The organism is Bradyrhizobium sp. B025 (assembly GCF_042257955.1).
GTDB classification, from domain to species: domain Bacteria; phylum Pseudomonadota; class Alphaproteobacteria; order Rhizobiales; family Xanthobacteraceae; genus Bradyrhizobium; species Bradyrhizobium diazoefficiens.
In genome coordinates, this window is record NZ_CP170150.1 from 6392952 (window position 1) to 6505429 (window position 112478).

A 112478-nucleotide genomic window follows, 5' to 3' on the forward strand; every position below is an offset into this window, starting at 1 on the left:
CCTGATCGAACCGCGCGAGGGACGGATCAGGCCGGAGATGACGCGCATCAGGGTGGTCTTGCCGGCGCCGTTCGGGCCGATGACGCCGACCGCCTCGCCGGCCCTCACGTCGAGATCGACGTCGAACAGCGCCTGGAACGTACCGTAGCCGGCGTTGACGGACCGCAGCTCCAGCATCGGCTAGCCTCCCGCGCGGCGGCGCGCTTCGGCAGCCGCGGCCTGCGTGGTCTCGGCATCGGTGCCGAGATAGACCTCGATGACCCGGGGATCGCCCGCGACCTGGCTCGGCAACCCTTCCGAGATCTTCTCGCCGTGATCGAGCACCATGACGCGATCGACCACCCGCATCAGCACGCCCATGATGTGCTCGACCCAGATGATGGTGATGCCGAGCTCGTCGCGGATGTTGCGCAGCATGTCGGCGGCCTGGTCCATCTCGGTCTCGTCAAGGCCGCCGAGGCTTTCGTCGGCGAGCAGCAGTTTTGGCGCGGTGGCGAGCGCTTTCGCCAGCTCGAGCTTCTTCAGCCCGGCAGCGCCGAGGCCGTCGACGCTGGCATGGCGGTCGGTCGGCAGGCCGACCATGGCCAGCGACCGCTCGGCCGCTTCCTCGGCCTTGATGCGGCTATGGCGGCCCTGGCCGTAGAAGCCGGCGAGCGCGACGTTCTCGAAGATGGTCAGGCGGCGGAAGGGGCGCGGAATCTGGAAGGTACGGCCGATGCCGCGGTTGATGATCCGGTGCGGCGCGAGGCCCGCGATCTCGTGCCCGGCGAACAGGATCGACCCGGAGGTCGGCGCCAGCGTGCCGGAGAGCATGTTGAAGATCGTGCTCTTGCCCGAACCGTTGGGACCGATCAGGCCGAGGATCTCGCCCTGGTCGACCCGAAACGACACGTTGTTCACGGCGGTGAAGCCGCCAAACCGCTTCACCAGCCCGCTGACTTCCAACACCAAAGCTCTCCGTTTCTTCGCGTGTTGCGCTACTGGTTGCTGTAGGTGGTGCCCTTCGGCAGTGGCAGCACGGCCTCGCGCTGCGCCTGGCTCTTGGGCCACACCATATGGGACTTGTCCTCGAGATACTGGATCACGACGGGGAACGAGCGCTCGTTCTGCCCTGCCATCGGCGTGCCTTCGCCATAGAACTTGACGCCGAAGCCGAGCATGGTGCCGCCCTCGGGAATGTCGGTGTCGAGCGCCGCCTTGCGCAGCGCGTCGGGATCGACCCCGCCGTATTTTTTGATCGCGCGCGGCAGCACATCGCTCATGAACACATAGGTATTGGACGCACCGATGCCGACATGGGCGGAGCGGATGGCGACGCCGGGCCTGATCTTGTCGAACTCCTCGCCGACCATCTTGATCACGGGGGGAAGCTTCGGATCCATGGTCTTCTGGTTGGCGAGCCAGATCGAGATCGGGTCGGTGTTGAAGATGTAGGTGGCATCCGCGCCCATGCCCTCCTTCAGCTTCTCATAGACGCCATAGCCGGCGCCATGCCCCATCAGCGCGCCGAACTTCAGCCCCTGCTCGCGGGCCTGCCGCAGCAGCAGCGTGATGTCGGGGTTGTAGCCGGTGTGGAAGATCACGTCGGGCTTGGCGCGCTTCAGCTTGGTCACCAGCGCCGAGAGATCCGGCGCGGTCGCCGAATAACCTTCCTTCATCACGACGTTGAAGCCGGCCTTCTTGGCGCCCGCCTCATTACCCCTGGAGACGTCGACGCCATAGGCGCCGTCCTCATGGATGATGGCGACGCGCAGATCCTTCGGCTCCTTGTCGAACTTCGCCTTGGCGTTCTGGGCGATGAAATCCATCGTCATCATGCCGAACTGATCGCCGCTCGCCTGCGGACGGAAGACGTATTTGTAGCCCTTCTCGTTGAACACGGCGGACGAGATGCAGGTCGTCATCCACATGAACTTCTTGAGCTGCTCGACACGCGCGGCCACGGGCACGCATTGTGCCGAGGAGAAGAAGCCGAGCACCATGTCGACCTTCTCCTGCTCGAGCAGGCGGACGGACTCGTTGATGGCGACGTCGGGCTTGCTCTGCGCATCGGCATAGACCGCCTCGATCTTGTAGCCCTCGACGCCGGTCCTGGCGAAATGGTCGAGGATGATCTTTGCGCCGATATAGCCGAGCTCAGAGCCGCCGCCCGCGAGCGGGCCGGTCAGGTCGAACACCACGCCGATCTTGATCTTCTTCTCCTGGGCCTGGACGGAGACCGCCAAGCCCGTCGCTGATATCGCGACCATCAGCCCCCGTACCAAGCGGGCAGCCATGCGCAGGCGCATCTAAACCTCCCTGGACGATTGTGCATTGCATTCTTCTTGCTTTTGCTTTTTCGCCCATCACATGGGCTGCGCGCAGCGATGTCAAGCCTCGCGCGTCAGCGCGAGGCGAACTGCTGCGCGACGAAGGCCGTGACAAATCGCGGCATGGTCGGGGTGAGATCATCCATCCCGCGCACGAGATGAATGGCCGACAACTCAGGTTCGGTCTCGCGCGCGAGATTGGCTTCGATCCGGGCACGGATCGCCTCGCCCGGCATGTCCAGGTTGATAACCTTGATCATTGCAATCGCGTGGCCGCTGACGACGCAGTGCCAGTCGGTTTCCGCCGCGTAGTCGGCCGCGGTCAGGCCGGTCTCCTCGGCGAGCTCGCGGACGACGCTGCCGGGAATGTCGAGCACACCGTCCCTGACGTCGTCGAGATCGGGCGTGCCGGAGGGGAAATAGATGCGACCGGCATTGGCGGTGTGCTGCGCCATCTCGCCCATCACGAAGGCGCCGTCGGAGGCGCGCAGCGCGCCCATGCCGAAACCGTTGAACACGGCGGTGTCAGGGAAGCCCCAGTCGCGCCAGGCGAGGAAGCTCGCGAAATCGGTCTCGAAATAGGTCGCGGCGAGATGGCCGTCCGTGAACACGGCATCGCGCCCGAGCAGGACGCGGCCGTTCCAGATTTTCGGCCGCTCGCGCTGCTTCTCGGCAAAGTGCGCCGCGATCTCGGCGCGCCGTTCCTCGGCGAACGGCCAGATGATCGGCCGCACGGCGAGATCAAGCGTCGTGACGCGATGAATGACCGGGGACGTCATGAAGCCTGGTTACCACGCCTTCGCGTCAGTTATTTGGCGCTCCCCGTGGTCTTCTTGGCCTGCTCGACATACCTGTTGGTAAAGGTCTTGCTGACGTCGATCTTGGCGTTGGCGACCTCGGGCGAGCCGACGCTGAACACGGCGAGCACGGCGTCCGCGCCCTTCGGGTCCATCTTGCCGGTCTCGGAGAACATCGGGATCGTGTTCTTCAGCGCGGCGAGATAGAGGTCCTTGTTCTTGCCGACGGTCTCTTCCGGCATCTTCGCCATAATCTCCTCAGGCGAGTGCGAGTGAATCCAGGCCAGCGTGGCGAGGATCGCATTGGTGAGCGCCTGCGTCTCCTTCTCGTGGCCATTGACCCAGGCCGCGGTCGAATACAGCGCGCCGCCCGGATATTCGCCGCCGAACGTCTCAAGCGTGTCCTTCTGGGTGCGGGTGTCGCTGAGAATGCGCAGATCCTTGTGGCTGCCCTGGAGCACCGTGACGGAAGGATCCAGCATCACGGCTGCGTCGATCTGCCCCTGCTCCATCGCGGCCACCGCGGTGGCGCCGAGGCCGACGCCGATCACGGCGGTGCCGGCGGGATCGAGGCCATTCCTCTTGAGCATGTATTTGAGGAAGAAGTCGGTGGAGGATCCGGGGGCGCTGACGCCGACCTTCTTGCCGGCGAGATCCTTGATCGACTTGATTTCGTTCGTGTGCGCGGGCGAAACCACCAGCACGAGGCCGGGATAGCGGTCATAGACGACGAAGGCCTGGAGCTCCTGCTTCTTGGCCGCCAGGTTGACGCAATGGTCGAAATAGCCGGAGACCACGTCGGCGCTGCCGCCGAGCACGGCCTTGAGCGCATCCGAACCGCCCTTGAGGTCCACGAGTTCGACATTGAGGCCGGCCTTGTCGTATTCGCCGAGCTGCTTGGCCAGCACCGTGGGCAGATAGCACAGGCAGGAACCGCCGCCGACCGCGATAGTCACCTTGCTTTGCGCCGCGGCAAGACCGGTGGTGAGCGTCAGCGCGAGCAGCGCGCCGGCGAGCCTGGCAATCGTGTTCTTCATTGGTTTCCTCCGTTCGGCCGGCGGCACCATAGAGCAGCGGGACCGGCTTGAGAAGCACTGCCTAAGTGCGACTCGCCATCAGCCTTTGGGCGCAATAGCATGGCCAAACAAGAACAATTCCTGATGGGGAGAATCATCCATGAATCGCCTTGCCGCCGGACTGTCGATCGCCGCCGCCTTTGCCGCCGGATGCGGCGCAAACCAGTTGCTCCGGCCGGCGCTGGCCGCCGAGAACGTCACCGCACAGATCATCCACACCGGCGAGATGGAAGGCGACGCGCTCGGGCCCGCCAACAATGTCGGCTATCGCTCCAAGATGTTCGCAAGCGCCGACGGCGCCACCATCTCGATCCAGGTCGGCAATGTGCCCAAGCACCTGCATCCCAACACCAACGAAATCCAGTACATCCTGGACGGGACCGGGACGATCTGGCTCGGCGACAAGGAGGTCACGGTGAAGCCGGGCGACCTCGTCATCATCCCCAAGGGCACGCCGCATGGCGGCACCAAGCCGATCAGCGGCCAGGTTAAGGCAATCGCGATCAAGACGCCGCCGCAGGCGCCCGACGATACCAAGCTGCTGGATTGAGCATTCGCGCTGCCGGGGCTCGCGCGACGCGCGGGCCCGTCCACTGAATGTCCCGGCTAGATCGGGCGCGCCTGCTTCCTGATCTCGTTCGCGATCGGCTTGAGCGTGTCCGTCGGAAGCTCGCCGACGAGCGTATAGCCCATGCCGCCGTCCGCCCAGGCGAAACCCGCGACATCACCGGTCGATTGCGGCAGCATCGGCGTATCCTGTCCACCGCGGCTCATCGGGCGCGTCAGCACGACAAGGCGATCGCCGCGATCGTCGTCGTACATGAACATCGCGGCCGGACCGTGCGAGGTCGCAACGAGACGCCCTCCCATCAGCCGATAGCCGGACACGGAAAGATCCGGCACCTTGACCGGCTGCTTCAGCCGGTTGGAGACCCATTGCGTGAGCTCGGCACTGTCGGACGCTCTTATCTCGACCGGCCGCACGCGGTCGGGCGCATAGACGCCATAGGAGTAGGCGGCCTCCTGGGCCAGCGCAGACAGACCGTTCGAACCTTCTTGCAGCAGGCTGCGCATGGTCCAGCCGCCGAGACCGCCGACGCCGAGGAGCAGCAACGCAGCGATTGCTCCCCATGCCGGCAGAGGACGCCGCTTCCGGTTCTCCATGATATGCGACAAATTCAGCTCGGCCGGCAATGGCTCGTCGGCGATTGACGCAAGCGCGCCGCGCAACTGCTCGCGCTGGGTGGCGAAGGCCGCAACGCGTCTGGCGACATCCGGATGATCGTCCAGATAGGATGCGACCTCCGCGCGACGCTCGGGCTCGAGCACCTGGTCCACATAGGCGTGGAGATCATCCTCCGTGATCGGTCGCTGGTTCATTTCGAGCTCCGCAATGCCACGACATTTCCTGGCGCAATGCCATCCATCTCCTGTTGTAACCTTTCCCGTGCACGCGACAGTCGCGACATCACGGTGCCAACCGGAACCTTGAGAACTTCGGCGGCGTCCGCGTAGGAGAGATCCTCGACCGCAACCAGCAACAACACGGCCCGCTGCTCTTCCGGCAGTCTCGCCAGCTTGCTCAAGACGTCCTGATAGATCAGCCTGTGCTCCTGCGCTGCCGCACTGACGAGCTCCTGCTCGCCTGCATCATCGATCGGCATATGCCTGCCTCGGGCTGTGGCCTGACGGAATCGCGTGACCGCCAGATTGTGAAGGATGGTGAACAGCCAGGCACGCACGCTGCCGTCACGCCGTTGGTGCCAGCGGCTGACGGCGCGCTCCAGGCAATCCTGAACGAGGTCGTCGGCCGCCGCACGATCGCGCATGAGCGCGCGCGCATAGCGGCGGAGCGCGGGGATCAGCGGCTCGACCTGAACCAGCATATCCTTCATGGGGCGCTCCGCCTGCTCTCCATTGCCGCTCGGCCGGACGTCATTGCGCCTCGATCTGGACCGCCTCGCCGGGCATGGCCACGTCGCCGGACGCAATCACCAGATACCGTCTTGCAGCTGCCGCAGACTGATCGACAATCTGCCGGATCGGACCGGCCGCGTTGACGATAGCTGATCCGGCCGGATTGGTCATGAACGCCGCCAACGGCTGCAACGTACCACTTCCATCGCCATGCTCCGCCAGCGCCAGCACATATTTCTGCCTGGGCTCAAGTCCCGTCACCGAAGCCTGCAAGATCTGGATCAGGCCCTGATCGAACAGCGAGACGCTGGTTGGCGCCTTTCCGTCCTTCGAACCGTCCCTGGATGCAAGCGCGAGATGAGCGACCTGGCCGGCAACGCCGAGGGCCTGCAGGTTCTGGCGGTCATCAGGATTGGGAGCCGCACCTGGAACGTAGGCAATGGCCTGCGGCGCCTGGCCGATCGGGACATTCGCCACCACGCTGTTGGTTGCGGTGTCGATCGCCGCGAGCGCGTCGGCGTTCTCAAGCCCGACATAGATGCGCGTGCCGTCACCGGACGGCCAGACGCCGTGCGGCAGATTGCCGACCGGGATCGTCGCGACTTGCGAGAAGTCGTCGGTGCGGAACACCTTCACCTGGTTCAGGCCACCAATAGTGACGTAGGCAAATGTCCCCCTGGCAGTGTGCGCGAAATTGACGTGGTTGGTGATCGGACCGGTATCGATCGTCCTGATCGGGTTGAACGGCGGCCTGGCGTTGAACACCTGCGTCCTGCCCGTATCCTTCAGCGTGAACCACACCTGGTTTCCATCCGGCGTCACCGCGATGTTCGGGCAGAACGGGCTCTCCTGCTTCACCCTGGCGATGATCTTGTGCTCGGCGACCGCGACGACGTCGGTCTCGGGATTGAAGGACGAGCAGATGTAGGCGTATTTGCCGTCCGGTGAAAACATCTGCATGCCCGGCCCGCTGGGGGTGGTGATGCGGCGTTTTTCCTCAAAGCTCTGCGGGTCGATCACGGAGATGTAGTTTTCGCCGCGAACGGTGACCCACACCTCCTTGCCGTCCGGCGTGAAGAACGCCTCGTGCGGCGACCGCCCGATATAGGTCGTGTGCTTGACCGCATTGGTCGCGGTGTCGATGAAGGTGACCGAGTTTGAGCCGATCGACACCACGGCAAGCGTCTTGTGATCGGGCGAAAAGCCCATGCCATGCACGAGAACCTGGCCCTTGTAGAGCGGGCTGAAATTGCCGGGCTGCGGGTCGCCGAGCCGGATCACCCCAAGCAGCTTGTTGTCGACCGGGTCGGTCACCGAGACCGTGTTCGAGAACTGCTCCGCGGCATAGACGCGGTCGTGATGGCTGATCGGAATATCGGGTGAGGACAGCGCACCAGGCGCCTGCCCTGCCCATGCGGCTGAACCGGTTGCAAGCATGGTGGCCGCCAGGAAGATGCTCTTCCCGATGCTGCTTCTCGACGTCTTCATGTGGCGCTCCTACTTCTTCATTCCGGCGGACATGTCCATCTGCATGCCCGGGTGATGATGGACGCTTGCAACGGGGCCAGACGGCGGCTGGGTCGGGGCGGGCGTCGTATCGGTTGCCGGTTCGCCGATCGCGAGCTTCATGGCCGCGATCTCCTGCATCTGGTCGACGATGATTTCCTGGGCAATGCGCCGCAACTGCTCGTTCTTGCCGTAGCGCAATTCGATGACCGCCATGTCGATCGCACCCTGATGATGCGGATTCATCATCGCGACGAAGTCGCGATCGACGTCGCCCGTCGGCTTGGCAGCCATGTCGTTCATCATCTTGGCCATGGCGGATTCGTTTTCTTCCAGGAACGCACGCTCCTCCGCGCTCAGCGCAGCCGGCGGGTTGGCCGGATGGGCTTCATGCGCGAATACGAGCGGAGGAATTGCGAAGGCGACGAGAATGCGTGCGCCGATGAGTGCCATGCCAAGGCCGGGCCTTGGCCATCGGCATCTGCCTGCGAGCGCCGCAACGAGGCGATGAAACTGTGACCGGTGCATCCTGAACTCCCATGCAGGTGGTTGCATGGGGGTATGACGCGTGGGCGCGCGTTCTATTCCGGCCGGTCAATCACATAAATGTCAGCAGGACAACGCGGCGGCTAGCCACGTCCATCCAACGCTGTTGGCCGCCACACCAGCAAGCGCCGCTCCACCAGCGTGACCCCGAAGTCGATCAGGATGACGAAGGCCGACAGCACGAACATGCCGGCGAACACGCCGGCGACGTCGAACACGCCTTCGGCCTGCTGGATTAGATAGCCGAGGCCGGCCGCCGATCCCAAATACTCGCCGACGACGGCGCCGACCACGGCGAAGCCGACCGAGGTGTGCAGCGAGGAGAACATCCAGGACAGCGCCGACGGCCAATAGACGTGCTGCATCAGCTGCCGCTCGCTCATGCCGAGCATGCGGCCATTGTCGAGCACGGTGCGACTGACCTCCTTGACGCCCTGATAGACGTTGAAGAACACGATGAAGAACACCAGCGTCACGCCGAGCGCGACCTTGGACCAAATGCCGAGGCCGAGCCACAGCGCGAAGATCGGCGCCAGCACCACGCGCGGCAGGGCGTTGACCATTTTCACGTAAGGGTCGAACACCGCGGCGACCAGCGGCTGGCGCGCGAACCAGAAGCCGATCAGCACACCGCCGAGCGATCCGATCACGAAGGCAAGGATCGATTCCGCGAGCGTGATGCCGAGGTGCTTCCAGATCACGCCGGAGGCAAACCACTTCACGATCTGACTGAACACGTCGAACGGGTTGGAGAAGAAGAACGGCGGCAGCACGATCTTGCCGAACACGGGGACGGTCGACAGCACCTGCCACAGCACAATGCAGACGACTGCGACCAGGACTTGCAGCGCAAGCAGCGTCGGGCGCGACATCAGACCGCCTCCGCCGCTTGGGTGGATTGCGCGTAGCCCTTCATCACCTCGTCCTTGAGCACGCTCCAGATCTCGCGGTGGAGCGCATGGAATTCCTTGTCCAGGCGCACCTCGAAGATGTCGCGCGGGCGCGGCAAGCCGACGCGCCAGTCGCCGATGATGCGCGAGGACGGCCCCGCCGACATGATCACGACGCGGTCGGCGAGCGCGATCGCCTCTTCGAGATCATGGGTCACGAACAGCACCGCCTTGCGGTCGGCGTTCCAGAGATCGAGCAGCAGATTGCCCATCACCTGGCGGGTCTGTGCATCGAGCGGCCCGAACGGCTCGTCCATCAGCAGGATCTTGGGATCGCGGATCAGAACCTGCGCCAGCGCCACGCGCTTGCGCTGGCCGCCCGAGAGCATGTGGGGATAGCGGCCCGCGAAGGCGCCGAGGCCTACGGACGTCAGCCATTTCTGCGCCCGCGGCAGCGCCTCGGCGCGCGGCGTGCCCTTGATCTCGAGCCCGATAGCGACGTTGTCGAGCGCGGTCTTCCAGGGGAACAGCGCATCGGCCTGGAACAGATAGCCGGCATCCCGGTTCAGCCCCGCGAGCGGCCGGTCGAAGATCTTGACGCTTCCGGCCGCCGGCTTCAGCAGCCCGGCCGCGACGTTGAGCAGCGTCGATTTCCCGCAGCCGGTCGGGCCGACGATGGCGACGAACTCGCCCTGCGCGACCGAAAGATGCGCCTTCTCCACCGCCGTATAGACCCGTCCGTCCCCCAGCCGGAACGCAACCTTGGCATCTCCCAGCGCCACCGCCGTAGGCGTTGTCATGTGCTCCCTCCGAATTTGGTCCGATGCCTTAACCGCTCGCGCGGCCAAGTTCAATCAATCCGCCAAGCGTGCTACGCATGGGCTTCGTCGCCTCCTTCACCCTCCCCTGGAGGGGGAGGGTAAGGAAGAGTGAGCCCCGTCCTGATGCTTTCCAAGCCCGCCATCAGCTATTCCCATGTCACCAAGAGCTTCGGCTCCCTCAAGGCCGTGGACAACGTGTCGCTGGACATCGCCGAGGGCGAGTTCGTGGCCATCGTCGGCGGCTCGGGCTCGGGCAAGACCACGCTGCTGCGGCTTGCCAACCGGCTGATCGAGGCGGATCTCGGCACCATCACGGTCGAGGCCGAGGACGTGCAAAACATCGATCCGGTCGCGCTGCGGCGCCGGATCGGCTACGTCTTCCAGAGCGGCGGGCTGTTCCCGCACTTGAGCGTCGCCGACAATATCGGGATCACGCCGAAACTGCTGGGCGCACCGGCAGCGGATATCGCAGCGCGGGTCGACGAATTGCTGGAGCTCGTGCAGCTCGACCGTGCCGCGCATCGTGACCGGCTGCCCGAGGCGCTCTCGGGCGGCCAGCGCCAGCGCGTCGGCGTGGCGCGGGCGCTCGCGGCAAAGCCCCGCATCGTGCTGATGGACGAGCCGTTCGGCGCGCTCGATCCCCTCACCCGCGACGCGCTCGGCGACGACTATCGCTCGCTGCATCGCAGGCTCGGCCTGACCACGGTCATGATCACGCATGACATGACTGAGGCGATCCTGCTCGCCGACCGCATCGCGGTGATGCGCGGCGGCAAGCTGCTCGCGCAGGGCACACCCGCGGAGCTCTCCACGAGCACCGACGCCTATGTGCTGGAGCTGCTGCGCACGCCGCGGCGCCAGGTCGAGCGGCTGAACGCGCTGCTGCCGCAGAGCGGTGCGGCATGAGCCTCTTCACCGATCCACGCTGGGGCGAGGCGCTGTCGCACCTGCCCGACTATCTCGGCAACCATGTGCGGGTGAGCCTGGCCGCGCTGGCGCTCGGCCTCGCCATCAGCCTGCCGCTGGCGATCCTGACACGCAACCGCCCGGCGCCGCGCGGCATCCTGCTCGCGCTCGCCAGCATCGTGCAGACCGTGCCGGGACTGGCGCTGCTCGCGCTGTTCTATCCGTTGTTGCTGGCGGCGGCGTCCCTGACGCTCGCCTGGTTCGGAATCTCCTTCTCGGCGTTCGGCTTCCTGCCGGCGATGCTGGCGCTGGCGCTGTATTCGATGCTGCCGGTGCTGCGCAACGGCATCACCGGGCTGAACGGCATCGACCCGGCGCTGATCGAAGCCGCTGAGGGCGTCGGCATGACCGCGCGGCAGTCGCTCGTCCTGGTCGAGCTGCCGCTGGCGCTGCCGGTGATGATGGCGGGCATCCGCACCGCCGCGGTCTGGGTGATCGGCACCGCGACGCTCTCGACCCCGATCGGGCAGACCAGCCTCGGCAACTACATCTTTGCCGGGCTCCAGACCCAGAACTGGGTATTCGTGCTGTTCGGCTGCCTTGCCTCCGCCCTGCTGGCGCTCGCCGTCGATCAGTTGCTCGGCCTGATCGAGAGCGGCCTGCGCCGCCGCAGCCGCCTGCGCACCGGGTTCGGCGCGGTCGGGATCGCGGCACTGGTCGCCGCAACGCTGGTGCCGACGATGGGCCGCTCGTCGCAGGGCTATGTCGTCGGGGCCAAGACGTTTGCCGAGCAATATGTGCTGTCCGCGTTGATGAGGGACCGCCTCCAGGCGGCGGACCTGCCGGCCACCGCGCGGTCCGGCCTTGGCTCCAGCGTGATCTTCGAGGCGCTGAAGGCCGGCGACATCGACCTCTATGTCGATTATTCCGGCACGCTCTGGGCCAACCAGCTGCATCGCACCGACATCAAGCCGCGCGCCGAACTGCTCGCGGAGCTGAAGACAGCCCTCACGAAAGAGAACATCACCCTGCTCGGCGAGCTCGGCTTCGAGAATGCCTATGCGCTGGTGATCCCGAAAAAGCGCGCCGGGGCGCTTGGCATCCGCACCATCGCCGATCTCGCCGCGCACGCATCGGCGCTGTCGATCGCCGGCGACTACGAGTTCTTCTCGCGCCCCGAATGGGCGGCGCTGCAAAAGGCCTACGGCCTTCAATTCCGCGCCCAGCGCCAGATGCAGCCGGATTTCATGTATGCGGCGGTCGCCAGCGGCGAGGTCGACGTCATCGCCGGCTACACCAGCGACGGGCTGATCGCGAAGTACGACCTCGTTGTGCTCGACGATCCCAGGCACGCGATCCCGCCCTACGATGCGATCCTGCTGCTCGCACCCAAGCGCGCCGGCGACGAGCGATTGCAGGCCGCGCTCAGACCGCTGCTCGGCAAGATCGACATCGCCACCATGCGCGAGGCCAATTTGCGCGCCAGCGGCAACGACGCGAATTCGTCGCCGGATGCGGTGGCGAAATGGCTGTGGGGGAAGGTGGGCGGGCGGTAGGCCTGCGCTATTTATTCGGTGTCGTCCTGGCGAAGGCCAGGACCCATTCCCCAAGGCTTGGTTATGTGGACGGTACTAGCAGCTCGCTCGATTTGATAGATCACGCGGTATGGGTCCTGGCCTTCGCCAGGACGACATTGGAGAGACATGGACGCTCCAAGAAACGCCCCCTCGCAAAACGCGTCAGAGCGCTACAGCCCCCGGATCATCCCCGCATTGATCAGCAGCCGGTTGAGCCGCCGCGCCTCGGCGCCGTCCTTGCAGCCGTAGAAGATGCCCTTGCAGCGGAGCATGATGTCCTTTTGCACGGCGAAGGACGGGTCGAGCGGGATGCCGGCCGCTTCCTGGATCACCAGCGGCAGATAGGGCCCGTCGATCGTGTCCATCACGGCTTCGCTCTTCACTGGCTCGAAATTGACGGCGTCGATTGCGTAGTAGGTCGCGTAGAGACGCGGATCGTAGGCGTCGAGCTTCTTGCCGATGGCGCCTTCGTCGAGCCCGGGCTCGAGGATGTTCGGCGCAAACTCGGGCTGATGGTCGCCATAGCGCACGATCAGGAAGGGCTCGCCGGGAAACGTCTTCTTCAGCCCGGCGACGAAAGCCTTGTACTGCTCGGCGCTCATCGCCTGCCGGCGCAGATATTCGTCGATGGACGCCACATTGCCCGGCGCGCGCCAGTTCGGCAGCAAATCGGGACGGAAGCGCGTCTCCCAGGGGAAATGATTGGCGCCGAGATAGATGAAGGTGAACAGCGGCTTGTTCGGCGTCCGCTCACCCATCAACCGGAGCGCCTTGTCGTAGAAGAACGAGTCCGGCTCGACGTCCTTGGCGCCGAGGTCCTTGGAATCGAGGAAGCGTTCGACGCCGGTCGTCATCTGGAAGCTGCGTGCGCCCATGAAACCGCCATAGGCGGGATAGAGCGACAGGGTGTCGTAGCCGCAGCGGCGCAGCGCCAGCGGCAGGCCGCGCTCGACGCGGCCGGTTGCGATACGCGTCACGAAATACGCGAAGCGGCCGAACGAGCGCGAGGAGAGGCCGGCGAGCACGTTGTATTCGGTGAACCAGCTCGGCCCGCCATTGCTCTCGGCCAGAAAAGTGCGCTGTTTGCCGTCCCATGACTTGAAGTGGCTGCCATAGCCCTGCGGCACCTTGATGCCCTGGGCGGCGCGGATGTCGAAGCTCGATTCATCATGGATCATGATGATGTTCGGCCGGCGGCCCGTGGGATGGCAGGCGTCCACCAGCGGCATGTTGAGCCGCTCGTTGGTCGAGGCGGCCGATTCCATGAAGCCGTACTGCGCGAAGTCGGACACCGCGCTGACGCCGGAGCGGAAGAACTTCGAGAGATAGCCGTCGTCGTAATAGCCCCGCCAGGCCTCGTCCGGATGATAGAGCGAATAGCCGACCAGCGCGGCAAGACAGGCGAGCTTGCAGGCGAGCGCCGGCAGGCGGCGGATGCGGAACGGATCGAGCCACCACAGCGCATACATAAGCGGCAACGTGACGAGACCGGCCAGGATCACCGACCAGCGCAAATTCGGGAAGATAGTGAACAGGAACGCGACGGTGTCGCGGTCGATCATCATCAGGTCGATGAAGTTGACCGTCATCTGCACGACGTCGTGCTTGAGCCGCGACAGCAGCACCAGCACGACGACCAAGGTCAGCGACAGCGCGCCCGACAGCGCCGGCCGGCGCAGCAGCGTGATCCAGAAGAAATTGAGGATGCCCCAGGCGAGCACGAAGGAGAGGCGCGAGCCGAAATCGGTCTCGGTCTCGTACATCAGCGCGAGCGCCGCCAGATGCGGCGCGGCGACCGCGAGCAGCCGCCAGATGCCGAGCGCGGCAACGCTCGCGAGCACGGCAGTCGTGGCAGAAGGACCTGGATTGGGCGCGGACGCCATCGACGACACGCAACAGCTGGTCCGGCACGATGATCCTAGCCGTCTGGCCGGCCCGAAGGCGACTAGGGCGTCCGGCGCAGCCGGAAGCCTGCACCGTGTCATAAAACTGTAACGGAACAGTCAAGGACAGGCAACGCGCGCCGCGATCCGACCTTCGCTTATTCCTGGCGGCGGGCGACGCTAGCGCCTGGCAATCCCGGCGATGAACAGGTCGATGACCCCTTCCGCCATCCGCTCGACCTCCCCCTCCTCCACGCCCCAGCGCGGAAAGTGGCCATCGAGATTCATCCGGGCAAAACCGTAGACCAGGGCGCGACCGGCGATCTGGATGCGCTTGAGGTCGGCCGACGGCAGCAGGCCCTGCTCCGCCGCCTCGGCCAGCATCTGCTCCGTCAGGGCGATTAGCTCGGCATTGTCGCGCGTCAGCTCCGCGGAGCTGCCATGGGCGAAATAGCGCCCCGTGGAGATGATCTCGAAATGTGCGGGATTGCGCATCGCCCAGCGCAGATAGGCAAGGCCGAAGGCGCGGAAGCGGCCGAGCGGATCGGCGGCCGGAGCCTCGCCCAGCGCCTTCTCGATCTCCGCACGAAAGTGCCGCTGCGCCTCCCCGGCCACCGCCGCCATCAGCGCGTCGCGGTTGGGGAAGTGCCGGAACGGCGCGCCCGGCGATACCGCGGCCCGGCGCGCGGCCTCGCGCACGGAGACCTCGGCGCCTTCGGCCGCCAGTTGCAGCGCAGCATCGATCAGCACGCGGCGAAGGTCGCCGTGGTGGTACGGCCGGGCCTGGGATGTTTGGCGGCGCGCGCGCGGCCTGGAGGTCTGATGGGCGGGCATCCGGCCTTCTAGCATCACCCGAACGTGAATGTAAGCAGCGATTACACCATTGACGGATATGCCGGGCATAAATGTAATCGATGATTACATAAGGGAGGAGACCACCATGTCACAACGTCAAAGCTGGCTCGAAGGCTGGAGGCTGCTGGCCGCCCTCACCCTCAGCCTGATCGTCCTCAGCCTGTGGATCGCCTCGATGCGGCAATTCGAGGTCGAGGGCGTGCGGATGGTGATCCGCTTCACGGCGCGCAGCTCGCTCATGCTATTCTGTCTCGCCTTCGGCGCCGCGGCTCTCGCCCGGCTCTGGCCCAATACCTGGACGCGCTGGCAGCGCCGCAACCGCCGCTATCTGGGCTTGAGCTTCGCCGCCTCCCACGCGATCCACGCGGTTGCGATCGTCGCGTTCGCCAATATGGATCCGGCCGACTTTGCGGAGGCGACCTCGGCCGCCTCCTACATCTTCGGCGGCATCGGCTATGCCTTCATCATCGCGATGAGCGCGACCTCGTTCGACCGCACCGCCGCGCTGCTCGGGCCGCGCGCCTGGCGCGCGCTGCACCTCACAGGGGGCTATTACCTCTGGCTCCAGTTCATGGTGTCGTTCGGCAAGCGCGTGCCGGCGATGCCGCTCTATGCCGCTTTCCTCCTTCCGCTGCTCGCCGTGATTGCGCTGCGGCTGATCGCGATGGCCGCCCATCCGCGCGGACGGACCGTCGCGGCGCGCTGAAGCGGGGCGTCACCCCTGCGGCAACAGCCCAAGCTGCTTGGCGATGATCCGATCGAGCGTCCGTTTCGGCAGCACGGCCCCGATCAGATGCCGCATCGGGTTGGGCGTGATCTGGTAGCGCACCTTGGGGCTTGCCGCGGTCAGCGCCTCGAACACGATCTCGGCGATGCGCTCGGCGGGCAGGCCCTTCGCGCCGAGCGCCATCATGAACGCCATGACCTTGTTGAGCGCCGGCAGATAGGGCGAGTTCTGGTAGACGGAGAGATCGATCTCTTCAGCCTTGCTCCAGATCGGCGTCTTCACCGCGCCGGGGGCGACGATGATGACGTCGATGCCGAACAGCATCAGCTCGCGGCGCAGGCTTTCCGACAGTCCCTCGATCGCGTGCTTGGAGGTGCAGTAGGGCGCCGACAGCGGATTGCCGTTCTTGCCTGCGACCGAGCTGATCATCACGATCCGCCCCTTCGGCCCCTTCAGCGACGGGTCCGCGCCGAGCAGCGGCCCGAAAGCCTGCGTCGCGATCACAGGGCCGATGACGTTGATGTCCATCTGGCGGCGGAAATCATCGACCGACAATTCGAGCACGGGACCGGCCACCGCGACACCGGCATTGTTGACGAGGCCGGCCAGCGTCTCGCCGCCCAGCGCCTCGCGGACGTTTCGCGCAGCAGCGAGGACTGCCGCCTCGTCGGTGACGTCGAACAGGAGCGGTGTGAAGTTGGCGCCGAACTCACCCGTGAGCCGGTCGGCGTCGGCCTGCTTGCGGACGCTGCCGAACACGCGATAGCCGCGCCCGACCATGAATTTCGCAATGGCCCAGCCGATGCCGGTGGACGCGCCGGTGACGACGACAGATCGCATGGTCATTCCCCAAAAGTTCCCGCGATCATGCAGGAGGAAGGCACCGGTGCGCAATGCCGCCCAGCTCTCAAGCAGGCGCGGCAGATGTCGGTTCTTAGGATGAAGCGGCGCGCGAACGTCGGGAAATGAGATTGTTTGCGCCTTGAAAAGGCGGATGAAGAGCCGAATCCTTGTCTCTGAAGGCGCCGAGCTTTTGGCGATCGCGAAATTCTGAAAAAATCTGAAAAACGGCGCGAGACCAGGAATGTGGTTTGGGTTCGCGTCCGCTAGTGGACAGGACCCTGGCCGGCCCGCTCGCGGAGCCGGTAGAATTGGAGCGCGGCCTTCGCAGTATTTGGCTTCAACCGGAGGAAGCTTGCAAAGCACTGCTCCAATCGTTCTTTCGCCTCGTGGGGTGAACCGGGCTGAAACGTCAAGATCGCCTTCGTCGTGTCCCAGGACAGACCGATCGCCTTCGCAAGAATGAGAATCTGCTCGGGCTCGGAGCGGACCAGCGCACGCTCGATCGCTCCGATCGGCAGATCGCTCATGAGCGACAGCGCGACGGCGGTCTTGTCGAAGCTCCGCTCGCCGATGAAGTCGAGCACGTGTGCCTCGTCGAGTTGCCCACCCGAATGTAGCGACCTCACCTCGGCCAACGCCCGGGCATGTTCGCTCGAGCCTGCCCGGGCCATCGTATGAAGCTCATCGGAGCTCTCCGCAATTGCACTCCGGATCAGCGCCGCCTGGCGCGGATCGGCCGCCTCCAGCTTGCGCCTCACCATCTCGGACGCATGGACGAACAATTTCAGCAAGCTCGCGCGCGGGATATCGGGGCGAGCCCAGATGCAGATGGCGAGCGCGCCATGGTCCCGGGCCCGGCCGGTGAGCCGGGACATTCCCTGGACCGAGAACCTGGCCCCACCGTTACCGGCTGTCCGCACCGCGACGTCGCTGTTGCCGCGTTCGACCAGGACGTCGGTGACGGGTTCCGTCAACTGGCTGCGGCCGGCGATGGCCAGCAGGTGATCCTGGCTCTTGGTCCGCGCGTTCTCCGCCAACGTCACCTCGTCGAGCCGTGGTGAGTGCTCCAGCACCGGCGCGGCCACCTCGGGCGCATCGTCAAACGCCAGCAAGCGGATCGTCCGCAGTGGCGCGTCAGGCAATCTGGAAAGCCGGCTCCCGAAGGTCGCCCGGGCGGTGCATTCGATATTCTTGAGAAGCGTGCTCATCACCCCGTCGAACAGATCGATCTGCACGTCGCTGAACTTGCCCGAGCCCAACACGAAGAGATCGGCGACTTGACGCAGAAGCTCGGCGCGCTTCGACAGTTCCGGGCTCGCCAGCGCGATCTCGAGTTGATCGATCAGGCCGTTCGCCAAATTCATCTCTTGTGACCCTGGGGTCGAGTTGCCTGTGTTCCGACGGAGGTCATGAGATCACGCGACGTTTTGTGCCGGCAACGGCAAATCGAAACTGATTTCAGAGTTCGGCACAGGTCGCCCGAACAGGTATCCCTCGACGAAGTCCACGCCCGCTGCTTGAAGAGCCTCGAATTGCGCACGGGTCTCGACGCCCTTGGCGACCGTGGCGACATCGAGACCGCGCGCCAATGCGACCGCGGAGGCGACGACCGCGGCGCAATCCCTTCGCGTCGTGCAGTCCTTCACGATCGCGCGGTCGATCTTGAACTTGTCGAATGGGAAGCTCTGGAGGTAGCTCGCCGCGGAATAGCCTACACCGCAATTATCGAGGACGACGCCGACACCGAGGTTTTTCAGTTGCCGGACCGTCAGCAGGTGGGCCGCAAGATTCCCGTCCAGGAGCGCAGCGTCCGGTATTTCGAGTTCGAGCCGCTCGGGCGACAATCCCGACTCGACCAGCGCGCACAGGACGACGTCGAGCACGTTGCTCCTGTGGAACTGGGCGGCGCTCATGTTGACGGCGACCCTGATGTGCGCTGGCCAGGCAGCCGCGTCCAGGCAGGCCTGTCGCAATATCCATTCACCGAGCGGCACCATCAGTCCGGCCTGCTCGGCGACACCGAGGAACAGGAAAGGCGCCAGCACGCCCTTCGAAGGGTGATGCCAGCGCACGAAACATTCCAGGCCCGTCATCGCGCGCGTTCTGGCGTCGATCACCGGCAGGTAGTGCAGCTCGAACTCGTTGCGGGCCATCGCTTCCCGCAGTTCGCCTTCCATCGACTTCTGTGTGTCCGCAGCTTCCGTCATTTCGGGCTGGAAGATGCGGAAATCGTTTCGGCCGGCAGACTTCGTCGCGTAGAGCGCGACATCCGCCTTCTGCAGCAACGTCTCGGCGTCGGCGCCGTGCTCCGGCGCGAAGGCGATGCCGACGCTGGCGCCGACGCTGACGCGATGGCCGTCAAGATCGAAGGGTTGCTCGATCAGGCCGATGATCCTCAGAGCGAGAGCAATCGCGCCCTCGCTCTGATTTTTTTCGTTCTCCTGGATGATCGCGAATTCGTCACCGCCGAGCCGCGCCAGCACATCGGTATCCCGCAACGACGAACTCAGCCGCCGCGCAACCTCGACCAGCAACTGGTCGCCCGCGGCGTGACCGAGCGTATCGTTGACGGCCTTGAACCTGTCGAGATCCAGCATCAGCACGCTGAACGTCGTGCCATGACGCTGCGACCGCTTTGCAGCATCGTCGAGCTTTTCGGAGAACACGGCGCGGTTCGCAAGACCCGTGAGCAGATCGTGCTGCGCCAGATAGGCGATACGCTTCTCGTTTCTCGCCCGATCGGTAATATCCTCGTGGGTCGTGAGCCAGCCGCCATCCTGCATCATGTGGCGCGCGATCGCGACCACCCTGCCGTCGGCAAGTTCCCGGATCTCGCTCAGCTGCTTCACGTTCTGGCTGAGATAGACGTCCGGCGCGACGTCGGCAAAATACGTCCCTTTTTCGCGCCGATATTCGAGAATCTGCGCCAGCGAAGTGCCTGGCCCGATCTGATCGCCGCTCAGATGATAAATTTCGGCATAGCGCGCGTTCGAGACCACGATCCTCTGGTCAGCATCGAACATGCAGAGCCCCTGGGACAGGTTGTTGAGGGCAGCATCGAAGCGCATATTGATCGCCTCCAGCTCCGCTGCCTTCTGGGCCAGCATCTGCTCGCCGCGCTTCTGCTCGGTGACGTCTTCGTGCGTCGCAACCCAGCCGCCATCCGGCAGCGGCTTGCGCTGGATCAGGATCTGGCGGTGGTCTTTCAACGCGTAGTCCTGCTGTCGCTGGGTCGGCATGATCTGGACATGCTGGTCGACCGAAAGCGAGCTGGTTTCACCGCGATCCGCATAGTGCTGCAATATCCGCTGCAGCGGCGTGCCTGGCTGTACCAGTTCGTCCGGCAGATCGTACATCTGCTGGTAACGGTTATTGGAGACGACCAGGTTCTTATCGGCGTCAAACAGGCACAGGCCCTGATTCATGTTGTTGATCGCGACATCGAACCGCGTGTTGATGAGCTTCAGCTCGGCGGCATTTTCGGCCAGCAGGATCTCGTCTCGCCGCCTCTCGGTGATGTCCTGATGAGTCGCGACCCAGCCGCCATCGGCCATGGGCGTTCGCAGGATCGAGATGATCCGGCCATCGGCAAGCGTGAGGATCCGCGGCGCCCGGTGCTTTGCGCCCTCGAGGAATTCCTCCGCGTCCAGTTCGGCTCCCGTCGCCTTGTAGTGGCCGACGATGCTGCTGAGCGGCGTTCCAGGTTCGACCTGCGACTCCGTGAGATCATACATCTCGCGGTAACGGCTGTTGGCGACCAATAGCCTCTCGTCGGCGTCAAACATGCTGAGCCCATGCGGCATGTTGCTCAACGCAGCATCGAACCGGGCACTCGCAGCCGCAAGCGCATTCGTTTGCCGCCGCAGCAGGAATGTGCCGATCAGAATAATGGTGACGATCGCGGCAGCCAGCGGGCCGAAGGTGTAGAGATGCCGGTACAGCGGCTGCAACACGTAACTACGCGAGTAAGTCACCACCAGAACCAGCGGCAGGCCGGACACGGCCTTGTACCCTGCGATGCGCGTGACGCCGTCGACGGGGCTGGTGAGCTCGTATGAGCCCGACTCGGAGACCGGCAGATACTGGGTGAAGAGCGGGCCGCCCGCAACCGACATGCCCAAAACGTTGCTCTGTTCCGGAACGCGCGCCAGGATCCGCCCGACGCGATGGAGCAGGACGACCGAGCCGTCCTGCCCCAGATCTATCTTGCGGTAGATCTTGAGGAGAAAAGATTGATCGAGCGGTGCAGTGACGATGCCCGCAAAGCTCCCGTCCGGGTTGTTCAACCGGCGCGACGCCGCGCTGAACCACTTGTCGCCGCCGGCCGAACGATAGGGTGGCGCAACGAACAATCCGGTGCCGGCGCCATCGCGCTGCGCGATGAAGTGCGACATGTCGGAGATGTTGCTGCGCGGCGGCGCGTGCTCGTAGGAATGCGCAACGACCGCGCCGGACGCATCGGTCCAGCCGACCGCGACGAGAATCGACGAGCTCTTGACCAGTTGACGCAACGCGGCATTGGCCGCACCGGGATCGGCGTATTTTCCGGACAAGGCGCCCTTGCGGATCGCCTGCGCCTCGAGCAGCACTCGATCGATGTCTTCGAACGTCACCGCGGCATGCTCGGCAAGAATGGCCGAGAGATTGAGCGCGTCGGTTTTCGCTGATGCGACCGCTTCTCGATAACGGATGCCCAGATCAACGAGAAACAGAGCGACGACAACGAGCGAAAACAGCAAGCCCAGGATCGTGACGGACGATCCCGGCGATCCGGCCAGCCTTCGCCAAGCGTTCAGCATTGTCCATCTGCAGTACGAGCAATGGCTCACCCTCGCTCGGCCGCGCTAAGATTTGGTTGATCTGCCTATCGCAATTCGATCCCGTAGTCGTACGGAAATCAGGTCAGCAACGGTGCCCTAATACTTGGGGAGCGCTGAAAAACATCCATGCTGCTGCAAAACCGAGGTCGGTTTCGGCCGGAGCTTCGCGCCGCGCGGGGGGAGCGGCGCGCACGATCAGCGAGATCACACCGGCGCGAGGCGGACATCACCTGGCCGCTTCAGACCGGGACTGCTCCATGCAGACCCAGGAAGCTGGTGAATATGGATCGAGTTCCGGGGGCGCGACTTCGTCACGCCCCCGGAATGACGGTGCTTAGTTCTTGCTCTTGTCGACCAGCGCGCCCTTCTTGATCCAGGGCATCATGTCGCGGAGTTTCGCACCGACTTCCTCGATCGGATGCGCGGCGAGCTTGGCGCGGGTCGCCTTGAACGAGGTCTGGTTGACCTTGTTCTCGAGCATCCAGTCGCGGGCGAACTTGCCGCCCTGGATGTCGGCGAGAACGCGCTTCATCTCGGCCTTGGTCTCGGCGGTGACGATGCGCGGACCCGTGACGTACTCGCCATACTCGGCGGTGTTGGAGATCGAGTAGTTCATGTTGGCGATGCCGCCTTCATAGATCAGGTCGACGATCAGCTTCACTTCGTGCAGGCACTCGAAATAGGCCATCTCCGGGGCGTAGCCGGCTTCGACCAGGGTCTCGTAGCCGCCCTTGATCAGCTCGACCAAGCCGCCGCAGAGCACGACCTGCTCGCCGAACAGGTCGGTCTCGCACTCTTCCTTGAAGGTGGTCTCGATGATGCCGGCGCGGCCACCGCCGACCGCAGAGGCGTAGGACAGGCCGAGGTCGTGGGCGTTGCCCGAGACATCCTTGGCGATCGCAATCAGGCAGGGCACGCCGCCGCCGCGCTGATACTCCGAGCGCACGGTGTGGCCGGGGCCCTTCGGCGCGATCATCAGCACGTCGAGGTCGGCGCGCGGGTCGAGCAGGTTGAAGTGGACGTTGAGGCCGTGGGCGAACACGAGGGCGGCGCCCTTCTTCATGTTGTCGTGCAGGTGCTCGCGATAGATATCGCCCTGGAGTTCGTCCGGGGTCAGCATCATAACGAGGTCGGCCCATTTGGCGGCTTCGGCGACATCCATCACCTTGAAGCCGGCAGCTTCCGCCTTCTTAACCGAGCTCGAGTCCTTGCGCAGCGCAATGGCGACTTCCTTGACGCCGGAATCCTTCAGGTTGAGCGCATGGGCGTGGCCCTGGCTGCCGTAGCCGACGATGGCGACCTTCTTGCCCTTGATCAGGTTCAGGTCGGCGTCGCGATCGTAATAAACACGCATAGGTCGTTTCCTCGTTCAGGGCCGAAATCGGCCGATGGTCAGTGTCCGAAGGGTGAAATTTGCGGATTTCGGGGGCTGTCTAGAGCATTTTCAGCCCTGAGGGAAACCCGTTTCTGCATGGAAATCCGCGACATCATGCATCCATGAAAACGGGGTAGAGGGAGGCCAGCAGCAGGATCGCCATCAGGATATTGAAGGCGCGGACCAGCCGCTCGGAGGTCAGGATCGGCCGCAATGCAGTGCCGAACAGCGCCCAGACCACGGTCGAGACCGTGCCGACGAGCAGGCTGATCAGGGTCTGGATCACGATGTTGATGGGAAACCGGGCAATCGCCGCATAGGCGGTGATGGTGCCGATCACGATCACCCAGCCCTTGGCGTTGATCCATTGGAACATGGCCGCGCCCCAGAAGGTCATCGGGCCGCGGCCATCTTCCTCGCCCGGCTTGGTCGGGCCGGACATGGCGATCACGGCGGCAAGATAGATCAGGTAGACCGCCCCGGCATATTTCAGAATGGTCTGGAGGATCGGATAGGCCAGGAACACGGTGCCGAGCCCGACGCCGACGGTGGCGACCATGAAGGCAAAGCCGATGACGATGCCGACGATGTGCGGGATGGTGCGGCGGAAGCCATAGGTCAGGCCCGACGCCAGCAGCATGATGTTATTCGGCCCGGGGGTGAAGTACATCACCACCATGAAGGCGAGGAAGGCATAGAAGAGCGAGTAGGCCATATTCACCTCACGCCGTCTTCGGCAGGATTTGCGGACGCCTCGCCAGCACCATCACGGCGATACCGCCGATCACGGTCAGCATGCCGGCGAGGCGCAGCGGGCCGAACCGTTCGCCGAACACGATGCTGGAGGCGGCGGAGCCGACGAACGGCACCAGCAGCGCGAATGGCACCACCTGGGCCGCGGGATAGTCGCGCAAGAGGCGGCCCCACAGCCAATAGGCGATGCTGGTGGAAATGCCGCCGAGCATCAGCATGCAGAGCGCCGATGTCAGGGACATGTGCATCAGCGACGTCCAGGTCGACGCCGGCCCGTTGGCGATCAGCGCTAGCACGAACAGCGGCACGGCCGAGGCGACGCACAGCCAGGCGAAGAGATCGAACATCGGCACGCCACGAGCACCGCGCAGCAGCAGATTGCCGATGGCAAAGCTGATCGGCGAGATCATCAGCACCGCAAAGGCGGCAACGCTGAAATCGTAGCCGACGGTGCCGCAGATCATCAGCAGGCCCGCTGCGGCGATGACGATGCCGAGCGTCTGCACTTGTGTCGGCCGCTCGCCGAAGGCGATCGCGGCGAAGCCGATCGTGAACAGCGCCTGGCTCTGCACGACGACACTGGTCAGCCCCACCGGCACGCCATGGGCGATGCCATAGGCCTGGCTCAGGAACTGGCCGAGAAACAGCGTGAAGCTGATCGCGATCAGCAGCGACCATGCGACCTTCGGCTTGGGAATGAACAGGCACGGCACCGCAGCAATAGTGAAGCGCATCGCCGTCATCAGTTCCGGCGAAAACTCGTCGAGCGCGATCCGGCTCGCCACGAAGGCAAGCCCCCAGATGATCGCCACCAGGAGGGCGATGAGGATGTCGGCCGGCTTCATTGTTGTTTCCGGTTCTGCCCTGTCGTGCAGCCCTGTTTCTTGTTCTGGTCTAGCCTTGCTCGCCGGCCTTTACGTGGAAGGATTGGGTTTCCGCAGCAGATAAGTGCCGTGCATCGGCGCGTGATAGTCGGCCGAGACCAGCGTGAAGCCGACATCGGTCAGCATCCGCTCCATCACCCAGCCGAAGGTGGAATATTCGTCGCGCATATGCGTGACCACGCCCTCGCGCGAGAAATCGTGGTTCTTGATCTGGAATTCTGCCCACTGCTCGACGTCGCGCTCGACCGCGTCGGGCATCGAGGCATAGACGATGTCGCGCAGATAGAAGCTCGCCCCCGGCTTCAGCGCGCGGAAGATCCGCGACATCGCCACCACCTTCCAGAAATCCGGCAGATGATGCAGCGTGAACTCGCTGACGATCAGATCGTAGGATTCCGGCCGGTAGGCGAAGCTGAGCAGGCCGGCCGACTGCGTGCGCACGGGCGCCTTGCGGTCCCGGGCATAGATCTCGGCGAGCGCCAGCATCGCCGGCGAGATGTCGATGGCATCGACCTCGGCGCCCATCAGCGCAGCTTCGGTGGCGAGCACGCCGTTGCCGCAGCCGATGTCGGCGATGCGCCAGCCGCGCTGGACACCGAGCATTTTCAGGGCGGCGCGCGCCCGCAGATCGGCATCGTCGTGGCTGTCGTAGATCGACGCCACCGCGGGCTCGATGCCCATCCGGTTCCGCTCGTTGTAGTACCAGTCGCGCGCCAGCATGGTTCACATCCCTTCAGGCCCGCGGCCGATCGCGGCAACGCCCGTGCGCGACACCTCGACAAGGCCGAGCGGGCGCATCAGGTCGATATATTGATTGATCTTGTCCGTATTGCCTGTGATCTCGAACACAAAGCTCTCGGTGGTGGCGTCGATCACGCGGGCGCGGAACGCATCCGCCAGGCGCAGCGCCTCGACCCTGTGCTCGCCCTGCCCGCGCACCTTCACCATCGCCAGTTCGCGCTCGATCGAGCGCTTGGTCTGGGTCATGTCGACAACGCGGTAGACCGGGATCATGCGGTCGAGCTGGTGCTTGATCTGCTCGATCACCATCGGCGTGCCCGTGGTGACGATGGTGATGCGCGACAGATGCTTCTGCGCCTCGGTCTCCGAGACCGTGAGGCTCTCGATATTGTAGCCGCGCCCGGAGAACAGGCCGATGACGCGCGCGAGCACGCCGGGCTCGTTCTGCACGAGCACCGAAAGCGTATGCGTCTCGTTGGGATCGTGGCGATCCTCGATGAAATAGGCGGATGCGGGCTGGTTCATTGTCGTCCCCTCTTGTCTCTCCGTCACGCCATCGCTGGCGCCTCTGCCCCGATCCAACTGCGGAACAGGTCGAAATCGATATTGCCGCCGGACAGCACGAGACCGACGCGCTTGCCTGACAGTTTTGTCTTTTCCTGAAGCGCCGCGGCGAGCGCGGCGGCACCGGCGCCTTCGGCGAGATTGTGCGTATCAGTCCAGTAGGCGCGGATCGCGGCGGCGACCTCGTCGTCGGTGACCTGCACGATGCGCGAGGCGCCCTTCCGGATCAGCGCGAACGCGTCTGCGTCGGGAATGCGCGTTGCCATGCCGTCGGCCAGCGTGTTGCTGGTCTTCGTCGTCACGATCTTGCCGGCCGCGAACGACAGCGCATAGGACGGCGCTTCGGTCGACTGCACGCCGACGATCTCGGTCTTCAGGCCCAGGAGGTCGCGTGCCATGATGCAGCCGGAGATGCCGGAGCCCTGCCCGATCGGCACATAGAGAACATCGAGATCTGGCGCCGTCCGGAACAGTTCGAGCGCATAGGTGGCGACGCCGAGCACGAGATCCGGATGGAACGACGGCACCATGTGCAGGCCGGTAAATTGGGCGCGCCGTTGCGCCTCCTCGGCGGCCGCTTGAAAATCCTCGCCATGCTCGACGAGTTCGGCGCCAAAGGCCTTCATCGCCCGGTTCTTCTCGACCGAGTTGCCGCGCGGCACATAGATCACCGCAGGCACGCCGTGGCGGCTCGCCGCGAACGCCAGGCTCTGGCCGTGATTGCCGCGCGTCGCCGAGATGATGCCCGGAATGTTCGGCCGCTCGCGCTTCAGCCGTTCGAGATACACCAGCCCGCCGCGCACCTTGAAGGCCCCGATCGGCGTGTGGTTCTCGTGCTTGACGACGACGCGCGTGCCCAGCCGCTCGGCGAGCAGCGGCCAGGCATGCGCCGGCGTCGCCGGCACCGCCTGCCCCACGATCGCATGTGCGCGCTCGAGCTCCTTCAGGTCGAACATGGTAGCCCCGCAAATGATCTGCTCCCTCGCCTCGCTTGCGGGGAGAGGGTTGGGGTGAGGGGGAGTCTCTGCGCGGACGGTGAGAATTTGACTCGCGGAGACTCCCCCTCACCCGGATTGCGCTCACGCGCAATCCGGCCTCTCCCCGCAAGCGGGGAGAGGCGAAGGGAGACCGCTCGTCGCTGCTGCGTCATCGCCCTACCAGCTCACACCAGCGCCTTGCCGCCCGCGAACGCCTTGGCCGTGGCCTCGTCGTTCGCCTGCTCCGGCAACAGCATCTCGTTGTGCGCCTTGCCGGAGGGGATCATCGGGAAGCAGTTTTCGAGCGCAGCGACGCGGCAGTCGAACAGCACCGGGCGCTTGACCGAGATCATCTCCTGGATGGCGCCGTCGAGATCTGAAGGCTTGTGGACCTGGATGCCGACGCCGCCATAGGCTTCCGCGAGCTTGACGAAATCCGGCAGCGCCTCCGAGTAGGAATGCGACAGGCGGTTGCCGTGCAGCAGCTGCTGCCACTGCCGCACCATGCCCATGTACTGGTTGTTCAGGATGAAGATCTTGATCGGCAGCTCGTACTGGACCGCCGTCGACATCTCCTGGATCGTCATCTGCACCGAGGCATCGCCTGCGATGTCGATGACGAGGCTGTCCGGGTGCGCCACCTGCACGCCGACCGCGGCGGGCAGGCCGTAGCCCATGGTGCCGAGCCCACCCGACGTCATCCAGCGATGCGGCTCCTCGAAGCCGTAGAACTGCGCCGCCCACATCTGGTGCTGGCCGACCTCGGTCGTGATGTAGGTATCCCGGCCGCGCGTCGCCTCGAACAGGCTCTGGATCGCGTGCTGCGGCAGGATGATGTCGTTGCTCTTCTTGTAATAGAGCGAGTTGCGGGCGCGCCACTGCGCGATCTGCTGCCACCACGCCTTGACGTCCGGCTTCTTCGCCTCCGCCTTGAACACCTGGAGGATGTCGCCGAGGATGTTGCCGCAATCGCCGATGATCGGCACGTCGACACGGATGTTCTTGTTGATCGAGGACGGGTCGATGTCGATGTGGATCTTCTTCGAGCCCGGCGAGAACGCGTCGACACGGCCGGTGATGCGGTCGTCGAAGCGCGCGCCGACGCACAGCATGACGTCGCAATCATGCATCGTCATGTTGGCCTCATAGGTGCCGTGCATGCCGAGCATGCCAAGCCAGTTCTTGCCCGACGCCGGATACGCGCCCAAGCCCATCAGCGTCGAGGTGATCGGAAAACCGGTGACCTCGACCAGCTCGCGCAGCAGCTTGGTCGCCTCCGGGCCGGAATTGATCACGCCGCCGCCGCTGTAGATCACGGGACGCTTGGCGTTCGCGAGCAGCGAGACGGCCTTGCGGATCTGCGTCGCATCGCCCTTCACGCGCGGCGCGTAGGAGCGGTGAACGTCGGACTTGCGCGGCGGATGATAGGTGCCGGTCGCGAACTGCACGTCCTTGGGCACGTCGACCAGCACCGGGCCCGGACGGCCCGTGGTCGCAACGTAGAACGCCTCGTGCAGGACCTTTGCAAGGTCGTTGACGTCGCGCACCAGCCAGTTGTGCTTGGTGCAGGGACGCGTGATGCCGACCGTGTCGCATTCCTGGAACGCATCGTTGCCGATCAGATGCGTCGGCACCTGGCCGGAGATGCAGACCAGCGGAATCGAGTCCATCAGCGCGTCGGTCAGCGGCGTCACCATGTTGGTGGCGCCGGGACCGGAGGTCACCAGCGCAACGCCTGGCTTGCCGGTCGAGCGCGCATAGCCCTCGGCGGCGTGGCCCGCGCCCTGCTCGTGGCGGACCAGGATGTGCTGGACCTCGCTCTGCTGGAAGATCTCGTCATAGATCGGAAGCACCGCGCCGCCGGGATAGCCGAAGATGTCGGTCACGCCGTGATCGATGAGCGCGCGAACGATCATCGCGGCGCCGGTCATCTGGTTCGGATCGTGGCTCTTGTCGCTCATTGGCTTGCTCCGGATGCGCTGTTGCCAGCGGCTTCATTCGTGTCGGGTTCGGGAAATAAAAAAGGCCCCGAAGAGGGCCCATGCACACCGCCTGTCATGTGGATGGCAGCTAGCCATCCCCGGCGGTGTGCCTGGGTACGACGGCGATAAGGAGTTTGGTAATAATGTTACGCATGGCAGGCGCCCGGCTTCCCAAAGGTTGCGCGAAACATAGCGGCCAAAGCTCGGATGTCAAGGCGATGCGGCCGTCCCCGCGCGATTTTGGCAGTGTAGCGGTGTTCCCGGGGTTCGGCGAGAGGTAAATTCGGGGAACCCGGCGCAAAAGCACGTCGCCTACGCCGTCATTCCGGGATGGTCCGCAGGACCAGACCCGGAATCCCGAGATTCCGGGTTCTCGCTTTGCGAGCCCCGGAATGACAGCGCATAGGAGGCCTCAACCCTCGTCCTGCGCCGCATTCGCGATCGCCGCGAGCCAGCCCCTCGCCTCCTCCGGCTTCACCCATTCGAACTCCGGCAATTGGTGCCGGAACCAGGTGAATTGCCGTTTGGCGTAATGGCGGGTGTCGGCGCGGCCGATCGTGGCCGCCTCGTCCAGGCTGAGCTCACCGCGCAAATGCCGGATCAGGGCCGGCACGCCATGGGCCTTCATCGCCGGCAGCAGCGGATCGAGCTGCCGGGCGGCGAGGCGCTCGACCTCCCTCAAGGCGCCGGCGCCGAGCATGGCGTCAAAGCGGGCATCGATGCGGGCATAGAGCTCGTCGCGTCCGGGGGCGAGAAATACCGCGTGAAAACTGTCCCTGGGCAACAGCGGCGGCTGGCCCTCCTGGTGCCAGTCCAGCAGCGAGCGCCCGGTCGCCTCGATCACTTCGAGCGCGCGCGCGATCCGCGTGCGGTCACGCAGGTTCAATCGCCCGGCCGCACGCGGATCGCGGGCCGCGAGTTCCGCATGCAGCGCCTCGACGCCGTTCCGCTCCAGCCGCGCGCGCACGTCTTCGCGCACCTCGGCAGGGATCGGCGGCACCACAGAGAGGCCCGCGGTCAGCGCCTTGAAATAAAGTCCGGTGCCGCCGATGAAGATCGGCAGGCGGCCTTCGGCTCGCGCCCCTTCGAGCGCCTTGGCTGCATCGCTCACCCAGGCACCGGCCGAGAAATTCACGGCGGCATCGACATGGCCGTAGAGGTGATGCGGCACGAGCGCCTCGTCTGCCCGTGTGGGGCGCGCCGTGATGATGCGCAGGTCGCGGTAGACCTGCATGGAATCGGCATTAATGACGACGCCGCCGGCGGCGAGCGCCAGCTCGAGCGCCAGCGCCGACTTGCCGCTGGCGGTCGGGCCTGCGATAAGCACGGCCTTGCCAATAGGCCTTCTGCCGACTTGCCCCTCGCTCACGAAAACCTCAAATGTCCCTGGTCGCCACGCTGATCTGCAATCCCGATAGTCCCGCGCTCGACTCTACCATCGTCGACGGCGCCCGCGCCGTGCTGCCTCAGGCGGCGCCCGCGCACTGGCTGTTCGACGGGGTTGCGGTCGATATTCCCTTCGGCGCCGACAGTAACCTCGAAGGCGACCGTCACGCCATCGAACAGCGGTTGCGCGAGCTTCGCGGCGACCTGCCGATCGACATCGTCGTGCAGCCAGCCGGCGTCCGGCGCAAGAAGCTTTTTCTCGCCGACATGGATTCCACCATGATCGGCCAGGAATGCATCGACGAGCTCGCAGATCTCGTCGGGATGAAGGCCCATGTCGCCGCCATCACCGAACGCGCAATGCGCGGCGAGATCGAGTTCGAGCCGGCGCTGCGCGAGCGCGTTGCGCTTCTGAAGGACCTTCCCGCCAGTGTCGTCGACGAGGTGCTGGAAAAGCGCATCACGCTGACGCCGGGCGGCCGCACACTGGTCGCGACCATGCGGGCGCACGGCGCCTATACCTGCCTCGTCTCCGGCGGCTTCACGCTGTTCACGAGCGCGGTCGCCGCCAGGATCGGTTTCCAGGAGAACCGCGCCAACGAGCTGATCGTGCGCGACGGCAAGTTCACCGGCGAGGTCAAGGAGCCGATCCTGGGCCGCGCCGCCAAGCTCGCGACGCTGGTGGATCTGATGGAGTCGTTCGATCTCGACGACGTCGACTCGGTCGTGGTCGGCGACGGCGCGAATGATCTGGCGATGATCCAGGCGGCGGGACTGGGCGTGGCCTATCATGCCAAGCCGGCGGTGGCCGCTGCGGCTGCTGCAAAGATCGACCACGGCGATCTCACCGCGCTGCTCTATGCGCAGGGGTATCGGCGCGAGGAGTTTGTGGAGGGGTAGCCTCCTCCCCGCTGTCATCGCCCGCGAAGGCGGGCGATCCAGTATTCCAGAGACAGTGCGGCTAGAACCGAGAGGCCGCGGCGTACTGGATGCCCCGCCTTCGCGGGGGCATGACAGTTGAGTGCGGGGCGTATCGCCCCTTACTGCACGCTCAGCGCCACGAACCGCAGCTCGCCGTCGGCGTTGGAGACCAGCAGCAGCACCGACTTCTTGCCGTCCTTCTTGAGCTGGTCGACCCGCTTCTGGATGTCGGCGCCGCTGGAGACGACCTCCTGTGCCACCTCGACGATGACGTCGCCGGCGGACAGGCGCTTCTCGGCGGCGTCGGAATTGGCGTCGACATTGGTGACGACCACGCCCTTGACGCTGTCCTTGATCTTGTAGCGCGTACGCAGGTCCTTGTTCAGCACGGCGAGATCGAGGCCGAGCGCCTTCTGGGTCACCGGCTTCTCCGGCGCGGGCTCGTCGGTCTTCACCGCGGCCTGCACCTTGTCGGGATCCTGGAGGCGGCCGAGCGTGACCTTCTTGGTCTCCTCCTGGCCCTTGCGGATGATGATGACGTCGACCTCCTTGCCGACCGCTGTGTCGGCGACGACGCGGGAGAGATCCTTCGGGTCCTTGACGTCCTTGCCGTCGAACTTGACGACGACGTCGCCGGGCTCGATGCCGGCCGGCTTGGCCGGGCCCTTGTCGTCGACGCCGGCAACCAGCGCGCCGCGCGGCGGCTTGATGTTGAGGCTCTCGGCAATCTCATCGGTGACGCTCTGGATGCGCACCCCCAGCCAGCCGCGGCGCAATTCGCCGAACTGGCGGAGCTGGTCGACGACGCCCATGACCGTCTTCGACGGCACGGCGAAGCCGATGCCGATCGAGCCGCCGGATGGCGAGATGATCAGCGTGTTGACGCCGATGACGTCGCCATCGAGATTGAACAGCGGACCGCCGGAATTGCCGCGGTTGATGGCGGCGTCGGTCTGGATGTAGCTGTCATAGGGACCCGAGGAGATGTCGCGGTTCTTGGCCGAGACGATGCCGGCCGTCACCGTGCCGCCCAGGCTGAACGGGTTGCCGATCGCGACCACCCAGTCGCCGAGACGCAGCTTGTCGGAATCGCCGAACTTCACCGCGACCAGCGGCTTCGTCGGCTTGAACTTCAACACGGCCAGGTCGGTCTTCTTGTCGACGCCGACCAGCTCGGCCTTGATCTTGGTGCCATCGTTGAGGATGACGTTGATCTCGTCGGCGTCCGCAATGACGTGGTTGTTGGTGACGACGACGCCTGATGTGTCGATGATGAAGCCGGAGCCGAGCGAGTTGGTCTTGCGGGGCGGGCCGTTGTCGCCGCCCTTGCCGCCACCGGGGCCGCCGGGACCCCTGCGGTTCTTGAAGAAGTCGTCGAAGAACTCCTCGAAGGGCGAGCCGGGCGGCAGTTGCGGCATGGTGTTGCTGCCGCCGCCCTTGGCTTCGACGGTCTGCGAGGTCGAAATGTTGACGACCGCGTCGATCACCTTCTCGGCGACGTCGGCGATGCCCTCCGGTCCGCGCGCCTGAGCTGGCGTGCCGAACGCGCCGAAAGCACTGACGGCGAGCGCGGCCAGCCCAATTCTCACGCCAAGTCGCGCACGATGGCGCAAGCGGGACGGGGCAATGATGGCAGCGGTCATTGTGATCTCCAGAAAAAGGGATTCGGCGTCAAGACTGCGCTCGAACGGGGGGACGGCGCAAGCGCGGAGCTTCACGGGCCTCAAGACCCGGATAATACGGCGAAAACCGGTCCCTTGCCTTCACTTTGGCGTTGGCGCGAGGCCTAAATCGGGCGCCGCATCACCCAGATCAGGATCAGGCCGACCACAGCCGAACCGATCCCGACCGCCCGCAGGACGTTGTCCGGCGTGGCGATGGCGCTCTTCATGGCCTTGCGCATCCAGTTCGGACTCGCCGCGAACATCAAGCCTTCCAGCACGAACAGGATGCCTAAGCCGATGAGGAAGTCGGCGAACGCAATGGACCTCATCGGATTGGAACCTCCCGTGGTGCTGTTCTTGTCTGGACGAAGGGCGGCCAGACCTGCCGCCGCCCTTGTCTAGCTTACGGCTTTGCCGGCGTCGCGGTCGCCGCCTTGCCGGACGGGTTACCAAAGAACCGGAAGAAATCCGAGTCCGGCCGCAGCAGGAAGCGGGTGTCGTTCGACTTCAGCCCGTTCTCATAGGCCGTCATCGACCGGTAGAAGGCGAAGAAGTCGGCATCCTTGCCGTAGGCTTCCGCAAACAGGCGGTTGCGCTCGGCGTCGCCGACGCCGCGGGTCTGCTCAGCCAGCGATCTGGCTTCCGCCTCGATCACGGTCGCCTCGCGGTCGGCCTTGGAGCGGATCTCCTGCGCCTTCTGGCCGCCCTGCGCCCGGAACTCGGCGGCTTCCCGCTCGCGTTCCGTCTTCATGCGCTGGTAGACCGCCTGGCTGTTCTGCTCCGGCAGGTCGGCGCGGCGAATCCGGACGTCGACGACCTGGATGCCGTAACCGTCGGCCTCGCGATCGAGCTGGTCGCGGATACGCAGCATCAGCTTCTCGCGGTCGTCGCGCACCACGTTGATGAAGGTGACCTCGCCGAGCACGCGGCGCAGCGCCGCGTTCAGGAGCGTGGTGAGCTGGATGTTGGCAGCCTGGATCGAGCCGACACTCTGATAGAAGCGCAGCGCGTCCTTGATGCGGTAGCGCGCGAAGGCGTCGACCACGAGCCGCTTCTGGTCGGATGCGATCGCTTCCTGCGACGGGTTCTCCAGATCGAGGATCCGCTTGTCGATGTTGATCACCGAATTCCACGGCGCCTTGAAGTGCAGACCGGGATCGGTGACGACGTCGACGGGCTTGCCGAACTGAAGCACGATGGTCTGCTCGGTCTGCTGCACCGTGAATAGCGACATGTAGCCGACGATCACGACGAGCAGGAGCCCGAGGAGGGTGACGATACCTGTGACCGGAGACCTCATCGGCTGCCTCCGCTCGATTGCTGACCGGCGGCGGGCGGTCGCTTCGTCGTCAATTCGCCCAGCGGCAGATAGGGCACAACGCCCTGGCCCGAGGGGCCGCCGTCATAGACGAGCTTGTCCGCGCCGCCGAGCACGCGCTCCATCGTCTCCAGATAGATCCGTTCACGCGTCACTTCGGGCGCCTTCTTGTATTCCTCGTAAACCTTCAGGAAGCGCGAGCTCTGGCCCTTGGCCTCGGCAACCGCCTGCTCCTTGTAGCCTTCGGCGGCCTGCATGATCTGCGCCGCACGTCCGCGCGCCTGCGGCACCACTTGGTTGGCGTAGGTCTGTGCTTCGTTCTGCAGCTGCTCGAGATTGGCGCGCGCCGCCTGCACGTCGCGGAAGGCGTCGATCACCTGCGCCGGCGGATCGACCTTCTGCATCTGCACCTGGCTGATCTGAATGCCGGCGCCGTAGCTGTCCAGAGTCTTCTGGATCAGTTCCTGCACGCCCTGTTCAGTGACGTTGCGCGCGCCGGTGAGGATCGGCTGGATCTGCGAGCGGCCAATCACCTCGCGCATCGCGCTCTCGGCGACCGCCTTCACGGTGCCTTCGGGGTTCTGGATGTTGAAGAGGAAGTCGCCGACGCCGCCGGTGTCGGGCTTGATGCGCCACAGCACGGTGAAGTCGACGTCGACGATGTTCTCGTCACCGGTGAGCATCAGGCTCTCTTCGGGCACGTCGCGAATGGAGCGGCCGCGCCGTGCCGGATCGTCGATCAGCGTCATGCCGATGGAGATGGTGTTGACGCGCAGCGCCTTGGGCAGCAGCACTGTCTCGATCGGATAGGGCAGATGATAGTTCAGGCCCGGATCCACGGTGCGGACATGCTTGCCGAAGCGCAGCACGACGCCGCGCTCTTCGGACTGCACGCGGAAGAAGCCCGACAGCAGCCAGAACGCGATGATGATCAGGATGATCAGCGTGATGCCGACGCCGGAGAAATAGCCACCCGGCATGATCTGCTGAAGGCGGTCCTGGCCGCGCCGCAGAAGGTCTTCCAGATCCGGAGGCCTCGGCCCGACCGGTTGCGGGCCTGAGCCCCATGGTCCCTTTGGACCCGAGCCCCATGGGCCACCGCCCTGATTCTTCCACGGCATTCGACGCTCTCCTCGGCAGGGTGGAATTGCCCCTGCCCGCTTTGTCCGGTCCGGCTTTATAGGGGACAGGCAGGTCCCTTACAACGCAGCCCGGGCTGTCTTTGCAGCTAAGCCCGGGGGCAGAAAAGTCAATGTTAACATTGGCGAATGCGGTTAATGGCGCGGCCGCCGACGATATGTCACATAGGAGTAATCGGCGCTGTCGTTCGGTCCGGCAGGATGACGGATGCGCGCCGTCTCCTCCCATTCTGCCTTGTCGATGCCGAAATGCGTGTCGCCGTCGGGGCGCGCATGCACTTCGGTGATTTCGAGCCGATCGGCACGACCGAACCATTGCCGATAGATATCGGCGCCGCCGATCACCGCGATCTCGGTGACCGAACGCCGCAGGGCATCGCCGCGCGCAATCGCCTCCGCATCCACGGCTGATGTCGTGACGACGGCACCGGCGGCGCGATAAGCCGGATCGCGCGTGATCACGATGTTGGTGCGGCCCGGAAGCGGCCTGGGCAGGGATTCGAAGGTCTTGCGGCCCATGATCACGGGCTTGCCGATCGTGAGTGCCTTGAAGCGCGCCATGTCGGATTTCTGCCGCCATGGAATCGCGTTACCTGCGCCGATGACGCCATTCTCCGCGACCGCCACGACGAAGACGATCTCCATCAGACAGAGCTCCCCGCAAGCCGCGTCAGCGCAGGACCGGTGACGCGGCACAGCGTCCAGTCGTCCATCATGACGGCACCGAGCGACTTGTAGAACGCGATCGACGGCGCGTTCCAGTCAAGCACCGCCCATTGCAGGCGCGACCAGCCGTTCTCGACGCATTCCTTTGCGAGATAGACCAGCAGCGCCTTGCCGAGGCTTTTGCCCCGATGCGACGGCCGCACATACAGATCCTCGAGATAGATGCCGTGACGGCCGCTGAAGGTGGAGAAATTGGCGAACCAGACCGCAAAGCCGACCGCCTCGCCGTTCCACTCGGCGATCGCGCAGTAGAGCTGTTGTCGCTCGCCGAACAGCGCGTCCGCGATGTCAGCCTCGGTCGCCTCGACCTCGTGCGAGAGCTTTTCGTATTCGGCGAGCTCACGGATGAAGGCAAGAACCAGCCCGGCTTCGCCGGGACGCACGCGGCGGATGTTGAGCGACATCTGCGTCAGACCGCGACTTCCGCCTTGATGTGCGGGTGCGGATCGTAGCCGACGAGCTCGAAATCCTCGAAGCGGAAGGAGAAGATGTCCTTCACGTCGGGATTGATCCGCATCACCGGCAACGCACGCGGTGCGCGCGTGAGCTGGAGCTTCGCCTGCTCCAGATGGTTGGAATAGAGATGGGTGTCGCCGAACGAATGCACGAAGTCGCCGGGCTTCAGGCCCGTGACCTGCGCCACCATCATGGTGAGCAGCGCATAGGAGGCGATGTTGAAGGGCACGCCGAGGAACACGTCGGCCGAGCGCTGATAGAGCTGGCACGACAGCTTGCCGTTGGCGACATAGAACTGGAACAGGCAATGGCACGGCGGCAACGCCATCTTGTCGACCTCGGCCGGATTCCAGGCCGAGACGATCAGGCGGCGCGAGTCCGGATTGCGCTTGATCATGTCGACGACGTTGGCGATCTGGTCGATGCTGCGTCCGTCCGGCGCGGGCCAGGAACGCCATTGATGACCATAGACCGGGCCGAGATCGCCATTGGCGTCCGCCCACTCGTCCCAGATGGTGACGCCGTTGTCGCGCAGATATTTGATGTTGGTGTCGCCCTTCAGGAACCACAACAGCTCGTGCACGATCGCCTTCAGCGGCAGCCGCTTGGTGGTCAGCATCGGGAAGCCGGCCGACAGATTGAAGCGCATCTGATGGCCGAACACCGAGAGCGTGCCGGTGCCGGTCCGATCGGTCTTCTCGGCGCCGTCTGAGAGAATCCGCTCGAGCAGGTCCTGATACTGGTGCATGTGTCGTGTGCCTTTGGGGAGGCCGCGAACTTAGCGGCCACCTCCGAGCTGCGACAGCGGCGATTCGCTGCCTGCGCCGATTATACCCGGAAAAAGTGAGCGTTTCCGGTGCAAACGACAAGGGGCGGAACCCGCGTCCCGCCCCTCGCCTATCGGCTTGATTGTGCTGGTTAACTGGCCGGCTTGAGCACCGGGGTCCACTTCGCGATCTCGTTCTTCACGAGGGTCGCGAGCGCCTCCGGCGTCCGGTCCTTTGGGCCCGGGATGACGCTGCCGAGCTCGAGCAGGCGCTTCCTCACCGTCTCGTCGTCGAGCGCTTTGACCGCGGCGGCGTTCAGGCTCGCCACGATGGCCGGCGAAGTTCCCTTTGCTGCGAACATCGCGTTCCAGGCCTGGGCCTGGAACGCAGGCAGGCCGGCCTCCGTCGTCGTCGGCACGTTCGGCAGCGACGGATTGCGCTCGGCCGTTGCGATCGCATAGGCCTTGATGGTGCCGGCGTTGATCTGTGGCACGGCGTTGACGATCTGGTCGCACATGTAGTCGACCTGCCCCGCCACCAGCGCGTTCATCGCGGGGCCGGTGCCGTTGAAGGGCACGCCGACCGGCTTGATGTCGAGGATGGAGTGCAAGAGCTCGCAGGACACGTGCGAGACCGAGCCGACGCCGGCATGCGCCGCGTTCACCTTCTCGGCATTGCCCTTCACGTAGGCGACGAACTCCTTCAGGTCCTTCGGCGGAAAATCCTTGCGCGCCAGGATCAGGATCGGCGTGCCCGCCAGCAGCGCGATCGGCTCGAAGTCTTTCTCCGGATGATAGGCGAGCTTCGGGTAGAGCGGCACGGATGCGGCATGCGTGCCCATATGCCCCGTGATCAGCGTATAGCCGTCATTGGCCGCGCGTGCGGCCCGCGCGGTCGCGGTGGTGCCGCCGGCGCCGACCACGTTCTCGATGACGATGCTCTGCCCCAGCGTCTGCGCCATGTGCGCGGTGACGATGCGGGAGATCACGTCGGTCGGGCCGCCGGCCGCGAACGGCACGATCATGGTGATGCCGCGCGTCGGATAGGTCTGCGCCTGAGACGGTGCGACAAACGCGCACAGCGATGCGGCAGCCGCGGCACATGCGCCCGCGAGCGCGCGAATAAAGGTCATGCCGATCCCCTTGTCGGTTCCTTGGGACACAAACAAAAATGCCGGCCACAAGGGCCGGCATTTTCATTTCACGAAGACATCACACAAGTCGATTCGACTTCCGAATGCGGCGCGCGGACGCAGGGCGCCGCGCCGGCGCGGTCAGTTCTCGGATTCGGTGAACACCTCGTCGCGCTTGGCGCGCAGCGCGGGCAGCACCGTGAGGATCAACAGGCTCGCCGCGATCGCCAGCAGCACCGCCGACAACGGACGCGTCAGGAACACGCTCCAGTCGCCGCGTGAGATCAGCAGCGCGCGGCGCAGGTTCTCTTCCATCAGCGGTCCGAGCACCATGCCGAGCAGCAGCGGTGCCGGCTCGAAATCGTGCTTGATCAGCCAGTAGCCGACGAGACCGAACACGCCGGCGAGGATGACGTCGACCGGTGCGTTGTTCACCGAGTAGATGCCGATCGCGCAGAAGATCACGATCGAGGGGAACATCAGCCGGTAAGGCACGCGCAGCAGGCGGACCCAGATTCCGACCAGCGGCAGGTTGATGATGATCAGCATCAGGTTGCCGATCCACATCGAGGCGATCATGCCCCAGACGAGATCCGGCTGCTTCTGCATCACCTGCGGGCCCGGCACGATGCCATGGATGGTCATCGCGCCCACCATCAGCGCCATCACCGCGTTCGGCGGGATGCCGAGGGTGAGCAGCGGGATGAAGGAGGTCTGCGCCGCCGCGTTGTTGGCGCTTTCCGGCGCCGCCACGCCCTCGATCGCACCGCGGCCGAACCGCGACGGGTTCTTGGCGATCTTCTTCTCGAGCGTATAGGCCGCAAAGGACGCGATCACGGCACCGCCGCCCGGCAGGATGCCGAGGATCGAGCCGAGCACGGTGCCGCGCAGGATGGCAGGCGCGGAGTCGCGCAGATCCTTCCTGGTCGGCATCAGGCCGGTGATCTTCTGCTGCACGAGGTCGCGGTTCATCTCGGCGCCGGCGTCGAGGTTGCGGATGATCTCGGCAAAGCCGAACACGCCCATCGCTACCGTCGCAAAGCCGAGACCGTCGGCGAGCTCCGGAATGTTGAAGGCCATGCGCGAGGCGCCGGTCTCGATGTCCGAGCCGACCATTGACATGAGCAGGCCGAGCACGATCATCGCGATCGCCTTCAGCACCGAGCCCTTGGCCAGCACGACCGCGAAGATCAGACCGAGCACCATCAGCGAGAAATACTCGGCCGGACCGAACGCCAGCGCGAGCTTGGTCAGCGGCGCGCCGAGCACGGCGATGAGCACGGTCGCGACGCAGCCGGCGAAGAACGAGCCGATCGCCGCGATCGCCAGCGCCGGGCCGGCACGGCCCTGCTTGGCCATCTGGTGACCGTCGATGGCGGTGACGACCGATGTCGCCTCGCCGGGTATGTTGACCAGGATCGACGTGGTCGAGCCGCCATATTGCGCGCCGTAATAGATGCCGGCGAGCATGATCAGCGCGCCGACCGGCGGCAGTCCGAAGGTGATCGGCAGCAGCATCGCCACGGTCGCGATGGTGCCGATGCCCGGGAGAACGCCGACCAGCGTGCCGACGAGGGCGCCGATCAGGCACATCAGGAGGTTGATCGGAGAGAGCGCGACGGCGAAGCCGTGGGCGAGGTTGGCAAAAATATCCATCACGCCCTCACTGGATCAGGAAACGCGGAAACATCGGCATCGGTAGCCCGAGCACGTAAGGGAAGAGCAGCGCGCAGCCGAGCGTCAGGCAGGCGCCGACGATGGCAGCCTCCAGCCAGCGCGTCTCATGCGAGCCCATCGCCGCGATCATGAAGCTCGCGAAGGCGGAGACCACGAGGCCCAGCGGCCGGATCGCGAGCGCGAAGAACACGATCGAGACCATCACGAACAGCGGCCCGCGCCAGGAATAATGGGCCATCGCCGGCCCGTCGGTCAGAAGGCCGGTCAAGGCAATGCCGGCGGACAAGGCGACCAGCAGCCCGCCGAACATGCGCGGCGCGGTGCCCGCACCGAAGGAGAAGCCGCGCATGCCCTGCAAATCGCTCGAGGCCCACAGCGCGAACAGCGCGAGTGCCATCAGGATGACGCCGCCGACATAATCCTGGGCCGACCGGATGGTCATGAACAGCGTGACGATCGCCACCGCTAAGACCGGATAGGAATAGATCAGCGCCAGCAGCACGTCGGATGACGCCTTCTTGGTCTCACCGCCGACCGATCCGATCAGTGCCGCGGGAGCGCCCGCGACCAGCGCGGTGGCGTGGTTGATCAGGACAGTGGCGGGGCCGCGTCCCGTGCCCCAGCCAAAAATCGTCCCGATCGACCAGATGAGCTCGAATATCTGCGGCGCAACGGCCAGCAGACAAAAACCGATCGCCACCGAGGTGTTTCGGGTGGCTGTCGCTGAGTGGCCCATCGTATCGGCCATGCATGTCTCCTCCGCGACCCGTAAGTCACGCGCAGTGTTGTTCTAATCGGCTGGAAATGGATCCCTCGCCCGGATCACTGCCTAGCGATTTTCATTACACAATGCCAGCAAAACCCAACAAGCCCCCGGCGAGCAGGAGCCATAGTGGATTGATGCGCGAGACCGCTGCGAGCACCGCAACCATCGCGGTCAGAAGCACCGCAGCAATCGTGCGATCGGTCGCGTTGGCCAGGATCAGGGCACTCGCCGCCATCAATCCGATCGAGAGCGGAACCAATGCAGCCTGGATCAGGCCGGGCCAGCGCGATTGGCTCGGCCGGTTCAAGAGCCGGCTGACATAGTAGGCAACCAGCGCGGTCGGCAGGCACATGGCCAGCGTCGCTGCCAGCGCGCCGGGGATGCCGGCGACGGCATAGCCGATTAACGTCACGATAAGCACGTTCGGACCTGGCGAGAGCTGCGCGATCGCATAGGCATCAGTGAACTGCTTGTCGGTCATCCAGTGATGCACATCGACCGCGATACGGTGCATCTCGGGCACCGCGGCCGCGGCGCCGCCGACCGCGAACAGCGACATCAGCGCAAAGGTGGAGATCAACGCCCAGATCGGGTTCTCGGCGTTCACGCTGCTACCTTCCGCCGCAGGAGGAAGGTGGCGCCGACACTCACGGGGATCGCGACCAGCAGCACCGCCTGGAGCGGCAGGCGAAGCACGCCGATGGCAAGGAACACGGCGAGCATCAGGATGAGCGCAACGGCGTCCATCCGCTTGAACAGCGGCGTCATCATGCGAAAGACGACCGCGATCAGGAGGCCGACCGCCGCGCAGGAGATGCCTGCGAGGATGCGGCGCAGCACCTCCACATCGCCGAACCGGGCGTAGATGATCGCAAGCACGGTCATGATCAGCGTCGGCGGCAGCAGCAGCCCGGTAAAGGCGGCAACGCCGCCCGCGATCCCGCGCAGCCGCGCGCCAAAGACCATCGACAGATTGACGATGTTGGGCCCGGGCAGGAAATGGCAGAGCGCGAAGGTTTCGTTGAACTCGTCCGCCGTCATCCAGCGGTGCTGCTCGACGATCGCCCGCCGGGCGAACACCAGAACTCCGCCGAAACCGGCCAGGGACATCCGGGCGAAGGCGACGAACAGCGCGGCCAGGCTGGGCGGAGGGCCGCTGGTCGCGGCACGATCCGGCTCTTGGGCGGCCGGTGCTGAATCCGGGGACATGTCAGGAGCTTAGAACGAGGGCCGCCGCGAGGCCAAGGCTATCCGGAACCTATCCAAAGGGAACCGCGCCATGCCGCGCCAAACCCCTGTCTTTCTAAACCTTTGCCCCCTATATTGGGGGTGCCGGTTCGCCGGCTATGGAAATAAACGGTCGTCGTAATAAACCATTCGGACCCGGGGGCGGTACCCGGCGCCTCCACCAAAGCCCACCAGCGGGCAGGCCCTAGAAGCGGGTTTTGGCGGGGGCGAAATAGGATCGACGAGGGCGTAAAGGGCGTGCTTTTTCCCGGTATTGTTCCGCCGTTATCGGGCTACTGCAATAGTTGCCAACGACAACTTTGCTCCGGTTGCTCAGGCTGCGTAACGCAGTTTGAAAGACCATCTTAAAGTCCTAACGGGTTAAGCTCCGTTAGGCGGGGTTCGGAGGCACCTGGCAACAGAAGCCTCCACTTACCTTCGATTTCCTCCCCCACGGGGACTCCTGCTGACCCGTCAGGCGCGGTACTATTGCGGCTTGGCGAGTCGGGCCGGCAGGGCCCAACTCCTGGAATGCAACAGGACCACCATGGCGACCGATCATATCCGATACGATGTGCTGGCCCGCGACGCGCTGCGCGGCGTGCTGCGGAAGGTGCTGACCGACGCCGCGTCGCATGGACTGCCGGGCGAGCATCATTTCTTCATCACCTTCGTGTCGAAGGCCGAGGGCGTGAAGCTGTCGTCGCGGCTCCTGGCGCAATATCCGGAAGAGATGACGATCATCCTGCAGCATCAGTTCTGGGATCTGACCGTGCTCGAGGACCGCTTCGAGGTCGGCCTGTCGTTCGGCGGCATTCCGGAGCGGCTGGTGGTGCCGTTCAGCGCCATCAAGAGCTTCCTCGATCCGTCCGTGAAGTTCGGCCTCCAGTTCGACACGTCCGATGTCGCCGAGGTCGCGCCCGAGACTTTGCCCGCGGCCCCTGCCCCTTCGGCCCTGTCGGTGCCCACGCCCGCCACGGACAAGGCGGAGACCGCGGAAGAGCCGACCCCGCCGAGCCAGGGCGGCGCCGAAGTCGTGCGGCTCGATCGTTTCCGCAAGAAATGATCTAGGCTACCGCGCGAGACCGTCGCGTCCGGCCAAACTGCCTATATAGAGGAGCACATGAAGAGGCCGCGCGGCATTTCGCGCGGCGGAATGGATGTGCTCATGGCCAAATCTGCACGCACGAAGACCGCTCGCCCCGCGACCCGCACCGAGACCGACAGTTTCGGTCCCATCGAGGTCCCCTCCGATCGCTATTGGGGCGCGCAGACCGAACGTTCGCGGCAGAATTTCCGCATCGGCACGGATCGCATGCCGATCTCGCTCGTGCATGCGCTCGGCATCGTCAAGCTCGCCGCGGCGCAGTCCAACCGCGAGCTCGGCCTGCTCGACCAGCGCCGCGCCAGTGCCATCATCCGCGCCGCGCGCGAGGTGATCGACGGCAGCCTCGACGATCATTTCCCGCTCGTCGTGTGGCAGACCGGCTCGGGCACGCAGACCAACATGAACCTCAACGAGGTGATCGCCAACCGCGCCAATGAGCTGCTCGGCGGCGAGCTCGGCGCCAAGAAGCCGGTGCATCCGAACGATCACGTCAACATGAGCCAGTCGTCGAACGACTCTTTTCCCACCGCAATGCATATCGCGGCGGCGAGCCGCATCACCGCCGATCTCGTTCCTGCCCTTGGCGAACTGCTCCGCGCGCTGCGCAAGAAGGAGAAGGAGTTCGCCAAGATCGTCAAGATCGGCCGCACCCACACCCAGGACGCGACGCCGCTGACGCTCGGCCAGGAATTCTCCGGCTATGCCGCGCAGGTCGAAAGCGGGATCGCGCGACTGAAGGTCGCGGTGAAGGAGCTCTATCCGCTGGCGCAGGGCGGCACCGCCGTCGGCACCGGCCTCAACGCGAAGCCGCGCTTTGCAAGACTGTTCGCAAAGCACGTTGCCGGAATCACCAAACTGCCCTTCACCAGCGCCGCCAACAAATTCGAGGCGCTGGCCTCGAACGATGCCTATGTGCTGGCGCACGGCGCCATCAATTCGGTCGCGACAGGCCTGTTCAAGATCGCCAACGACATCCGCCTGCTCGGATCGGGTCCGCGCTCAGGGCTCGGCGAGCTGATCCTGCCGGAGAACGAACCGGGCTCGTCGATCATGCCGGGCAAGGTCAATCCGACGCAGTGCGAGGCGATGACCATGGTGTGCTGCCAGGTGTTCGGCAATCACACCGCGATCACGGTCGCCGGCAGCCAGGGCCATTTCGAGCTCAACGTCTACAAGCCCGTGCTAGCCTACAACATGCTGCACTCGATCCGCCTGATGGCCGATGCCGCGCGCTCCTTCACCGAACATTGCGTCAGCGGCATCCGCGCCGACGAAAAGCGCATAAGTGAACTGATGCAGCGTTCGCTGATGCTGGTAACCGCGCTCGCGCCGAAGATCGGCTACGACAACGCCGCCAAGGTGGCCAAGACGGCGCATGTCAACGGCACCACGCTGAAGGAGGAGGCGCTGCGGCTCGGCTTCGTCACAGCGGACGAGTTCGACCGTTTGGTGCAGCCGGAGAAGATGACGAAACCGGGGTAATTCCTAATTCCGATAGTCATCCGTAATGATACGGAGCCAAAAAGCTCATAATTGTAAGGCTTAAAGGACAGGATTTGATTACCGTCAATGTTCCGGAAAGACGGCGTGCTACGCAGCTATTCTGCCCTTGGCGGGGCGAAATTCATCGTTTGATGGCCCAAGGGGCCGATTGACGAGGACGAGCAAATGACAATCAAGTCTTGTGGGGCGCGACGCGGCCCCCTGTTTCTGAATGTTTCATCCTGCCTGAAGAGGATCGGATGATGGAGACGCGGCATGGGGAACGTCATCAACCTGAATCGTTTCCGGAAGCGCGCCGAGCGGGAAGCCTCGGCGAAGCAGGCGGACGCCAATCGAGCGAAGTTCGGCCGCACGAAGGCGGAGCGGTCGGCGGAGGAGACGCGCGCGGACAGGGCGAAGGAGCACCTGGACAAGCATCAGATCGATCGCGAGGAGCAGCCATGAAGTCGCCCGTCGTGAAACGATCGATCGTCGTCGCCGGTCACAAGACCAGCGTCAGCCTGGAAGAGGCGTTCTGGAACGGCATGAAGGAGATTTCGGGCCTGCGCAACATGACGCTGTCCGAGCTCGTCGGCGAGATCGACGGCAACCGCCAGCAGGGCAATCTGTCCTCGGCGATCCGCCTGTTCGTGCTGGACTACTTCAAGAGCCGCGCCATGGCCGTCCAGCCGGACAAGGTCCCGGCCCAATAGCCGGCAAGGCGTCTTTTCGGCGCGTCCGGGCGTTCGCACTTTAAAATCACTCTAAGGTGCAGCTTCCGGCGAGCAAGCGCGCTTGACCTCAATGCCCTGCGTTGAAAATACAGGGCATGACCGACACCAATGATACGCGCCCTCACATGCCGCTGGGTCTGGCCCTGCGCGGCTACACCGGCGTCATCCAGCACCTGTCCGCCAGGGACACCGGTTCGGCGCTCTCGGACATCGAGCTCGAGAGCCGGCTGATCGAACTCGGCTTCGTCGAGGGGGCCCGGGTCGAGGTCCTGCATGAGGGGCTGGTCGGGCGCGATCCCATCGCCGTGCGGGTCGACAGCATCACGATCGCGGTCCGTCGGCGCGAAGCCATGGCCATCATCGTCGCCTGAGGCGGCCGCCCCCTGACCTCAGGCCTTTGATCCCAGATCGTTGAAAATCATGGAAGCACCCCTCCTGCATCTCGCCCTGGTCGGCACGCCAAACAGCGGCAAGACCTCGCTGTTCAATGCCCTGACCGGCAGCCGGCAGAAGGTCGCGAACTATCCGGGCGTCACCGTCGAGCGCAAGGAAGGCTTCTTCGTCACGCCCCAGGGACGCCAGGTCTCGGTGGTCGACCTGCCCGGCACCTATTCGCTGCGCGGCCGCAGCCCGGACGAGGAGATCACCCGCGACTTCGTGCTCGGCAAGGCCTCTGGCGAGACCGTGCCCGACCTCGTGCTGTGCGTGGCCGATTCCACCAATCTGCGCTTGACCATCCGCCTGCTGCTGGAGCTCAAGCGCACCGGCCGGCCGATGATCCTCGTGCTCAACATGTTCGACATCGCCGCGCGCCGCGGCATCACGGTCGACGTCGAGCGGCTCGCCAAGGAGCTCGGCGTGCCCGTGGTCACCTCGATCGCGGTGCGCAAGGGCGGCACGGCCGATCTGTTGACGCTGACCGACGAGATCTCGGCCAGGCTCGCCACCGAGCCTGCGGAGAACACCTGGCGCGCGCTCAGCGTCGGCGAATTGCGCTCCACCCAGCGCGAGGCCGACCGCATCATCGCCGACTGCGTCAGCCTGCCGAGCCGGCCTGACACCTGGACCGCGCGGATCGACGCGGTGGTGCTGCATCCCGTCGGCGGCCTCATCGTGCTGGCGCTGATCCTGTTCGTGATGTTCCAGGCGGTGTTCGCCTGGGCGCAGCCGCTGATGGAGCTGCTCAATTCCGGCTTCGACGCGCTCGGCGAGTTCGTGCACACCACCCTGCCCGCCGGCCTGCTCCAGAGCTTCCTCCAGAACGGCGTGATCTCGGGCGTCGGCAGCGTGATCGTGTTCCTGCCGCAGATCATCATCATCTTCCTGTTCATCCTGCTGCTGGAAGATTTCGGCTACATGGCGCGCGCCGCGTTCCTGATGGACCGCATCATGGGCGGCGCCGGCCTGCACGGCCGCGCCTTCATCCCGCTGCTGTCGAGCTTTGCCTGCGCCATTCCCGGCATCATGGCGACGCGCGTGATCGACAACAAGCGCGACCGGCTGACCACGATCCTGATCGCGCCGCTGATGACCTGCTCGGCGCGCATCCCGGTCTACACGCTGATCATCTCGGCCTTCATTCCGGCGAAGGACGTCTGGGGCTTCATCAACCTCCAGGGCCTCGTGATGTTCGGCCTTTACGCCGCCGGCATCGTCAGCGCGCTTGCCGTCTCGTTCCTGATCAAGTTCTTCATGCTGCGCGACTACGCGCCGGCACCGTTCATGCTGGAGCTGCCGGACTACAAGATGCCGCGGCTGAAATCGATCGCGATCGGCGTCTACACGCGGGCCAAGATGTTCCTCCACCGCGCCGGCACCACGATCTTCTCGATGATGGTGCTGATCTGGTTCCTGGCCTCGTTCCCGCAGCCGCCGGCGGGCGCGACCGAGCCCGGCATCGACTTCAGCCTCGCCGCCATCATCGGCAAGGCGCTCGAGCCGCTGCTCGCCCCCGTCGGCTTCAACTGGCAGATCGCGGTCGCCCTGATCCCGGGCATGGCGGCGCGCGAGGTCGCGGTCGCAGCGCTCGGCACGGTCTATGCGATCGAAGGCGGCAAGGAAGCGGCCGAGCAGATCGGCCAGGTGCTGGCGACGAAATGGTCGCTCGCCACCGCGCTGTCGATGCTGGCCTGGTACATCTTCGCCCCGCAATGCGCCTCGACGCTGGCCGTGATCCGGCGCGAGACCGGAAGCTGGCGATGGATGGCGGTGACCTTCAGCTACATGCTGGTGCTGGCCTATGCCGCGAGCCTCGTGACGTACAACGTCGCGGTGGCGTTGGGGGCGGGATAGAGTCCCCTCTCGAAACTAAAAACTGCGAAAACAACCCCATGCACAGTAGACGGGGGTCGTGAAATCAATGGCTTACGAATTATCCGAATTCGCTTGACCCGTCGGGCAAGACACCGGCATGATGGCATCATCGGGAAGCGTCCGCCAACGATTGATCGCGGCCCGCATCCTCGACGAGTCCGCACAATTCACCCGCGCCTGGCCTTGCGACATCGCAGGAATTGATGCCGGACCTCCATCGTTTTCTTCGGCTTCCCATGAAAAGGCCCCGGTCGATGCCGGGGCCTGAGTTCACCGGGAAGACACACACACTCAATAGCGAGCAGCGACCGGAGCACCGAAACCACCGAAGCGGTAGTTCAACCGAAGCGTAACCATGTCCACATCCTGGCTGATCCCGCTGCCGGTGAGCGTCAACCCGCCGGGCGTGACCACGCCTGCGAAGCCGAAATTGTCGCGTCCCATCCAGAGATGGTCGTACTCGATACCGGCCGACCAGTTCGGCGCAAAACCATATTCCCAGCCGACACCCAGGGCGCCGCCCCAGCGCGTGTGACCTGCCGAAGCCAGTCCGACGCCGGTGACGTTGTTGAATATATCGAATCGATTGCGGGTCACGGCAGCGCCGCCCTTCACGTAGAACAGCGAAGCGTTCCATGCCCAACCGAGCTGGGCTGTGAACAGCCCAATGGCGTCGGTCTTGCCTGTGGTCGAGATCAACGGATCGATCAGGCTGACGCGCGTGTTCTTGATCTCGGCCCAATCGCCCTGAGCTTCCAGACCAAGCACAAACTGATTGGTTTGCCAGCGGTACCCGATCTGTCCACCCGCAAGACCACCGGAGCGATCGGCGCAGCCACCTGCTACCGTCCCAGCGGGCGTTACGAAGTCGACGCAACCATGGCTTTGCCCCCAGCCACCGTTGGCCCCGATGTAGAATCCGCTCCAGTTGTAGACCGCCACCACTGGTGCCGGCGGCGGCGCCTTGACGGCCATGTCGGCCGCCATGGCCGGAGCCGCCATACTCAGTGCCACGAAGCCGATCGCAGCAGTCGAAAACTTCCTCATGGTCTCGTCCCCTTTTTTGCTCTTTCGTTCAAATTCGCTGTCTCGTCCAGAAATGAGCACCCATGCTGACCAGGTGCATAAGGTTCGCGAATGTGAGGAACTTTACGCGGGCAGGAGTCCTGAAGCCCGTATCAAAATGGCAACACCCAAGCGCCATCTCTATGCACCGTAGCGTGCTTAATCGATGCCCGACGCTTCTGACGGTAGAGAGCCGCCGTCATCGTTGAGCCACGCATGGATATCTGGCGCCGGAATGAGCCGCCTCGGAACGTGAGGATTGATCGTACCTGCAAAAACAGAAAGGCCTTCATCGAGCTTTGCGCGCGCGAACAACTTGGCTTCGTCCTCGGTCGCGAACGTCCGCGTCTCGCGCGGACTGCGCTGCCTCGGCAAAACGCCACGTTGTCGAATTTCAAAGCTGACGTACCAAGTCGGGATCATCGCACCTGTCAACCTGTGAGCCTCGAAGTCGGGTTGTGGCGCGATCGTCATCCGCGTATTTGATGCAGATCAAACCCCGCGCGTCACACCGGCGATCGGGAGGTTGAGTAAGACGTCGGCAGGACGGCATCGTCGGCGCAACAATCGATGCTCACTTCGAACGCCGCTAACCTCATTGGATCACTTCCGCACCAACAGACTGACCGCCGAGAAACTGCGCGACGATGATCTCGCCGACCTCGTCACACTCCATCTCGATCCCGACGTGTCCCGCTATCTCGGCGGTGTCCGTTCGGCGGAGGCGACGAAGACTTATCTCGCCGTCAACATGGCCCATTGGGACCGGCACGGTTTCGGGCTCTGGGTGCTGCGAACGAGAGACGGAGCATTCGCCGGACGGGCGGGGATCAGGCACATCCTCGTTGATGGTATCGACGAGATCGAGATTGCCTATACATTCAAACGCGACCTCTGGGGCCAAGGATTTGCGAGCGAGACCGCCGCGGCGCTGACGCATATCGGGCTGTCGCAACTCGCGCTGCCGTCGCTCATCGGCCTGGTCTTCGTCGAACATGGCGCGTCGCGCCGCGTCCTAGAGAAATCCAATTACATTCTGGAGAAGAGCACGACGCATCACGGCGAGGACGTCGTGATCTACCGGATCCGGCGGTGAGCGACGCCCCAACGCTCAGCCGGTGCGCAGCCGAATGGCCGATCGCGGCAATGAGGCCAGAAACAGAACGGCGCAGACGCACAGCAAGACGATGTCCTTGAACAGGAACTCGCCGGTCAGATTCCACGCCATGGGATCGGATGACAGGCTCCATGTGACGACGCCCGGCGTCGTGAAGAAGAACGACCATGTGATCGCGAAGGTCACCACGCCCATGAATGAACCGACGGCGGACAAGACCGGGCTGAAGCTACCTGCCGCCAGCAGCGCGGCAATCACGAATTCGGCAACACCGAGAACATAAGCCTCTCCCCTCAGGCCGAAGATCGACAGCCAGGAGATGAACGGACTGTTGGTGATGAACTGCGCGATGCCCTGCGCGGATTGCAATGTGAATTTCTGCATTCCGAAGGACACGAATATGACCACCATGACCCAGCGGAGAATGGCGAGCGGACGATACGAACCTCCACCATTCTCGGCAACGTTGAATTCCTTCATGTGACGATCTCTCCCCGGAATGCGCATCCATCAGCGTGCGAAGAAGATACGTTCGCTGAAAGCTGTACGAAGAGACCTTTCCGCCGTTACCTGCATCCGGAGTTCCACTGATCACAGGTGCGTGCAACGGCGTGTGTCGGCGCCATGATCGAAGGCAATTCCGAGAAGCTACCAGCAGCGCTCCGCGACGGATCGCAGCGCCCAAGCGGCTCGAGGCCCGTCAGGCCGAGATGATTGCCACCACTTCAATCTCGACGCGGGCCGATGTCGGCGTCAGGGCGCTGACCTGGACGAGCGTGCTGGCCGGGCGCACCGCATCGAAGGCTTCAGAGTGGGCGCGCGCCACATGCTCGGTGTCCGCCATATCGATCACGTACACCACGGTACGGACGACATGCCGCATATCGGCGCCAGCCTCGGCCAATGCGTCGGCGATCAATGCGAGTATCGCCCTGGCTTGCAGGTAGGCGTCGCCGTCGAGGTGCGGCGGGCGAGCCGTCGTGCCGGAAATGAAGACCTGGTTTCCGACGCGGACGGCGCGGGAGTAGCCATAGGTGTCTTCAAACGCATATCCCGATGAGATGTTTTGCCTCGTCAACGACGCGCTCCTGTGGGTTTCGGGCTGCACCCTTCTCGGCCAGCATTGAATTGTAGCTACTTGTAGCCCTCGCCCGGCCACGCAACCATCGCCGCCTTGGCTGCGCCTCTCAGCTCCGCCGGCGTGGCGCCGTCCTTGGCCTGGATGGCCATGCCCTGGAAGACGCTGAGATAGAACCGGCTCAACGCCTCTATGTCGGTTGCGGCAGGTAGCTCGCCATTGGCGAGGCCAGCCTCCAGCCGCGCGCGCAAATTGCCGAGCATGTCGAGCCGGACTCTTCTGATCGCGCGGGCGATCGAGGCCGGCCATTCGTCGCTGACGGCGCCCAGCACGGCCATGCAGCCGGCCGGTGCCGAGCGGGATTTCGGCAGGATCTCGGCCGCCCCGATCAGCAGGTTCTCGACGCCGGCGCGCGCGGTTGCTCCTTCGCCAAGCCTGTCCCAGACCGGAGGCCCATAGGTCAGGACGTAATGCTCGATCGCCGCAAGATAGAGCGCCTCCTTGCTCTCGAAGGCCGCATAGAGGCTCGGCGAGCGGACGCCCATGGCTTCGCAGAGGTCGTGCATCGAGGCGGCCTCGAACCCCTTGCGCCAGAACAGCAACATGGCGGCTTCGAGTGCCGCCTCGCGGTCAAATTCTCGTGGTCGTCCCGCCATCGCAGCTCTTTCTGTAATGATCAACACATAATTGGCTTGACGCGGCCGATCAAGCCTCCAATATTCTGTGTCGATCGTTACATAATTGGAGAAGACAGATGACGCTGGCAGGAAAACGGGCCCTGGTGACGGGCGCAAGCAGGGGTATCGGTGCGGCCATTGCAAAGGCGCTAGCCGCGGAAGGCGCCGACGTCGCAATCACCTATGAGAAGTCCGCAGACAGCGCCGCCAAGGTGGTTGACGCCATCAAGGCCGGCGGACGCAAAGCCGTGGCGATCCAGGCCGACAGCGCGGATGTCGCCGCCGTCCAGGCCTCGGTCGAAAAGACCGTCGCTGCGCTGGGCGGACTCGATATTCTGGTCAACAACGCCGGAATTCTTCGCCTGGGCGGCCTCAACGACATTTCGCTTGGGGATATCGATGCGCTGCTGAACGTCAACGTCCGTTCGCCGATCGTCGCGAGCAAAGCCGCGCTGCGCCACCTTGGCAAGGGCGGCCGCATCATCACCATCGGCAGCTATTTCGCCGACCGCGTGCCTTCGCCAGCGCTCGGCGTCTATGCGGCGTCGAAGTCGGCGCTATCAGCGTTCACGAAAGCGCTGGCGCGGGAAGTCGGCCCCAGGGACGTCACGGTCAACCTGGTGGCACCGGGCTCGATCGACACCGACATGAATCCAGCGCACGGCCCGACCGCGGAGACGCTGAAACAGTTCATGGCGCTCGGCCGCTACGGCGCCACGGATGACATCGCGAGCGCCGTGGCGTTCCTGGCGAGCCCGAAGGCCAGGTACATCACCGGCACGACATTGACGGTCGACGGCGGCGCCAACGCTTGAGCGTTCCACCCCGTTGCAGGAGGCCGCCACCGAGGCGGCCTCCTGCTCGCGGTCGACGTCAAATCATTCGGTGTAGCTTTACTTCGTGTAGCCCTATTTCGTGTAACCTTGGCTCGTACACCACCACATGGCGTCAGCCGAGCTCGAACCGTGCTCGATGACGTATTTTCGGCACGCTTCGTAATTGACGGCATAACGCTTGGCGCACGGGACGGACGAAATGGTGCCGCTACTGAATGCCGCTACTGAAAGAGCATTTGTACTGAGCGTTGGCTGTCGGCATCGAAAGGGTTGTGACAGCGAGCCCGACGACGAGGAAAGCGAAGGTCTTCATGGCTATCTCTCCCGAATCCAGGGACAGCGAGCGCTATCCCAGGTGGTATGATAGCATGCTCTCCACCGCGCCCGTTCGGCGAGTGCCCGTTCGGGATCGTGGAGCTGCGTTGCGGAAATGACGGTGAAACCGATCACCACCGCCGCGCTCGAGTGCATAGCCCGGATGGAGCGCAGCGTAATCCGGGGCTTCTTGCACAGCTTGCAGGGTGGGCAAAGCGCAGCGTGCCCACGAACTTTTTACGACCATGAGGAGATGGTGGGCACGGCGCAAGTGCGCCTTTGCCCACCCTACGAGACCTGTTGTATCTTACCTGAAATACCCAAGCACGAGATCGATATCCGAGCTGCCGGCGACCGAGCCGTTCAGCTCGGCGTCGATGACGCGGCGGCAGGCTTCGATCGCGGCGTGATCGCCGAGATCGTTGGCGGCTTCCAGCACGAGCCAGGCGGCGTCGACCGAGGCCTTGTCCGGAGCTCCGCCGCCGACATCGGCGCCGAAGGCATTGTTGAGGTTCTTCTTGCGAACGGCGGTGCCGAATTGAGGCAACATTTGCAAATACTCCCCTGCCAATTCCCGGGTGATGCTCAATGGACCTGCTTAGTGGACTTGCTCAGTGGACCTGGAGTTCGGGCTGACGGCCCGCATCGGCACCCGCGCCGGTCTTGCGCGACTGGTAGAACTTCAGGATGCTGCGCGAGGTCTCGATCTTGAGCCGGCTGAACTCGCGCTCGTTGTCCTGGAGCTCGCGCGCGGTGATTAGATGATCCTTGGCGCCGAGGAACAGCAGCGACATCGTCGTGTCCCAGGAGAAGTTGAGCGCCTTGCACAGCACCAGGATCATCTCGCGGTTGCGGTCCATCAGCGCGCGCTCGATCACGTCGACCGGCAGCGCCGATAGCAGCGACAGGCCGATCTGCACCTCGTCGAAGCGGTGCTGGCGCGCATAGTTCGAGATCGAGTCCTGGTTGAGGTTGCCCTGGCGGTACTGCGTCGTCACCACGCGCTTGGCGACGAAGTAGCTGCGCGAGGACGGGCCGAACTTGGATTGCAGATCGCCGGTGACCTCTGTCACCGAGCTCTGGATCTGCGCCATCATCTCAGGGCGCTCGCTCTCGAGCCGGCGGCGGACGTCTTCCGACGCTTTCGAGATGAGCTGCTGGAAGATGTGGCGCGGCACGTCCTTGCGCAGGCCAAGCTGCTCGGCAAGAATCGAATCGCCCTCGGCGCGGCGGACCATGTGCAGCAGGCCCGAGCCGGAGAAGCGCGCGCCCTCGTTCCTGGCGACCGACGTCACGACCTCCTGGTCGCCGCGCTTGACCAGCACGTCGGTCACGGCCTCGCCGATGGATTTACGCTGGGCAATCGCGAGCAGATGCGACTGGCTCTTGGTCAGGGCGCTCTTGACCAGCATCTTCTCGTCGAGACGGGTGGAGTCGCGCAGCACGGGACCGGCGACCGCGATCTCGTCGTCGAGAGCGAGCTTTTCGATGACATTGAGCGGAGCGTGATCGCAGGCCGCCATCAATTCGGAGAGCTGCGTCCGCGCGGCAACCTCGATCTCGTCGGCAAGCCGGCCGATGACCTCGCCGAACATGCTGATCTCGTCGTCGCTGTAGCGGCCGGTGATCAGGATGTCGGTCGCATGCCACAGCGCGCGTGCCCGGCTTTCGTCGGTGCCGCGCGCGATCGCGTCGTCCAGATCCTGTAGAAGCGTTTTCGCCCCGTTCATGTCGATCACCCCAGTTCTTGGTCGTTCTTTGGCGAGCCATCCCGCCTGTGCTGGCGCGACGCCGAATTCCTCTGACACCCGACACTAGGGAACAAACGCGAGAATCCGGTAAAGTCGGCAGATCAGTTTTGCCGACGAGAATTCATTTAAATGCGATGGAATGGGTTTACCGGCGGGCAAGGGAGAAGGTGCGCTCCCTCTCCCGCTTGCGGGAGAGGGCTGGGGAGAGGGTGTCTCCGCAGAGCGACTCCCTTAATGGAAAGAACCCTCACCCGGCGCTTCGCGCCGACCTATCCCGCAAGCGGGAGAGGTTAAGAGGGCCCGCGGCCCGATCTCTCCAAACAAACTCGCGCTTACGGGTTCGACGGCGTCAGCACCAGCGGCGGCTTCGGCTTGGGCTTTGCGGGCGCGGGGCCCGGCGCCGGTCTCACCTCGATCGGCGGCGGCAATGGCGCGACCTGCTGACTTGCGAGCGGCGGGCTTGGAGCTGCGGGCGCGGCCAGCGGCGCTTTCGGCGTCGGCGCGGCTTTCGGCCTTGGCGGCGCGCGGCGTGGATCCTGGCCCGGCAGCGGCACGTTGGCCGGCACCTGCTCGGGCGCCGCATCCGGAGACACCAACGTCGGTAGCGCCGCGGTCGCCGGCGGCGGCTCGCCGCGCTCGATGGCATCGAGCCGGCGCGTCTCGCGATCGATCGTGCGCACCGCGAGCCACGAAGACAGCGGCGCAAGATCGACGGTGCGGTTGAGCTTGTCGGGGGGGCCCGCCGCGAACAACTGGATCTCCGGCGGGGCGCCGGAGAGCCCGGTCATGATCGGCGTCAGGCTGGCGCGGATGTCGGCCTGGTCGGCGGGAATGTCGTAACCGCCGGAGACAATGGCGCGGGCGTTCTTCGCTTCAAGCGGCGTGGCACCAACGCGCAGCCGTCCGTCGCGGATCGTGAACGGGATCTGCGCCGAGGCGACCGCAATGGGACCCGCCGCCAGCGCGGGTTCGACCAGCTGCCGCAGCCTGTTGTCGTCGGCGACCTGACCGCCGTCGCTGGCGCGGATGGCGATCTCGAACGCACGCGGGTTGAGGCCGCTGATTTCCGCAGAGTCCAGCGTCACCGTGCCGTTGCCGGCGAGCGCGCCGGTCAACGCCGCGACGCTGCGGCCCTGGCTGGTCAGCGCCATCTGCACCGAGGCGCGTCCCTTGGGCAAAGCAAGATCACGGTAGCGCAGCGTGGTCGCATCGACATTGCTGAGCTCGATACGTGCGTTCAGCGCAACGCCACTCGCGCCGTTGCGCGCGTCAAAGCTCGCCGACAGCTCGCCGCCGCCGACGCCGCCCTTGAGCGCATCGAGCGCGAGCGACTGGCCGTCGCTCCGGATCGTCCCGCCGATGGGACGCAGCTCGACGCCGCCTGGCAACGTGCCGCGCAACGCCTGGAAGGCGATGCGGCCGCGCCAGCCACCGAGGAGCCCCGCGCTCAGCGGCTCGCCGGCATCGCGTCCGGCCGCGCCGACGGCAAGCGCGAGCGCCGGCGCAAGATCGAGCGTGTCGAGGCCTACCTCGCCGTCGATGCTCTTCTCCTGGTCGAGCGTGACCGCCAGACGACCGCGCAGATGCGAGCCGGCCGCGCTGCCGTCGAGATCGTCGAAGGTCAGGCGATTGCCGGACAGAGAGAGCCGGGAGGACAGGCTGACGGTCTGCGCCGATTTGCCGGCCGGGCCGGTTCCGAAGAGCGGCGCGAGGTTGACATTGCGCACGCGCAGATTCACGGACGCCTTCGGCTCCGGCGCGGACAATTCGACGCTGCCTTGCGCGTCTGCGTCCAGCCCGCCGCCGCTCAGTTTTGCGTTCAATTGCAGCGGCCGGCGCCAGGCACCGCTTAACCGGCCTTCGAACTGCGAAGCGCCCTCGCCCGCGGCCACCACGCGATCGAGGCCGAGCAAGGCCAGCAATGCGCCGGCCTGCGGGGTCGAGACTTTCGAGTCCAGCGTGAAGTCGCTGTTGCGCAGGCGGTCGATGTCGATGCCGTTGACGGCCGCTACCGGCGTCTGTGCGGCCAGCGTCGCGGTGGCCTTGAGCTGCGGCGCGTCGAGATCGAACACGGCGCGGGCGTCGCTGCGATCGGCATGCTCGGCGTTCCTGTCGAGGCTGAGGTCGAGCTTCAGGCGGGTCGCACCGGGCAGCGGCGCGATCGCATCGAAGCGCGTACGCACCGAAGGCGCAAACGGCTCGATCAGCGCGGTAAGCTCGCGCAGCGAATTGGCTGAGGATTTCAGCGCGAGCTTGCCGGTGGCTTTGGTACGGTCGAAGCTGCCGCTCGCCTCGGTGGTCATCCCGCTGGTCTGGCCGAACCGCAACTGCTCCAGCGACAGCGACGCCGGTCCATAGCCGAGCTTCGCCGCGAACGGCCGCAGCTCCTGGCCGGCGGAGATCGCACGGCCGACATCGAGCGAGAGCCTTGCCTCCTCCGGCCATTCGCCTTGCGGCCCGCCGAGCGCGCGCACAAAGCTCGCAGCGGCGTCGAGATCGAGACGGTCGGCCTTGAGCTCGGCATCGATCCGCGAGCCCTTGCTCGCGCCGGTCTGGACGAAAGCAATTCGTCCCTCGATGGCGCCGCCTTCGATGTCGGCCTTCAGCTTGTCGATGGCGAGATGGTTGGCGGCGATCGTCACGTCGCCGGCAAGCCGCAGCGGCCGGGTGCTGCGGCGGTTGACCTCGCTGCGGCCTTGGAGCCAGGCCACCAGCGTATCGGGATCGGAGGATTCGACGCTGAGCCGGCCGCTGAAGCTGTCGGCGCCGGGCGCCGCGCCGTTGAGCGAGAGCTGCGTCATGCCGGGCGCGCGCAGCTCGAGCCGCTGGAAGGTCCAGGACCGGCCGTCGGTCGTGAGCTCGGCCGCGATGTTCTGGAGCGGCCGGCCACCGAGCATGATCTGGTCGGAGTTGAACTCGATCTGCGCCGGGATCGGCGCCTGCGGGATCGCGGCAAGGCCGGCGCGCAGTGCCGGCAGGATGCGCAGCGGCTCGGCGTCGTCCTTGCCGGCCAGCTTGTCGGCATCGATCTGGCGCGCCGACAGCACCGCGCGCAGCAGCGGCGAGGCGCCGAACCTGAGATCGCCGACGCCGCCGACTTTCAACGCATTGTCCTCGGCGCCAAAGCTTGCGTCGATCTGGTCGAACTTGGCGCCGGCGGGATCGGCCTTGAGTTTTGCGGTGAGTTTCCAGGGCGTCGGCCCGGCCTCGCCGGCCTTCTTCGCCGCCGGCACGGCCAGCGTCAGCGCGCCGTCGAATTTCGGCAGGCGGTTGTCGAAGGCGAGCACGCCTTCGAGATCGGCGAGGATGGCGCGCTCGCCGGGGTCGATGTTGAGGTGGAGACGCGTGGCGCTGCCGTCGGCGCTCGGGCCGGAGGAGATGCGGAACGGGTAGTGCGTGCCGCTCGCGGTGAAGCGGCCGTCGCCCCGCACCGAACCGGCCAGCGAGCGGACGTCGCCGGAGAAGGCGATGTCGCTCAGCTCCAGCGTCGAGCGGCTGGCGGCATCGTGCAGGGCTATGCGGCCGGTGAGATTGAAGCGCTCGATCGCCAGCGAAGCCAGATTGAAGGTGCCGCTCGCGGTGGACGGCAGATCGACCCGCCCGCGCGCGTCGAGGCCGAGATCGACCGCCATGCCATTGACCGTCAGCTCGGTGGCGCGCCATTCACCGCGCATCAGCGCGCTCAGGCTGAACTCGACGTCGAGCTTGTCGGCGCGCAGGCGGCCGAGATCGTTGTTGCCGCCGAAGGTGACCGAGCGCAGCCGCAACGTCGGCGCCGGCAGCAGCCGCGCGTCGAGCTCGCCCGCCACCCGCACCGGCACGCCGATGATCCGGCCCGCCTCCGCCTCGAACTGGGGCCTGAACTGGTTCCAGTCGATGAAGTAGGGCCCGATCAGCGCGGCCAGAAGCGCAATGATGAAGGCAATCGCCAATCCGAGCAGCGTCGTCTGCACGGGTCTCCCCTCGGCCAAACCGGCACCCGGGCCAAACCTTGCCCCATGGAAGGCTTCAGGCGCGCCGGAACAGCCCCTTATATAGGGGGAAGTGTGGCGAAGTCACAGCGACTGTTGTGCGCGGAGGTTAACGCGCGCCGCCGCCTCACCAGCTCGCCGGCAAGCTCTTCAGGCCGCGCAGCACGAAAGTCGGCCGCCATTCCGGGTTCTCGACGTCGTCGATGCGCAGATCCGGCAGCCGGCGCAACAGCGTGGCGATGGCGATCTCGGCCTCGATCCGCGCCAATTGGGCCCCCAGGCAGAAATGGATGCCGCCGCCGAACGACAGCGGCTTGACGTTGGGACGGGTGACGTCGAGCCGGTCGGGGCGATCGGGATAGACCGCCGGATCGCGGTTGGCCGAGCCGAGCAGGCACAGCACGGTCTCGCCCTTGGGGATTTTCCTGCCGCCGAGATCGTCGATGTCCTCGAGCGTGACGCGCCCGGTCATCTGCACCGAGGAATCGTAGCGCAGGAATTCCTCGATCGCATTGACCATCAGCTCCGGCCGGGCCTTGAGCAGCGCGAGCTGGTCCGGGTTGCGATGCAGCGCGAGCAGGCCGTTGCCGATCAGATTGACGGTGGTCTCGTGGCCGGCGCCGAACAACAGGATGATGTTGGCGGTCAGCTCCTCGTTGGTGAGCTTGTTGCCGTCTTCCTCGGCCTGCACCAGCTGGGTGGTGAGGTCGTCGGCGGGATTGCGGCGGCGCAGCTCGAACAGCTGCTGGAAATACATCTGCGCCATCATGTTGCCGGCGTTGCCCTTCGCGATCTCCTCCGGCGTGAGCGGCACGGGGTCGAGCAGCCGCCCGCCGTCGCGCGAGCTCTTGTAGAAGACCTCGCGATGGTCCTCGGGGATTCCCAGCATGTCGCAGATGATGGTGACGGGCAGGCGGAAGGCGAAATCCTCGATCAGGTCCATGTGGCCGCGGTCGATCACGGCGTCGATGGCCTGGTCGACGATCTCCTGTATCCGCGGCCGCATGTCCTCGACGCGCCGCGCGGTGAAGGCCTTCACCACGAGGCCGCGCAGGCGGGTGTGGTCGGGCGGATCGGCCTGCAGCATCCAGTGGCTCATGCTGCGGAACACCGGCTCGTCCATGATCTTTTCGCTGTAGCGGCGCTTGGACCGCTCGACGAAATCCTTGCCGAAGCGCTTGTCGCGCATCACGAGGCTGACATCGGCGTGGCGACTGGCGACGAACTGGCCGAACGGCGTCACATGGATCGGATCGATCGCGCGCAGCCGGTCGTAATGCGGATAGGGGTTGCGGATGAAGTCCGGCGACAGCGGATTGAACAGCGGTTCGCCGCCGGCAGGTTGCGCTTGCTCGTTCATGGTGACCTCAAATCGGTTGCCGCATGACACGAATACGCCGATCGCAGCCCCACTGCCCGGCGTAACCATCCCCTGAAATTATCAACTCGATACATTGTTGTATCGAGTTGCATTCTGCCCTAACCTGGTCCGATGTCAAGGGTGAGAACCAGGCCGACCAGGGACGACACGCGCGACAGACTGTTCGAGGCGGCCGCGCGGGTGTTCGAGGAAGACGGCATCGGCGGCGCCAGCATCGAGGCGATCGCGGCCGCGGCCGGCTTCACCCGCGGCGCGTTCTATTCCAACTTCAACAGCAAGGACGAATTGATCATCGCCATGCTCGAGGACCATGTGGAGCAGTCGATCCGGCGCAATATGGACATCCTCGCGCAGCACGACAATCTCGACGATTTCATCGCGGCGCTGCGAACGATGGACCGCAGCCGGCAGGATCCGCTCGGCCGCTCGCCGCTCTTGCACATGGAGATGATCCTCTACGTCGCGCGCGCCGAGAAGCGCCGGCCGGAGCTTGCCAAACGCCTGCGCGCGCGGCGCAAGCTGATCGCCGACATCGTCGAGGCGACGTTGAAGAGCAACGGCAAGAACAACACGCTCAACCCGCCGTGGATGGCCTCCGTCGTGCTGGCGCTGGAAGACGGCTTTCGCCTGCACCGGCTGATCGATCCGGAGACGACGCCGGCCGACAGTTTTCTGCGCGCGATTACGGATTTGCGGCGGAGGACGGGGTTGGCGGCGGAGTGACAGCGGCTGGGGCGATTGTCCAAGCGACAACTTGAGAGAGGCTTGAACTTGTCAGCAACCTTGACCAACCCAAAGCCGCGAAAATCTGCTAGTTTTTGGAATCCGGACGTTTGGCTCCTGCGCGGAGGCAACGATGACGAACTCGGAAGTCTCCACCGATCTACCGGACAAGCCGACATCCGATAACGAGCAACCGGACAAAGCGACATCCGATAAGGAGCAATTGGGGAAACCACCATCCGATCGCGATCTTCGCAATCTAAAGAGTCGCCTCCGGGCGCGATTGCAGTTGATCGGCGGAGCGCTCGCCTCGATCGCCGCTATCGGCGCGATCGCGGGTGGTCTCGTCGGCTACTGGACTGTGTGGAAGACGCTCCGCACCGATGTGTTTCCGGACAAGCAACAGACGCAAAGAGAGGCTACGGCCAGGCCTGACGTTGCTCCCCGATTGTCTCTCGTCGTCCTGCCATTTGCAAACCTCAACAACGATCCGGAGCAGGACTACTTCGCCGATAGTATTACGACCGATCTGACAACCGATCTCGCGCAAATGCCCGGCGCTTTCGTCATCGGACGGGGAACGGCCTTTACATTCAAGAACAAGCAGATCGACTTTAAGACGCTCGGCAAGGAGCTCGGCATCCGATGGGCGGTACAGGGCGCCGTGCGGCGCAACGGAGATCAGATCCGGGTCAACGTGTCGCTTACGGATGCCGCAAGCGGTCGCGACATCTGGTCCGATCGCTTCGACGGCGATCGCACGAACCTCGCCGCCTTGCAGGACCAGATCACGGGACGGCTCGCACGCTCGCTAAACATTGAACTCATGCAAGCCGAAAGCCGCCGCAGCGAAAAGGACCAATCCAGAAATCCAGACGCCATGGACTTCACGATGCGCGGCTGGGCAAAGTTCTATGAGCCCCGGTCGAAGACGGAAATCGCGCAGGCAAAGGACCTGTTCGACAGTGCGTTGCGTCTCGATCCGGATAACGTCGATGCAATGATCGCGAAAGCATGGTGCTTAGCCATTGCTGCGGGCTTCAGGTGGTCGACGTCCATGGCCGAAGATAAAGAAATAGCGACTGATCTCATCGACAGGGCTCTTGCGAAAAGCCCGTCAAACGCGTTGGCTTACGTGGTAAAGGGAGACACTCTTCGAGTGTTTGGGCGCCCTGAGGAGGCGTTGCCTGAATACGACGCTGCGCTTGAAATCAATCCAAATTTCCCGATCGCCTACGCTCAGAAAGGACTTGCACTCATCCTCTCCGGGCGGGCCCGCGAAGCCTTCTCGCCGCTTCAGCTGGCACTCCGCCTCAGCCCGAAAGATCCGATTGCCGTCTCTTGGTATTACAACCTTTGCCATGCACACCTGCACCTTCAGGAATATGAAGAAGCCACCAAGGACTGCAGGCGAGTGATCAACATAAACAACGCATTCTGGTACGCCTATGTAGATCTGGTCTCGGCTTACGGAGCCAGCGGGCAGTTGGAGCCGGCGCGGCAGAGCTTGACTGAATTGAACAAGATCCGACCAGATTTCACGATCCAGTGGTTCCGTGAGTTTGGCTACGGATACTCAAGCAACCCGCAGTTTCGTCGGGAATTTGATGAAATTCTCGATGGGCTAAGGAAGGGAGGCGTGCGGGAGCAATAACGTGAAGGCTATTCGCTTGCCGACATTGGCGACCTTCCTACTCGAATGTCACCTATTGGCCCGTTTGAGACAAGCTGACCAGCGCTGATCATGTCAGTTCACCAGGCTTGACCGGAAGTCCTCGGTGTCCTGTCGAACCGACGCGACTGGACCCGAAGCGGACATTCTTTTTCGATCGGTCGTTCGCTCGCATTGCAATACGGAACTGAAGGGTGGTCCAGCCTGTTTGTTACATTCAGCCAAGCGGAGGTCGCCGTGAGGATTATTCTGATAACGACGATTTGCTGGGCCGTGTCGTGCGGATTTGCGACAGCGCAAGCCGATCCGAAGAAAGACTTGAACACGCCGACCGGGCGCTCGGCGCCGGAAGAAAAAGGTCAATTGCAGCCGCAAGGTTGGACCGGACCGATTGAAACAAAGTCGGGTGGTGCGCAGCCGGAAAGTCCGCAAGGTCAAAGCCCACCGGGGATGCAGGCAGCGCCGGACGGATCAACAAAGACAGTCGTTGAGCCCCGGAAGTGAGCCACTCCCTGGTCGGCGAGCGATCCGGCTTCGCTCAGGGCGAGCCGGACCGTAAGGGCTGCTTTTGGCCCGTTCCTGCCGATCGTCATGCTCACAGCCGGCTCGGCGTCTTGGGCCGAGCGGCGATCCTGACCGTAGCGGAAACGCCCGGGCAGCGTCGCACCGCGTCAGGCGGAGCGCTGGCTGCGTCGCGAGGAGAGATCCGGGCACAGCACGAGCTTGCCCTCGAGACCGCCAGCCTCGAGGCGACGGTGAGCTTCGGCGACCTCGTCGAAGGAGATCCGCTCGGCGATGCGCGGCCGGATGGCACCTTCTGCCAGAAGCTCGAACAATTCCTCCAGGTCCTCCTTGAACCAGGTGGGATGTCGCGCCCGCATGGCATTTACCGAGTAAAAGCGGGCTCGCTTGCCGCCGGGCAATAATCTCCACAGATAGAGGCGCGCGATCTCCATCACGATGGGGAGCATCCGACGCCGTGCCTGCACGCTCGCCGAGAAGCCGATGGCGCAGAGCAGGCCGCCTGGCTTGAGCGCGGCGTATGAGCGGCGATAGCCGTCTTCGCCGACGCCGTCGACGATGACGTCGAACCCGCCCGGCAGAACCCGCGTGAAGTCCTCATGCTGGTAGTCGATCGGCGTTGCCCCGAGCTCCCGGACGAGCGCCATGTGCTCGCCGCGCACCGTGCCCCACAGCTCGACGCCCGCCAGTCTCCCGAGCACGAGCAGCGCCTGGCCGACCGCGCCGGCGGCGCCGTGCACGAGCACACGTTGGCCTCGCTGAACCTTGGCCGCGCGGTGCAGAAGCTGGTACGCGGTCGTCCAGCTCAAGATCAGCGCGGCCGCTTCAGCGGCGTCCACGCCAACCGGCACGCGGGCCAGGTCGTCCGCCCGAAGCGTGCGATACTCGACGTTCGACCCGACCACCGTCATGTCGGCCACGCGGTCGCCAATCTGAAAGTCGTGCACGCCTTCGCCGAGCTGATCGATTGCCCCCACCACGTCGTAGCCCATGACGAATGGCGGCCGGAGGCGCATCGTTTGCGGGTACAGATGCCGCCTGATCAATACCTCGGTGTAGCTGAGGCTCGACGCGAGTACGCGAACGCGCACCTCGCCCCGGCCGGCGGTCGGCAGGCGGGTATCGACAACTTCCAGTGTCTCGGGATCACCGAAGCGGCTGACCTGAACAACTCGATTGCGCTGCTCGATCATGGGCGATCTCCATGCAATGCCGCAATTCAGCGCAAGAGCGGGCAGCCTGCCGTCAGGCTGGAGAAATTGAGTTGATCCAGATCAAGCGCGAGAGCCGCGCTGTTTGGAATTCTCCTCGGACCAAATGACCAGCCGGGTCGTTTGGCGCCATCATTTTTCATTGGAGGGGAAAATGCCTGCAGTTGTTATGCAGTTCGTTTCGCATCCAAGGCCCGGTAGCGATCTCGCGACTATCTTACAGCTTGCAAAGGACGGCGCGACACTTTGGAAAAAACACGGGGCCGATGTCAGCTATTGGTCGGTGATCGGTGGCGAGGTCGGGAACTACGCCTTCGTCGCTCGCTTCGATAGCGTAGAAGCTTATGGGCGCACCTTGGCGGCACTAGGTGCCGATCCAGCTTTCGCAGAATTCCAGGCTAAGCGGCTAAAGGCTGGGCAATCCGATTGGGTACGCTCCAACATGGCCATCCAGGTTGATATCTGACGGAACGCCTTCTCTCCCGAGTGCGAGACCGCCTTCGGGCGGTCTCTTGCTGCCCGGCCGATGTCGCCCTGCCCCGCGCACACCACGGCGGTGGCGTTCGCGAGCGCGCCGGGCTATACGCGGACGGGTGACGTCCTTTGCCTGGTGGCGCGGCGCGGTCGCGCATCTCACGTGGAAACGTCACAAGGGGGCCAAATTGGACCGAATGAGTCTTCACGATCCCCTTTTCGCCACGTATGTCGTTGCCGCCACCCTGATGATCTTGAAGGCCGTGGCGATGTCATGGCTGACCGTGATCCGTATGGTGCAAGCCAAGGGGGGCTACCGTTCGCCGGAGGATATCAAGAAGACCCCGATGAATCCTGCGCCAGATCCAGCGCAGCTTCTTCCCAACGAACGTGTCGAGCGGATCCGCCGGATCCAGATGAACGATCTCGAGAGCTTGCCGTATTTCCTGGTCGCGGGTCTGCTCTATATCCTCACGCAGCCGTCGCTGCGGCTCGCGCAGTGGCTGCTCTACGGCTACGTTGCCTCACGCCTGCTGCATTTTCTGGCCTATCTCACGGGACAAATCCACGAAGTTCGCGCGACACTGTGGACGGTCGGTTCGCTCATCCTCGTCTTCATGACCGGTCGCACGCTTCTCGTTGCACTCGGCGCTTGACGCTCAATCGGCCACACCGGCAACCTGCTGGGCCGAAAGGTAGCGTTCGAGAGCATCGTTTTGCTTGAAAAAGCGCATGGCGCGCAGATCGCGGATCGTTGTTTTTTGTGTTGCATCGCGACGCCGCGTGATCTCGCGGGCTTCTTCCAGGCGGCCGACGGCGACCAGATTGGCCGCCAACATACGATGGCCGGTGCCATTGCCCGGATTGTGCCGAACCGACTTGCGTGCCCAGGCGATGCCATCCTCGTGGCGCCCGAGCGCAAAGCAAGACGCCGTCAATCCTGTCATCCACAAATGCAGCATGCTGTCGTAGGGACTGAGGACGAGAGAACGATGAAGGCATGTGACTGCGTTCTCGTAATCGCCTGCCATGCTATCGATCATTCCGAGCGTACCCCACGCGAAAGCCGAACTGGGATTGAGCCTCACGGCCTCGACGGCATGAATACGCCCCTGATCGTTGTCGCCGGCCGGCCCAAACAGTGTGAAGCCATACACCGCATGGGCAAAGGCGTCCGTACCGTCCTGCTCGACCGCGCGACGCGCGAGACTGAGCGCCTCGGTCGTGGCGTCCGGCGACGTGTGTGCGCCAAGCGGCGAAGCCATGACGAGTCCCCAGGCGAGCGCCGCGAGCGTCGGCGAGCGCGCCTCATCAAGGCTGAGAGACTGTCGAAGCAGGTCGATCGCCTTGGTGATATCCTCACGGGTGCCGCCCCAGAGGTGGTGAAGGGCACGCAAGTAGAGATCGTAAGCAGAAAGATTGGTTGGCGGCTTGCGACGTGCGCGTTCGATTTCGGCGCTGCGAACGGCGGGATCGACGACCGCAGCGACGCTGCTGCTGACGTCATCCTGCAGATCGAAGATGTCGGTCAGCGGGCGGTCATAGCGATCGGACCAGACCTGAGCCTCGCTGCCGCTATGGGTCAGCTCGGCCGACACGCGAATGCGGTTGCCGGCCTTGCGAATTTGGCCGCTCAAGACGTATTGGACACCGAGTTGTTGCGCAATCTGCTGGCTGGTCATTCCCTTGTCCCGGAGGGCAAAGCTCGTCCCGCGTGCAATCACCACAAGGGCGCGAAAGCGCGACAAGGCCGTGATGATGTCCGCAGTGACGCCGTCGGCGAAATAGTCCTGCTCGGGGTCACCGCTCATGTTGCTGAACGGCAGAACCACCAAGGACGGCCTCTCGCCGTGCATGACGAGCGCCGGCGGGGGTGAGGCCTCCGGCGCGACCTCACCGGCAGCCGGCGCGGCGTTCTGCGGGTGATTGCTGCGCAGTTCCGCGGCCAGCGACCTGGTTGCCAGATCGGGCTCGGTGCTCAGCTCGCGCTTCAGCAAGGCAACGACGTCCCGATAGTATTTGAGCGCCTCGGCGTTACGTCCCGTTGCGGACAAAGCGCGCATGATCAAGCGATGCGAATCTTCGCGCAGGTTATTGAGTGCATTGGCGCGCTGGCCGGTTCGCAGGGCTTGCTCCGCACGCCCCTCGGACAGCTCATGCCCGCCGAGCGTCACCATAGCGCCCAGAGCCAGCTCCGATAACCGCTCGCGTTCGCCGGCTACCCATTCGCTCCAGCATTCTTCGCCGACGCTGATGTCGTCAGCCAGGCGCCCACGATAGAGGTCCGCCGCCGCACTCAATGCATCACGGCTGCCGTCCTGGACAAGCTCCTCAAATTGGCTCACATCGCATGCGATCACCATGGCATTCAGCGACACGAGTTCGCCATCGCTCCTCAGCGCATCCTGACCCAGGATTTGACGTAGCTTGAAGAGCGCTTGTCGCAGATTTTGCTTCGCTTGCGCATCGAGGTGAGATCCCCACAGCAAGGTCGACAGTTTTTCGCGTGACTGCGGGTCAGGAGCCATGCAGGCCAGAAAGGCCAGCAACCCCGCGAGCTTCTTGTTCGGCAGGCTGACGGCGCCATCCGGCCCTGTCAGTACGAAACGTCCCAGAAGCGAGAGACTAAAGATTGGGCACGCCGCAGATGTAGTTGTGGCCACTCCGCCTCCGATTCAATCAGACGCACCCATTTGGTATACACTCTACAGCAATTGCCACCCTTGCGAACATTATTAACGCGCCGATGACGATTGAATAACGCCGGCGAAGACCCCCGCAGGTTTTGATCGCATTGCGACGGGATGCCGAATGGTGAACCGACGCTCGGCAATTTCATCCGGAAAGCGGTCATGCGCGCGCGTCACCTCCTAGCGGCGGTCGCAGTTCTTTTCGCGGTCCTTGCGGGGATCGACGTCGCGCTGACGGCCCTTGCCGCTCCGAGTGCCGGGGCGGCTTCGGACTCGGCACCTCCGGTCGCACCGCTCCTTTTCGGAGGCGACTGATGGACTCCGGCTTCCCAACCGCCATCAAACAGGAGATCGCATTGACCCATCTGGACGATCAAATTCACGATTGGGGTAAAGCAACAAAGCCCAGAGGTCGTCGCGCGTCATTTCATGAAGCCGCGACTGCGCCCCGGACAAAGTCCCAGGTGCGCATCTCCGACCCTATTCCCCCCGCAAAGGATTTTCATCTGCGCGGTCTGGCGCCCCTCACGCTGTTCGTCACCTGGTACCAGCGCGCCCGCTTCAGGGCGGAGCTGCTTGCCGACCTCAGGCACAAGCCCGAATACCTCAGAGACATCGGGATTTGCCCGCACGAGGCGACGTCCGAAACCACCCGATTCTTCTGGGAGCCGGTCCTGCTCAGGCGCAGCCCAGCCGGATGCGATCAGCAATCGCCGCCATTCTCTTTGTCGCCCGCGCCGGAATCGGCGTCGCGCTGACGGCCTTTGCCGCTGCGAGAGCCAGAGCCGTTTCGTCGGCGGATTTCGATGCAGGTTTCGATCGTTTCAGGCGGGCCCGGCGCACGCACCCGCCTGCGCCATGCCGCGCAGCATCAGGAGACTAGCCATGAAGATCGACGACCCCGCGCCACCCCGGACCTCGGTGGCACCAACGATCCTTGCTGCACTTCACGAATCTCGCCGCCGAGAGGCAATCAACGTCGTTCATCGCTACCGGCACCTTGGTTTCGATCGGGTCGAAATCAACCTTTGTGACCCGACGCCATCGCCGGACACGAAAACGCTCGTTCGCCACATGCTGAACAAGCGAAGGGGCAAGAACGCGGGACGATTGAGCGAAACACAGCTGATGGTCCTCGTTCTTCTGGGATTCGGCGTCGTTCACGTGATTGGCGGCGTCCTCATCGCGCGCGCGGCACCCGCGCAAGGTGATCCTCCCTTGGTCGTCGCAGCCTGGGCCGACTGACGGTGCCGGCGGCGGAAGCTGCTTCATTGGATGTGAAAGATCGAGAGGCCGACGTGACAGCAATCATCAACGCGATTTCCCGGACGGTCGTCTCGGTCACCCGCGCCGACGTGGCGAAACACGCCCTGCTGCTGGCCGGAGCGTGCGCTTTCGTGTTCGTGCTCTCGCTCACTGATGGCCTGGATTTGAGCCCCGGATTGTTTTGATCACCGCGGTGGCGTGAACACGATCGCCGCCCGGCGCTGTGCGCCGACGCCGGCGGCCCGTCTTCGGCGGATGTCGATTGGTGCCACGCGAACGATGCACCGCACATTTGGACATGGCACGCCTTCGCGGGCCGATTAGTGAGGAGTCCACGCTCTACGCCGAGCGCTTCACCACGTCGCGATCTGCCGGCGCAACATCGAGCCACCCCAGCATCGCCCTCGCCTGCTCGGCGCAGTGCTCGATCAGCCAGCGCTCGAACGCGACCGGGGGAAGCGCGGGCGCGTAGAGGAAGCCTTGCACGACGTCGCAACCGAGATCGGCCAGCAATTTGCGCTGCGCCTCGGTCTCGACGCCCTCGGCGACGACGGTCATGCCGAGACCCTGCCCCACGCGCACCACGGCGGTGGCGATCGCGAGCGCGCCGGCGTCCGTCTCGATGTCGCGCATGAAACTGCGGTCGATCTTGAGCTCGCGGATCGGCAGGTGCGCGAGACGGCTGAGGCTCGAATAGCCGGTGCCGAAATCGTCCACCGAGAGCCCGACGCCGAGCTCGCGGATCGCGTTCATCGTCTCGAGCGCGGCGACGCTGTCCTGCATGAACGCGCCCTCGGTGATCTCCAGCATCAGCGCGTCCGGCGGCAGCCCGTATTCGGCGAGAATGTCGGCCAGCCGCGCCGCCAGCGTGACGTTGCGGAAATTGATCGGCGACAGGTTCACCGACACGCAGGGAATGCTGAGCCCGGCGCGGCGCCAGCTCGCCATCTGCCGGCATGCCTCGCGCACCGACCACAGGCCGATCTGCTCGATCAGGCCGCATTCCTCGGCGAGCGGGATGAACTTTGCCGGCGAGACGTCGCCGAGTTCGGCATCGTGCCAGCGCGCCAGCGCCTCGAGGCCGTGGATCGCGCCGTCGCAGCTGCGGATCTGCGGCTGGTAGCTGAGCGTGAGCTCGCCCTCCGCAATGGCGCGGCGCAGCGCCGCGATCAGCGCCAGCCGCTGCTCGGTCAACCCGTTCATCTCGGCACTGAACAGCCGATGGGTCGAACGTCCCGCCTGCTTGGCCATGTACATGGCGGCGTCCGCCTGCTGCATCAAGGTGTCGATGTCGGTCGCATGATCGGGATAGAGGCTGATGCCGATGCTGGCCGACATCTGCATCTGCCGGGAGCCGAGCCGCAACGGCGCAGCCAGCGCCTCGGTGATCCCGGTCGCGACACGCTCCGCACCCTCGGCGTCGCGATGGGGCAGCAGCACGACGAATTCATCGCCGCCGAGCCGGCCCAGGATGTCTTCCGGCCCGATCTGCTCGCGCAGGCGCTGCGCGAGCTGGATCAGGAGCTCGTCGCCGGCGGCGTGGCCGAGCGTATCGTTGACGTCCTTGAAATGGTCGACGTCGAGGAAGGCCAGCGCGACGTGGCTGCCGGTCGGACAGGCGTCGATCGCGGCCGAGATCAGGTGCCGCAGCTGCGCGCGGTTGGGCAGGCCGGTGAGAATGTCGTGATAGGCGAGCCGCGCGATCTCCGCGCGTGCCTCCTTGCGCTCGATCGCAAACGCACCGAGGTTGACGCAGGCATCGACGATGCGCCGGTGCCAGTTGCTCGGCGCGCGCGGCTCCCGATAGTAGAAGGCGAAGGTGGCGATGACCCGGCCGTCCTTGGCCTTGACGGGGGTCGACCAGCAGGCGCGCAGGCCAATCCCGAGCGGCATCGCCTTGTAGGGCTGCCAGCGCGGATCGGTGTCGAGATCTTCAGCCAGAACCGGCTCGCCATAGTAGGCAGCCGTTCCGCAGGAGCCGACATTGGGGCCGATCGCAACGCCGTCCAATGCGCGACAATAGTCCTCGGGCAAGCTGGGACCGCCGAGCGGGTGGATCAGGCCCGCGGCATCGACGTGAAGCAGCGAGCAGACGACGTCGGGCGCAATCTCCTCGACGCGGCGACACAGCCGATCGGCGATCTCGGCGATCGGGACCTCGTCGGCCAGCGCACTCATGATGAGCTGCTGGAGCGAGCGGAGCTGCTTGGTCTCGGTGATGTCTTCGAGCAGCGCGAAGATGTGCTTGACCCGGCCCTTCTTGTCGCGGAAGGCATCGATCCGGGCGCAGACCCAGATCTCCTCGCCGTCCTTGTCGTAGGCGAGCACCTCGGCCTCGCCGCGGCGGTCGCCATGCATCAGACGCTTGACGAGTTTGGCGACGGCCTTGCGATCGGTGTGGCGACCGGCGATGAGCTCGCCCGCGCGGCGACCTTCGGCCTCCTCGCTGGTATAGCCGAACAGCGAAGTGAACGCCGAATTGACGTAGACAATGTTCTGCTCGGTGTCGGTGATGATCACCACGCGGTTGGTCTGGTCGGAGACGGCGTGGAGAAGCGCGATCCGCGCACGGCGCTCGGCCTCCGCGGTGACGTCGCGTGCGAACACGATGCGATGGACCGCGCCATCGATGGTCGCGGAGGACAGCGTGATGGCTACCTTGATGCGGCTGCCGTCGCGCCGCATGAGGCTGATCTCGTCGCGGAAATCCGTGACCGCGTCGGCCTGGAGGCATTTGAGGGTGAGAACGGCGGCATCGCGACCGAGCACCTCGGTGCGCGAAAGCTTCCAGATCCGCTCCGCGGCGGTGTTGAAGTGGATGATGCGCTGCGTGTCATCCACGATGACGACGCCATCGTCGGCACGTTCGAGCGCAGCCAGCAGCAGTTGCGGAGTTTCTGTCACGAGACAATCGGAGGCAGACATCGTTGGACCCGGCGGAAATCGGTCGAGGCTAGCGCTTCGATGGTGTCCAAGACGTTTTTGCGGTCCCGCCGCGCCCCGCCAAGGCGCGACATGCTTAACGGTCCGCCAAAGAGACGAAGGCAATCCGATGTGTGCGGAACCTACTGTGCGCGTCCGCCCTGGAGCTTATGCAGCCGTCCGGCCACGGCCCGCACCTTGCCCGGCGATGCCCGCCATACCGACAGCGCCGACAAGCCGCTCACGACCATGGCGATCGCGAAGGCGAGCGTGTAATCGCCCGTGCGATCATGGAGAAAACCCGTGAGCCAGGGACCGGCCGCGCCGCCGGCCAGGGCCGCCAGCATGATCGTACCGAAGATGCTGCCCTGGTGTTTGCCCTGGAAGATCTCGAACACCACCGCGCCCATGATCGAGGTGAGGCCGTAGCCGAGCGCGCCTTGCGCGAACACCATGAGATAGACGAGCCAGAGCGAAGGCTGGAACTTCAGCGCCATCAGTGCCGCGAAACAGATCGCAAAGCCTGCGCAGCTGATGGCCCAGACCCATTCCCGTCCAATGCGATCGGAAACATGGCCCAGCACGATCTGGCCGGGAATGCCGAGCAGGCTGACGATGCCGAGCGCCCACACCGCGACACCGGGGCTGAAGCCGATATCGAGCAGGAACTTGGTCTGGTGCACCTGCACCGCGTACCAGATGTACAGGCCGGAGAAATAGCCGACCGCGATCCACCAGAACCGCGCCGTCCCGACCGCGCGTTTGAGCGTCCACTCGGTGCCGACCCAGACGGGATCGACGATGTTGGAGACCGGCTTTGCAGCGCCTGCGACCGGCGCGGCATCGCCATCCGGCCGAAGGCCGATATCCTCGGGTCGTTTGCGCAGGAACAGATTGATCGGCGCCAGCACGATCAGGATGAGCAGGCCCATCGCGGTGCAGGCCGTGCGCCAGCCGGTCTCTTCGATCATGTGCTGCACCCATGGCAGCAGCGTCACCGAGCCGATGCCGACGCCGGCAAAGGCGATGCCGATGGCGAAACCGCGCTTGCGGATGAACCAGTTCGGCAGGAACAGCGACTGGCCGGAATAGCCGAGACAGACGCTGCCGGCGCCGACCATGACGCCGATGGTCACGTAGAGATGCCAGGGCTCGCTGGTGAGCGGAGCGAGCAGCAGCCCGCCGCCCATCAGCGCGACGCCGAGCTCCATCACCGCGCGGGGACCGGCGCGGTCCATCAGGCGACCGATCAGCGGGCTGACCACGCCCGACACCACGAAGCCGAACGAGAAGGCGCCGGCGGTGACGCCGCGCTCCCAGCCGAATTCGGAGATGATCGGCGGAAAGAACAGCGAGAACGCGGTGCGCGCGTTGACGCCGATGGCCATGGTGACAAACGTCACCGCGACCACGACCCAGCCGTAGAAGAACGGAAGCCGCATGTTGTGTTTATTTCATCCCTAGACGATCCTACCGACCATCCGGCGATGCCTGGGTCAAGCGCTTTTCGCGGATACCCGTCCGGAGCAATCGCATTCGAGAGAACGCGGCTTCTTGCGGCACATCCTTCGAGGCGAACGCTCAGGCGGCGTCGCGCTGCGAAGGCCGGACGGACTCGTCGAATGCGATCTGGCCGACCGGCTGCGGACGCCCGAACAGATAGCCTTGCGCGAAATTGACGCCGAGCGCCTTCAGCCGCTCGAACTCTTCACATGTCTCGACGCCCTCGGCGGTGACCGACATGTCCAGCCCGCGCGCCAGCGTCACGATCGAGGCGATGATGGCGGAGCTGCGCGGCTGATGCGTGAGGTTGCGGATGAACGACTTGTCGATCTTGATCTTGTCGAACGGGAACGTGGTCAGATAGCTGAGCGACGAATAGCCGGTGCCGAAATCGTCGAGTGCGAGCTCGATGCCGAGCTGCTTCAGCCGCTCCATGAAAGCGAGGTTCTCGACGCCGCGTTCCAGCAGCACGGATTCCGTGATCTCGATCTCCAGCCGCTCGGGCGGCAGGCCGGAATCGGCGAGCGCCGCGCAGATCATCTCGAACAGCTCGGCCTCCTTGAACTGGATCGGCGACAGGTTCACCGCGACCGCAAGCCCGGAGGGCCAGCCGGCCGCATCCTCGCAGGCGCGCCGCAGCACGAATTCGCCGAGCGGCACGATCAGCCCGGTCTCCTCGGCCAGCGGAATGAACTGGTCCGGCGGGATCAGGCCGCGACTCGGATGCCGCCAGCGCACCAGCGCCTCGAAGCCGCGCCGCTCACTGCTGTGGGCATCGACGAACGGTTGGTAGTGCACCTCGAGCTGGCAGAGCGCGATGGCGTCGCGCAAGTCACCTTCCAGCGTGTTGCGCGCCTCGAGCTCGGCCGACATCGCCTCGTCGTAGATGGTGAAGCAGTTGCGGCCCGCCGATTTCGAGCGATAGAGCGCAAGGTCGGCTTTCTTGAGCAGCTGTTCCTGGTCGGTGCCGTGATCCGGTGCGATCGCGATGCCGATGCTGGTGCCGATCTCCACGCGATGTCCGGGCAGGAGGAACGGTTCGGCCACGAGTTTCGCGATCCGCGCCGCCAGCTCGGTGGAGCAGGTGCGTTGATCCTCGCCCCCCTCCTGGATGATGGCGAATTCGTCGCCGCCGAGCCGCGCCAGCACGTCGGTGGCGCGCAGCGCCGATTTCAGCCGCTGCGCCACCTGGCGCAGCAGCGCATCGCCGGCACCGTGACCGAGGGAGTCGTTGACGTTCTTGAAGCGGTCGAGATCGAGCATCAGGATCGAGAAGGTCGAACCGCCGTCGTTGAGCTGGCCGTTGAGATCGTCGAGCCGGGCGAGGAAGAAGGCGCGGTTCGGCAGGCCGGTCAGGATGTCGGTCTGGGCGAGCTCGAGCACCCGACGGTTCGCCAGCGACAGCCGCCGCGAATTGCGGCTTGCCAGCATCAGATAGGCCGACAGCGACAGCGTGAGCAGCATGCCGACGACGAGGACCGCGGCCGCGCGGTCGTATGACGTCTCCAGCGCGCCGCCGGCCGTCGGCATGGCGCGCACCTGCCAGTCGGTGTCGCCGATCTTGAGACTGCCCGACCAGTGCAGGGCCCGTGCCACGTCCCGCATCGACTGCGGCGCCGCGGCGGCCGACGCATAGTCCGGCAACATTTCTTCCAGGCTGACGATCTGCCCCGTGAAGGGCGGATAGACGTTCACGCTGACCGCGGGGCTTGCGCCGGTGGTCACGCGAATGGACTGGATCAGCATCGGCAGGTCGAAGATGCCGACGACGAAGCCGGCCAGATTGCGGCGCCGGTCCGCGACCGTCTCGCGCGACGTCCCTTTGGCGTAGACGGGAATGGCCACGAGGACGTCGGGCAGCCGGCCGCCCTCCTTGGGTTCGAACAGGTGGGTGCGGATGGCCGCGATCCGATCGTTGTCGCGCGCCCGCTCCAGGGCCGCACGACGTTCCGGGACGGTCGCGTAATCCATGCCGTAGACCTGTGACGTCTTCGGCTGGGTCGAGTAGAACACCGGGAAATATTCGTCGCTCTGCGGCGCCGTCGCAAAGCCGTCGCCCTGAAGCGACTTGATGCGATAGCCGGACACGCCGTCCGTGATCGCGGCAGCCTCGTATTCGGCGCGCTCCTTGCGGTTGACGCGCGGCAGCCAGGCGATGCGCAGCATGCCCGGATGGCGCTCGAACAGGCGGGTGCTGAAGGTCTCGAATTCGCTGCGGGTGATTTCCTCGTTGGTCGATTCGAACAGCGTGCGCAGCGCGACGAGCCTGCTGATATACTCGCTCATGCCGTTCTGCATGACGATCGCTTCGGTTTCGGCCGCGTTCTCGAACTCGATCCTGGTGACGCGGTTTTCCCACCGCGCGACGGCGGCCGCGCCCACGATCGAGAACAGCAGGCCGACGGCAACCGCGACCAGCGCAGGGCGATACAGTCCGAGCAGCGGCGCGGCCCGCCACCATCCGGTCATCCGTTTCCGATCCTGATCGTTCTGATCGCGACCGCCCATCTTGATCCGCAAGTCCCCATCGGCGCGGCGCGCTCGAACCTCTGGTTGAGCCGCCGGAACCACTATCGGACAGGGATCGGGGTTAAGAACTGCGAAATTTCGGAACCTGGTCGTCCGGCATTGCGCGGCTTAGTTAACGATTGCCCCAGCAAGTTGCGGCAGAGTGGTAGTAAGTTGCCGGTTTTACCCGGAGTCTTACGGATCGTCGTCGCGGCTCGGGTTAGCGACCTGTTCAGCCCAGCAGAACTATCGTTTCCCCAACGCGTCCAGCATCCGACAAGCATCCACATGACACGATCGCGCTCCGCGACATACCTCGCCTTGACCGTCGCATTGCTGACCGCGGCCATGCTGCCTGCGAAAGGCGATGAGGTCGGCGTCAGCGACGATGCGATCCTGTTCGGCCAGGTGGCCGCACTCGAAGGCCCCTCCTCGGCGCTCGGGCAGCGCATGCGGCAAGGCATCGTCGCGGCGTTCACCGAGATCAACGGCAAGGGCGGCGTCCATGGCCGCAAGCTCCAGCTCATCAGCCGCGACGACGGCTACGACCCCGATCGTTCCGTGGCGCAGACGCTGCAGCTGCTCGAGGACGACAAGGTGTTCGCGCTGATCGGCGCGGTCGGCACGCCGACCGCGATGGCGACGATACCGATCACCAGCGCCAGGAAAGTCCCCTTCATCGGTCCGTTCACCGGCGCCGAGTTCCTGCGCGACCTCGAGCTTCCAAACGTCGTCAACATCCGCGCGAGCTACGGCGCGGAGGCCGAGGCATGGATCAAGCACCTCACCGAGGACCGCCGGTTCACCCGCATCGGCATCTTCTATCAGGATGATTCCTTCGGCCGCGATGGACTTGCCGGCGTGAAGCACGCGCTTGCCAGGCGCGGCCTCGAGCTCGCCGCCGAAGGCACCTTCGAGCGCAACACCCGCGCCGTCGCCGCGGCCTGGCGGATGATCAAGCGCGCCGAACCCGAGGCCATCGTCATGGTCGGGACCTACGGTCCCTGCGCCGAGTTCATCAAGCTCGCACACCGCAGCGGCTCGTATCCGACCTTCGTCAACATCTCCTTCGTCGGCGCCAATGCACTCGCCAGGGAGCTCGGCCCCGAGGGCGAAGGCGTCATCGTCTCGCAGGTCGTGCCGTTTCCCTGGGATCGCTCGCTCAAGCTCGTCGCCGACTACCAGGCGGCGCAGACGGCGTTCGACCCAACGCTGACGCCGGACTTCGTGTCGCTCGAAGGCTACCTCTCCGGCCGCCTCGCAGCCGCGGCGCTGGAAAAGGCCGGACCGCAACCGACGCGCGCGAGCCTCCTGCGCGCCATCAACGACGTCGGCCGCTTCGACATCAGCGGCAGCATCGTCACCGTCGGCATGCGCATGATCGACGCCCCGCCGAAGGTGTTCCTGACGGTGATCCAGAAGGACGGGACGTTCAGGGCAGTGGACCGGTTTTAGGGTCGCCGCGTCCAGCGATCGGCATTGACGGCGCCCGGCGGGGCCTCGCCTTTGACGATCGCTTCCACCTGCCGCACGGTTTCCAGCGACTGGTATTCGATCGCCTGCGGCGTCAGCCCGCCGACATGCGGGGTGGCGATGACGTTGGGCAGCCTGGCCAGCTCCGGCGTCGGCATCTGGTCGGGCGCGCGGCCGACATCCATTGCCGCGCCGGCGATGCGCCTCTCGCGCAACGCGCGTGCCAGCGCCGCCTCGTCGACGAGATTGCCGCGCGAGAGATTGATGAAGACCGCATGCTTCTGCATGCGCGCCAGCGCCGCCTCGCCGATCAAGTTCTCGGTCTCTGCATTGGCGATCGCAAGGCAGACGACATAGTCGGATGCGGCGAGGAGCTCGTCGAGGCCGACCTGCCTGATGGCGCTGTCGCTGACATCAGCGAAGGGGTCGGCGACCAGCACCTCCATGCGCATCACCTTGGCGATCTCGGCGAGATAGCGCCCGATGCTGCCATAGCCGATGATACCGATCCTGCTACCGGCGAGCTGGCGGCCCATCCGCGCCTCGGGTTTACGTCCGGCCTGGTATTCCGCCGTCGTCCGCGACACGCCGCGGGAGAGATCGACCATGAAGCCGAGCGCGAGCTCGGCCACCGCCTGAACGAAGCCGGGGCCGGCGCGGGTCACCAGCACGCCCGCCTTCGAGGCCGCATCGACGTCGACGTTGCGGATGTCGACGGCGCAGCGGACGAAGGCGCGCAAATGCGGCAGCTGCGGAAAGATCTCGCCGCGTCCCTCGGTCATGCGATCGGCGACGACGATATCAACGTCCCTGGCCGCGCGGACGAGGCCGGCCGCATCGAGCGGCTGATCGCCCTCGTGCAGGATCACCTCGGCGGCCGCGCGCAGGCCGTTCAGGCTGCGATCGCCGTAGTAATTCCGCCGCATCTCCGGCGTGTGGGCGAGCAGGACTTTCACGGCAAGACTCCTTCAGTAGCCGAATGCCCGCGGCAGCGCGGTCGAGAGCCATGGCACGAAGGCAATGACGAGCAGGCAGAGGAACAAGAGGCCAAGATAACCCATGATCGGCTTCACCGTCTGCTCGATCGGCACGTTGCCGATCAGGCAGGCGCCATAGAGTCCGAGCCCGAGCGGCGGAGCGAACAGGCCGATGCCCATCGCGATGACCAGCACCACGCCGAAATGCAGGGGATCGATGCCGAGCTGCACGGCCACCGGCAAGAGCAGCGGCCCGAAGATGATCAGCGCGGCCGCACCTTCCAGCACCGAGCCCATCACGATCAGCACGGCGATCGCGAGCAGGATGAACAGCCAGACGCCGCTGGTCTTCGATAATCCGAGCATGAAGTCGCCGACCGCGTGCGGCACCTGCTGCAAGGTCAGCGTGAAGGCCAGCGACTGCGCGGCGGCGACGATGAACAGCACGAGCCCTGCGCGCGTTGCGGCCTGCACGAAACTGTGCGCGGCCGATTTGAAGCTGAGCTCGCGGAACACCAGGCTGCCGACGACCAGCGCATAGGCCACGGCGAACGCGGAGATTTCGGTGGCCGTGGCAAAGCCGCTCTTGAAGCCGAAGAAGATCATGAAGATCAGGCCGAACGAGGCGATCGCGCCGCTCCACAGGCCCGACACCGGCATCTGCGGCGCAACGTCCTCGGCCTCCGCCGGCCGCTTGCCGAAGATGATGGACACCGCGATCAGGACCAGCGCCATCAGCGCCGCCGGCAGGAGCCCTGCGACGAACAGGCCGCCGATCGACAGGTTCGCCACAAAGCCGAGGATGATCAGGTTGATGCAAGGCGGAATGGTTTCCGCCATCACCGCGGACGCCGCCAGCAGCGCCACCGCGCCGCCCGGATTCTGCTTCGAGCGGCGCGCCGCCGGAATCAGCACCGAGCCGACCGCGGCGACGTCGGCCATCTTAGAGCCTGAGATGCCGGAGAACAGCACCATCGAGGCCACCATCACGACGTTCAGCCCACCGCGCATGCGGCCGACCCCGCGCTGCAACAGCTCGATCAGGCGCACCGACATGCCGTTGGCTTCCATGAGGTAGCCGACGAGGATGAAGAAGGGGATCGCGAGCAGCACGAAATTGTCGATGCCGCGCGCCATCTGCTGGGCGAAGATCACACCCGGCAGCGCGCCCTCGACCCAGATGAAGATCAGCGCGGCCAGCGCCAGCGCAAAGCCGATCGGCAGGCCGCCGAACAGCGTTGCGAAGAAGCCGATCAACATCAACGTGCCCGCCGACGGCACCGAGGACGGCGACAGATAATCCCAGGCGAGATAGAGGCCGGCGACGACGGCGACGGCAACGAGACCCCTGACGATATCCGGCAGCGGCCTTGCGCAGAGCTGATCGATCGCGAACACCGTCATGAACAGCGCGCCGATGCCCATCGGATAGAAGGTAAGCTCCAGCGGCAGGCCGGAGCCGGTGGTCTGGCCTGCCGTCAGCGAGCCCAGCTTGATGGCGTTGTAGGCGACATAGAAGGAGATCAGCACGACGAGCACGGCGCTCGCGGCGTCGACCAGCGTACGCAGGCGCAGGGGCAGCAGATCGCGGAAGAAGGACACGCCGACGTTCTCGCCGCGCGCAAGCGCGCTCGCCGCGCCGAAGAAGGCCGAGCCGACCATCAATCCGCGCGCGACATCGTCGGACCATTCGACCGGCGCATTGAAGCAGAAGCGCAGCAGCACGGACGCGCAGACGACCACGAGATCGGCGGCCAGGAGGATGGCCGCGATCGCGTCGCTGAGGCGAAGCAGCAGCGTAATGCTCCCGTGGCGGCCGCCCGAGACGGGCACGGCGGCTGTCATCGTCATCTCAGGCTTGCGTCGCGCGAATGATGTCGATGACGGCCTTGGATTCCGGCCGCGCCTTGATGAAGTTCTCGTGCTGCGGCGCGACGCGCTTCTTGAACGCCTCGCGGTCGCATTCGGCCACCGTCACGCCCTTCTCGGTCAGGGCCGCCAGCGCCTCCTTCTCGACCGCAAGCCCATGGGCACGGGTGTCGATTGCGGCCTTCTTCGCGGCATCGAGAAAGCCGTCGCGCAGCTTCGGATCCATGCGGTTGTAGGTCATGTCGCTGAAATAGATCGCGAGCGGCGAGAAATTGTGCTGCGTCAGCGCGTAGAACTTTGCGGTCTCGAAGAACTTGCTGGCGAGGATCGTCGGCGGATCGTGCTCCAGCCCGTCCAGCACGCCGGCCTGGAGCGCGGTGTAGATTTCGCCGAACGCCAGCGGCGTCGCGGCGGCGCCCATCAGGCGCAGGCATTCGGTGATGACGGGATTTGGCAGGGTGCGGATCTTGAGGCCGGCGAGATCCTCCGGCGTCTTCACCGGCTTCTTCGCCAGTACGCTGCGCGAGCCGAAATTATAGGCCCAGGCGATGATGCGGATGTTGCTGCCCTTGAGCAGCGCGTCCTCGATCGGTTTGGCGGCGCCGGCGTCGAACGCCTTGGTCTGCTGCGGGAAGCTCGAGAACAGAAAGCCGAGGTCGAAGGTGCCGACCAGCGGCGTCAGATTGGCCGAGATCGACGAGCCCGACACCATGAGGTCGATGACGCCGAGCTTCACCGAATTGATGACGTCGATCTCCTGGCCGAGCTGGTTGTCAGGGAAGAACGCGACCTCGACCTGCTCGCCGAGCCCGTTGCCCTTCAGGTTCTTGACGAGATTGTCATAGTAGACGCGGCCGTTGGCATATTTGGGATCGTTCGGCAGCGAGGAGGAGCATTTCAGCTTCAGCGTCGCGGCTTCGGCGCGGCCGATGATGGCGGGAGAGAGCACGAGGCCGGCGGTGACCGCCGCCGATGACTTGATGAACGCGCGACGGTTCACGGGCACGATGGTCATGGTGCGGTCTCTCCCGGTATTTTTTGTTCGCGGCCGCGATCGTTGCGTGCGGCCTTTGCTTGAACTGTATGGCCAAAGCGACGGCACAGGCAAGGGATGCGGCCGGGGCTGCCGCAATGACACGAGCGGCAGGCGCGTCGGCAGAAACCGCGGCGGAATGCCTGTATTTATAGGCGTTTTCGATCATGCCGCACGGCAGCGACATGACCTGCCATGCAAGATTGACGCGGATCGATCCAATTCAGGTATGGATCAATGCCGAACGCAGATTGATTGGCCGCATGTGAAGCGGACAAAACGAAAGCCGCGGGATATTGATCCCGCGGCTTCGCGTTTGAGCAGATACCGTGACCTCAGCGCGAATGCGCGCCGCTGAGCTGGCCGGTCGCCGCCGCGACATCGCGGGACGGACGCAGCGCGTAGGCGCCGTCGCCGAGCAGGGCCTGCGCCGCGAGCGCGATCGCCCAGAAGGCGGGATATTCCCAGCCGCCCTTCGGATTGGTGAAGAAGAAGCCGGCGGCGCCGTGCACGGTGAAGATCGCGCCGAGCAGGATCGGGATGCCGGCCAGCGCCGCGTAGCGGGTCCAGACACCGAGGATCAGCGCGACGCCGCTGAGAACTTCCACCGTCATGATGACGTAGGCGAGTTCGGGCGGGAAGCCGAGGCTGCCGAAGAACTTTGCAGTCCCGGCCGGGGTGAAGACGAACAGCTTCAGGCCGGCGTGGGCGAGGAACAGCGCGCCCAGCGTCACGCGCAGCACGAGCGCGGCATAGGGAGCGGTACGGGAATCGATCATGGCGGTCTCCTTGTTCGAGACAGCTATGATCTATTCTCAATTGAATGATAATCCGCTATATTGGAATTATACCTCACACCAATAGAGTGAGATAAATGCTCGACCGGCTGACCAGCCTGGAAGTCTTCGCCAAGGTGGCAGCGATCGGCAGCCTGTCGGGCGCGGCCCGGACGATGGGCCTGTCGCAGACCATGGTGACCAAGCATGTTGCCGCGCTCGAGGCCCGGCTCGGCACAAAACTGTTCCACCGGACCACGAGGCGGCTGTCCATCACCGAGGCCGGACGAAGCTATCTGGAATCCTCCGAGCGCATCCTCGCCGACATGGAGGCCGCCGACGCCGCGGTCGCGCGCGAGCGCGTCGAGCCGCGCGGGCTGCTGCGGGTCAACGTGCCCGTCGTGTTCGGCACGCGGCAGATCGCGCCGGCGATCGCCGAGTTTTCGGAACGCCATCCCGAGGTCACCGTCGAGCTCGGCCTCAACGACCGCCTCGTCGATCTCGCCGAGGAAGGCTGGGACCTCGCGATCCGCATCGGCAAGCTGCGCGACTCCAGCATGGTGGCGCGAAAGCTCGCGCCGAACCGCCTCGTGGTCTGCGCCGCGCCGTCCTATCTGGCGAAACACGGCACGCCGCGCCGGGTCGCCGACCTCGCCGCGCATAACTGCCTCGGCTACACGCTTTCGCAGCAGGCGAGCGCGGCGGAATGGCTGTTCGGCGTCGACGGCGAGATCCGTGTCCAGGTCAGCGGCACCTTGCGCGCCAACAACGGCGATGCGCTGCGCGCGGCAACATTGGCGGGCCTCGGCCTCGCCCGACAGCCGACCTTCATCATCGCCGACGACCTGCGCGCCGGGACGCTTCTGGCGCTTCCGCTCGACCAGCCGGAGATCCAGACCTCGGCCGTGCACGCGGTCTACCTGCCCGACCGCCGTCCGCCGGCCAAGGTGCGCGCCTTCATCGACTTTCTCGCCGCGCGTTTTGCGCCTGACCCGCCCTGGGATCGCGGCCTGTTCTGACGACGCACGGCCTGGCGCGCCAGCTCCGACAGCTCCGCTGCCCATTTTGCCGCAGCTCGCAGCGTGATCCAGTGCACAGACAGGGTCATGGCGGACGACTAGAAAAGGTGACATCGTCGCGCCCATTGCCGATGGAGGTGACACCATGCGCCGTCCAGTGCTTTGTAATTTGTTCCTTGCCAGCAGCCTGCTTGCGCTCACGCAACTGATGACGCCGACGGAGGCCGCGGCCGAAGCGCGGCTCGCCCTCGTGATCGGCCAATCCGCCTATCGCACGGTACCGGAGCTGCCCAACGCCGCCAACGACGCCAAGGGCATGACCGAGCTGCTCGGCAATGCCGGCTTCACCGTCACCACAGCGGCCAACCTCGCGCAGAACGAGATGCGCACGGCGATCTCGGATTTCGCCGGCAAGGTCAGCGCCAGCGGCGCCGACACCGTCGCGCTGGTGTTCTACGCCGGCCACGGGCTTCAGATCGACGGCGAGAACTATCTGGTGCCGGTCGATCTCGATCCCAAGCGCGAAGCCGACATTCCGCTCCAGGGCGTGCGGCTGAACGACCTGCTCAACACGCTCGGCGCGCTGCCGACGCGGGCGCGCATCTTCATGCTCGACGCCTGCCGCAACAACCCGTTCCCGGCGCTGAGCGGCGCGGGCCACGGGCTTGCGATCGTCGACACCAAGGCGGGCGCACCCGGCTCGTTCATTTCCTATTCGACCTCGCCCGGCGCGGAAGCCGAGGACGGCTCCGGCATCGACAGCCCCTACACCGCCGCGGCGCTCTCGGTCGCAAAGCAACCGAACCTGCCGATCGAGGAAGTGTTCAAACGCATCCGCATCGCCGTGGCGCAATCGACCGACGGGCGGCAGATCCCGTGGGAAAGCTCCTCGCTGACGACCGACTTCAAGTTCTTCGGCGGCGAGAGCAGCAGCCAGCAGCCTGCCATTCCGGGCGCTTCCGCGATGGCGCTCGCCGGCGGCACGCGCAGCGTCGCGGACTGGCGCAAGGATTTGCAGGGCAAGGAGCCGAAGGTCGCCTATGAGCTCGTGATCGCCGACGACACCGCCGAGGCGTATCAGGCCTATATCGAGATGTACACGCAGGACGCCCGCACGCCGCGCCTGCGCACGGTGCTGGAGCGCCGGCGCCAGATGCTGGCCTGGGACCGCGCGGTGGCGATCAACACCCGCGCCTCGTTCGAGGCTTACCTCGCGAACTGGGACAACAGCGATCTCGCCGCAACCGCGCGCAGGCTGCTGCTCCGTGTGCAGAACCGCAACTACGTCCTGCCCGCGACGGTCGCAGCCACGCCCGCTCCGGTCGCCGTTGCAATGGCGCCGACCTGCCCGTGCACGGCGCCATCGACACCGGCAACGCCGGTCAACCCGGCAGTGGCGCCCATTATCAAGAAGCGCGTCGACGACACCCCGCCGAAGCGCAAGGTGGTCGAGACGCCGCCGAAGCCACGCCGGCCGCCGCCTGACGAAGTGGTCTACGAGCGCGCGCCGCCGCCGGATCGTGGCCCGCCGCCCGGCGCCGTGATGCAAGGTATCGGCATCGGAATTGGCATCGGCATGGGCATGGGTGGTGGCGGCCGCGGCGGCGATTATCACAACGACCGCGGCCGGTACTGAAGGGGACTCGCGCGATACGGAGGACATATATGTCCTCCGTCATTGCGAGCGAAGCGAAGCAATCCAGACCACCGCCGTGGTGGGATTCCGGATTGCTTCGCTTCGCTCGCAATGACAACGGATGTAGAGAAATTGCGTCTGCCGCCTTCCAATCCGGAAATGCTGTAGTCTAATCGATCGACACAGGCTTTCCGGGGACCTCGATGCCGCACGATTCTCACGCCAAGCACGCATGGCCGCTCTTCCGCTCGCTCGCCTCTTACTCTCTGCCCGGCGACCTCATGGCGGGGCTGACCTTGGCGGCGATCGCGATCCCCGAGCAGATGGCCACCGCGCGGCTCGGCGGCTTCGCGCCGCAAATCGGCTTCTTCGCCTTCATGGCGGGCTCGCTCGGCTTTGCGCTGCTCGGCGGCAACCGCTTCCTGTCCTGCGGCGCGGACTCCACGATCACGCCGATCTTCGCCGGCGGGCTCGCGGCGCTCGCCGCAGTCGGCTCGCCGCAATATCAGGGGTATGCGGTCGCGCTGGCGCTGATGGTCGGCGTGATGATGCTCGCCGGCGGCGCCTTCCGCCTCGGCGGCATCGCCAACCTCCTGTCCGTGCCGGTCATGGTCGGCTTCCTCGCCGGCATCTCCGTCCATATCATCGTGTCGCAATTGCCCGGCGTGCTGGGACTGAAGTCACCGAGCGGGCCGACGCTCGATCGCATCGGCGTGCTCGCCGGCGAGCTCAGTCGCAGCAATCCCTTCACGCTGTGCATCGGCCTCGGTGTGCTCGCAACGGTCTTCGTCTCGGAGAAGATCAGCGCAAAGATTCCGGGGGCGCTGATCGGGCTCGTCGCCGCGACGCTGGCCACGATCGGTCTCGGCCTCGAAAGCGAGGGCGTCAGCGTCGTCGGCAGCGTGCCGGGGACGCTGCCGCGGCTCACCCTGCCCGAACTTGCGCCGGAGCATTGGGTGCATCTGGTATCGCTCGCCTTCGTGATCACGGTCGTGGTGATGGTGCAGACCGCCGCGACCACGCGCTCGTTCCCGTCCGATCCCGACAAGCCCGCCGATGTCGACCGCGATTTCCTCGGCGCCGGCGCCGGCAGCGTGCTGTCCGGCCTGTTCGGCGCCTTTCCCGTCAATGCCAGCCCGCCGCGGACGGGCATCGTCGCCGAGACCGGCGGGCAATCGCAGCTCGCCGGACTAGCGGCCGCGGCAATCGTGCTGGCGCTGCTCGCGTTCGGCACGGGACTGTTGCAGCACGTTCCTGACGCCGCGCTCGGCGGCATCCTGCTGTTCGTCGCGCTGCGCATCATCCGCGTGAAGCAGATCGTCACGATCTACCGCCAGTCCTTCAGTGAGTTCCTGCTGATCGCCGCCACCGCCGCGCTGATCATCGTGCTGCCGATCCAGCAGGGCGCGTTCCTCGGCATCATGCTGTCGCTGCTGCACGGCATCTGGAGCACCACGCGCGCCAGGCTGGTCGAGTTCGAGCGCGTGCCGGGCACCACGATCTGGTGGCCCGCGCATCCGCACATCGCCGGCGAGCGCATCGAAGGCGTTGCCGTGATCGGGCTGCAGGCGCCGCTGTCCTTCCTCAACGCCCCGGGTTTCCGCAGCGACGTGACCAAGGTGCTCGGCGCGGCGACGCCGCAACTGCTGGTGCTGGAAGCGAGCGGCATGGTCGAGATCGACTTCACCGCCGCACAGATTTTGCTCGACGTGTTCAAGGCGTGCAGCGAACAGGGCGTCACGGTCGCGCTGGCGCGGCTGGAATCGGTCCGCGCCCAGAACGCGTTCGAACGCTTCAGATTGTTCGACGCCCTGCCCCGCGAGCACGTCTTCCACAGCGTGGACGAGGCGGTGCGCAAGCTGGCGAAAGTGCAATAGGCGAGATCGAGCAGCGGGCTCGATGCACCTCTCCCGCTTGCGGGAGAGGTCGCCACGCTCGCAAGAGCGTGGCGGGTGAGGGCTCTATCCTCTTGGGGAGTCCCAAAACACCCTCTCCCCAACCCTCCCCCGCAAGCGGGGGAGGGAGCGCACCTTCAATGCGTCAACAGTCAGCCATCACTGCAGCAGCGTGGGGTGATCCCGCTGGATCGTTTCGCGGATCCAGCTGGCATGGATCGCACGGAACAGGATCTGCGCCGTCTTGAGATCGTTCGCCATCATGCAGAGATCGACGATGCGATGGACCGCATCATCGCGCATCAATCCGTCCGAGATCTTCATCGCGATTTCCATCGCAACCTTGGCCGCGCGCTCGTAACGCCCGCTCTCGCGCTTGTCGTTGCGCGCGGAACCTGCCGCGCTCAACGCCGCGGCCTCACAGATGGCGCGGATACGCGCGGCGGCCTCGATGTCGCCGAGCGGCCCTTCGATCGTCTCGTCCCAGATGTCCGCCGCGTTCTGCCTCGCGAACCACTTCATCGCCCCACCACCCACGGTCTTCCAGCCGCTGTATCACCGTTCTTCAGGCTCGCTTGAGCATAGAGAGGCCTATCGAAATCGGCGAGGCAATTTTTCCGCTACGCTCCCTGGCTCGATACGCATTCACGACGTCCGACGTGGCCCGATGGCCTCGAACTGTGCCTTCTGTTCGTCATTCAGCGTGCCGTAGAAATCCTCCAGCGCTGCGCGAACCGACTTGACGCCGTCGAGCATCAGGTCGAGCCGCTTGCGTACCGCGACCATTCGCGCCGGCGGCGTCATCACCTCGTTGGGCTGGCAGGCCGCCTTGAGCGATGCGCTGACCCTGGCGCTGGTATCCTGAAGCACCTGTAGAGCAGCGCGCTGGGTGTCGTTGGGGTGCAGCCGCGCCTCGATGTCGGCGCCGGGCCAATCGAGCGCAGCAGACGCACCGCAATTCTGGACCAGCGATCCCTCGGTGTTGCTGGAAGCTGTCGCACGACGCTGGTCGTCAGCCAGCGCATTGAAGCGCGCCTTCTGCTCGTCCGTGAGCGAGCCGTAGAATTTATCCAGGGCGGGCTGAACGAGATCGACGGCTTTCGCCATCGCCTCGATGCGCTGCTGCATCGCCGCCAGCCGACCGGGCGCCGTCGCTGCGACCTGCGCCGGGCAGGACGCGCGGATCATGCCCGCCGCCAGGATCGAGGCGTTGCCGAGCTCGTCGAGGCTTGCGCCTTGCGCCTCGCTCGGCTGCACCGCGGCGGCGATCTGGTCGATCGGCAGACCGACGATCTCGCGGCGGTCGCTGCCGCAAAGCTGATCCAGCGCAACGCCGCGCGCTTGCCGCCGTCCCGGCGGCCGCTGCGGCAGATAGGCCGAAAGACCGTCATAGCCATAGGGCCCGAAGATGCCGGCATAGATGTCCGGGTAGCCGTAGCCCCAGAAGCCGAGACCGTCGCCCCAGATCGTGTAGTCGTAGAGATCGTTATAGGCGAACGGCCAGAACAGCGGTCCGACCCAGCCATAACCGCCGCCCGGATGTTGCCACCATCCGCTGCTGGCGCCATGCCAGCCGGCGAGCGCGGCCGCCGCTGCGATCTGGGCTCGCGCCGCCGGATTACCGATCAGACGGCCGTTGCGGAAGGCGCTGGAATGCGCGTTGAGGGCGTTGCGGAAATTCGACGGGCGCACGGCCGCATTGCGGATCTGACCGAAGTTCGGACCACCATGCCGGGCTCCCGTTGCGAAGCGCGGTCCGCCATGATGTCCGCCGCCATGCGCATGCCCGAAGCCATGACCGCCAAAATGGCCGCCGCCACCATGGTGGCCACCGCCATGCCCGCCGCCATGACCGCCTCCGTGCCCACCGCCATGACCGCCACCGCCATGGCCGCCACCGCCCTTCCCCAGAGCCGTGCCCGCCAGCATGCAGGCAAGCGCCATCACGGCAATTCCAATGACCGGTCGCAACATCGCATCCTCCCCGCAGAGCCGCGCCATTGAGGCATCGGAAGTTGACGGGAATTGGAACCAGCCTGGCGGCCGAAAGTTCCGCGACCGCGACGCAGCAGGCGCGCGCTACGCCTCCGGCACGATCTTGCCGGGATTGAAGATATTCAGCGGGTCGAGCGCCTGTTTCAGCGCCCGCATCGCGTCGAGCGCCTCGGGGCCAAGCTCGGCCTTGAGATATTTCTGCTTGCCCTGGCCGATGCCGTGCTCGCCGGTGCAGGTGCCGTCCATCGCCTGCGCGCGCTCGACCAGACGATGCATGAACTCCTCGCCGCGCGCCATCTCGTCGGCATCGTTGGTGTCGCAGACCAGCGAGCAGTGGAAATTGCCGTCGCCGACATGCCCGACGATCGGCGACAGCAAATTGAGCCGCTTGAGATCTTCCTCGGTTTCGCCGACGCATTCGGCGAGCCGCGAGATCGGCACGCAGACGTCGGTTGCGACCACGCCGATGCTGTCGCCGGGCCGCAGCGCCTTGACGGACCAATAGGCATCGTGCCGGGCCTGCCACAGCTTGGTGCGATCCTCCGGCTTGGTGGTCCAGGAGAAGTCGCCGCCGCCGCATTCCTTTGCGATCTCGCCGAAGGCCTTGGACTGCTCGGCGACCTCGATCTCGCTGCCGTGGAATTCCATCAGCAGCAGCGGCGTCTCCGGCAGCGTCAGCTTGGAATAGGCGTTGCAGGCCTTCACCTGCGCGGCGTTGAGCAGCTCGATGCGCGCCACGGGAATGCCGGTCTGGATCGCCAGGATCACGGCCTGACACGCCCCATGCACCGTCTCGAACGACACCGCGCCGGCCGCGATGGTCTCGGGGATGCCGCGCAGGCGGATGGTCAGTTCCGAGATGATGCCGAGCGTGCCCTCGGCGCCGACGAACAGATGCGTCAGGTCGTAGCCGGCGGATGATTTCTTGGCGCGCGTGCCTGTCGTGATGATCTCGCCGTCGCCGCGCACCACCTTCAGCGCCAGCACGCTGTCGCGCATGGTGCCGTAGCGCACCGCATTGGTGCCGGAGGCGCGCGTCGAGGCCATGCCGCCGAGCGAGGCGTCCGCGCCGGGATCGATCGGGAAGAACAGGCCCTGGTCGCGCAGATGCTCGTTGAGCGCCTTGCGGGTGACGCCGGGCTGGATCACACAGTCGAGATCCTCGGCGTGCACCGCGAGCACCTTGTTCATGTCGCGCAGGTCGATCGAGATGCCGCCGGCGGGCGCATTGACCTGGCCCTCCAGCGAGGTGCCGGTGCCGAAGGCGATCACTGGCACGCGGTTCCTGGCGCAGATGCGCACCACGTCCTGGATGTCGGCGGTCTCCTGCGCCATCACCACGCCGTCGGGCGGCTGGTTGGGAATCCATGTGGTGGTATGGCCGTGCTGCTCGCGGACGGCCTGCGAGGTGATGAAGCGGTTGCCGAAGCGTGCGGCAAGCTGCTCCAGTGCGCTCGCGAGGGCTTTCGGCTCCGGCCGCGGCGGATTATTGGTGATGGTCGTACCCACGGAAATTCCTCCGACAGAAGAACCGTGGCAAAGGACATCTAACCGGTCAAGTCAAGCGACCGGACGCATAGCTGGGGAAGGACACATGCCGGAGAGTGCCACTGCTGCGCCCAAGGCCGAGCCGTTCAGCGCCTCGATCATGCAGATCGAGCCGCAATGGATCGACTATAACGGCCATCTCAACATGGCCTATTACAACGTGATGTTCGACCGGGCGATCGACGAGTTCTGGCTCGAGCTCGGCATCGGTCCTACTTACAAGAAAGAGCGTCACGGCTCGACCTTCACCGCCGAATGCCATGTGCGCTACCTGCGCGAGATCCATCTCGGCGATCCCGTGCGGATCCTGGTGTGGCTGCTGGAGGCCGACGACAAGCGGCTGCATACGTTCGAGGAGATGAGGCACGCCACCGAAGGCTGGCTATCGGCCACCTCGGAGAACATGTCGCTGCACATGGACATGAATGCGCGGCGCGTTGCGGCGTTTCCGCCCGATATCCAGCAGCGCATCGCGGGCATCGCCAGGGCCCACAGCACCTTGGCCCGGCCCGAGGGCATCGGCCGGAGCGTGGCGATGCCCTCGAAGCGTTAGGCGCCTATATCCTGGTGCGGCCGCGGGCGAGGCCGACCACGGCCGAAACCAGGAACAGCACGACCGCGATGAAGAAGATGACCTTGGCGATTTCGATCGAAGCGCCGGCGATGCCGCCAAAGCCCAGGATACCGGCGATCAGTGCGATAACCAGAAACGTCACAACCCAGCCAAGCATGGTCAAATCCTCGTCTTGATGTTTGTCTGTGTCGGCGCGGCTGGCCGCGCCACCTGTCCAGACAATCTCGACGCGGGAACGATGGTTCCTGCCCACGCTAGGCGGAAATTCGCAGGGTCGGAGGAACAAATCGGCCCCCCGCGTACGTGGAAAACCCTGCACCGCCGCCCCATATAGGGACCAATCCCTGTTATGAAGGCTCCCTCCCGTCACCCCGCGGTGCCATCGTGGGGCCAAATGATTCGCATGACCGAGCCGAGCAAGATCACAAGCGTCCCCGACCACCAGCCCGCAGCCGGCGGCATCGCCGCGCGTGCGCGCGCCTCGGTAGGCCCGAAATATCTGTCCGGGCTCAATCCGGAGCAGCGCGATGCGGTGGAGACGCTGGACGGCCCGGTCCTGGTGCTGGCCGGCGCCGGCACCGGCAAGACGCGCGTGCTGACCACGCGCATCGCCCATATCCTGAGCCAGGGCCGCGCCCGCCCCGCCGAGATCCTGTCGGTGACCTTCACCAACAAGGCCGCGCGCGAGATGAAGCACCGGCTCGGCCAGATGCTCGGCCACGCCGTCGAAGGCATGCCGTGGCTCGGCACCTTCCACTCCATCGGCGGACGCATCCTGCGTTTCCATGCCGAGCTGGCGCAGCTCAAGTCTAACTTCACCGTGCTCGACGTCGACGACCAGGTGCGGCTCTTGAAGCAGCTTCTGCAGGCCGAGAACATCGACGACAAGCGCTGGCCCGCGCGCATGCTGGCCGGCCTGATCGACGGCTGGAAGAACCGCGGCCTGATGCCGTCGCAGGTGCCCTCGGGCGAAGCCGCTGTCTTCGCCAACGGCAAGGGCGGCAAGCTCTATACGAGCTATCAGGAGCGGCTGAAGATCCTCAACGCGGCCGATTTCGGCGATCTCTTGCTGGAGAACATCCGCATCTTCCGCGAGCACCCGGATATCCTCAGGCAGTACCAGCAGCGCTTCAAATACATCCTGGTGGACGAATATCAGGACACCAACGTCGCGCAATATCTGTGGCTGCGGCTGCTGTCGCAGGCGCCGGCGTCGACCAAGGCCGTCATTCCGGGGCGCGTCGAAGACGCGAACCCGGAATCTCGAGATTCCGGGTTCGATGCTCCGCATCGCCCCGGAATGACGGAGCAAACGGCCGGCACGCCGACAGCCACGCCTCACGTCAAAAACATCTGCTGCGTCGGCGACGACGACCAGTCGATCTATGGCTGGCGCGGCGCCGAGGTCGACAACATCCTGCGCTTCGACCACGATTTCCCCGGCGCCAAGGTCATTCGCCTCGAACGCAATTACCGCTCGACCGGCCACATCCTCGCCGCCGCCTCGCACCTGATCGCGCACAACGAAGGCCGGCTCGGCAAGACGCTGCGCACCGAGGACCAGGACGGCGAGAAGGTCACGGTGACAGGCTCGTGGGATTCGGAGGAGGAAGCGCGCGGCATCGGCGAGGAGATCGAGCAGATCCAGCGCCAGGGCGAGAAGCTGAACGAGATCGCGATCCTGGTGCGCGCGTCCTATCAGATGCGCGAGTTCGAAGACCGTTTCGTCACGCTCGGCCTGCCCTATCGCGTGATCGGCGGCCCGCGCTTCTACGAGCGCGCCGAAATCCGCGACGCGCTGGCCTATCTTCGCGTCATCAACTCGCCGGCCGACGATCTCGCCTTCGAGCGCATCGTCAATACGCCCAAGCGCGGCCTTGGCGATGCCACCGTGCAGATGCTGCACGACCACGCCCGCAAGCGCCGCATTCCGCTGTTCGAGGCGGCGCGTGCGGTGGTCGAGACCGACGAGCTGAAGCCGAAGGCGCGCGGCTCCTTGCGCGACCTCGTCGCCCAGTTCGACCGCTGGCGCGCCCAGCGCGAAGTCACCGCGCATACCGACCTCGCCCAGATCGTGCTCGACGAGAGCGGCTACACCGAGATGTGGCAGAAGGACCGTTCGGCGGACGCCGCGGGCCGGCTCGAGAACCTCAAGGAGCTGGTGCGCTCCATGGAGGAGTTCGAGAACCTGCAAGGGTTCCTCGAGCACATCTCGCTGGTGATGGACCGCGACGGCGGCGCCGAGGAGGACGCGGTGTCGCTGATGACGCTGCATTCGGCCAAGGGGCTCGAATTCGACAACGTGTTCCTGCCGGGCTGGGAGGAAGGCCTGTTCCCGAGCCAGCGCACGCTGGACGAACAGGGCCGCGCCGGCCTCGAGGAAGAACGCCGGCTCGGCCATGTCGGCATCACCCGCGCCCGCCGCCGAGCCATGATCTATTTTGCGACCAACCGGCGCATCCATGGCACCTGGACGACCACGATCCCGTCGCGCTTCCTCGACGAATTGCCGGCGGCCAATGTCGAGATCACGGAATCCAAGGGCGGCTCGGCCTGGGGCGGAACCGGCGGCTACGGCGCCTCCCGCTTCGACGACATGGAGGCGTTCGGCTCCAGCTATACGACGCCGGGCTGGCAACGGGCGCAGGCCAACCGCAACCGGGGCGGCGGCCGCACCGGCGCCGGCGGCCACGGCAGCTTCGAGGAAGAGGCCGCGACGTTCTCTTCTTCCTCGTCCTCCGGCCCCGATTTCGGCAGCTTCTCCTCGCGCCGGCGCGGGCCGATGACGATCGAGGGCGAGCTGGTCGCCAAATCCACCGGCACGACCTCGGAATTCTCGCTCTCCGACCGCGTCTTCCACCAGAAATTCGGCTACGGCCGCGTCACCAAGATCGACGGCAACAAGCTCACCATCGCCTTCGACAAGGCCGGCGAGAAGAAGGTCGTGGACAGTTTCGTGCAGCGGGCGTGAGCAGGCCTTGCGGTGTTGCGGCGGCGTTACGCCGCCGCGTTTCTTCCCACCACGCCCCTTGACCACCGCGAACTTCCCCGTATCAGATGCGCCCATGGTCCGGGGCTCCATCACATTGATCGTGCTGGCATTGGTTATGCCGTCGCTTGCGGCGGCGGAGACCATGAGCTTTGGCGATTCGATCGGGCTGCTGGCCAAGAGCTGCGGCGCGGAAATCGTCGCCAATTGCCGCGGCGTCAATCCGGACTCGACCCGGCTGAAGGAGTGCCTGTCCCGCAACCGGGATGTGCTCTCCCAGCAATGCCAGAGCGACTATCTCGGCGCCTTCGACGCCATCCAGAAGCGCGTCGCCGCACGCGTCACGGTGGCGAACGCCTGCCAGCGCGAGATCGTCAAGGTCTGCGGCGGCTCGACCAAGGAGACCAGCAAGTCGATCCCCTGCCTGGTCTCGACGCCCAAGGGCATCAGCAACAACTGCCTGAAGGCCGTGGACGACGCGGGGTATCGATGATGCGCGCGAAGGGGCTCACCACCGCCGGACTAGGCATCGCGCTCGGCATGGCTTTGCTCGCGGGCGCAGCCAGCGCCCAGACGACGCCGCCGACCCGTGACGACATCGTCGGCAAGCTGAACCATTTCGAAGAGGCCGCCGAAATCGACCTTCCCGCGCTGAAGCAGCAGGTGATGGAGCGCGCCAAGGCGAGGATCAAGAACGATCCGGGTCCGGTGAACCGGCCGCCGATCGCGCCGGATCTCGCCAAGCTGCCCGCCTTCAACGCGCAGATCCAGTTCGACGCCGACACGCCGATCATCCAGCCGGCGTCCTACCAGACCGTCGGCCGCATCGCGGATGCGCTGGTTCATGCCTCGCTGCTGCCCTACACCTTCCTGATCGTCGGCCATGTCGAATCCAACGCGAAGACGCGCGAGGCCAACGCGATCCTGAGCCAGCGCCGGGCGGACGCGATCCGCGACGTGCTGGTGAACACGTTCAAGATCTCGACCAAGCGGCTGCATCCGATCGGCCTCGGCGAGGAGCAGTTTCTCGACCGCGCCAAGCCGACCTCGGCCGCCAACGGCCAGCTGCAAATCCTGACCTTTGCCAAGGTACCGGAGGAGGCACCCGCGCATCCGGCTGCGGCACCTGCGCCTGCGGCGAAAAAGCCCGCCAAGAAGCGCTGACGAGGCGCGCCTCGACGCCTGACGGAACCCATTGAAGTCCTGACCGTTTTGTGACCTGTTTCACAGTGCGACAGCACGGTTTTGCGCGACAATAGTGCCGGTTTGTGCACTGCCCTATCAGGTGCTATAGGCTCTGGTTCGTCCTTCCCCAACCCTGTGCTGCATGAGACCAAGATGGGTGGCTTGTTCCAACGCCAACTTGCCGTTTACGTCGAGTACCATCGCGATCCCCGGAATACGGCGATGCACGTGGTCGGCATCCTCTTGCTGTTCACGGGCGCCGTGCTACCGCTGACGTTGGTGAAGGTGCCGCTGTTCGGAACGGAACTCAGCCTGGCGGTCATCCTGGCATTGCCGGTTCTGATCTATTGGCTGATGCTCGACATGGCGCTCGGGGTCGGCATTCTGGCCGTCTCCGTCGTGCTGTTTTCGATCGCGACGACCATTTCGACGCAAGTCAGCACCATGACGATGTGGGCGATTTTCGCCACGCTGGTCGTGCTCGGCCTCGCCGCGCAGACCATCGGCCACAAGGTTTTTGAGGGGCGCGAAGCCTCGTTATTCACGTTTCCGTCGCATCTTTTGCTGGGACCGATGTTTGTCATGGCAAAATTATTCATTGCACTGGGCTTCCGTCGCGACCTTGCCGCGATTCTGGCGCCTCTTCCGACCAATTCCCTTTCAACCCGATAGCTCTAGAAGCGAAACAGCAAACCTTCTTCATGGCTCTCGTACTGGTTACCGGTGGCAGCGGCTTCATCGGACATCATCTCGTAGAATCGCTCCGCGCCCGTGGGCAGCGGGTGCGTGTTCTCGATGTCCGGCCGCCGGCCGCCGCCAATACCGACGTCGACTATGTTCACGGCTCGGTGCTGGACGGCGCCGCGGTCGATGCCGCGCTGGCCGGCGTCGATCAGGTTTATCACCTCGCCGGCCTGCCCGGCATGTGGGTTGCCAACAAGCAGGACTTTCACGACGTCAATTTCCGCGGCACCGAGGTCGTGCTGGCGGCTGCGATGAAGCGCGGCGTGTCGCGCTTCCTGCATTGCTCGACGGAATCGATCCTGTTCCCCTATGCCGACCTCAACGGCGTTCCCGCCGAAGAGGCGCTCCAGCCGGCCGACGCGATGCCCGGCGCCTATACGCGGTCGAAGTCGCTCGCCGAGCATCACGCCGCGAAGGCCGCGGCCAGTGGCTTTCCGCTCGTGATCGGCACGCCGACCATGCCGATCGGAGCTGCCGACCACAACCTGACGCCGCCGACGGCGATGCTCTGGTACTTCCTCCAGAAGAAGGTGCAGCCGCACCTCAACTTCCTGGTCAATCTCGTCGATGTCCGCGACGTCGCCATGGGCCTCGTGCTGACCATGGAGCGCGGCCGCATCGGCCAGCGCTACATCCTCGGCGGCGACTGCGTCCCGCTCGGCCGCATCCTGCGGATGATGTCGGCGATGAGCGGCCGCCGCCAGTTCCCGATCGTCGTGCCTGGCAAGATCGCTGAGCTCTCCGGCATCATGCTCGAATATCTATCCGACAACTTCACGCGCCGGCCGCCCAACGGCACCGCCGAGGGCGTGCGCATTGCGCTCGCCGCGAGCGATCTCTCGATCGGGAAGGCGCGAACCGAGCTCGGCTACTCGCCGCGCCCGATCGAGCCGGTCCTGCGCGAAACCATCACCCATCTGCTCGCCCGCGGCGGCGTGCAGCCCTCCGGCGCCATCAAGCAACACGCGCTCTCCTCGCGCGCTGGCTAAAGCCGCCGCCTAACGCAAAGAACCTTCATGTCCTTCGATTTCAGCAAGCTTCTCTCTGTCGCCTGGGGTGGCTGGACCACGACCTGGCCGACGCAACTGCTCGCCCTGATCTGGCTCGCCTGGCTCGCCAGCTGGGTCGGCGCCTCGTTCTGGCAGGGCCGCACGCAAAAGCAGGTGATGACCCTGGAGTCCGGCCGCTATCGCATCCCGATTCTGGTCGGCGGCATCCTGTTCACGCCGTGGACCGCCGAAGTGCTCGGTGAGAAGCCGCTCTGGGTGTTCAGCAACACCGGCGTCTACATCGTCGCGCTGATCGTGCTCGCCGGCATCTCCTTCACCTGGTGGGGACGGCTGCATCTCGGAAAATTCTGGTCCAACACCATCACCCACAAGGAAGACCACCGCGTCATCGACACCGGCCCGTACGGCATCGTGCGTCATCCGATCTACACCGGCCTGATCGCCGGCATGCTGGCGACCGGCATCGCGGTCGGGGCGGTGACCGCGATCCTCGGCGCGATCCTGATCTCGCTCGGCATGTGGCAGAAGGGGCGGATGGAAGAGGTGTTCCTGTCGAAGGAGCTTGGCGAGGACGCCTACGGCGCCTATTGCCGCCGCGTGCCGATGATCATCCCGTTCCTGTCGCCGCGGTGACGTAACAAGCCCGCCATATCCTCCGATGTCGTCCTGGCGAAAGCTAGGACGACGTTGAGGAGGCAGCGTGCGCCACTGCATCGGCGCCTGCATCCTTGCCATGCAAATTCGGCGTGCTGCCATCCGCGCCATAAACGTCCCGATCCGGGCCCGCACAGGTTGACCTTTTTACCGCCACCCAGTTGGATGCGCGCGCAATGAGGCACGACGACATCCATGGTTGACCTGGAGAGGTCGACGATCAGGCCTGGGCCCGCGCGGGGCCTGGAGCAATCCGGCGTTGGACTGTGCCGCAGGTTCGACAGGGGCTTCTCATGACCTTTTCCAGCATTTTTGCGCAGTTCGTTGCGCTTCTCGGCGGCATCGCTCTGCAATGGCGGAAGCTGTCCGGCACAGAGCCCGCGCCCGCATGGGGCCAGACGCCCGCCATTCCCGAGGCAAAGCCGCAAGGCGCGATCCCGACGCTGAAGATGCCGACCGCCCGCGGCTGGAGCGAGGGCCAGAAGCCGACCGTCGCGCCCGGGCTCAAGGTCAATGCGTTCGCAACCGGCCTCGACCATCCGCGCTGGATCGAGGTGCTGCCCAATGGCGACGTGCTGATCGCGGAAGCGACCCAGATCGCGGGGCCGCCGCGATCCGTGTTTCACTACGCGATGCAGGCGACGATGCGGCGCGCCGCCGCGCTCGGCGTTTCCGCCAACCGCATCACGCTGCTGCGCGACAAGGACGGCGACGGCGTCGCCGAAGTTCGCGGCGCCTTCATGGAGAACCTCAGCCAGCCGTTCGGCATGGCGCTGGTCGGCGACACCTTCTATGTCGGCAACACCGACGGCGTGATGGCCTTCCCCTATGTCGCAAATGCCGACCGCATCACTGCGCTTGGCAAGCGGCTCACCACGTTCAAGCCGAGCGGCCACTGGACGCGTAGCCTGCTCGCCAGTCCCGACGGCAGGAAGCTCTATGCCGGCGTCGGCTCGCTCAGCAACATCGCCGAGATGGGCATGGAGGTCGAGGAAGGCCGCGCCGCGGTCTATGAGCTCGACCTCGCCGCCGGCACGCATCGCATTTTTGGTGCCGGCCTGCGCAACCCAGTGGGCCTTGCCTGGGAGCCGACGACCGGCGTGCTCTGGACCGTCGTCAACGAGCGCGACGGGCTCGGCGACGAGACGCCGCCGGACTATCTGACCTCGGTGCGCGATGGCGGCTTCTATGGCTGGCCCTATTGCTACTGGGGCAAGACGGTGGACGACCGCGTGCCGCAGGATCCGGCAATGGTCGCCAAGGCGCTCACGCCGGACTATGCGCTCGGCGGCCACACCGCTTCGCTCGGCCTGTGCTGGATGCCCGCAGGCACGCTGCCGGGTTTCCCCGACGGCATGGTGATCGGCCAGCACGGCTCGTGGAATCGCAGCAAGCTCTCCGGCTACAAGCTGGTGTTCATCCCGTTCGAGAACGGCCGCCCGTCCGGCCCCGGTCGCGACATCCTGTCGGGCTTCCTGTCCCCGGACGAGAAGGAATCCTACGGCCGCCCGGTTGGCGTCGTGATCGGCCCCGACAAGAAATCGCTGCTGATGGCCGACGACGTCGGCAACGTGATCTGGCGCGTCACCGGCGCGTAAAGGTTTACGTCCCGACGCACAGTGTGGCGCGCTGCTTGCGCAGCAGCGCGATTACCGACAGCGCGGTGATGATCCCGGTCTTGGGATTTTCGGACGGGATGTTCTCGATCGACATCGAGAAGCGCGCCGAATCCGCCTCGACCTCGATGCGGTGAACGTTGCGCGTGACGGTCGGATCGGCCCAGATCTGCACGGAGGTGCGATCAGGCCCGACACCCGCGAGCGACAGCGCGACCGCGACGTTGAGATTGGCCGGGAAGCCTTTTGCGGCCTCGCGCGCCGTGCCCTCGAACAGCTTGAGCGGCTCCCGCAGCTTGTCGATGTCGATGTTGTTCTGGAGGATGAAGGGCGCGCCCTTCAGCCCGTCGATCGGCTTGCGCGTCACCATCTTCACCGAATGTATGGTGCCGATGGCAGCGGCGTTGACGGCATCGAGCCCGATCAGCGCGCCGGTCGGCACGATGATGCGGCCGCCATTGGCCCGGGCGAGATCGACGAGATCGAAATTGTCGAGCAGCCCGCCGACGCTGACGACGACCGCGGCCTTGCCGCGCTTCACTGCCGGCTCGACGATCGCGCGCAGCTGGCTGCTCGGTGCGCACTCGACCACGATGTCGGCGGCCTCGCCGAGCTGGTCGATCGGCAGAACCTGCGGCGGGCGACGCAGGCCGTTGAGGAATGCCTGATGCTTGGCGGGATCGCGCACGGCGACGGCGGACAGTGTCAGCCCCTCGATGCCCTGATCGAGCGCGGCGGCGATCTTGGTGCCGATCGAGCCCAGGCCCGCGATGGCCACCCGCAATTCGCTCGAAGCTTTCCGATCCGTCATCACCTTCCACCTTCTATCCACGCCAATGTCATAGCCCCTCAGGCCTCGCGCGCATAGCTGCGCAGGCGGGCCTCGAGCACCGCCAGCATCGCATCGCGGGCCGGATCGCGCGAGCCGCGCAGCCAGGCGGCGGCGAGCGGCAGCCGGCCGACCGGGCCGCTCTGCTTCGGCCGGAGCGGCACGAAGCGCACGCCTGATACCGCCATGCGCGTGGTCCAGCGCGGCACGATCGCCACCCCAAGCTTCGTTGCCACCAGATGGATGATGGTCTGCTTCTCGTCGGCGACCTGCACGATGCGCGGCGTCAGGCCGGCCTGCTCGAACAGCTTGATCGTGAGATCGTGGCTGTGCGGCCGCGAGCGGCGGTCCGGCACCAGCATGGCCTCGTCGGCGATCTGCGCCAGCGTGATCGACTTGCGCTCCGCGAGCGCGTGGCGCTGCGGGAACGCCACGATGGCGGTCTCCTGGAGCAGATCGCGGAATTCGAGCCGCTTGTCCGCGCTGTCGGGCGGGCGGACGAAAGCGAGATCGAGCGCGCCGGTCAAAATCTTCGGCAGCAGCCGGACCGTCTTGTCCTCCAGAAGCTGCACCGCGATGTCGGGATGCTTGTCGCGAAAATCGCGCAGCAGCGGCGGCAGCAATCCCGCCGCCGCGCTGTCGATGGCGCCGACCCGCAACCGCCGGGCGGCCCCGGCACGCGAACGGTTGCGCAGATTATTCTCGACCGCCTCGACGCGGGCGAGGATGGCGCGGGCATCGCGCAAAAGCGTCGCACCGTCTTCGGTGAGCGACACCGCGCGCGTGGTCCGCGCGAACAGCCGCGCGCCCAGGTCCTCTTCCAGCAGCCTGATCTGGCGCCCGAGCGCAGACGGCAGCATCTGAAGCTGCTGCGCCGCATGGCCGAAATGCAACTGCTCGGCCGCCGCCACGAAGCATCGAAGCTGATGCAATTCCATCCAGGGTCCTCTCGCCTCTCCTCGCGAGGATTATATCATTTTTTTGTATAAACCAGCGCCAATTGAGTCCCCCTTCTCCTCCCGACTACGCTCGTTGCCGGCATGGACCTCCGGGTCCGCCGACACAACAACAAGCCGGAACTTGAGGAGGCCAGGGTGACGAGCGAGATTCAGACGCGCGTGCTGCGCAAGATCACCTGGCGCATCGTTCCCTTCATCATGCTGCTCTACTTCGTGGCCTTCATCGACCGCGTCAATATCGGCTTCGCCTCGCTGACGATGAACAAGGACATCGGCCTGTCGCCCGCGGTCTACGGCTTCGGCGCCGGCATCTTCTTCTGGGGTTATTTCCTGTTCGAGGTGCCCTCCAACATCATCCTGCACAAGATCGGTGCGCGGATCTGGATCGCGCGGGTGATGATCACCTGGGGCATCGTGTCGGCGGCGATGGCGTTCGTGCAGGGGCCGACCGGCTTCTACATCCTGCGCTTCCTGCTCGGCGTCGCCGAAGCCGGCTTCTTTCCCGGCATCATCCTCTACCTCTCCTACTGGTTCCCGGCGCGCCAGCGCGCCGCGGTGACCGCGCTGTTCATGGCGGCAGCGCCGCTCTCCACCGTGCTGGGCTCGCCGATATCAGGTGCACTGCTGGAGATGGACGGCCTGCTCGGCTTCAAGGGCTGGCAATGGCTGTTCGTGCTGGAGGCGCTGCCGGCCGTGCTGCTCGGCTTCGTCGTGCTCGGCTTCCTGACCGACCGCCCCGAGAAGGCGAAATGGCTCACTGATGACGAGCGCCGCTGGCTGGTCGAGACCATGAACGCGGAGACCACCAGCAAGGCCGCGACCGCGAGCCACAGCATCTGGCGCGGGCTTGCCGATCCGCGCGTGCTGGCGCTGGCGCTGATCTATTTCGGCACCTCGGCCGGCCTCTACACGCTCGGCGTCTGGGCGCCGCAGATCATCAAGCAGTTCGGCCTGTCCTCGCTCCAGGTCGGCTTCCTCAACGCGCTGCCGGCAACCGCCGCGGTCGTCGCCATGATCCTGTGGGCGCGGCATTCGGACCGCACCGGCGAGCGGACCTGGCACGTGGTGTGGGCCTGCCTGCTCGCCGCGGCCGGGCTCGCCTATGCCGGGCTTGCGGCCGGCGTCGTCGCCGTTTTGGTTGCGCTCGCGTTCGTCAACATCGGCATCTCCTCGGCAAAGCCGCCGCTGTGGAGCATGCCGACGCTGTTCCTGTCCGGTCCCGCGGCCGCAGCCGGCATCGCCACCATCAATTCGATCGGCAATCTCGGCGGCTTCGTCGGGCCCGCCATGATCGGCTGGATCAAGGACCAGACAGGCAGCTTCGTCGGCGGGCTCTACTTCGTCGCCGGCCTGCTCGTTCTCTCCGCGGTCCTCACCCTGCTATTGTCGCGCGCGCAGACCGCGCCCGCCGAACCCGTCCCGCAATCCCACTGACATCCCAAACGGAGCATTTTCATGCGCACCCATTCGATCGCAGCCATCCCCGCCGACGGCATCGGCCCCGAGGTCATCTCGGCCGGTGTCCGCGTGCTGGAGGCGCTGGCCAGGCGCAGCGGCGACCTCGCCTTCAACGTCAAGACCTTCGACTGGGGCTCGGACTATTACAAGAAGCACGGCGTGATGATGCCGGCCGACGGCCTCGCGGAGCTGAAGAAGTTCGACGCGATCTATTTCGGCGCGGTCGGCGCCCCCGACGTGCCCGATCACATCACGCTGTGGGGCCTGCGCCTGCCGATCTGTCAGGGCTTTGACCAATACGCCAATGTGCGGCCGACAAAAATCCTGCCGGGCGTCGCCTCGCCGCTGCGCAATGTCGGCGTCGGCGATCTCGACTGGGTGATCGTGCGCGAGAACTCCGAAGGCGAATATGCCGGCATGGGCGGCCGCGCGCACAGGGGCCTGCCGGAAGAGGTCGGCACGGAAGTCGCCGTCTTCACCCGCGTCGGCGTGACGCGGATCATGCGCTACGCATTCCAGCTCGCGCAGTCGCGTCCGCGCAAGTTCCTGACCGTCGTGACCAAGTCGAACGCGCAGCGCCATGGCATGGTGATGTGGGACGAGATCGCGGCCGAGGTCGCCGGCGAATTCCCCGATGTGACCTGGGACAAGATGCTGGTCGACGCCATGACGGTGCGCATGACGCTGCATCCGAAGAGCCTCGACACCATCGTGGCGACCAACCTGCACGCCGACATCCTCTCCGACCTTGCCGGCGCGCTGGCGGGAAGCCTCGGTGTCGCGCCGACCGGCAACATCGATCCGCAGCGCCGCTTCCCCTCGATGTTCGAGCCGATCCACGGCTCGGCCTTCGATATCACCGGCAAGGGCATCGCCAACCCCGTCGCGACCTTCTGGACCGGCGCGCAGATGCTCGAGCATCTCGGCGAGAAGGACGCCGCGTCACGGCTGATGACGGCCGTCGAGCGCGTCTGCGCGGCCGGCGTGCTGACGCCCGATGTCGGCGGCAAGGCGACGACGAAGGAGGTGACCGACGCCGTCATCGACGCGATCCACGGTTCGAACGTGTAGTGGGTTCAGCAACGCCGGCGCGCCGACCATGGTGGGCTCCGACGGCGATGCCGGCGGCGCCCGGCGCCTGACCTTGGTCGCAGGCACGACCCCCTCCCTCCGCGAGGCGCGGGAGGGTCCAAAATTTTTAGCCTCCCTCTTGAAACCAAAACTGTGTTTTTTTATTTTTTCGTTGCCGCCGAGAGGTGGCGTCCCCGACGCCTCATGGGTCGGGAACGACTGAGACGGGCACCGGTCGTGTCCGGTGTCGCTCGTATCCATTTTGCTCCTTGGAGGATTTGGCTATGCGCACTTACGACTTCTCTCCCCTGTGGCGTTCGACCATTGGCTTCGACCGCCTTTTCGACCTCGTTGAAACGGCACAGCGTGCCGGCGAGGATAATTATCCCCCCTACAACATCGAACGCGTCAGCGAGGATCGCTACCAGATTTCGCTCGCGATCGCGGGCTTTTCGCCCGACGAGGTCTCCGTGACTGCCGAGCAGAATGCGGTGATCGTCGAGGGAAACAAGGCGGACAAGGCCGAACGCGAGTATCTCTACCGAGGCATTTCCGCGCGGCCCTTCAAGCGGCAGTTCAACCTGGCCGACTATGTTCAGGTGCAGAGCGCCGCGTTCGAGAACGGTCTGCTCAAGATCGAACTGATCCGGGAGATTCCTGAAGCCATGAAGCCGCGGCGAATTGCCATCAATGGCGCGCCGTCCGGCACCGTGCATCAGATCGAGGGCAAAGCCGCCTGATTTTCGTTTGTCGAGGGCCTGGTGATCCCGCCTGATCGTCGGGCGGGATCGACCGCGGCCTTCGGCCGCGTACCCCAATGCAAACAGAGGTTTTAGCGAAAGGAGAAGGAGGGCCTCTCATGATCGATCATGCTGACAACATCATCGACCTGAACGCAATACTGCACCCCGGCTCTGTCTATGCTCATCCCCGCGACGTCGTCGAGGATCCCGCTCTGTCGATCGGCGAGAAGCGAGCGATCCTCGCGTCCTGGGCTTCAGACGCCGCCAGCGTTGCCTCAAACCCGGCGCTGAGAGAACTGCCGGGCTCGGACAAGCCCGTCACCATCGACGAGATTCTGGACGCGCTCGCGATGCTGGACCACCATCCAAAGGGTCCTCCGGGCGGCAAGCCGGTCCGCACGCGGTCCATCTTGCGAACCGGTCTCGCAGCCTAGGCAGCGGCCGCTCAACGGGGGATTGCGATGATGATGATTGATGAAGAGCTGGCCTTGTTGCGCGCACACCGCAACAACATCGGCCGTTACCAACGATTGCTCAAGACCGAACTGACGGAGGTCGAGCGGCGGTTCATTGAAAGGCGCCTGTCCGAGGAGCGTTCCGCGATCGAAAAGCTTGCGGCCTCTGCGTTTCCCCTCACCCTTCGAGCTCCAAAGAGGGCGATCGGGAAGGCAACCATGCTCATGACGCAAGCTGACACGGCGAATTGAAATGTCCGATAACCTCCCGACCTTCGAAATGTTCTTGAGGAGATACGGCCGAAGGACATGGCGCTGGCGTGTCTGCACGACCGAAGGACATCTCGTCATGCACGGGTCCGAAAATGGCCGGCCTGCGGCGAAATATGCGGCGGAAAGGGCATTGTTTCTGATGCTTCTCGCCGCGCCCTATCGACCGGCGAGCCAAGCTTCCGCCATGGCTCGCTCGTCCTTGGCGACACCAGCACCAAGATGGCTGCCGCGGCAGCGGTTGCGTGAATGACAAGGCAACACACGGAATGGCGCTCGGCGTCAGGCCACGTCCGTCCCGGCGATCTCCGCTGCTAACCGCTTACCGCCGCGCCGGAGGCGGCGGCGTCGCCAGCGCTGCCGTCGGCTCGGGCGGCGTCAGATGGCGCGGGACGACGATGGACTGGCCGGGCGTGAGGGTCGCGGTCTCCGCAAGCGAGTTGCTCTGCGCGATCGACCACAGCGGCACGCGATTGGCTGCGGCGATGCTCTCCATGGTGTCGCCGCGGCGTACCGGCACCCGCACGCCGGAGTCCCACAATTCCACCAGCGTATTCGCCGGCACGAGATAGCGCAGCGGCACGGCATCGCCCTGGGCCTGCGCGGGAATGCGCGGCAACTGCGTCACCATCTCGACGATCTGGCGATGGATGTCGTCGGACTTCTCGATGTTGATGTGCGAGACGCGGCTGTTCTCCTTGAGATCGTAGCTCGCGTAATGGCCGCGATAGCCGGGCACGGCCACGACATCGCCGCCGCCGAGCACGCTGTCAGACAGGAAGATGTTGATGAAGCGCTCGACATTGAGCGGCACGTCGCCGGTCGCATGGGCGGGATCGATGGCGATGACGAGGCTGATCGGGATGTTCTCCTTGGCCGCCATCTCTGAGATGACGACCGAGCACAGCCCGCCCATGGAGTGACCGATTAGCACGATCGGCGCCGGCGACTCCTTGTAGCTGGAGATGGCACGATCGCCGATCCATCGGCAGATGGTGAATTCGTAGACATCGGCGGAAAAGCCGGCCTTCGTCAGCTTCTCGCCGAGCCGGTCCATGCCGGTCGAGAAGATCGGCCCCATGGCGCCGCGGAACAGGTAGATCTTCGGCGGCGGCAGCGGCTCGGCCGGCGGAGGCGGCGGCGGCGCAGCGGGCGCGGCCGCGGCAGGCTTTGACTTGGCGGGTGAGGCAACGGCCGCACCGGTGCTCAAGGCGAGCAGCGCAACCGCTGCCAGCACGAGGATTCGCCTTGGATCAAGCATCAGTCCAGCAGTCCCACCACGGAAGGCAAACGCCGTCCCCCGGTTGCTTAGTGACCACCGATTGGGTGGAATTTGGGGCACCGAACGCGGTCGCGACACGCGGTCCCCCCATCAGGAGCCCGTGATCTGCCGGACGCGCCCAACAGGCAGCACGAAGCCACCACCCACCCGCCCGCCTCGTCACTGCCTGCTCTTGAGCCGATTGCGGTGTGCGGCCTGCTTGGCGCGGTTGCCGCAGACCGCCATGATGCACCATCGCCGCGCGCGCCTGCGGGTGTGGTCGGCGAACAGCATCGTGCAGTTGTGGCCCTCGCAGGCCTTCACGTCGGAAAAGTCCTCGTCGCAGACGAACGTGGCCAAGGCCTCGCCGACCGGCAGCAGCAGGGATTCGGCCGAGCGCCAGCGCCGCTTCGTTTGCAGCTTCAGAACGCCGCCAACATCACCGTGTCCCGGCTCGATCTGGCGGAATGACTCCTCGCGCTCCAGCAGGCCGTTCAACGGACCGAGTTCGCGCAATGCATCCGCCGTGAGCGGCCGGCCGGCATGCTCCAGAACGAAACCACGAAACCATTCGCGCAGGGCACGCGCCTGATCCGCGACGTCATCCAGCTCACCCGGCGCCACGCGCGCCTTCAGTGCGTGCAGTTCATCCGCCGGCACCAGCTTCGCCCGCTCCAGCCAGTCGATCAGGCCATCGCCATCGTCGATCCAATCGACGGGCGTATCGACCGGCGTCGCCACCGAATTCAGGAAATCAAGGCCAAGCGAGTCGGCGATGAACATGGCGGGTGGGCGGTCCATGAGCGGTCCTTGGCCGGTCTGAAGAGGCAGGGCAGAAGTAACCTGATAAACACCAATTGACAAGTTACTCGCCAACGAAGTAACCATATTAAAGACATTAAACAGGTTACTTGAACGGACAGAGACTGGCATGGCCCCGACCACCTATCGCACCGCAGACGTTGATGGCTTCAAGGTGTTCTATCGGGAGGCCGGCACTGCTGGCGCGCCAAAGCTCCTGCTGCTGCACGGCTTCCCGAGCGCCGGCCACATGTTCCGCGATCTGATCCCGCTGCTCGCGGACAGGTTTCACATCGTGGCACCGGACCTGCCCGGCTTCGGCCAAACTGACATGCCCTCGCGCGAAACCTTCCGCTACACGTTCGACAACATCGCTAAGGTGATCGAACGCTTCACCGAGGTGATCGGCTTCGATCGTTTCGCGGTCTACGTCTTCGACTATGGCGCGCCGACCGGCTTCCGGCTCGCGCTAAATCACCCCGAACGGATCACGGCGATCATCTCGCAGAACGGCAATGCCTATGAGGACGGTCTCAGCGACGGCTGGGCTCCGATAAAGGCCTATTGGCAGGATCCTTCGCCCGCCAACCGTGAGGCGCTGCGCGGCTTGCTCACGCCGGACGCGACGCGTTGGCAGTACACGCACGGTGTCCCCAATCCGTCCCTGGTGTCGCCGGACGGGCAGAACCTCGACAATTTCTACCTGGCTCGACCGGGCTCGGACGACGTGCAACTCGACCTGTTCGGCGACTACAGGAGCAACGTCGCGCTCTATCCGTCATTCCAGGATTATTTCCGCACCTACAAACCACCGTTCCTGGCCGTCTGGGGCAAGAACGATCCGTTCTTCATCCCGCCCGGCGCCGAGGCGTTCGAGCGCGACAATCCCAACGCAGTGGTTCAGTTCTTCGACACCGGACATTTCGCGCTGGAAACGCACGCGAGGGAAATCGCGGAGAGCATTCGCGCGTTCTTGGGATGACGATGTGAGCGCGCAATAACGCGCGTCCGCTCACTTCCGCTCTTCGCGATCTCTGAGCTTGCCGGTCAATGCAGAGAGACAGCTGCGCGGTCGAACAACACGGCTCGCCGCGCAAAGCTCCTCAGTTCCGCGGCGCCGCCGCCGCCGCCGAGCGCGCCTGCCGGGGGGCACCGGGTTCGACCGCAACCGGTGCCGCGGGCGCGCGCGAGCGCATGATCGCGGCGTCGATCTCGGCGATCACGCGGCGCTGGATCGCCTCGTTCTTGTCGATCGAGATGTGGCCGACGCCGGTGCCGCGCACGTCGACATTGTCGAGCTTGCCGCGCAGGCCGGCCGCCGGCCGCACCGGCTCGCCGGGACCATCGCCGATATAGATGTTGATGTAGCGTTCGGCGCCGGTCGAGAGCCTGGTCTTGAACACGGAATCGAGGCCGATCGCGAGCTTCACGGGCACGCCGAGCTGGTTGAGCTTGGCGATCATGTCCGGCAGCGCGGTCGCGCCCGAGGAATGGCCGACCAGGATGATTGTCTTGATGCGGCCGGCCCTGTAGGCGGTCGCAGCTTCATTGGCGAGTGAGGACCAGGAGACGAAGTTCGCGACCGTCACCGGGATGCCCTGCGCCTCGAGCCGGGCGCCGATGGTGTCGAGCCCGAGCGAGAAGATGTTGAGCACGCCACGGAGCAGGTAGACATGCGTGGTCGCGGCCGCGGCCTGGCTCGGCGCCGCCCTTGCGGTGGTCGGGCTCATGGCGACAGCTGACAGCAGGAGCAGGCACATCGCCCACACACGGATGGCGGGCAATTGGCTGGCGCCGGCGGTGTGACGGCCGTTCGGTCTCATCGATGGTTTCCCTGGGGACAATACGCTTTGCGATTGGCCGGAATCGTAGCCACGGCCTGCTCGCAGACGCAACAAAGAGCCGCGTGAGCGACAATCTTAGCAGCAAGCCGTGACCATCGCGCAACACTTGCCCGAAACCTGCCACCGAAGGGCCTGTTTTGAGACCATTTTTCTCCGGCCAATTGCGACCGGGCAATGGCATTCCTATCTCAGGGCACCGCTGACCGGCCCGCCTGGGCGGGTTCCAGCTCCATTCCCCAGCCTTTCCCCTCAGACTTGCGGCCATCATGTCTTCCATCATTTCCGTCGCCAATTTGTCGAAGACCTATGGGTCCGGCTTCAAGGCGCTCAAGAACGTCAATCTGGATATCAAGCGCGGCGAGATCTTCGCCCTGCTCGGGCCGAACGGCGCCGGCAAGACCACGCTGATCTCGATCATCTGCGGCATCGCCAATCCGAGCGAGGGCCGCGTTCTCGTCGGCGGCGAGGACATCCAGACCTCCTACCGCAAGGCGCGCTCGCTGATCGGCCTGGTGCCGCAGGAACTCCACACCGACGCTTTCGAGAGCGTCTGGGCGACCGTGAGCTTCTCCCGCGGCCTGTTCGGCAAGCCGAAGAACCCAGCCCATATCGAGAAGGTGCTCAAGGACCTCTCGCTGTGGGACAAGAAGGACAGCAAGATCATCACACTCTCCGGCGGCATGAAGCGCCGCGTGATGATCGCCAAGGCACTGTCGCACGAGCCGCAGATCCTGTTCCTGGACGAGCCCACCGCCGGCGTCGACGTCGAGCTGCGCAAGGGCATGTGGGAGGTGGTGCGCACGCTCCAGCAGTCCGGCGTCACCATCATCCTCACCACGCACTACATCGAGGAAGCCGAGGAGATGGCCGATCGCATCGGCGTCATCAACAAGGGCGAGATCGTGCTGGTCGAGGACAAGGCGACCTTGATGCAGAAGCTCGGCAAGAAGCGGCTGACGCTGCATTTGCAGAACAAGATCTCCTCGCTGCCGGAGAGCCTTGGCCATTACGAGCTCGACCTCTGCGATTCCGGCGCGACGCTGGTCTACGACTACGACACCAAGGGCGAGCGCACCGGCATCACCAGCCTGCTCAGCGACCTCCGCACCGCCGGCATCCGCTTCAACGATCTCGACACGACGCAATCGTCGCTCGAGGACATCTTCGTCGACCTCGTGAGGACGTCATGAATCACCGCGCCATCCGCGCCATCTATCTGTTCGAAATGGCGCGCACCTGGCGCACGCTGCTGCAAAGCATCGTCTCGCCGGTGGTCTCCACCTCGCTCTATTTCGTGGTGTTCGGCGCCGCGATCGGCTCGCGCATCAGCCAGGTCGAGGGCGTCAGCTACGGCACCTTCATCGTGCCGGGCCTGATCATGCTATCGGTGCTGACGCAGAGCATCGCCAACGCCTCGTTCGGCATCTACTTCCCGAAATTCACCGGCACGATCTACGAGATCCTGTCGGCGCCGATCTCCTATTTCGAGATCGTACTCGGCTATGTCGGCGCCGCCGCGACCAAGTCGATCATCCTCGGCCTGATCATCCTGGCCACCGCCGGGCTCTTCGTTCCATTGCATATCCACCATCCGGTCTGGATGCTGGCCTTCCTGGTGCTGACGGCGGTGACGTTCAGCCTGTTCGGCTTCATCATCGGCATCTGGGCCGACGGGTTCGAGAAGCTGCAGATGATCCCGATGCTGGTGGTGACGCCGCTGACCTTCCTCGGCGGCAGCTTCTATTCCATCGACATGCTGCCACCCACCTGGCGCACGGTGGCGCTGCTCAACCCGGTCGTCTATCTGATCTCCGGCTTCCGCTGGAGCTTCTACGAGATCGCCGATGTGAGTGTGGCCGTCAGCATCTGCATGACGACGGCGTTCCTGGTGATCTGCCTGGTCGCGATCTGGTGGATTTTCCGCACCGGGTACCGGCTGAAGAATTGACCCCTGTCGTCATTCCGGGGCGTGCGAAGCACGAGCCCGGAATCCATTGTGCGACAGAGCTGGTGGATGAATGGATTCCGGGCTCGCGACTTCGTCGCGCCCCGGAATGACAATCACCGATAGCAATGGAAGCGGTGATAGCCGTCATAATACCCGCGGCAGTGAGGGTAGTGACGGTGGGGAATGCCCAGCACGCCCTCGACCGCGCCCACGGCGCCGCCGACACCGGCGCCGACCGCGCCTCCGACCACACCGCCCACCGGGCCGGCAATGCGGTTGCCTTCATGGGCGCCTTCCTGGGCACCGCGCACGATGCCCTGGGCATGGCCGGCTTGCGGCAGCGATAACAGCGCGAGCAGGATGGCGGCGGCTGCGAAAAGCAGGCGGACAGGTAAACTGGCCGACAATTGCGCAGCGGCGATACGGACTTTGTTCATCTTCGATCCCAGGGGAAATACAAGAGGTCAACGGCGGCGAAAACCGCCTGTCAGGTAGGCCATGTTCAACGCCCGGAGCGGCCAAATGGTTGCGCCTTTGTGACGAATTGTCGGCGTCGTGAACGCATCTCCGCTCGCGAAAATGTCAGCATCGCCGCGGGCGGCGCGGCACAAAGCGGCCTTGCTTACATCAGGCATCACGTTAACGATGGCCGGGCCGGCTGCTGGAACGAAAGCCGGATTGCAGGCATAGTGCACGCCGGGGGACGGAGAGCCGCGGCGCTTAGCGTGAACAGGCCGGAGGCCAGAACTCAAATGCGTTTTCAGATGCGTTCGTTTTTCATTACTTTCACCTCCCTGCTGCTTTTGAGCGCGGGCACCGCGCAGGCCAAGGTCGAAATCACCATCGACAAGGACAATCAGCAGATGACCGTCGCCGTCGACGGCGTCGCGCGCTATCACTGGCCGGTGTCGACGGGCATTCCCTCGCGCGAGACGCCGAACGGAGCGTTCCGCACCTTCCGCATGGAAGAGGACCACTACTCCAAGGAATTCGACGACGCGCCGATGCCGCACGCGATCTTCTTCACCAAGGTCGGGCACGCCATCCACGGCACCGACTCGGTCGGCCGGCTCGGCACGCCGGCATCCCATGGCTGCGTGCGGCTGTCGCGCCAGAACGCATCGACGCTCTATGCGCTGGTGCAGCAGCAGGGCGTGCTCAACACCACGGTGACGCTGACCGGCTCGGCGCAGGTGGCGCTGGCGCGCAATCCCCGCGGCCGCACCAACAATGCGGTGGCGCGCGCACCGCAGCCTGCGGAAGAGCAGTACGCCACATCAGGCGATCCCGTGAATCTGACGCCGCCGGCGCAGCCCGCCCGCCGCTACATGCCGCAGGACGACAATTACATCTACCCTGCCGACGGCAGCGACACCGGTGTGCGCTATCCGGCGCCGCGTCCGGCCAGCCGCCCGCTCTATGACGCGCAGGTCTATCAGCAGCAGCCGCAGCAATATTACAATCAGGGCTACGGCCAGCAGGGCTACTATCAGCCACAGCCCCGCCAGTACTACCAGCCGCGCGGCTACTACTATCAGAACTGACGCTACCTGAACTGACGCTATCTGAACGCGGCGTCGCCGCGTTCGACGATCTTTCGCGCAGCATCGACGAAAGCGCGGGCGACCGGCTCGAGGATCTCGGGGCCGGTCGCGCCGAGATCGTCCGACGGCGTGTGGAACGTGCGATGGCGGCCGGCCATGCCGAGGAAATTGGGATAGCCCGCCGCGTGCACGTCGCGCAGCTCGCCGACCGCCTGCTTCTCCGTCACCAGACGTTTTGCCGCGACCCCGGCGAAGGCCTCGTCCGTCAGCGCAACGGCGGATTTGCTCAGCACGAGATAGCGCTCTTCCTCCGGCCGCTCGGTGCGGGCGCCTTCCGCAAAGCCATAGCACGCGTTCGACGAACCGAAATGGATCCACGCCAGCGTGTCCTTCGGCGCCGGCGCGCCGTGCTTCAGGAACAGCTCCATGCCGCCGTGACCGATTTCATGGCCTGCGGTGGCGATGAAGACGAGATGCGCCGGCCATTTTTCGGCAGCGACGGTGCGCGCCAGCGCGAGGAAGTTGGCGATGCCGGGGCCACGCTCGCAGACGCAAGAGTACCAGCCGGTCATCGGCGTCGAGACGACGATGGTCGGCCCGCGGCCGGCGCCGGTCTCGGCGATCACGTTGCGGCCGGCGACATCGCGCTCATAATGCCCTTTGACGTCGAAGGTGACGGGTTCGCCCGAGGCGATTGCGCGCTCGAATGTCGCGCGCGACCTGGCACCGACCACCATCACCGGCACCGGCCAGGGCGCATCCTCCTGCGTGACGTTGTAGGCGAAACGATCGTCCGCGGGATTGCCGATCGTCAGCAGGATGGCCGCCGGCTTCCTCGCCGCCGCTTCCGCGATCGCGGCGCGATGGGCGGGGCCGAGATAGGCGCCGCGATCGAATGGCAGCTCCAGCCAGAGGATCTTGCCGGCAACGTCACCGTCGCGCGCAAGCAGCGCGGACAGATGGAAGCTGGCCTTGTCTTCCGGCGGCCACCAGAATGGCGTCGCCTCGATGCTCGTGCCGCTCGCCTCGGCGCTGGCCTGCTCGACGACATATTG

At 65.1% G+C, this 112478-nt stretch carries 107 protein-coding genes and 1 other RNA gene (2 of these 108 cut by a window edge); 43 read left to right on the forward strand and 65 right to left on the reverse strand.

What is annotated here, in order from left to right; translation table 11 throughout:
* The 5 genes from ACE10W_RS30090 to ACE10W_RS30110 all read right to left on the reverse strand — a co-directional run.
* Positions 1-177, reverse strand: partial view of an ABC transporter ATP-binding protein gene (locus ACE10W_RS30090; protein WP_060908543.1) — the 5' end (the start) only. It extends 528 nt beyond the left edge of the window; only the first 177 of its 705 coding nucleotides appear in the window; its start codon is at positions 175-177; the stop codon falls past the left edge of the window.
* Positions 178-180: 3 nt separating this feature from the next.
* Positions 181-948: an ABC transporter ATP-binding protein gene (locus ACE10W_RS30095; RefSeq protein ID WP_063921642.1), complete on the reverse strand. Its 768-nt coding sequence runs from the start codon at positions 946-948 to the stop codon at positions 181-183.
* A 29-nt stretch (positions 949-977) separates the two neighbouring features.
* Positions 978-2288 carry an ABC transporter substrate-binding protein gene (locus ACE10W_RS30100; protein WP_375762257.1) on the reverse strand — a complete coding sequence of 437 codons (1311 nt, stop codon included), beginning with the start codon at positions 2286-2288 and terminating at the stop codon, positions 978-980.
* A gap of 95 nt (positions 2289-2383) precedes the next feature.
* A complete protein-coding gene (locus tag ACE10W_RS30105) occupies positions 2384-3088 on the reverse strand; it encodes an NUDIX hydrolase (RefSeq protein ID WP_182872348.1) in 705 nt (234 codons plus the stop codon).
* A gap of 29 nt (positions 3089-3117) precedes the next feature.
* A complete protein-coding gene (locus tag ACE10W_RS30110) occupies positions 3118-4143 on the reverse strand; it encodes an ABC transporter substrate-binding protein (RefSeq protein ID WP_028176158.1) in 1026 nt (341 codons plus the stop codon).
* A gap of 139 nt (positions 4144-4282) precedes the next feature.
* Here ACE10W_RS30110 and ACE10W_RS30115 point away from each other — a divergent pair, with 139 nt between their 5' ends.
* Entirely contained in the window at positions 4283-4732 is a 450-nt protein-coding gene (locus ACE10W_RS30115) for a cupin domain-containing protein (RefSeq protein WP_028176159.1), read from the forward strand.
* Between the two features lie 56 nt (positions 4733-4788).
* Here ACE10W_RS30115 and ACE10W_RS30120 read toward each other — a convergent pair whose 3' ends face one another.
* From ACE10W_RS30120 to ACE10W_RS30145, 6 genes are all read right to left on the reverse strand, one after another.
* Positions 4789-5562, reverse strand: coding sequence for an anti-sigma factor (locus ACE10W_RS30120; RefSeq protein ID WP_271551284.1), 774 nt, complete (start codon positions 5560-5562; stop codon positions 4789-4791).
* Positions 5559-6077: a sigma-70 family RNA polymerase sigma factor gene (locus tag ACE10W_RS30125; protein ID WP_271551285.1), complete on the reverse strand. Its 519-nt coding sequence runs from the start codon at positions 6075-6077 to the stop codon at positions 5559-5561. The genes ACE10W_RS30120 and ACE10W_RS30125 overlap by 4 nt, the downstream gene beginning before the upstream one ends.
* A 40-nt stretch (positions 6078-6117) precedes the next feature.
* Positions 6118-7587, reverse strand: a complete 1470-nt coding sequence (locus ACE10W_RS30130; protein WP_271551286.1) for a YncE family protein — start codon at positions 7585-7587, stop codon at positions 6118-6120.
* Between the two features lie 9 nt (positions 7588-7596).
* Entirely contained in the window at positions 7597-8058 is a 462-nt protein-coding gene (locus ACE10W_RS30135) for a DUF305 domain-containing protein (protein WP_049832629.1), read from the reverse strand.
* A gap of 176 nt (positions 8059-8234) precedes the next feature.
* Positions 8235-9023, reverse strand: coding sequence for an ABC transporter permease (locus ACE10W_RS30140; RefSeq protein WP_011089227.1), 789 nt, complete (start codon positions 9021-9023; stop codon positions 8235-8237).
* Positions 9023-9841 carry an ABC transporter ATP-binding protein gene (locus ACE10W_RS30145; RefSeq protein WP_375762258.1) on the reverse strand — a complete coding sequence of 273 codons (819 nt, stop codon included), beginning with the start codon at positions 9839-9841 and terminating at the stop codon, positions 9023-9025. Before ACE10W_RS30145 ends, ACE10W_RS30140 begins: the two co-directional genes overlap by 1 nt.
* 144 nt (positions 9842-9985) lie before the next feature.
* Here ACE10W_RS30145 and ACE10W_RS30150 point away from each other — a divergent pair, with 144 nt between their 5' ends.
* Positions 9986-10768, forward strand: coding sequence for an ABC transporter ATP-binding protein (locus tag ACE10W_RS30150; protein ID WP_060912661.1), 783 nt, complete (start codon positions 9986-9988; stop codon positions 10766-10768).
* On the forward strand, positions 10765-12324 hold the full coding sequence (locus tag ACE10W_RS30155) for a glycine betaine ABC transporter substrate-binding protein (RefSeq protein WP_060908551.1): 1560 nt from the start codon (positions 10765-10767) through the stop codon (positions 12322-12324). The genes ACE10W_RS30150 and ACE10W_RS30155 overlap by 4 nt, the downstream gene beginning before the upstream one ends.
* Before the next feature lie 191 nt (positions 12325-12515).
* Here the strand turns inward: ACE10W_RS30155 and ACE10W_RS30160 are convergent, their stop codons facing one another.
* The gene (locus ACE10W_RS30160) at positions 12516-14228 is read right to left on the reverse strand and encodes a sulfatase-like hydrolase/transferase (RefSeq protein ID WP_060908552.1); all 1713 of its coding nucleotides are present in this window, start codon (positions 14226-14228) and stop codon (positions 12516-12518) included.
* 180 nt (positions 14229-14408) lie between these two features.
* On the reverse strand, positions 14409-15062 hold the full coding sequence (locus ACE10W_RS30165; RefSeq protein ID WP_375762259.1) for a TetR/AcrR family transcriptional regulator: 654 nt from the start codon (positions 15060-15062) through the stop codon (positions 14409-14411).
* A 106-nt stretch (positions 15063-15168) separates the two neighbouring features.
* On the opposite strand from ACE10W_RS30165, the gene ACE10W_RS30170 reads away from it, so the two are divergent.
* Complete coding sequence (locus ACE10W_RS30170) at positions 15169-15789, forward strand: hypothetical protein (RefSeq protein WP_162603834.1); 621 nt, start codon at positions 15169-15171, stop codon at positions 15787-15789.
* A gap of 9 nt (positions 15790-15798) precedes the next feature.
* Here ACE10W_RS30170 and ACE10W_RS30175 read toward each other — a convergent pair whose 3' ends face one another.
* The 11 genes from ACE10W_RS30175 to miaA form a co-directional block, all read right to left on the reverse strand.
* A complete protein-coding gene (locus ACE10W_RS30175; RefSeq protein WP_162603835.1) occupies positions 15799-16650 on the reverse strand; it encodes an SDR family oxidoreductase in 852 nt (283 codons plus the stop codon).
* A 266-nt stretch (positions 16651-16916) separates the two neighbouring features.
* A complete protein-coding gene (locus ACE10W_RS30180; protein WP_375762260.1) occupies positions 16917-18017 on the reverse strand; it encodes a DUF2336 domain-containing protein in 1101 nt (366 codons plus the stop codon).
* Between the two features lie 51 nt (positions 18018-18068).
* Positions 18069-21452 carry a PAS-domain containing protein gene (locus ACE10W_RS30185; RefSeq protein WP_375762261.1) on the reverse strand — a complete coding sequence of 1128 codons (3384 nt, stop codon included), beginning with the start codon at positions 21450-21452 and terminating at the stop codon, positions 18069-18071.
* A gap of 355 nt (positions 21453-21807) precedes the next feature.
* Positions 21808-22827: a ketol-acid reductoisomerase gene (gene ilvC, locus ACE10W_RS30190; protein ID WP_011089237.1), complete on the reverse strand. Its 1020-nt coding sequence runs from the start codon at positions 22825-22827 to the stop codon at positions 21808-21810.
* 133 nt (positions 22828-22960) lie between these two features.
* Positions 22961-23563: a LysE family translocator gene (locus ACE10W_RS30195; RefSeq protein ID WP_028176170.1), complete on the reverse strand. Its 603-nt coding sequence runs from the start codon at positions 23561-23563 to the stop codon at positions 22961-22963.
* A gap of 7 nt (positions 23564-23570) precedes the next feature.
* Complete coding sequence (locus tag ACE10W_RS30200) at positions 23571-24446, reverse strand: EamA family transporter (protein ID WP_375762262.1); 876 nt, start codon at positions 24444-24446, stop codon at positions 23571-23573.
* 69 nt (positions 24447-24515) lie between these two features.
* Entirely contained in the window at positions 24516-25205 is a 690-nt protein-coding gene (locus tag ACE10W_RS30205) for a class I SAM-dependent methyltransferase (RefSeq protein WP_375762263.1), read from the reverse strand.
* A gap of 3 nt (positions 25206-25208) precedes the next feature.
* Positions 25209-25751, reverse strand: a complete 543-nt coding sequence (gene ilvN, locus ACE10W_RS30210; RefSeq protein WP_011089241.1) for an acetolactate synthase small subunit — start codon at positions 25749-25751, stop codon at positions 25209-25211.
* Between the two features lie 23 nt (positions 25752-25774).
* Positions 25775-26746 carry a threonine dehydratase gene (locus ACE10W_RS30215; protein ID WP_182872360.1) on the reverse strand — a complete coding sequence of 324 codons (972 nt, stop codon included), beginning with the start codon at positions 26744-26746 and terminating at the stop codon, positions 25775-25777.
* Between the two features lie 206 nt (positions 26747-26952).
* On the reverse strand, positions 26953-28728 hold the full coding sequence (locus ACE10W_RS30220) for an acetolactate synthase 3 large subunit (protein ID WP_011089243.1): 1776 nt from the start codon (positions 28726-28728) through the stop codon (positions 26953-26955).
* Positions 28729-29161: 433 nt separating this feature from the next.
* Complete coding sequence (gene miaA, locus ACE10W_RS30225) at positions 29162-30118, reverse strand: tRNA (adenosine(37)-N6)-dimethylallyltransferase MiaA (RefSeq protein WP_271551293.1); 957 nt, start codon at positions 30116-30118, stop codon at positions 29162-29164.
* A gap of 11 nt (positions 30119-30129) precedes the next feature.
* Here miaA and serB point away from each other — a divergent pair, with 11 nt between their 5' ends.
* Positions 30130-31035, forward strand: a complete 906-nt coding sequence (gene serB / locus ACE10W_RS30230) for a phosphoserine phosphatase SerB (protein ID WP_060908559.1) — start codon at positions 30130-30132, stop codon at positions 31033-31035.
* Positions 31036-31175: 140 nt separating this feature from the next.
* Here the strand turns inward: serB and ACE10W_RS30235 are convergent, their stop codons facing one another.
* The 12 genes from ACE10W_RS30235 to ACE10W_RS30290 all read right to left on the reverse strand — a co-directional run bounded on the left by ACE10W_RS30235 (position 31176) and on the right by ACE10W_RS30290 (position 41910).
* Complete coding sequence (locus tag ACE10W_RS30235) at positions 31176-32699, reverse strand: Do family serine endopeptidase (RefSeq protein ID WP_011089246.1); 1524 nt, start codon at positions 32697-32699, stop codon at positions 31176-31178.
* A 143-nt stretch (positions 32700-32842) separates the two neighbouring features.
* A complete protein-coding gene (locus tag ACE10W_RS30240; RefSeq protein ID WP_011089247.1) occupies positions 32843-33049 on the reverse strand; it encodes a DUF2065 domain-containing protein in 207 nt (68 codons plus the stop codon).
* Between the two features lie 74 nt (positions 33050-33123).
* Positions 33124-34020 carry a protease modulator HflC gene (hflC, locus tag ACE10W_RS30245; RefSeq protein ID WP_011089248.1) on the reverse strand — a complete coding sequence of 299 codons (897 nt, stop codon included), beginning with the start codon at positions 34018-34020 and terminating at the stop codon, positions 33124-33126.
* Entirely contained in the window at positions 34017-35159 is a 1143-nt protein-coding gene (gene hflK, locus ACE10W_RS30250) for an FtsH protease activity modulator HflK (RefSeq protein WP_011089249.1), read from the reverse strand. Before hflK ends, hflC begins: the two co-directional genes overlap by 4 nt.
* 153 nt (positions 35160-35312) lie before the next feature.
* A complete protein-coding gene (locus tag ACE10W_RS30255; protein WP_375762264.1) occupies positions 35313-35822 on the reverse strand; it encodes a dihydrofolate reductase in 510 nt (169 codons plus the stop codon).
* On the reverse strand, positions 35822-36307 hold the full coding sequence (locus ACE10W_RS30260; RefSeq protein ID WP_375762265.1) for a GNAT family N-acetyltransferase: 486 nt from the start codon (positions 36305-36307) through the stop codon (positions 35822-35824). Before ACE10W_RS30260 ends, ACE10W_RS30255 begins: the two co-directional genes overlap by 1 nt.
* Positions 36308-36312: 5 nt before the next feature.
* On the reverse strand, positions 36313-37107 hold the full coding sequence (locus tag ACE10W_RS30265) for a thymidylate synthase (protein ID WP_011089252.1): 795 nt from the start codon (positions 37105-37107) through the stop codon (positions 36313-36315).
* 170 nt (positions 37108-37277) lie between these two features.
* Positions 37278-38258, reverse strand: coding sequence for a tripartite tricarboxylate transporter substrate binding protein BugD (locus ACE10W_RS30270; protein WP_375762266.1), 981 nt, complete (start codon positions 38256-38258; stop codon positions 37278-37280).
* 141 nt (positions 38259-38399) lie between these two features.
* Positions 38400-39914 (reverse strand): tripartite tricarboxylate transporter permease, encoded by a 1515-nt coding sequence (locus ACE10W_RS30275; protein WP_027544749.1) that lies wholly within the window; start codon positions 39912-39914, stop codon positions 38400-38402.
* A 7-nt stretch (positions 39915-39921) separates the two neighbouring features.
* Complete coding sequence (locus ACE10W_RS30280; RefSeq protein WP_375762267.1) at positions 39922-40683, reverse strand: tripartite tricarboxylate transporter TctB family protein; 762 nt, start codon at positions 40681-40683, stop codon at positions 39922-39924.
* 94 nt (positions 40684-40777) lie between these two features.
* Entirely contained in the window at positions 40778-41308 is a 531-nt protein-coding gene (locus tag ACE10W_RS30285; RefSeq protein ID WP_011089256.1) for a chromate transporter, read from the reverse strand.
* A complete protein-coding gene (locus tag ACE10W_RS30290) occupies positions 41305-41910 on the reverse strand; it encodes a chromate transporter (RefSeq protein ID WP_375762268.1) in 606 nt (201 codons plus the stop codon). Before ACE10W_RS30290 ends, ACE10W_RS30285 begins: the two co-directional genes overlap by 4 nt.
* Positions 41911-41993: 83 nt before the next feature.
* Between ACE10W_RS30290 and ssrA the strand changes: the two genes are divergently transcribed.
* The 7 genes from ssrA to ACE10W_RS30325 all read left to right on the forward strand — a co-directional run bounded on the left by ssrA (position 41994) and on the right by ACE10W_RS30325 (position 47544).
* Positions 41994-42361: a transfer-messenger RNA gene (gene ssrA / locus ACE10W_RS30295) on the forward strand.
* Positions 42362-42475: 114 nt separating this feature from the next.
* On the forward strand, positions 42476-42994 hold the full coding sequence (locus ACE10W_RS30300; RefSeq protein WP_011089258.1) for an SspB family protein: 519 nt from the start codon (positions 42476-42478) through the stop codon (positions 42992-42994).
* 90 nt (positions 42995-43084) lie between these two features.
* On the forward strand, positions 43085-44518 hold the full coding sequence (gene fumC, locus ACE10W_RS30305) for a class II fumarate hydratase (protein ID WP_271551607.1): 1434 nt from the start codon (positions 43085-43087) through the stop codon (positions 44516-44518).
* A gap of 276 nt (positions 44519-44794) precedes the next feature.
* Positions 44795-44983, forward strand: coding sequence for a DUF4169 family protein (locus ACE10W_RS30310; RefSeq protein ID WP_011089260.1), 189 nt, complete (start codon positions 44795-44797; stop codon positions 44981-44983).
* A complete protein-coding gene (locus ACE10W_RS30315) occupies positions 44980-45231 on the forward strand; it encodes a ribbon-helix-helix domain-containing protein (RefSeq protein ID WP_011089261.1) in 252 nt (83 codons plus the stop codon). Before ACE10W_RS30310 ends, ACE10W_RS30315 begins: the two co-directional genes overlap by 4 nt.
* A 116-nt stretch (positions 45232-45347) precedes the next feature.
* Positions 45348-45623: a FeoA family protein gene (locus tag ACE10W_RS30320; RefSeq protein ID WP_011089262.1), complete on the forward strand. Its 276-nt coding sequence runs from the start codon at positions 45348-45350 to the stop codon at positions 45621-45623.
* Positions 45624-45672: 49 nt separating this feature from the next.
* A complete protein-coding gene (locus tag ACE10W_RS30325; RefSeq protein ID WP_375762269.1) occupies positions 45673-47544 on the forward strand; it encodes a ferrous iron transporter B in 1872 nt (623 codons plus the stop codon).
* A gap of 312 nt (positions 47545-47856) precedes the next feature.
* Here the strand turns inward: ACE10W_RS30325 and ACE10W_RS30330 are convergent, their stop codons facing one another.
* Together ACE10W_RS30330 and ACE10W_RS30335 are read right to left on the reverse strand one after the other, a co-directional pair.
* Positions 47857-48612: an outer membrane protein gene (locus ACE10W_RS30330; RefSeq protein WP_038966473.1), complete on the reverse strand. Its 756-nt coding sequence runs from the start codon at positions 48610-48612 to the stop codon at positions 47857-47859.
* Positions 48613-48789: 177 nt separating this feature from the next.
* Positions 48790-49053 (reverse strand): hypothetical protein, encoded by a 264-nt coding sequence (locus ACE10W_RS30335; RefSeq protein ID WP_038966475.1) that lies wholly within the window; start codon positions 49051-49053, stop codon positions 48790-48792.
* A gap of 175 nt (positions 49054-49228) precedes the next feature.
* Here ACE10W_RS30335 and ACE10W_RS30340 point away from each other — a divergent pair, with 175 nt between their 5' ends.
* On the forward strand, positions 49229-49726 hold the full coding sequence (locus ACE10W_RS30340) for a GNAT family N-acetyltransferase (RefSeq protein ID WP_161533738.1): 498 nt from the start codon (positions 49229-49231) through the stop codon (positions 49724-49726).
* 15 nt (positions 49727-49741) lie between these two features.
* On the opposite strand, the gene ACE10W_RS30345 is transcribed toward ACE10W_RS30340, so the two are convergent.
* The 3 genes from ACE10W_RS30345 to ACE10W_RS30355 form a co-directional block, all read right to left on the reverse strand.
* A complete protein-coding gene (locus ACE10W_RS30345) occupies positions 49742-50227 on the reverse strand; it encodes a YkgB family protein (protein WP_028176182.1) in 486 nt (161 codons plus the stop codon).
* A gap of 220 nt (positions 50228-50447) precedes the next feature.
* Positions 50448-50825 (reverse strand): RidA family protein, encoded by a 378-nt coding sequence (locus ACE10W_RS30350; RefSeq protein ID WP_161533737.1) that lies wholly within the window; start codon positions 50823-50825, stop codon positions 50448-50450.
* A gap of 56 nt (positions 50826-50881) precedes the next feature.
* Positions 50882-51481 (reverse strand): TetR/AcrR family transcriptional regulator, encoded by a 600-nt coding sequence (locus tag ACE10W_RS30355; protein ID WP_110117054.1) that lies wholly within the window; start codon positions 51479-51481, stop codon positions 50882-50884.
* Positions 51482-51579: 98 nt separating this feature from the next.
* Here ACE10W_RS30355 and ACE10W_RS30360 point away from each other — a divergent pair, with 98 nt between their 5' ends.
* A complete protein-coding gene (locus ACE10W_RS30360; RefSeq protein ID WP_161533736.1) occupies positions 51580-52317 on the forward strand; it encodes a 3-oxoacyl-ACP reductase family protein in 738 nt (245 codons plus the stop codon).
* Positions 52318-52960: 643 nt separating this feature from the next.
* Here ACE10W_RS30360 and ACE10W_RS30365 read toward each other — a convergent pair.
* From ACE10W_RS30365 to ACE10W_RS30380, 4 genes are all read right to left on the reverse strand, one after another.
* Positions 52961-53203: a hypothetical protein gene (locus tag ACE10W_RS30365; protein WP_375762270.1), complete on the reverse strand. Its 243-nt coding sequence runs from the start codon at positions 53201-53203 to the stop codon at positions 52961-52963.
* Between the two features lie 61 nt (positions 53204-53264).
* Positions 53265-54383 carry a DUF2336 domain-containing protein gene (locus ACE10W_RS30370; protein WP_375762271.1) on the reverse strand — a complete coding sequence of 373 codons (1119 nt, stop codon included), beginning with the start codon at positions 54381-54383 and terminating at the stop codon, positions 53265-53267.
* Between the two features lie 353 nt (positions 54384-54736).
* Positions 54737-58357, reverse strand: a complete 3621-nt coding sequence (locus ACE10W_RS30375; protein WP_375762272.1) for an AsmA-like C-terminal region-containing protein — start codon at positions 58355-58357, stop codon at positions 54737-54739.
* A gap of 145 nt (positions 58358-58502) precedes the next feature.
* Positions 58503-59735: a cytochrome P450 gene (locus ACE10W_RS30380; protein ID WP_375762273.1), complete on the reverse strand. Its 1233-nt coding sequence runs from the start codon at positions 59733-59735 to the stop codon at positions 58503-58505.
* Positions 59736-59867: 132 nt separating this feature from the next.
* On the opposite strand from ACE10W_RS30380, the gene ACE10W_RS30385 reads away from it, so the two are divergent.
* The 3 genes from ACE10W_RS30385 to ACE10W_RS30395 all read left to right on the forward strand — a co-directional run bounded on the left by ACE10W_RS30385 (position 59868) and on the right by ACE10W_RS30395 (position 62655).
* Positions 59868-60479, forward strand: a complete 612-nt coding sequence (locus ACE10W_RS30385; RefSeq protein ID WP_161533731.1) for a TetR/AcrR family transcriptional regulator — start codon at positions 59868-59870, stop codon at positions 60477-60479.
* A 133-nt stretch (positions 60480-60612) separates the two neighbouring features.
* Positions 60613-62133, forward strand: a complete 1521-nt coding sequence (locus tag ACE10W_RS30390; RefSeq protein WP_161533730.1) for a tetratricopeptide repeat protein — start codon at positions 60613-60615, stop codon at positions 62131-62133.
* A 255-nt stretch (positions 62134-62388) separates the two neighbouring features.
* Positions 62389-62655: a hypothetical protein gene (locus ACE10W_RS30395; protein ID WP_129557363.1), complete on the forward strand. Its 267-nt coding sequence runs from the start codon at positions 62389-62391 to the stop codon at positions 62653-62655.
* A gap of 167 nt (positions 62656-62822) precedes the next feature.
* Here ACE10W_RS30395 and ACE10W_RS30400 read toward each other — a convergent pair whose 3' ends face one another.
* The gene (locus ACE10W_RS30400; protein WP_375762274.1) at positions 62823-63866 is read right to left on the reverse strand and encodes a medium chain dehydrogenase/reductase family protein; all 1044 of its coding nucleotides are present in this window, start codon (positions 63864-63866) and stop codon (positions 62823-62825) included.
* Between the two features lie 172 nt (positions 63867-64038).
* Between ACE10W_RS30400 and ACE10W_RS30405 the strand changes: the two genes are divergently transcribed.
* A complete protein-coding gene (locus ACE10W_RS30405) occupies positions 64039-64350 on the forward strand; it encodes a hypothetical protein (RefSeq protein WP_231166563.1) in 312 nt (103 codons plus the stop codon).
* 127 nt (positions 64351-64477) lie between these two features.
* Positions 64478-65014, forward strand: coding sequence for an MAPEG family protein (locus ACE10W_RS30410; protein ID WP_011089282.1), 537 nt, complete (start codon positions 64478-64480; stop codon positions 65012-65014).
* Between the two features lie 3 nt (positions 65015-65017).
* Here ACE10W_RS30410 and ACE10W_RS30415 read toward each other — a convergent pair whose 3' ends face one another.
* Positions 65018-67021, reverse strand: coding sequence for a BTAD domain-containing putative transcriptional regulator (locus tag ACE10W_RS30415; protein WP_375762275.1), 2004 nt, complete (start codon positions 67019-67021; stop codon positions 65018-65020).
* Positions 67022-67362: 341 nt separating this feature from the next.
* Between ACE10W_RS30415 and ACE10W_RS30420 the strand changes: the two genes are divergently transcribed.
* The 3 genes from ACE10W_RS30420 (at position 67363) to ACE10W_RS30430 (ending at position 68499) form a co-directional block, all read left to right on the forward strand.
* Positions 67363-67806, forward strand: a complete 444-nt coding sequence (locus tag ACE10W_RS30420) for a hypothetical protein (protein ID WP_375762276.1) — start codon at positions 67363-67365, stop codon at positions 67804-67806.
* A gap of 127 nt (positions 67807-67933) precedes the next feature.
* Positions 67934-68293: a hypothetical protein gene (locus ACE10W_RS30425; RefSeq protein ID WP_375762277.1), complete on the forward strand. Its 360-nt coding sequence runs from the start codon at positions 67934-67936 to the stop codon at positions 68291-68293.
* Between the two features lie 53 nt (positions 68294-68346).
* On the forward strand, positions 68347-68499 hold the full coding sequence (locus ACE10W_RS30430; RefSeq protein WP_202633148.1) for a hypothetical protein: 153 nt from the start codon (positions 68347-68349) through the stop codon (positions 68497-68499).
* A 154-nt stretch (positions 68500-68653) separates the two neighbouring features.
* Here the strand turns inward: ACE10W_RS30430 and ACE10W_RS30435 are convergent, their stop codons facing one another.
* The 3 genes from ACE10W_RS30435 to ACE10W_RS30445 all read right to left on the reverse strand — a co-directional run bounded on the left by ACE10W_RS30435 (position 68654) and on the right by ACE10W_RS30445 (position 75208).
* Positions 68654-71239 (reverse strand): EAL domain-containing protein, encoded by a 2586-nt coding sequence (locus tag ACE10W_RS30435; protein WP_375762278.1) that lies wholly within the window; start codon positions 71237-71239, stop codon positions 68654-68656.
* 140 nt (positions 71240-71379) lie between these two features.
* Positions 71380-72678 (reverse strand): MFS transporter, encoded by a 1299-nt coding sequence (locus ACE10W_RS30440; RefSeq protein WP_375762279.1) that lies wholly within the window; start codon positions 72676-72678, stop codon positions 71380-71382.
* A 139-nt stretch (positions 72679-72817) separates the two neighbouring features.
* On the reverse strand, positions 72818-75208 hold the full coding sequence (locus ACE10W_RS30445) for an EAL domain-containing protein (protein WP_375762280.1): 2391 nt from the start codon (positions 75206-75208) through the stop codon (positions 72818-72820).
* 327 nt (positions 75209-75535) lie between these two features.
* Here ACE10W_RS30445 and ACE10W_RS30450 point away from each other — a divergent pair, with 327 nt between their 5' ends.
* Entirely contained in the window at positions 75536-76702 is a 1167-nt protein-coding gene (locus tag ACE10W_RS30450; RefSeq protein ID WP_375762281.1) for an ABC transporter substrate-binding protein, read from the forward strand.
* Here the strand turns inward: ACE10W_RS30450 and ACE10W_RS30455 are convergent.
* From ACE10W_RS30455 to ACE10W_RS30470, 4 genes are all read right to left on the reverse strand, one after another.
* Positions 76699-77676: a hydroxyacid dehydrogenase gene (locus ACE10W_RS30455; RefSeq protein WP_060908578.1), complete on the reverse strand. Its 978-nt coding sequence runs from the start codon at positions 77674-77676 to the stop codon at positions 76699-76701. The two genes, ACE10W_RS30450 and ACE10W_RS30455, sit on opposite strands and share 4 nt — an antisense overlap.
* A 12-nt stretch (positions 77677-77688) precedes the next feature.
* Positions 77689-79542, reverse strand: coding sequence for a TRAP transporter large permease subunit (locus ACE10W_RS30460; RefSeq protein ID WP_211433515.1), 1854 nt, complete (start codon positions 79540-79542; stop codon positions 77689-77691).
* A gap of 7 nt (positions 79543-79549) precedes the next feature.
* On the reverse strand, positions 79550-80581 hold the full coding sequence (locus ACE10W_RS30465; protein ID WP_028176203.1) for a TRAP transporter substrate-binding protein: 1032 nt from the start codon (positions 80579-80581) through the stop codon (positions 79550-79552).
* A gap of 353 nt (positions 80582-80934) precedes the next feature.
* On the reverse strand, positions 80935-81378 hold the full coding sequence (locus tag ACE10W_RS30470) for a DoxX family protein (RefSeq protein ID WP_092185312.1): 444 nt from the start codon (positions 81376-81378) through the stop codon (positions 80935-80937).
* 95 nt (positions 81379-81473) lie between these two features.
* Between ACE10W_RS30470 and ACE10W_RS30475 the strand changes: the two genes are divergently transcribed.
* The 3 genes from ACE10W_RS30475 (at position 81474) to ACE10W_RS30485 (ending at position 85907) form a co-directional block, all read left to right on the forward strand.
* The gene (locus ACE10W_RS30475) at positions 81474-82394 is read left to right on the forward strand and encodes a LysR family transcriptional regulator (protein ID WP_028176205.1); all 921 of its coding nucleotides are present in this window, start codon (positions 81474-81476) and stop codon (positions 82392-82394) included.
* A 145-nt stretch (positions 82395-82539) separates the two neighbouring features.
* The gene (locus ACE10W_RS30480) at positions 82540-84030 is read left to right on the forward strand and encodes a caspase domain-containing protein (protein WP_375762282.1); all 1491 of its coding nucleotides are present in this window, start codon (positions 82540-82542) and stop codon (positions 84028-84030) included.
* 203 nt (positions 84031-84233) lie between these two features.
* Entirely contained in the window at positions 84234-85907 is a 1674-nt protein-coding gene (locus ACE10W_RS30485; protein WP_375762283.1) for a SulP family inorganic anion transporter, read from the forward strand.
* Positions 85908-86084: 177 nt separating this feature from the next.
* Here the strand turns inward: ACE10W_RS30485 and ACE10W_RS30490 are convergent, their stop codons facing one another.
* The 3 genes from ACE10W_RS30490 to ACE10W_RS30500 form a co-directional block, all read right to left on the reverse strand.
* Entirely contained in the window at positions 86085-86447 is a 363-nt protein-coding gene (locus ACE10W_RS30490) for a hypothetical protein (protein WP_161533720.1), read from the reverse strand.
* A 123-nt stretch (positions 86448-86570) separates the two neighbouring features.
* Positions 86571-87899 carry a Spy/CpxP family protein refolding chaperone gene (locus tag ACE10W_RS30495; RefSeq protein WP_375762284.1) on the reverse strand — a complete coding sequence of 443 codons (1329 nt, stop codon included), beginning with the start codon at positions 87897-87899 and terminating at the stop codon, positions 86571-86573.
* 105 nt (positions 87900-88004) lie between these two features.
* The gene (locus ACE10W_RS30500; RefSeq protein WP_375762285.1) at positions 88005-89429 is read right to left on the reverse strand and encodes an FAD-binding oxidoreductase; all 1425 of its coding nucleotides are present in this window, start codon (positions 89427-89429) and stop codon (positions 88005-88007) included.
* An 85-nt stretch (positions 89430-89514) separates the two neighbouring features.
* On the opposite strand from ACE10W_RS30500, the gene ACE10W_RS30505 reads away from it, so the two are divergent.
* A complete protein-coding gene (locus tag ACE10W_RS30505; protein WP_028176211.1) occupies positions 89515-90021 on the forward strand; it encodes a thioesterase family protein in 507 nt (168 codons plus the stop codon).
* A 4-nt stretch (positions 90022-90025) separates the two neighbouring features.
* Here ACE10W_RS30505 and ACE10W_RS30510 read toward each other — a convergent pair whose 3' ends face one another.
* The gene (locus ACE10W_RS30510; protein WP_375762286.1) at positions 90026-90199 is read right to left on the reverse strand and encodes a DUF1328 domain-containing protein; all 174 of its coding nucleotides are present in this window, start codon (positions 90197-90199) and stop codon (positions 90026-90028) included.
* 237 nt (positions 90200-90436) lie between these two features.
* On the opposite strand from ACE10W_RS30510, the gene ACE10W_RS30515 reads away from it, so the two are divergent.
* From ACE10W_RS30515 to ACE10W_RS30545, 7 genes are all read left to right on the forward strand, one after another.
* Positions 90437-93013: an ATP-dependent helicase gene (locus tag ACE10W_RS30515; protein ID WP_375762287.1), complete on the forward strand. Its 2577-nt coding sequence runs from the start codon at positions 90437-90439 to the stop codon at positions 93011-93013.
* 94 nt (positions 93014-93107) lie between these two features.
* Positions 93108-93524, forward strand: a complete 417-nt coding sequence (locus ACE10W_RS30520; RefSeq protein ID WP_271551310.1) for a hypothetical protein — start codon at positions 93108-93110, stop codon at positions 93522-93524.
* Entirely contained in the window at positions 93524-94195 is a 672-nt protein-coding gene (locus tag ACE10W_RS30525) for an OmpA family protein (RefSeq protein WP_038966451.1), read from the forward strand. The genes ACE10W_RS30520 and ACE10W_RS30525 overlap by 1 nt, the downstream gene beginning before the upstream one ends.
* Before the next feature lie 174 nt (positions 94196-94369).
* Positions 94370-94888 (forward strand): DUF962 domain-containing protein, encoded by a 519-nt coding sequence (locus tag ACE10W_RS30530; protein WP_028176215.1) that lies wholly within the window; start codon positions 94370-94372, stop codon positions 94886-94888.
* A gap of 29 nt (positions 94889-94917) precedes the next feature.
* Positions 94918-95949: an NAD-dependent epimerase/dehydratase family protein gene (locus ACE10W_RS30535; RefSeq protein WP_375762288.1), complete on the forward strand. Its 1032-nt coding sequence runs from the start codon at positions 94918-94920 to the stop codon at positions 95947-95949.
* A gap of 27 nt (positions 95950-95976) precedes the next feature.
* Positions 95977-96603, forward strand: a complete 627-nt coding sequence (locus tag ACE10W_RS30540) for a methyltransferase family protein (RefSeq protein WP_375762289.1) — start codon at positions 95977-95979, stop codon at positions 96601-96603.
* A 314-nt stretch (positions 96604-96917) separates the two neighbouring features.
* Positions 96918-98222, forward strand: a complete 1305-nt coding sequence (locus tag ACE10W_RS30545; RefSeq protein WP_028176216.1) for a sorbosone dehydrogenase family protein — start codon at positions 96918-96920, stop codon at positions 98220-98222.
* Between the two features lie 4 nt (positions 98223-98226).
* Here the strand turns inward: ACE10W_RS30545 and ACE10W_RS30550 are convergent, their stop codons facing one another.
* Both ACE10W_RS30550 and ACE10W_RS30555 read right to left on the reverse strand, forming a co-directional pair.
* The gene (locus ACE10W_RS30550; protein WP_028176217.1) at positions 98227-99051 is read right to left on the reverse strand and encodes an aspartate dehydrogenase; all 825 of its coding nucleotides are present in this window, start codon (positions 99049-99051) and stop codon (positions 98227-98229) included.
* 38 nt (positions 99052-99089) lie between these two features.
* Positions 99090-100007, reverse strand: a complete 918-nt coding sequence (locus tag ACE10W_RS30555; RefSeq protein ID WP_375762290.1) for a LysR substrate-binding domain-containing protein — start codon at positions 100005-100007, stop codon at positions 99090-99092.
* Between the two features lie 156 nt (positions 100008-100163).
* On the opposite strand from ACE10W_RS30555, the gene ACE10W_RS30560 reads away from it, so the two are divergent.
* The 5 genes from ACE10W_RS30560 to ACE10W_RS30580 all read left to right on the forward strand — a co-directional run bounded on the left by ACE10W_RS30560 (position 100164) and on the right by ACE10W_RS30580 (position 104007).
* Positions 100164-101462, forward strand: a complete 1299-nt coding sequence (locus tag ACE10W_RS30560; RefSeq protein ID WP_375762291.1) for an MFS transporter — start codon at positions 100164-100166, stop codon at positions 101460-101462.
* A gap of 21 nt (positions 101463-101483) precedes the next feature.
* Positions 101484-102557, forward strand: coding sequence for a tartrate dehydrogenase (locus ACE10W_RS30565; protein WP_028176220.1), 1074 nt, complete (start codon positions 101484-101486; stop codon positions 102555-102557).
* 284 nt (positions 102558-102841) lie between these two features.
* The gene (locus tag ACE10W_RS30570) at positions 102842-103297 is read left to right on the forward strand and encodes an Hsp20 family protein (protein ID WP_060908592.1); all 456 of its coding nucleotides are present in this window, start codon (positions 102842-102844) and stop codon (positions 103295-103297) included.
* A 119-nt stretch (positions 103298-103416) separates the two neighbouring features.
* The gene (locus ACE10W_RS30575) at positions 103417-103734 is read left to right on the forward strand and encodes a hypothetical protein (RefSeq protein WP_161533711.1); all 318 of its coding nucleotides are present in this window, start codon (positions 103417-103419) and stop codon (positions 103732-103734) included.
* Between the two features lie 30 nt (positions 103735-103764).
* Positions 103765-104007: a hypothetical protein gene (locus ACE10W_RS30580; protein ID WP_051000309.1), complete on the forward strand. Its 243-nt coding sequence runs from the start codon at positions 103765-103767 to the stop codon at positions 104005-104007.
* Between the two features lie 340 nt (positions 104008-104347).
* Here ACE10W_RS30580 and ACE10W_RS30585 read toward each other — a convergent pair whose 3' ends face one another.
* Together ACE10W_RS30585 and ACE10W_RS30590 are read right to left on the reverse strand one after the other, a co-directional pair.
* Positions 104348-105286 (reverse strand): LysM peptidoglycan-binding domain-containing protein, encoded by a 939-nt coding sequence (locus ACE10W_RS30585; RefSeq protein ID WP_375762292.1) that lies wholly within the window; start codon positions 105284-105286, stop codon positions 104348-104350.
* 180 nt (positions 105287-105466) lie between these two features.
* Complete coding sequence (locus tag ACE10W_RS30590; RefSeq protein WP_375762293.1) at positions 105467-106087, reverse strand: CGNR zinc finger domain-containing protein; 621 nt, start codon at positions 106085-106087, stop codon at positions 105467-105469.
* Between the two features lie 130 nt (positions 106088-106217).
* On the opposite strand from ACE10W_RS30590, the gene ACE10W_RS30595 reads away from it, so the two are divergent.
* Entirely contained in the window at positions 106218-107069 is an 852-nt protein-coding gene (locus ACE10W_RS30595; RefSeq protein WP_161533708.1) for an alpha/beta fold hydrolase, read from the forward strand.
* A 121-nt stretch (positions 107070-107190) separates the two neighbouring features.
* Here ACE10W_RS30595 and ACE10W_RS30600 read toward each other — a convergent pair whose 3' ends face one another.
* A complete protein-coding gene (locus tag ACE10W_RS30600; protein ID WP_161533707.1) occupies positions 107191-107910 on the reverse strand; it encodes a hypothetical protein in 720 nt (239 codons plus the stop codon).
* Between the two features lie 287 nt (positions 107911-108197).
* Here ACE10W_RS30600 and ACE10W_RS30605 point away from each other — a divergent pair, with 287 nt between their 5' ends.
* Together ACE10W_RS30605 and ACE10W_RS30610 are read left to right on the forward strand one after the other, a co-directional pair.
* Positions 108198-109121 (forward strand): ABC transporter ATP-binding protein, encoded by a 924-nt coding sequence (locus ACE10W_RS30605; protein WP_028176227.1) that lies wholly within the window; start codon positions 108198-108200, stop codon positions 109119-109121.
* Positions 109118-109879 (forward strand): ABC transporter permease, encoded by a 762-nt coding sequence (locus tag ACE10W_RS30610; RefSeq protein ID WP_011089319.1) that lies wholly within the window; start codon positions 109118-109120, stop codon positions 109877-109879. The genes ACE10W_RS30605 and ACE10W_RS30610 overlap by 4 nt, the downstream gene beginning before the upstream one ends.
* A gap of 113 nt (positions 109880-109992) precedes the next feature.
* Here ACE10W_RS30610 and ACE10W_RS30615 read toward each other — a convergent pair whose 3' ends face one another.
* Positions 109993-110316: a hypothetical protein gene (locus tag ACE10W_RS30615; protein WP_375762294.1), complete on the reverse strand. Its 324-nt coding sequence runs from the start codon at positions 110314-110316 to the stop codon at positions 109993-109995.
* Positions 110317-110643: 327 nt separating this feature from the next.
* On the opposite strand from ACE10W_RS30615, the gene ACE10W_RS30620 reads away from it, so the two are divergent.
* Positions 110644-111423, forward strand: coding sequence for a L,D-transpeptidase (locus tag ACE10W_RS30620; protein WP_375762295.1), 780 nt, complete (start codon positions 110644-110646; stop codon positions 111421-111423).
* A 17-nt stretch (positions 111424-111440) separates the two neighbouring features.
* On the opposite strand, the gene ACE10W_RS30625 is transcribed toward ACE10W_RS30620, so the two are convergent.
* Positions 111441-112478: the 3' portion of a hypothetical protein gene (locus ACE10W_RS30625; RefSeq protein ID WP_375762296.1), read on the reverse strand. It continues 225 nt past the right edge of the window; 1038 of the gene's 1263 nt are visible here — the last part of the coding sequence; its start codon lies beyond the right edge, outside the window — the gene reads right to left on this strand; its stop codon occupies positions 111441-111443.

Excerpts from the sequence above, each read along its gene's own strand:
- ACE10W_RS30125 (WP_271551285.1), bottom strand. The coding sequence starts at position 6,077 with ATGAAGGATATGCTGGTTCAGGTCGAGCCGCTGATCCCCGCGCTCCGC.
- ACE10W_RS30445 (WP_375762280.1), bottom strand. The coding sequence starts at position 75,208 with ATGACCGGATGGTGGCGGGCCGCGCCGCTGCTCGGACTGTATCGCCCT.
- ACE10W_RS30485 (WP_375762283.1), top strand. The coding sequence starts at position 84,234 with ATGCCGCACGATTCTCACGCCAAGCACGCATGGCCGCTCTTCCGCTCG.
- ACE10W_RS30335 (WP_038966475.1), bottom strand. The coding sequence starts at position 49,053 with ATGATCCCGACTTGGTACGTCAGCTTTGAAATTCGACAACGTGGCGTT.
- ACE10W_RS30265 (WP_011089252.1), bottom strand. The coding sequence starts at position 37,107 with ATGCACCAGTATCAGGACCTGCTCGAGCGGATTCTCTCAGACGGCGCC.
- ACE10W_RS30135 (WP_049832629.1), bottom strand. The coding sequence starts at position 8,058 with ATGGCACTCATCGGCGCACGCATTCTCGTCGCCTTCGCAATTCCTCCG.
- ACE10W_RS30460 (WP_211433515.1), bottom strand. The coding sequence starts at position 79,542 with ATGACAGCCGCCGTGCCCGTCTCGGGCGGCCGCCACGGGAGCATTACG.
- ACE10W_RS30140 (WP_011089227.1), bottom strand. The coding sequence starts at position 9,023 with ATGTCGCGCCCGACGCTGCTTGCGCTGCAAGTCCTGGTCGCAGTCGTC.
- ACE10W_RS30580 (WP_051000309.1), top strand. The coding sequence starts at position 103,765 with ATGATGATTGATGAAGAGCTGGCCTTGTTGCGCGCACACCGCAACAAC.
- ACE10W_RS30170 (WP_162603834.1), top strand. The coding sequence starts at position 15,169 with ATGTCACAACGTCAAAGCTGGCTCGAAGGCTGGAGGCTGCTGGCCGCC.
- ACE10W_RS30490 (WP_161533720.1), bottom strand. The coding sequence starts at position 86,447 with ATGAAGTGGTTCGCGAGGCAGAACGCGGCGGACATCTGGGACGAGACG.
- ACE10W_RS30550 (WP_028176217.1), bottom strand. The coding sequence starts at position 99,051 with ATGACGGATCGGAAAGCTTCGAGCGAATTGCGGGTGGCCATCGCGGGC.
- serB (WP_060908559.1), top strand. The coding sequence starts at position 30,130 with ATGTCCCTGGTCGCCACGCTGATCTGCAATCCCGATAGTCCCGCGCTC.
- ACE10W_RS30615 (WP_375762294.1), bottom strand. The coding sequence starts at position 110,316 with ATGAACAAAGTCCGTATCGCCGCTGCGCAATTGTCGGCCAGTTTACCT.
- ACE10W_RS30205 (WP_375762263.1), bottom strand. The coding sequence starts at position 25,205 with ATGCTGGCGCGCGACTGGTACTACAACGAGCGGAACCGGATGGGCATC.
- ACE10W_RS30165 (WP_375762259.1), bottom strand. The coding sequence starts at position 15,062 with ATGCCCGCCCATCAGACCTCCAGGCCGCGCGCGCGCCGCCAAACATCC.
- ACE10W_RS30270 (WP_375762266.1), bottom strand. The coding sequence starts at position 38,258 with ATGACCTTTATTCGCGCGCTCGCGGGCGCATGTGCCGCGGCTGCCGCA.
- ACE10W_RS30365 (WP_375762270.1), bottom strand. The coding sequence starts at position 53,203 with ATGTTGCCTCAATTCGGCACCGCCGTTCGCAAGAAGAACCTCAACAAT.
- ilvN (WP_011089241.1), bottom strand. The coding sequence starts at position 25,751 with ATGAACCAGCCCGCATCCGCCTATTTCATCGAGGATCGCCACGATCCC.
- ACE10W_RS30520 (WP_271551310.1), top strand. The coding sequence starts at position 93,108 with ATGGTCCGGGGCTCCATCACATTGATCGTGCTGGCATTGGTTATGCCG.
- ACE10W_RS30380 (WP_375762273.1), bottom strand. The coding sequence starts at position 59,735 with ATGAACGAGCAAGCGCAACCTGCCGGCGGCGAACCGCTGTTCAATCCG.
- ACE10W_RS30195 (WP_028176170.1), bottom strand. The coding sequence starts at position 23,563 with ATGGCCTACTCGCTCTTCTATGCCTTCCTCGCCTTCATGGTGGTGATG.
- ACE10W_RS30390 (WP_161533730.1), top strand. The coding sequence starts at position 60,613 with ATGACGAACTCGGAAGTCTCCACCGATCTACCGGACAAGCCGACATCC.
- ACE10W_RS30535 (WP_375762288.1), top strand. The coding sequence starts at position 94,918 with ATGGCTCTCGTACTGGTTACCGGTGGCAGCGGCTTCATCGGACATCAT.
- hflC (WP_011089248.1), bottom strand. The coding sequence starts at position 34,020 with ATGAGGTCTCCGGTCACAGGTATCGTCACCCTCCTCGGGCTCCTGCTC.
- ACE10W_RS30405 (WP_231166563.1), top strand. The coding sequence starts at position 64,039 with ATGCCTGCAGTTGTTATGCAGTTCGTTTCGCATCCAAGGCCCGGTAGC.
- ACE10W_RS30130 (WP_271551286.1), bottom strand. The coding sequence starts at position 7,587 with ATGAAGACGTCGAGAAGCAGCATCGGGAAGAGCATCTTCCTGGCGGCC.
- ACE10W_RS30180 (WP_375762260.1), bottom strand. The coding sequence starts at position 18,017 with ATGAATTTGGCGAACGGCCTGATCGATCAACTCGAGATCGCGCTGGCG.
- ACE10W_RS30155 (WP_060908551.1), top strand. The coding sequence starts at position 10,765 with ATGAGCCTCTTCACCGATCCACGCTGGGGCGAGGCGCTGTCGCACCTG.
- ACE10W_RS30330 (WP_038966473.1), bottom strand. The coding sequence starts at position 48,612 with ATGAGGAAGTTTTCGACTGCTGCGATCGGCTTCGTGGCACTGAGTATG.
- ACE10W_RS30480 (WP_375762282.1), top strand. The coding sequence starts at position 82,540 with ATGCGCCGTCCAGTGCTTTGTAATTTGTTCCTTGCCAGCAGCCTGCTT.
- ACE10W_RS30370 (WP_375762271.1), bottom strand. The coding sequence starts at position 54,383 with ATGAACGGGGCGAAAACGCTTCTACAGGATCTGGACGACGCGATCGCG.
- ACE10W_RS30345 (WP_028176182.1), bottom strand. The coding sequence starts at position 50,227 with ATGAAGGAATTCAACGTTGCCGAGAATGGTGGAGGTTCGTATCGTCCG.
- ACE10W_RS30235 (WP_011089246.1), bottom strand. The coding sequence starts at position 32,699 with ATGACCGCTGCCATCATTGCCCCGTCCCGCTTGCGCCATCGTGCGCGA.
- ACE10W_RS30590 (WP_375762293.1), bottom strand. The coding sequence starts at position 106,087 with ATGGACCGCCCACCCGCCATGTTCATCGCCGACTCGCTTGGCCTTGAT.
- ACE10W_RS30110 (WP_028176158.1), bottom strand. The coding sequence starts at position 4,143 with ATGAAGAACACGATTGCCAGGCTCGCCGGCGCGCTGCTCGCGCTGACG.
- ACE10W_RS30555 (WP_375762290.1), bottom strand. The coding sequence starts at position 100,007 with ATGGAATTGCATCAGCTTCGATGCTTCGTGGCGGCGGCCGAGCAGTTG.
- ACE10W_RS30495 (WP_375762284.1), bottom strand. The coding sequence starts at position 87,899 with ATGTTGCGACCGGTCATTGGAATTGCCGTGATGGCGCTTGCCTGCATG.
- ACE10W_RS30175 (WP_162603835.1), bottom strand. The coding sequence starts at position 16,650 with ATGCGATCTGTCGTCGTCACCGGCGCGTCCACCGGCATCGGCTGGGCC.
- ACE10W_RS30440 (WP_375762279.1), bottom strand. The coding sequence starts at position 72,678 with ATGCGGCTTCCGTTCTTCTACGGCTGGGTCGTGGTCGCGGTGACGTTT.
- ACE10W_RS30530 (WP_028176215.1), top strand. The coding sequence starts at position 94,370 with ATGGGTGGCTTGTTCCAACGCCAACTTGCCGTTTACGTCGAGTACCAT.
- ACE10W_RS30105 (WP_182872348.1), bottom strand. The coding sequence starts at position 3,088 with ATGACGTCCCCGGTCATTCATCGCGTCACGACGCTTGATCTCGCCGTG.
- ACE10W_RS30360 (WP_161533736.1), top strand. The coding sequence starts at position 51,580 with ATGACGCTGGCAGGAAAACGGGCCCTGGTGACGGGCGCAAGCAGGGGT.
- ACE10W_RS30475 (WP_028176205.1), top strand. The coding sequence starts at position 81,474 with ATGCTCGACCGGCTGACCAGCCTGGAAGTCTTCGCCAAGGTGGCAGCG.
- ACE10W_RS30385 (WP_161533731.1), top strand. The coding sequence starts at position 59,868 with ATGTCAAGGGTGAGAACCAGGCCGACCAGGGACGACACGCGCGACAGA.
- ACE10W_RS30470 (WP_092185312.1), bottom strand. The coding sequence starts at position 81,378 with ATGATCGATTCCCGTACCGCTCCCTATGCCGCGCTCGTGCTGCGCGTG.
- ACE10W_RS30115 (WP_028176159.1), top strand. The coding sequence starts at position 4,283 with ATGAATCGCCTTGCCGCCGGACTGTCGATCGCCGCCGCCTTTGCCGCC.
- ACE10W_RS30505 (WP_028176211.1), top strand. The coding sequence starts at position 89,515 with ATGCCGGAGAGTGCCACTGCTGCGCCCAAGGCCGAGCCGTTCAGCGCC.
- ACE10W_RS30215 (WP_182872360.1), bottom strand. The coding sequence starts at position 26,746 with ATGTTCGACCTGAAGGAGCTCGAGCGCGCACATGCGATCGTGGGGCAG.
- ACE10W_RS30355 (WP_110117054.1), bottom strand. The coding sequence starts at position 51,481 with ATGGCGGGACGACCACGAGAATTTGACCGCGAGGCGGCACTCGAAGCC.
- ACE10W_RS30310 (WP_011089260.1), top strand. The coding sequence starts at position 44,795 with ATGGGGAACGTCATCAACCTGAATCGTTTCCGGAAGCGCGCCGAGCGG.
- ACE10W_RS30160 (WP_060908552.1), bottom strand. The coding sequence starts at position 14,228 with ATGGCGTCCGCGCCCAATCCAGGTCCTTCTGCCACGACTGCCGTGCTC.
- ACE10W_RS30585 (WP_375762292.1), bottom strand. The coding sequence starts at position 105,286 with ATGCTTGATCCAAGGCGAATCCTCGTGCTGGCAGCGGTTGCGCTGCTC.
- ACE10W_RS30240 (WP_011089247.1), bottom strand. The coding sequence starts at position 33,049 with ATGAGGTCCATTGCGTTCGCCGACTTCCTCATCGGCTTAGGCATCCTG.
- ACE10W_RS30605 (WP_028176227.1), top strand. The coding sequence starts at position 108,198 with ATGTCTTCCATCATTTCCGTCGCCAATTTGTCGAAGACCTATGGGTCC.
- ACE10W_RS30200 (WP_375762262.1), bottom strand. The coding sequence starts at position 24,446 with ATGAAGCCGGCCGACATCCTCATCGCCCTCCTGGTGGCGATCATCTGG.
- ACE10W_RS30400 (WP_375762274.1), bottom strand. The coding sequence starts at position 63,866 with ATGATCGAGCAGCGCAATCGAGTTGTTCAGGTCAGCCGCTTCGGTGAT.
- ACE10W_RS30315 (WP_011089261.1), top strand. The coding sequence starts at position 44,980 with ATGAAGTCGCCCGTCGTGAAACGATCGATCGTCGTCGCCGGTCACAAG.
- ACE10W_RS30300 (WP_011089258.1), top strand. The coding sequence starts at position 42,476 with ATGGCGACCGATCATATCCGATACGATGTGCTGGCCCGCGACGCGCTG.
- ACE10W_RS30515 (WP_375762287.1), top strand. The coding sequence starts at position 90,437 with ATGATTCGCATGACCGAGCCGAGCAAGATCACAAGCGTCCCCGACCAC.
- ACE10W_RS30620 (WP_375762295.1), top strand. The coding sequence starts at position 110,644 with ATGCGTTCGTTTTTCATTACTTTCACCTCCCTGCTGCTTTTGAGCGCG.
- ACE10W_RS30260 (WP_375762265.1), bottom strand. The coding sequence starts at position 36,307 with ATGTCGCTCAACATCCGCCGCGTGCGTCCCGGCGAAGCCGGGCTGGTT.
- ACE10W_RS30595 (WP_161533708.1), top strand. The coding sequence starts at position 106,218 with ATGGCCCCGACCACCTATCGCACCGCAGACGTTGATGGCTTCAAGGTG.
- ACE10W_RS30290 (WP_375762268.1), bottom strand. The coding sequence starts at position 41,910 with ATGTCCCCGGATTCAGCACCGGCCGCCCAAGAGCCGGATCGTGCCGCG.
- ACE10W_RS30275 (WP_027544749.1), bottom strand. The coding sequence starts at position 39,914 with ATGGATATTTTTGCCAACCTCGCCCACGGCTTCGCCGTCGCGCTCTCT.
- ACE10W_RS30525 (WP_038966451.1), top strand. The coding sequence starts at position 93,524 with ATGCGCGCGAAGGGGCTCACCACCGCCGGACTAGGCATCGCGCTCGGC.
- ACE10W_RS30150 (WP_060912661.1), top strand. The coding sequence starts at position 9,986 with ATGCTTTCCAAGCCCGCCATCAGCTATTCCCATGTCACCAAGAGCTTC.
- hflK (WP_011089249.1), bottom strand. The coding sequence starts at position 35,159 with ATGCCGTGGAAGAATCAGGGCGGTGGCCCATGGGGCTCGGGTCCAAAG.
- ACE10W_RS30610 (WP_011089319.1), top strand. The coding sequence starts at position 109,118 with ATGAATCACCGCGCCATCCGCGCCATCTATCTGTTCGAAATGGCGCGC.
- ACE10W_RS30280 (WP_375762267.1), bottom strand. The coding sequence starts at position 40,683 with ATGGCCGATACGATGGGCCACTCAGCGACAGCCACCCGAAACACCTCG.
- ACE10W_RS30185 (WP_375762261.1), bottom strand. The coding sequence starts at position 21,452 with ATGCTGAACGCTTGGCGAAGGCTGGCCGGATCGCCGGGATCGTCCGTC.
- fumC (WP_271551607.1), top strand. The coding sequence starts at position 43,085 with ATGGATGTGCTCATGGCCAAATCTGCACGCACGAAGACCGCTCGCCCC.
- ACE10W_RS30540 (WP_375762289.1), top strand. The coding sequence starts at position 95,977 with ATGTCCTTCGATTTCAGCAAGCTTCTCTCTGTCGCCTGGGGTGGCTGG.
- ACE10W_RS30420 (WP_375762276.1), top strand. The coding sequence starts at position 67,363 with ATGGACTCCGGCTTCCCAACCGCCATCAAACAGGAGATCGCATTGACC.
- ACE10W_RS30220 (WP_011089243.1), bottom strand. The coding sequence starts at position 28,728 with ATGAGCGACAAGAGCCACGATCCGAACCAGATGACCGGCGCCGCGATG.
- ACE10W_RS30510 (WP_375762286.1), bottom strand. The coding sequence starts at position 90,199 with ATGCTTGGCTGGGTTGTGACGTTTCTGGTTATCGCACTGATCGCCGGT.
- ACE10W_RS30570 (WP_060908592.1), top strand. The coding sequence starts at position 102,842 with ATGCGCACTTACGACTTCTCTCCCCTGTGGCGTTCGACCATTGGCTTC.
- ACE10W_RS30325 (WP_375762269.1), top strand. The coding sequence starts at position 45,673 with ATGGAAGCACCCCTCCTGCATCTCGCCCTGGTCGGCACGCCAAACAGC.
- ACE10W_RS30450 (WP_375762281.1), top strand. The coding sequence starts at position 75,536 with ATGACACGATCGCGCTCCGCGACATACCTCGCCTTGACCGTCGCATTG.
- ACE10W_RS30425 (WP_375762277.1), top strand. The coding sequence starts at position 67,934 with ATGAAGATCGACGACCCCGCGCCACCCCGGACCTCGGTGGCACCAACG.
- ACE10W_RS30255 (WP_375762264.1), bottom strand. The coding sequence starts at position 35,822 with ATGGAGATCGTCTTCGTCGTGGCGGTCGCGGAGAATGGCGTCATCGGC.
- ACE10W_RS30100 (WP_375762257.1), bottom strand. The coding sequence starts at position 2,288 with ATGCGCCTGCGCATGGCTGCCCGCTTGGTACGGGGGCTGATGGTCGCG.
- ACE10W_RS30575 (WP_161533711.1), top strand. The coding sequence starts at position 103,417 with ATGATCGATCATGCTGACAACATCATCGACCTGAACGCAATACTGCAC.
- ACE10W_RS30565 (WP_028176220.1), top strand. The coding sequence starts at position 101,484 with ATGCGCACCCATTCGATCGCAGCCATCCCCGCCGACGGCATCGGCCCC.
- ACE10W_RS30145 (WP_375762258.1), bottom strand. The coding sequence starts at position 9,841 with ATGACAACGCCTACGGCGGTGGCGCTGGGAGATGCCAAGGTTGCGTTC.
- ACE10W_RS30465 (WP_028176203.1), bottom strand. The coding sequence starts at position 80,581 with ATGACCATCGTGCCCGTGAACCGTCGCGCGTTCATCAAGTCATCGGCG.
- ilvC (WP_011089237.1), bottom strand. The coding sequence starts at position 22,827 with ATGCGTGTTTATTACGATCGCGACGCCGACCTGAACCTGATCAAGGGC.
- ACE10W_RS30435 (WP_375762278.1), bottom strand. The coding sequence starts at position 71,239 with ATGTCTGCCTCCGATTGTCTCGTGACAGAAACTCCGCAACTGCTGCTG.
- ACE10W_RS30600 (WP_161533707.1), bottom strand. The coding sequence starts at position 107,910 with ATGAGACCGAACGGCCGTCACACCGCCGGCGCCAGCCAATTGCCCGCC.
- ACE10W_RS30545 (WP_028176216.1), top strand. The coding sequence starts at position 96,918 with ATGACCTTTTCCAGCATTTTTGCGCAGTTCGTTGCGCTTCTCGGCGGC.
- ACE10W_RS30320 (WP_011089262.1), top strand. The coding sequence starts at position 45,348 with ATGACCGACACCAATGATACGCGCCCTCACATGCCGCTGGGTCTGGCC.
- ACE10W_RS30120 (WP_271551284.1), bottom strand. The coding sequence starts at position 5,562 with ATGAACCAGCGACCGATCACGGAGGATGATCTCCACGCCTATGTGGAC.